The organism is Blastococcus sp. SYSU DS0753, assembly GCF_054051175.1.
The window spans coordinates 56,341-171,683 of record NZ_JBJHAT010000005.1 but is presented as its reverse complement, the minus strand read 5'-3'; the positions used below and the strand labels follow the sequence as shown (position 1 = coordinate 171,683).

General features: G+C 74.5%; 105 protein-coding genes, 2 tRNA genes and 3 pseudogenes (1 of these 110 running past the window's edge). 38 read left to right on the top strand and 72 right to left on the bottom strand.

The window, feature by feature from the left end; all coding sequences use genetic code 11:
- Together ACI799_RS06875 and lepA are read right to left on the bottom strand one after the other, a co-directional pair.
- Positions 1–351, bottom strand: partial view of an MOSC domain-containing protein gene (locus ACI799_RS06875; protein WP_456612706.1) — the 5' portion only. Its footprint begins 279 nt before the window's first position; only the first 351 of its 630 coding nucleotides appear in the window; it begins with the start codon at positions 349–351; its stop codon lies beyond the left edge, outside the window.
- A 23-nt stretch (positions 352–374) separates the two neighbouring features.
- Positions 375–2,225 carry a translation elongation factor 4 gene (lepA, locus tag ACI799_RS06870; protein ID WP_456587579.1) on the bottom strand — a complete coding sequence of 617 codons (1,851 nt, stop codon included), beginning with the start codon at positions 2,223–2,225 and terminating at the stop codon, positions 375–377.
- A gap of 214 nt (positions 2,226–2,439) precedes the next feature.
- Here lepA and rpsT point away from each other — a divergent pair, with 214 nt between their 5' ends.
- Together rpsT and ACI799_RS06860 are read left to right on the top strand one after the other, a co-directional pair.
- Entirely contained in the window at positions 2,440–2,700 is a 261-nt protein-coding gene (gene rpsT / locus ACI799_RS06865) for a 30S ribosomal protein S20 (RefSeq protein ID WP_236826314.1), read from the top strand.
- Positions 2,701–2,819: 119 nt separating this feature from the next.
- Positions 2,820–3,584 carry an RBBP9/YdeN family alpha/beta hydrolase gene (locus tag ACI799_RS06860; RefSeq protein WP_456612705.1) on the top strand — a complete coding sequence of 255 codons (765 nt, stop codon included), beginning with the start codon at positions 2,820–2,822 and terminating at the stop codon, positions 3,582–3,584.
- On the opposite strand, the gene ACI799_RS06855 is transcribed toward ACI799_RS06860, so the two are convergent.
- From ACI799_RS06855 to ACI799_RS06840, 4 genes and pseudogenes are all read right to left on the bottom strand, one after another.
- Entirely contained in the window at positions 3,471–4,058 is a 588-nt protein-coding gene (locus ACI799_RS06855; protein WP_456612704.1) for an RDD family protein, read from the bottom strand. The genes ACI799_RS06860 and ACI799_RS06855 overlap by 114 nt on opposite strands.
- 62 nt (positions 4,059–4,120) lie before the next feature.
- Positions 4,121–5,038 carry a DNA polymerase III subunit delta gene (gene holA, locus ACI799_RS06850; protein ID WP_456612703.1) on the bottom strand — a complete coding sequence of 306 codons (918 nt, stop codon included), beginning with the start codon at positions 5,036–5,038 and terminating at the stop codon, positions 4,121–4,123.
- 463 nt (positions 5,039–5,501) lie between these two features.
- A pseudogene (locus ACI799_RS06845) lies at positions 5,502–6,860 on the bottom strand (ComEC/Rec2 family competence protein); the annotation flags it as partial.
- A gap of 689 nt (positions 6,861–7,549) precedes the next feature.
- Positions 7,550–8,383, bottom strand: a complete 834-nt coding sequence (locus tag ACI799_RS06840) for a helix-hairpin-helix domain-containing protein (RefSeq protein ID WP_456587582.1) — start codon at positions 8,381–8,383, stop codon at positions 7,550–7,552.
- A gap of 495 nt (positions 8,384–8,878) precedes the next feature.
- Here ACI799_RS06840 and ACI799_RS06835 point away from each other — a divergent pair, with 495 nt between their 5' ends.
- Positions 8,879–9,205, top strand: a complete 327-nt coding sequence (locus tag ACI799_RS06835; protein ID WP_456612702.1) for a GNAT family N-acetyltransferase — start codon at positions 8,879–8,881, stop codon at positions 9,203–9,205.
- A 145-nt stretch (positions 9,206–9,350) separates the two neighbouring features.
- Here ACI799_RS06835 and ACI799_RS06830 read toward each other — a convergent pair whose 3' ends face one another.
- From ACI799_RS06830 to ACI799_RS06800, 7 genes are all read right to left on the bottom strand, one after another.
- Positions 9,351–10,235 carry a DegV family protein gene (locus tag ACI799_RS06830; RefSeq protein ID WP_456587585.1) on the bottom strand — a complete coding sequence of 295 codons (885 nt, stop codon included), beginning with the start codon at positions 10,233–10,235 and terminating at the stop codon, positions 9,351–9,353.
- A gap of 54 nt (positions 10,236–10,289) precedes the next feature.
- Positions 10,290–11,051: a histidine phosphatase family protein gene (locus ACI799_RS06825; RefSeq protein WP_456612701.1), complete on the bottom strand. Its 762-nt coding sequence runs from the start codon at positions 11,049–11,051 to the stop codon at positions 10,290–10,292.
- Entirely contained in the window at positions 11,048–11,479 is a 432-nt protein-coding gene (gene rsfS, locus ACI799_RS06820) for a ribosome silencing factor (protein ID WP_456587587.1), read from the bottom strand. The genes ACI799_RS06825 and rsfS overlap by 4 nt, the downstream gene beginning before the upstream one ends.
- Positions 11,476–12,222: a nicotinate-nucleotide adenylyltransferase gene (nadD, locus tag ACI799_RS06815; protein ID WP_456587588.1), complete on the bottom strand. Its 747-nt coding sequence runs from the start codon at positions 12,220–12,222 to the stop codon at positions 11,476–11,478. The genes rsfS and nadD overlap by 4 nt, the downstream gene beginning before the upstream one ends.
- Positions 12,223–12,463: 241 nt before the next feature.
- Positions 12,464–13,888 (bottom strand): vWA domain-containing protein, encoded by a 1,425-nt coding sequence (locus tag ACI799_RS06810; protein ID WP_456612700.1) that lies wholly within the window; start codon positions 13,886–13,888, stop codon positions 12,464–12,466.
- A complete protein-coding gene (locus ACI799_RS06805; protein ID WP_456612699.1) occupies positions 13,888–14,775 on the bottom strand; it encodes an AAA family ATPase in 888 nt (295 codons plus the stop codon). Before ACI799_RS06805 ends, ACI799_RS06810 begins: the two co-directional genes overlap by 1 nt.
- Before the next feature lie 24 nt (positions 14,776–14,799).
- Positions 14,800–16,053: a glutamate-5-semialdehyde dehydrogenase gene (locus tag ACI799_RS06800; protein ID WP_456587591.1), complete on the bottom strand. Its 1,254-nt coding sequence runs from the start codon at positions 16,051–16,053 to the stop codon at positions 14,800–14,802.
- Positions 16,054–16,142: 89 nt separating this feature from the next.
- Here ACI799_RS06800 and ACI799_RS06795 point away from each other — a divergent pair, with 89 nt between their 5' ends.
- From ACI799_RS06795 to ACI799_RS06780, 4 genes are read left to right on the top strand one after another with little or no spacing between them, the layout of a single operon-like run.
- Complete coding sequence (locus ACI799_RS06795) at positions 16,143–17,108, top strand: metal ABC transporter substrate-binding protein (RefSeq protein ID WP_456612698.1); 966 nt, start codon at positions 16,143–16,145, stop codon at positions 17,106–17,108.
- The gene (locus ACI799_RS06790; RefSeq protein ID WP_456612697.1) at positions 17,105–17,908 is read left to right on the top strand and encodes a metal ABC transporter ATP-binding protein; all 804 of its coding nucleotides are present in this window, start codon (positions 17,105–17,107) and stop codon (positions 17,906–17,908) included. The genes ACI799_RS06795 and ACI799_RS06790 overlap by 4 nt, the downstream gene beginning before the upstream one ends.
- Position 17,909: 1 nt before the next feature.
- Positions 17,910–18,935: an iron chelate uptake ABC transporter family permease subunit gene (locus ACI799_RS06785; protein WP_456612696.1), complete on the top strand. Its 1,026-nt coding sequence runs from the start codon at positions 17,910–17,912 to the stop codon at positions 18,933–18,935.
- Positions 18,932–19,351, top strand: coding sequence for a Fur family transcriptional regulator (locus tag ACI799_RS06780; protein ID WP_456587595.1), 420 nt, complete (start codon positions 18,932–18,934; stop codon positions 19,349–19,351). The genes ACI799_RS06785 and ACI799_RS06780 overlap by 4 nt, the downstream gene beginning before the upstream one ends.
- A gap of 34 nt (positions 19,352–19,385) precedes the next feature.
- Here ACI799_RS06780 and ACI799_RS06775 read toward each other — a convergent pair whose 3' ends face one another.
- The 8 genes from ACI799_RS06775 to ACI799_RS06740 all read right to left on the bottom strand — a co-directional run bounded on the left by ACI799_RS06775 (position 19,386) and on the right by ACI799_RS06740 (position 29,720).
- The gene (locus tag ACI799_RS06775; RefSeq protein WP_456587596.1) at positions 19,386–19,868 is read right to left on the bottom strand and encodes a peptide deformylase; all 483 of its coding nucleotides are present in this window, start codon (positions 19,866–19,868) and stop codon (positions 19,386–19,388) included.
- Between the two features lie 30 nt (positions 19,869–19,898).
- Positions 19,899–21,035, bottom strand: a complete 1,137-nt coding sequence (proB, locus tag ACI799_RS06770; RefSeq protein WP_456587597.1) for a glutamate 5-kinase — start codon at positions 21,033–21,035, stop codon at positions 19,899–19,901.
- The gene (obgE, locus tag ACI799_RS06765) at positions 21,032–22,543 is read right to left on the bottom strand and encodes a GTPase ObgE (RefSeq protein ID WP_456587598.1); all 1,512 of its coding nucleotides are present in this window, start codon (positions 22,541–22,543) and stop codon (positions 21,032–21,034) included. The genes proB and obgE overlap by 4 nt, the downstream gene beginning before the upstream one ends.
- A 136-nt stretch (positions 22,544–22,679) precedes the next feature.
- A complete protein-coding gene (gene rpmA / locus ACI799_RS06760) occupies positions 22,680–22,937 on the bottom strand; it encodes a 50S ribosomal protein L27 (RefSeq protein WP_014375373.1) in 258 nt (85 codons plus the stop codon).
- Between the two features lie 7 nt (positions 22,938–22,944).
- Entirely contained in the window at positions 22,945–23,256 is a 312-nt protein-coding gene (gene rplU / locus ACI799_RS06755) for a 50S ribosomal protein L21 (RefSeq protein WP_092195728.1), read from the bottom strand.
- Positions 23,257–23,518: 262 nt separating this feature from the next.
- Positions 23,519–26,692, bottom strand: coding sequence for an Rne/Rng family ribonuclease (locus ACI799_RS06750; protein ID WP_456612695.1), 3,174 nt, complete (start codon positions 26,690–26,692; stop codon positions 23,519–23,521).
- A 317-nt stretch (positions 26,693–27,009) separates the two neighbouring features.
- Positions 27,010–27,777 carry a TIGR03936 family radical SAM-associated protein gene (locus ACI799_RS06745; protein ID WP_456612694.1) on the bottom strand — a complete coding sequence of 256 codons (768 nt, stop codon included), beginning with the start codon at positions 27,775–27,777 and terminating at the stop codon, positions 27,010–27,012.
- Positions 27,777–29,720, bottom strand: a complete 1,944-nt coding sequence (locus tag ACI799_RS06740) for a TIGR03960 family B12-binding radical SAM protein (protein ID WP_456587601.1) — start codon at positions 29,718–29,720, stop codon at positions 27,777–27,779. Before ACI799_RS06740 ends, ACI799_RS06745 begins: the two co-directional genes overlap by 1 nt.
- Before the next feature lie 162 nt (positions 29,721–29,882).
- Between ACI799_RS06740 and ACI799_RS06735 the strand changes: the two genes are divergently transcribed.
- Positions 29,883–30,149 carry a helix-turn-helix transcriptional regulator gene (locus tag ACI799_RS06735; RefSeq protein WP_456587602.1) on the top strand — a complete coding sequence of 89 codons (267 nt, stop codon included), beginning with the start codon at positions 29,883–29,885 and terminating at the stop codon, positions 30,147–30,149.
- Complete coding sequence (locus ACI799_RS06730) at positions 30,146–30,652, top strand: hypothetical protein (protein ID WP_456612693.1); 507 nt, start codon at positions 30,146–30,148, stop codon at positions 30,650–30,652. The genes ACI799_RS06735 and ACI799_RS06730 overlap by 4 nt, the downstream gene beginning before the upstream one ends.
- 92 nt (positions 30,653–30,744) lie before the next feature.
- On the opposite strand, the gene ndk is transcribed toward ACI799_RS06730, so the two are convergent.
- From ndk to folC, 3 genes are read right to left on the bottom strand one after another with little or no spacing between them, the layout of a single operon-like run.
- Positions 30,745–31,155 (bottom strand): nucleoside-diphosphate kinase, encoded by a 411-nt coding sequence (gene ndk / locus ACI799_RS06725; RefSeq protein ID WP_456587604.1) that lies wholly within the window; start codon positions 31,153–31,155, stop codon positions 30,745–30,747.
- An 11-nt stretch (positions 31,156–31,166) separates the two neighbouring features.
- The gene (locus ACI799_RS06720; RefSeq protein WP_456587605.1) at positions 31,167–31,574 is read right to left on the bottom strand and encodes a DUF4233 domain-containing protein; all 408 of its coding nucleotides are present in this window, start codon (positions 31,572–31,574) and stop codon (positions 31,167–31,169) included.
- On the bottom strand, positions 31,571–32,926 hold the full coding sequence (folC, locus tag ACI799_RS06715) for a bifunctional tetrahydrofolate synthase/dihydrofolate synthase (protein WP_456612692.1): 1,356 nt from the start codon (positions 32,924–32,926) through the stop codon (positions 31,571–31,573). Before folC ends, ACI799_RS06720 begins: the two co-directional genes overlap by 4 nt.
- Positions 32,927–32,968: 42 nt before the next feature.
- Here folC and valS point away from each other — a divergent pair, with 42 nt between their 5' ends.
- Positions 32,969–35,554, top strand: coding sequence for a valine--tRNA ligase (gene valS / locus ACI799_RS06710; RefSeq protein ID WP_456612691.1), 2,586 nt, complete (start codon positions 32,969–32,971; stop codon positions 35,552–35,554).
- A gap of 82 nt (positions 35,555–35,636) precedes the next feature.
- Here valS and ACI799_RS06705 read toward each other — a convergent pair whose 3' ends face one another.
- Entirely contained in the window at positions 35,637–36,167 is a 531-nt protein-coding gene (locus ACI799_RS06705) for a DUF1697 domain-containing protein (protein ID WP_456612690.1), read from the bottom strand.
- A 199-nt stretch (positions 36,168–36,366) separates the two neighbouring features.
- Between ACI799_RS06705 and ACI799_RS06700 the strand changes: the two genes are divergently transcribed.
- Complete coding sequence (locus tag ACI799_RS06700) at positions 36,367–37,278, top strand: DUF559 domain-containing protein (RefSeq protein ID WP_456612689.1); 912 nt, start codon at positions 36,367–36,369, stop codon at positions 37,276–37,278.
- A 176-nt stretch (positions 37,279–37,454) separates the two neighbouring features.
- Here ACI799_RS06700 and clpX read toward each other — a convergent pair whose 3' ends face one another.
- From clpX to ACI799_RS06670, 6 genes are all read right to left on the bottom strand, one after another.
- Complete coding sequence (clpX, locus tag ACI799_RS06695) at positions 37,455–38,729, bottom strand: ATP-dependent Clp protease ATP-binding subunit ClpX (protein ID WP_456587610.1); 1,275 nt, start codon at positions 38,727–38,729, stop codon at positions 37,455–37,457.
- A 295-nt stretch (positions 38,730–39,024) separates the two neighbouring features.
- Complete coding sequence (locus tag ACI799_RS06690) at positions 39,025–39,654, bottom strand: ATP-dependent Clp protease proteolytic subunit (RefSeq protein ID WP_456587611.1); 630 nt, start codon at positions 39,652–39,654, stop codon at positions 39,025–39,027.
- 19 nt (positions 39,655–39,673) lie between these two features.
- Complete coding sequence (locus tag ACI799_RS06685) at positions 39,674–40,312, bottom strand: ATP-dependent Clp protease proteolytic subunit (RefSeq protein WP_456587612.1); 639 nt, start codon at positions 40,310–40,312, stop codon at positions 39,674–39,676.
- A gap of 299 nt (positions 40,313–40,611) precedes the next feature.
- Positions 40,612–42,066 (bottom strand): trigger factor, encoded by a 1,455-nt coding sequence (tig, locus tag ACI799_RS06680; protein WP_456587613.1) that lies wholly within the window; start codon positions 42,064–42,066, stop codon positions 40,612–40,614.
- Positions 42,067–42,198: 132 nt separating this feature from the next.
- A tRNA-Pro gene (locus ACI799_RS06675) sits at positions 42,199–42,272 on the bottom strand.
- 49 nt (positions 42,273–42,321) lie between these two features.
- Entirely contained in the window at positions 42,322–43,776 is a 1,455-nt protein-coding gene (locus ACI799_RS06670; protein ID WP_456612688.1) for an amidase, read from the bottom strand.
- 147 nt (positions 43,777–43,923) lie between these two features.
- Here ACI799_RS06670 and ACI799_RS06665 point away from each other — a divergent pair, with 147 nt between their 5' ends.
- The 3 genes from ACI799_RS06665 (at position 43,924) to ACI799_RS06655 (ending at position 47,024) form a co-directional block, all read left to right on the top strand.
- Complete coding sequence (locus tag ACI799_RS06665; RefSeq protein ID WP_456612687.1) at positions 43,924–45,858, top strand: alpha/beta hydrolase; 1,935 nt, start codon at positions 43,924–43,926, stop codon at positions 45,856–45,858.
- A 336-nt stretch (positions 45,859–46,194) separates the two neighbouring features.
- On the top strand, positions 46,195–46,482 hold the full coding sequence (locus ACI799_RS06660) for a helix-turn-helix transcriptional regulator (protein ID WP_456587616.1): 288 nt from the start codon (positions 46,195–46,197) through the stop codon (positions 46,480–46,482).
- Complete coding sequence (locus ACI799_RS06655; protein WP_456612686.1) at positions 46,479–47,024, top strand: hypothetical protein; 546 nt, start codon at positions 46,479–46,481, stop codon at positions 47,022–47,024. Before ACI799_RS06660 ends, ACI799_RS06655 begins: the two co-directional genes overlap by 4 nt.
- Before the next feature lie 110 nt (positions 47,025–47,134).
- Here ACI799_RS06655 and ACI799_RS06650 read toward each other — a convergent pair whose 3' ends face one another.
- On the bottom strand, positions 47,135–47,284 hold the full coding sequence (locus tag ACI799_RS06650; RefSeq protein ID WP_456587813.1) for a hypothetical protein: 150 nt from the start codon (positions 47,282–47,284) through the stop codon (positions 47,135–47,137).
- 106 nt (positions 47,285–47,390) lie between these two features.
- Between ACI799_RS06650 and ACI799_RS06645 the strand changes: the two genes are divergently transcribed.
- The gene (locus ACI799_RS06645) at positions 47,391–47,777 is read left to right on the top strand and encodes a hypothetical protein (RefSeq protein ID WP_456596085.1); all 387 of its coding nucleotides are present in this window, start codon (positions 47,391–47,393) and stop codon (positions 47,775–47,777) included.
- Positions 47,778–47,786: 9 nt separating this feature from the next.
- Here ACI799_RS06645 and ACI799_RS06640 read toward each other — a convergent pair whose 3' ends face one another.
- On the bottom strand, positions 47,787–48,482 hold the full coding sequence (locus ACI799_RS06640) for a DUF2306 domain-containing protein (RefSeq protein ID WP_456612685.1): 696 nt from the start codon (positions 48,480–48,482) through the stop codon (positions 47,787–47,789).
- 329 nt (positions 48,483–48,811) lie between these two features.
- Between ACI799_RS06640 and ACI799_RS06635 the strand changes: the two genes are divergently transcribed.
- Positions 48,812–49,681 carry an alpha/beta fold hydrolase gene (locus ACI799_RS06635; RefSeq protein ID WP_456612684.1) on the top strand — a complete coding sequence of 290 codons (870 nt, stop codon included), beginning with the start codon at positions 48,812–48,814 and terminating at the stop codon, positions 49,679–49,681.
- 236 nt (positions 49,682–49,917) lie between these two features.
- On the opposite strand, the gene ACI799_RS06630 is transcribed toward ACI799_RS06635, so the two are convergent.
- Both ACI799_RS06630 and ACI799_RS06625 read right to left on the bottom strand, forming a co-directional pair.
- Positions 49,918–50,577: a response regulator gene (locus ACI799_RS06630; RefSeq protein WP_456612683.1), complete on the bottom strand. Its 660-nt coding sequence runs from the start codon at positions 50,575–50,577 to the stop codon at positions 49,918–49,920.
- A complete protein-coding gene (locus tag ACI799_RS06625) occupies positions 50,574–51,695 on the bottom strand; it encodes a sensor histidine kinase (RefSeq protein WP_456612682.1) in 1,122 nt (373 codons plus the stop codon). The genes ACI799_RS06630 and ACI799_RS06625 overlap by 4 nt, the downstream gene beginning before the upstream one ends.
- Before the next feature lie 82 nt (positions 51,696–51,777).
- Between ACI799_RS06625 and ACI799_RS06620 the strand changes: the two genes are divergently transcribed.
- A complete protein-coding gene (locus tag ACI799_RS06620; protein ID WP_456612681.1) occupies positions 51,778–52,758 on the top strand; it encodes a patatin-like phospholipase family protein in 981 nt (326 codons plus the stop codon).
- Here ACI799_RS06620 and ACI799_RS06615 read toward each other — a convergent pair.
- From ACI799_RS06615 to ACI799_RS06605, 3 genes are read right to left on the bottom strand one after another with little or no spacing between them, the layout of a single operon-like run.
- Complete coding sequence (locus ACI799_RS06615) at positions 52,735–53,463, bottom strand: GDSL-type esterase/lipase family protein (protein WP_456612680.1); 729 nt, start codon at positions 53,461–53,463, stop codon at positions 52,735–52,737. The genes ACI799_RS06620 and ACI799_RS06615 overlap by 24 nt on opposite strands.
- On the bottom strand, positions 53,460–54,566 hold the full coding sequence (locus tag ACI799_RS06610; RefSeq protein WP_456612679.1) for a glycosyltransferase: 1,107 nt from the start codon (positions 54,564–54,566) through the stop codon (positions 53,460–53,462). The genes ACI799_RS06615 and ACI799_RS06610 overlap by 4 nt, the downstream gene beginning before the upstream one ends.
- Complete coding sequence (locus ACI799_RS06605) at positions 54,563–55,690, bottom strand: glycosyltransferase family 4 protein (RefSeq protein WP_456612678.1); 1,128 nt, start codon at positions 55,688–55,690, stop codon at positions 54,563–54,565. Before ACI799_RS06605 ends, ACI799_RS06610 begins: the two co-directional genes overlap by 4 nt.
- Before the next feature lie 166 nt (positions 55,691–55,856).
- On the opposite strand from ACI799_RS06605, the gene ACI799_RS06600 reads away from it, so the two are divergent.
- Positions 55,857–55,930 (top strand) — tRNA-Gly (locus ACI799_RS06600).
- A 292-nt stretch (positions 55,931–56,222) separates the two neighbouring features.
- Positions 56,223–56,555: pseudogene (locus tag ACI799_RS06595) on the top strand (transposase); the annotation flags it as partial.
- 275 nt (positions 56,556–56,830) lie between these two features.
- Here the strand turns inward: ACI799_RS06595 and ACI799_RS06590 are convergent.
- The 13 genes from ACI799_RS06590 to ACI799_RS06530 form a co-directional block, all read right to left on the bottom strand.
- Positions 56,831–57,136 carry a UBP-type zinc finger domain-containing protein gene (locus ACI799_RS06590; protein WP_456599491.1) on the bottom strand — a complete coding sequence of 102 codons (306 nt, stop codon included), beginning with the start codon at positions 57,134–57,136 and terminating at the stop codon, positions 56,831–56,833.
- 31 nt (positions 57,137–57,167) lie between these two features.
- On the bottom strand, positions 57,168–58,586 hold the full coding sequence (locus ACI799_RS06585; RefSeq protein ID WP_456612677.1) for an ATP-binding protein: 1,419 nt from the start codon (positions 58,584–58,586) through the stop codon (positions 57,168–57,170).
- The gene (locus ACI799_RS06580) at positions 58,583–60,295 is read right to left on the bottom strand and encodes an FAD-dependent oxidoreductase (protein ID WP_456612676.1); all 1,713 of its coding nucleotides are present in this window, start codon (positions 60,293–60,295) and stop codon (positions 58,583–58,585) included. Before ACI799_RS06580 ends, ACI799_RS06585 begins: the two co-directional genes overlap by 4 nt.
- Positions 60,292–60,621, bottom strand: coding sequence for a hypothetical protein (locus ACI799_RS06575; protein WP_456587643.1), 330 nt, complete (start codon positions 60,619–60,621; stop codon positions 60,292–60,294). The genes ACI799_RS06580 and ACI799_RS06575 overlap by 4 nt, the downstream gene beginning before the upstream one ends.
- A gap of 367 nt (positions 60,622–60,988) precedes the next feature.
- Positions 60,989–61,780, bottom strand: a complete 792-nt coding sequence (locus ACI799_RS06570; RefSeq protein ID WP_456587644.1) for an SDR family oxidoreductase — start codon at positions 61,778–61,780, stop codon at positions 60,989–60,991.
- 567 nt (positions 61,781–62,347) lie between these two features.
- A complete protein-coding gene (locus tag ACI799_RS06565; protein WP_456612675.1) occupies positions 62,348–63,031 on the bottom strand; it encodes an amidohydrolase family protein in 684 nt (227 codons plus the stop codon).
- 166 nt (positions 63,032–63,197) lie between these two features.
- Positions 63,198–64,106 (bottom strand): helix-turn-helix domain-containing protein, encoded by a 909-nt coding sequence (locus tag ACI799_RS06560; RefSeq protein ID WP_456612674.1) that lies wholly within the window; start codon positions 64,104–64,106, stop codon positions 63,198–63,200.
- 79 nt (positions 64,107–64,185) lie between these two features.
- Complete coding sequence (locus ACI799_RS06555; RefSeq protein WP_456587647.1) at positions 64,186–64,389, bottom strand: hypothetical protein; 204 nt, start codon at positions 64,387–64,389, stop codon at positions 64,186–64,188.
- Positions 64,386–64,580, bottom strand: a complete 195-nt coding sequence (locus tag ACI799_RS06550; RefSeq protein WP_456612673.1) for a hypothetical protein — start codon at positions 64,578–64,580, stop codon at positions 64,386–64,388. Before ACI799_RS06550 ends, ACI799_RS06555 begins: the two co-directional genes overlap by 4 nt.
- Positions 64,577–64,714 carry a hypothetical protein gene (locus ACI799_RS06545; RefSeq protein WP_456612672.1) on the bottom strand — a complete coding sequence of 46 codons (138 nt, stop codon included), beginning with the start codon at positions 64,712–64,714 and terminating at the stop codon, positions 64,577–64,579. Before ACI799_RS06545 ends, ACI799_RS06550 begins: the two co-directional genes overlap by 4 nt.
- A gap of 1,090 nt (positions 64,715–65,804) precedes the next feature.
- Entirely contained in the window at positions 65,805–68,579 is a 2,775-nt protein-coding gene (locus ACI799_RS06540; protein WP_456612671.1) for an ATP-binding protein, read from the bottom strand.
- A gap of 103 nt (positions 68,580–68,682) precedes the next feature.
- The gene (locus ACI799_RS06535) at positions 68,683–68,820 is read right to left on the bottom strand and encodes a hypothetical protein (RefSeq protein WP_456612670.1); all 138 of its coding nucleotides are present in this window, start codon (positions 68,818–68,820) and stop codon (positions 68,683–68,685) included.
- Between the two features lie 170 nt (positions 68,821–68,990).
- The gene (locus tag ACI799_RS06530) at positions 68,991–69,281 is read right to left on the bottom strand and encodes a hypothetical protein (protein ID WP_456587650.1); all 291 of its coding nucleotides are present in this window, start codon (positions 69,279–69,281) and stop codon (positions 68,991–68,993) included.
- Between the two features lie 432 nt (positions 69,282–69,713).
- Here ACI799_RS06530 and ACI799_RS06525 point away from each other — a divergent pair, with 432 nt between their 5' ends.
- Positions 69,714–70,493, top strand: a complete 780-nt coding sequence (locus ACI799_RS06525; RefSeq protein WP_456612669.1) for an ABC transporter ATP-binding protein — start codon at positions 69,714–69,716, stop codon at positions 70,491–70,493.
- 1 nt (position 70,494) lies between these two features.
- Positions 70,495–72,402, top strand: coding sequence for an ABC transporter permease (locus tag ACI799_RS06520; protein ID WP_456612668.1), 1,908 nt, complete (start codon positions 70,495–70,497; stop codon positions 72,400–72,402).
- Between the two features lie 161 nt (positions 72,403–72,563).
- Here ACI799_RS06520 and ACI799_RS06515 read toward each other — a convergent pair.
- Positions 72,564–72,731: pseudogene (locus ACI799_RS06515) on the bottom strand (GNAT family N-acetyltransferase); the annotation flags it as partial.
- Between the two features lie 160 nt (positions 72,732–72,891).
- Here ACI799_RS06515 and ACI799_RS06510 point away from each other — a divergent pair.
- Positions 72,892–73,755 carry a helix-turn-helix transcriptional regulator gene (locus ACI799_RS06510; protein ID WP_456612667.1) on the top strand — a complete coding sequence of 288 codons (864 nt, stop codon included), beginning with the start codon at positions 72,892–72,894 and terminating at the stop codon, positions 73,753–73,755.
- A gap of 51 nt (positions 73,756–73,806) precedes the next feature.
- Here the strand turns inward: ACI799_RS06510 and ACI799_RS06505 are convergent, their stop codons facing one another.
- The 5 genes from ACI799_RS06505 to ACI799_RS06485 form a co-directional block, all read right to left on the bottom strand.
- Positions 73,807–74,577: an SDR family oxidoreductase gene (locus ACI799_RS06505; RefSeq protein WP_456587655.1), complete on the bottom strand. Its 771-nt coding sequence runs from the start codon at positions 74,575–74,577 to the stop codon at positions 73,807–73,809.
- Positions 74,574–76,577, bottom strand: coding sequence for a Na+/H+ antiporter NhaA (gene nhaA / locus ACI799_RS06500; protein WP_456612666.1), 2,004 nt, complete (start codon positions 76,575–76,577; stop codon positions 74,574–74,576). Before nhaA ends, ACI799_RS06505 begins: the two co-directional genes overlap by 4 nt.
- Complete coding sequence (locus ACI799_RS06495) at positions 76,574–77,380, bottom strand: SDR family oxidoreductase (protein ID WP_456587657.1); 807 nt, start codon at positions 77,378–77,380, stop codon at positions 76,574–76,576. The genes nhaA and ACI799_RS06495 overlap by 4 nt, the downstream gene beginning before the upstream one ends.
- Before the next feature lie 65 nt (positions 77,381–77,445).
- Positions 77,446–77,721 carry a sigma factor gene (locus ACI799_RS06490; RefSeq protein ID WP_456587658.1) on the bottom strand — a complete coding sequence of 92 codons (276 nt, stop codon included), beginning with the start codon at positions 77,719–77,721 and terminating at the stop codon, positions 77,446–77,448.
- Between the two features lie 127 nt (positions 77,722–77,848).
- Complete coding sequence (locus tag ACI799_RS06485; RefSeq protein ID WP_456612665.1) at positions 77,849–78,169, bottom strand: hypothetical protein; 321 nt, start codon at positions 78,167–78,169, stop codon at positions 77,849–77,851.
- Positions 78,170–78,576: 407 nt separating this feature from the next.
- Here ACI799_RS06485 and ACI799_RS06480 point away from each other — a divergent pair, with 407 nt between their 5' ends.
- Positions 78,577–79,542 carry an NADP-dependent oxidoreductase gene (locus tag ACI799_RS06480; RefSeq protein WP_456612664.1) on the top strand — a complete coding sequence of 322 codons (966 nt, stop codon included), beginning with the start codon at positions 78,577–78,579 and terminating at the stop codon, positions 79,540–79,542.
- Between the two features lie 653 nt (positions 79,543–80,195).
- Here ACI799_RS06480 and helR read toward each other — a convergent pair.
- Positions 80,196–82,334, bottom strand: a complete 2,139-nt coding sequence (gene helR / locus ACI799_RS06475; RefSeq protein ID WP_456612663.1) for an RNA polymerase recycling motor ATPase HelR — start codon at positions 82,332–82,334, stop codon at positions 80,196–80,198.
- Positions 82,335–82,450: 116 nt separating this feature from the next.
- On the bottom strand, positions 82,451–84,499 hold the full coding sequence (locus ACI799_RS06470; RefSeq protein WP_456612662.1) for a cation:proton antiporter domain-containing protein: 2,049 nt from the start codon (positions 84,497–84,499) through the stop codon (positions 82,451–82,453).
- Positions 84,500–84,618: 119 nt separating this feature from the next.
- On the opposite strand from ACI799_RS06470, the gene ACI799_RS06465 reads away from it, so the two are divergent.
- Positions 84,619–86,052: an MFS transporter gene (locus ACI799_RS06465; protein WP_456612661.1), complete on the top strand. Its 1,434-nt coding sequence runs from the start codon at positions 84,619–84,621 to the stop codon at positions 86,050–86,052.
- A 201-nt stretch (positions 86,053–86,253) separates the two neighbouring features.
- On the opposite strand, the gene ACI799_RS06460 is transcribed toward ACI799_RS06465, so the two are convergent.
- Positions 86,254–86,598, bottom strand: coding sequence for a hypothetical protein (locus tag ACI799_RS06460; protein ID WP_456587663.1), 345 nt, complete (start codon positions 86,596–86,598; stop codon positions 86,254–86,256).
- A gap of 113 nt (positions 86,599–86,711) precedes the next feature.
- Here ACI799_RS06460 and ACI799_RS06455 point away from each other — a divergent pair, with 113 nt between their 5' ends.
- Positions 86,712–87,368, top strand: coding sequence for a LysE family translocator (locus ACI799_RS06455; protein ID WP_456599460.1), 657 nt, complete (start codon positions 86,712–86,714; stop codon positions 87,366–87,368).
- Positions 87,369–87,420: 52 nt separating this feature from the next.
- Here the strand turns inward: ACI799_RS06455 and ACI799_RS06450 are convergent, their stop codons facing one another.
- The 3 genes from ACI799_RS06450 to ACI799_RS06440 form a co-directional block, all read right to left on the bottom strand.
- A complete protein-coding gene (locus tag ACI799_RS06450; protein ID WP_456587665.1) occupies positions 87,421–88,401 on the bottom strand; it encodes a sigma-70 family RNA polymerase sigma factor in 981 nt (326 codons plus the stop codon).
- A gap of 136 nt (positions 88,402–88,537) precedes the next feature.
- Entirely contained in the window at positions 88,538–90,322 is a 1,785-nt protein-coding gene (locus ACI799_RS06445; protein ID WP_456612660.1) for a bifunctional metallophosphatase/5'-nucleotidase, read from the bottom strand.
- 101 nt (positions 90,323–90,423) lie between these two features.
- A complete protein-coding gene (locus ACI799_RS06440; protein WP_456612659.1) occupies positions 90,424–92,091 on the bottom strand; it encodes a hypothetical protein in 1,668 nt (555 codons plus the stop codon).
- A 231-nt stretch (positions 92,092–92,322) separates the two neighbouring features.
- On the opposite strand from ACI799_RS06440, the gene ACI799_RS06435 reads away from it, so the two are divergent.
- From ACI799_RS06435 to ACI799_RS06425, 3 genes are read left to right on the top strand one after another with little or no spacing between them, the layout of a single operon-like run.
- The gene (locus tag ACI799_RS06435; protein WP_456587668.1) at positions 92,323–93,633 is read left to right on the top strand and encodes a sensor histidine kinase; all 1,311 of its coding nucleotides are present in this window, start codon (positions 92,323–92,325) and stop codon (positions 93,631–93,633) included.
- A complete protein-coding gene (locus ACI799_RS06430; RefSeq protein WP_456587669.1) occupies positions 93,624–94,268 on the top strand; it encodes a response regulator in 645 nt (214 codons plus the stop codon). Before ACI799_RS06435 ends, ACI799_RS06430 begins: the two co-directional genes overlap by 10 nt.
- Before the next feature lie 48 nt (positions 94,269–94,316).
- A complete protein-coding gene (locus ACI799_RS06425; RefSeq protein WP_456612658.1) occupies positions 94,317–95,558 on the top strand; it encodes a GNAT family N-acetyltransferase in 1,242 nt (413 codons plus the stop codon).
- A 252-nt stretch (positions 95,559–95,810) separates the two neighbouring features.
- Here ACI799_RS06425 and argG read toward each other — a convergent pair whose 3' ends face one another.
- Both argG and ACI799_RS06415 read right to left on the bottom strand, forming a co-directional pair.
- Positions 95,811–97,262 carry an argininosuccinate synthase gene (gene argG / locus ACI799_RS06420; protein ID WP_456587671.1) on the bottom strand — a complete coding sequence of 484 codons (1,452 nt, stop codon included), beginning with the start codon at positions 97,260–97,262 and terminating at the stop codon, positions 95,811–95,813.
- 92 nt (positions 97,263–97,354) lie between these two features.
- Positions 97,355–97,846 carry a ribose-5-phosphate isomerase gene (locus ACI799_RS06415; RefSeq protein WP_456587672.1) on the bottom strand — a complete coding sequence of 164 codons (492 nt, stop codon included), beginning with the start codon at positions 97,844–97,846 and terminating at the stop codon, positions 97,355–97,357.
- A 27-nt stretch (positions 97,847–97,873) separates the two neighbouring features.
- Between ACI799_RS06415 and ACI799_RS06410 the strand changes: the two genes are divergently transcribed.
- On the top strand, positions 97,874–98,539 hold the full coding sequence (locus ACI799_RS06410) for a DUF429 domain-containing protein (protein ID WP_456612657.1): 666 nt from the start codon (positions 97,874–97,876) through the stop codon (positions 98,537–98,539).
- A 3-nt stretch (positions 98,540–98,542) separates the two neighbouring features.
- Here the strand turns inward: ACI799_RS06410 and ACI799_RS06405 are convergent, their stop codons facing one another.
- Both ACI799_RS06405 and ACI799_RS06400 read right to left on the bottom strand, forming a co-directional pair.
- Positions 98,543–99,304, bottom strand: a complete 762-nt coding sequence (locus ACI799_RS06405; protein ID WP_456612656.1) for an SDR family oxidoreductase — start codon at positions 99,302–99,304, stop codon at positions 98,543–98,545.
- A 96-nt stretch (positions 99,305–99,400) separates the two neighbouring features.
- Positions 99,401–100,060 carry a mycothiol-dependent nitroreductase Rv2466c family protein gene (locus tag ACI799_RS06400; protein ID WP_456587675.1) on the bottom strand — a complete coding sequence of 220 codons (660 nt, stop codon included), beginning with the start codon at positions 100,058–100,060 and terminating at the stop codon, positions 99,401–99,403.
- 157 nt (positions 100,061–100,217) lie between these two features.
- On the opposite strand from ACI799_RS06400, the gene pepN reads away from it, so the two are divergent.
- Positions 100,218–102,770 (top strand): aminopeptidase N, encoded by a 2,553-nt coding sequence (pepN, locus tag ACI799_RS06395; protein WP_456612655.1) that lies wholly within the window; start codon positions 100,218–100,220, stop codon positions 102,768–102,770.
- Between the two features lie 220 nt (positions 102,771–102,990).
- Here the strand turns inward: pepN and ACI799_RS06390 are convergent, their stop codons facing one another.
- From ACI799_RS06390 to ACI799_RS06370, 5 genes are read right to left on the bottom strand one after another with little or no spacing between them, the layout of a single operon-like run.
- On the bottom strand, positions 102,991–103,449 hold the full coding sequence (locus ACI799_RS06390; RefSeq protein ID WP_456587677.1) for a DUF5130 family protein: 459 nt from the start codon (positions 103,447–103,449) through the stop codon (positions 102,991–102,993).
- A gap of 54 nt (positions 103,450–103,503) precedes the next feature.
- Positions 103,504–103,905, bottom strand: coding sequence for an aa3-type cytochrome oxidase subunit CtaJ (gene ctaJ, locus ACI799_RS06385; RefSeq protein WP_456587678.1), 402 nt, complete (start codon positions 103,903–103,905; stop codon positions 103,504–103,506).
- A gap of 30 nt (positions 103,906–103,935) precedes the next feature.
- Positions 103,936–105,369 (bottom strand): amidase, encoded by a 1,434-nt coding sequence (locus tag ACI799_RS06380; protein WP_456612654.1) that lies wholly within the window; start codon positions 105,367–105,369, stop codon positions 103,936–103,938.
- 11 nt (positions 105,370–105,380) lie between these two features.
- Complete coding sequence (locus ACI799_RS06375) at positions 105,381–106,238, bottom strand: SCO6745 family protein (RefSeq protein WP_456587680.1); 858 nt, start codon at positions 106,236–106,238, stop codon at positions 105,381–105,383.
- Positions 106,235–106,840: an HNH endonuclease gene (locus ACI799_RS06370; RefSeq protein ID WP_456612653.1), complete on the bottom strand. Its 606-nt coding sequence runs from the start codon at positions 106,838–106,840 to the stop codon at positions 106,235–106,237. Before ACI799_RS06370 ends, ACI799_RS06375 begins: the two co-directional genes overlap by 4 nt.
- A gap of 141 nt (positions 106,841–106,981) precedes the next feature.
- Between ACI799_RS06370 and ACI799_RS06365 the strand changes: the two genes are divergently transcribed.
- The 8 genes from ACI799_RS06365 (at position 106,982) to ACI799_RS06330 (ending at position 115,280) form a co-directional block, all read left to right on the top strand.
- Positions 106,982–109,081, top strand: coding sequence for a prolyl oligopeptidase family serine peptidase (locus tag ACI799_RS06365; protein ID WP_456612652.1), 2,100 nt, complete (start codon positions 106,982–106,984; stop codon positions 109,079–109,081).
- Positions 109,082–109,209: 128 nt separating this feature from the next.
- A complete protein-coding gene (locus ACI799_RS06360; protein WP_456612651.1) occupies positions 109,210–110,544 on the top strand; it encodes an MFS transporter in 1,335 nt (444 codons plus the stop codon).
- Entirely contained in the window at positions 110,541–110,960 is a 420-nt protein-coding gene (locus ACI799_RS06355) for a globin (RefSeq protein ID WP_456587684.1), read from the top strand. The genes ACI799_RS06360 and ACI799_RS06355 overlap by 4 nt, the downstream gene beginning before the upstream one ends.
- Before the next feature lie 76 nt (positions 110,961–111,036).
- Positions 111,037–112,677, top strand: coding sequence for a glycoside hydrolase family 13 protein (locus tag ACI799_RS06350; protein ID WP_456612650.1), 1,641 nt, complete (start codon positions 111,037–111,039; stop codon positions 112,675–112,677).
- Positions 112,678–112,779: 102 nt separating this feature from the next.
- Positions 112,780–113,343: a biotin transporter BioY gene (locus ACI799_RS06345; protein ID WP_456587686.1), complete on the top strand. Its 564-nt coding sequence runs from the start codon at positions 112,780–112,782 to the stop codon at positions 113,341–113,343.
- On the top strand, positions 113,340–114,074 hold the full coding sequence (locus ACI799_RS06340; protein WP_456587687.1) for an energy-coupling factor ABC transporter ATP-binding protein: 735 nt from the start codon (positions 113,340–113,342) through the stop codon (positions 114,072–114,074). The genes ACI799_RS06345 and ACI799_RS06340 overlap by 4 nt, the downstream gene beginning before the upstream one ends.
- Positions 114,071–114,727: an energy-coupling factor transporter transmembrane component T family protein gene (locus ACI799_RS06335; protein WP_456612649.1), complete on the top strand. Its 657-nt coding sequence runs from the start codon at positions 114,071–114,073 to the stop codon at positions 114,725–114,727. The genes ACI799_RS06340 and ACI799_RS06335 overlap by 4 nt, the downstream gene beginning before the upstream one ends.
- 16 nt (positions 114,728–114,743) lie before the next feature.
- Entirely contained in the window at positions 114,744–115,280 is a 537-nt protein-coding gene (locus ACI799_RS06330; RefSeq protein WP_456587689.1) for an MOSC domain-containing protein, read from the top strand.
- Positions 115,281–115,343 lie beyond the last annotated feature (63 nt).

Below are 115,343 nucleotides of genomic sequence, written 5' to 3'. Positions count from 1 at the left end.
GGCGAAGTTGGCGCACGGGATCCGGGGCGCGGTCACCTCGAGCAGCGTCGTCCCGACCCGCCAGCGCTCGCCGAGGACGGCGTCGGTGAGGGCGAGCCCCGTCGTCCGCAGGTTCTCGCCGAACATGCCCGGCGGCAGCTCGCGGGCGAGTTCCGCGGTCCAGAAGTCGGCGTCCTCCTGGGCGTAGGCGTAGAGCTGCTGGCCGTCCCCACCGTGGTACTTCCGGTTGACCTGGACGTCGCCGTCCAGCCCCCGCTCCCCGACGGCCACCCGACCGAGCACCGGCCGCTTGGCGATCCCGCTGCGGTCGGGCCGACGACCGGGCAGCGGGAGGAGGTCGGTCCCGGACACGCAGACGGCGTCGACCCGCCCGGTCACTTGGGCTTGGCGGAGGCGGTCGACTCGTTGGTGGAGAGCGCGGCGACGAACGCCTCCTGGGGGACCTCGACGCGGCCGACCATCTTCATCCGCTTCTTGCCCTCCTTCTGCTTCTCCAGCAGCTTCCGCTTGCGGGTGATGTCACCGCCGTAGCACTTGGCGAGGACGTCCTTGCGGATGGCGCGGACCGTCTCGCGGGCGATCACCCGGGAGCCGACCGCGGCCTGGATCGGCACCTCGAACTGCTGCCGCGGGATGAGCTCGCGCAGCTTGCCGGCCATCATCACGCCGTAGCTGTAGGCCTTGTCCTTGTGCACGATCGCGCTGAACGCGTCGACCGCCTCGCCCTGCAGCAGGATGTCCACCTTCACCAGCGCGGACTCCTGCTCGCCGGCCTCCTGGTAGTCGAGCGAGGCGTAGCCGCGGGTGCGGGACTTCAGCGCGTCGAAGAAGTCGAAGATGATCTCCCCCAGCGGCAGGGTGTACCGCAGCTCGACGCGGGACTCGCTGAGGTAGTCCATGCCGCCGAGCTGGCCGCGCCGACCCTGGCAGAGCTCCATGATCGCGCCGGTGTAGTCGCTGGGCGCGATGACCGTGGCGTTGACGATCGGCTCGTAGACGCGGTCGATCTTGCCCTCGGGCCAGTCGCTGGGGTTGGTCACCGTGTGCTCGGTGCCGTCCTCCATGATCACCCGGTAGACGACGTTCGGGGCGGTGGAGATCAGGCTGATGCCGGCCTCGCGCTCCAGCCGCTCGCGGACGATCTCCAGGTGCAGCAGCCCCAGGAAACCGACGCGGAAGCCGAACCCGAGCGCCGCCGACGTCTCCGGCTCGTAGACCAGCGCCGCGTCGTTGAGCAGCAGCTTGTCCAGCGCCTCGCGCAGCAGCGGGTACTCGCTGCCGTCGATCGGGTAGAGGCCGGAGTAGACCATCGGGCGCGGGTCGCGGTACCCGCCGATGGACTCCGCCGCCGGCTTGTTCGCCAGCGTCACGGTGTCGCCGACGCGGGACTGGCGGACGTCCTTCACGCCGGTGATGAAGTAGCCGACCTCGCCGACGCCGAGGGAGTCCACGGGCTTGGGCTCGGGCGAGATGACGCCGATCTCGAGCAGCTCGTGGGTCGCGCCGGTCGACATCATCTTGATCTTCTCGCGGGCGGAGATGCGCCCGTCGACCACGCGCACGTAGGTGATGACGCCGCGGTAGATGTCGTAGACCGAGTCGAAGATCATCGCCCGCGCCGGCCCCTCGGCGACGCCGGTGGGCGCGGGGATCTCCTCGACGATGCGGTCGAGCAGCTCGGGCACGCCCTCGCCGGTCTTGCCGCTGACGCGGAGGACGTCGTCGGGGTCGCAGCCGATGATGTGCGCGATCTCCGCGGCGTACTTCTCCGGCTGGGCGGCCGGCAGGTCGATCTTGTTGAGCACCGGGATGATCGTGAGGTCGTTCTCCAGCGCCAGGTAGAGGTTCGCCAGCGTCTGCGCCTCGATCCCCTGCGCCGCGTCCACCAGCAGCACCGCGCCTTCGCAGGCGGCCAGCGACCGGGACACCTCGTAGGTGAAGTCGACGTGCCCGGGGGTGTCGATCATGTCGAGGACGAACTCACCGCCGGCGTGCTCACCGGAGCGCTGGGTCCATGGCAGGCGGACGTTCTGCGCCTTGATGGTGATGCCGCGCTCGCGCTCGATGTCCATGCGGTCGAGGTACTGGGCGCGCATCTGCCGGGCCTCGATGATCCCGGTGACCTCGAGCATCCGGTCGGCCAGCGTCGACTTGCCGTGGTCGATGTGGGCGATGATGCAGAAGTTCCGGATGCGGGCCGGATCGGTGGCAGCAGGAGTCGTCACAGTGCCGCCATCGTCCCACGTCCCGGCCCGAGGCCCTAGCCCGGCGCGGCGAGGGGCTCGCGCGGGGTGTGCGGGAGGTCGCCGGACGGCGGGTTGGGGTGGCCGGCCGGACGCTGGTATCTTTGCAGGCCGGTCCTGTGGCGCATGCCCGGACGCAGATCTTCAGCACCATTGTCAGAAGTACTCCCTCCTGTCGAGACACCGAGGCTCACGCGTGGCGAACATCAAGTCCCAGATGAAGCGGATCAAGACCAACGAGAAGGCGCGTCAGCGCAACGTTGCCGTCAAGTCCGCCCTGAAGACGGCCGTCCGGCGGGTGCGCACCGCCGCCGAGTCCGGGGACGCCGCGGCGGCGACCGCCGCCTACCAGGCCGCTGCCAAGCAGCTGGACAAGGCCGCCAGCAAGGGCGTCATCCACAAGAACCAGGCCGCCAACCGCAAGTCGGGTCTGGCGAAGCTCACCGCCGGTCTCTGATCGGCCCGCGTCCACCCGGACGCGCACGCTCGACGACGAGCCCCCTCCCCTCGCGGGGACGGGGGCTCGTCGCGTTCCCTGCTGCCGCAGCACCCTCCTACCGCCCTCAAGGACTGCCCGTGACCTCCCCCGGACGCCGCTTCCTCGTCCTGCACGGGTGGCAGAACCGCCGGCCCGCGCACCACTGGCAGTGGCAGCTCGTGGAGTCGCTGCGCGCCGCCGGCGAGCAGGTCCTCTATCCCCAGTTCCCGGACCCGGACCGGCCGGTGGTCGGCACCTGGACCGAGCTGCTGCGCGCCGAGCTGGCCCAGCTGGGCGCCGGCGAACGCGTCGTCGTGGCGCACTCCCTCGCCGTGCCGCTGTGGCAGCACGCGGCGTCCCTGCTGACGCCGGCGGAGCGCGTGGACCGGGTGCTGCTGGTCGCCCCGCCGGCGCCCGAGGTGCTGGCCGGGTACCCGGAGGTGGCCGCCTTCGCCGCCTTCGGCCCTGATGCGCACCAGCTGAGCCGTGGGGCCGGCTCGGTGCGCCTGGTGGCGAGCGACGACGACCCGTACTGGCCCGGCGGCGGTGCGGTGCCCGTGTACCGAGCGCTCGGTGTCGACGTCGACCTGCTGCCGGGTCAGGGGCACCTCGACCCGGAGGCCGGGTACGGCCGCTGGCCCGCCGTCGAGGCGTGGTGCCGCGACCCGTCGACCCGCCTGGCCCGCGCTGATCCGCCGCGTCGGGCCGGTCACGGCCCGCCCCGGCCGGGAGGTGGAGGTCGCGCGGCCTCAGATGCGCGGCACGAGAGCTGCCGGGACGACGACCGTGCGGGCGAGGCGGTCGTGCAGCGCCCGCCTCCGCGGATCGCGCCAGGCCATGCCGAGGCTGAGCAGCGGCAATAGCAGCGACAAGGCGTAGCTGACGCCCATGACCACCCACTCGTCGCTGCCGAGGATGGCTCGTGCGACGGCGAGGTGCGCCAGCTGCCAGGGCAGCCACTTCACCGCATTCCGCCAGGCCGCTCGCCCGATGCCGGGGCCGACCGGTTCCGCGGGCAGGTCGGCCTGCGGCGTCGTGTCGTCGACCGCCACCCGCAGGCCGGCGCGCTCCTTGCCCGGACCGGCATGCCGGGCACCGGCTTCGCGGAGCGTGAAGTACAGCCACACGGGCAGCACGGTGGCCGCGAAGACGCCCAGGTCGGCGATCACCAGGTCGACCGGGTCGCGCTGACCTCCCTCCGGGACGAGACCCGACAGTCGCGCCCCCGCCGCCACCGCCGCGAGCACGGCGAGCCACCCGAGGATGACGACGTAGTCCCAGCCGGCCGCCCTCCAGCGCGCGACAGCCGACCACGTTCCGGGACCGTCGGGTTCCATGGGCGACAAGCTAGCGGTTCGTCCTCCGGAGCGGTCTCGACGCGCCCGCCTCGGCGCTGGGCTCAGCGGCCGGTGCGGGCCGGTCGGCCCCGACCCGTCTCCGCCCGGATGGTGACGATGCGGCGGATGGCCCGCTCGAGGGCGTAGTCCGCGCTGGCCGCGACACCCTTGACGTCGGCGTTGAGGTCGGCGGCCACGCCGAGGGCCAGCTGGAGGCCCTCGATGCTCCAGCCGCGCGCCTGCGCCTGCGCCTTCTTGACCTTCCAGGGCGGCATCTTCAGCGTGCGGGCGAGGTCGCCGGGGTTGCTGGAGCTCAGCGAGGCCACCCGGGCCGCGGTGCGCACGCCGTCGGCGATGGCGTCGGCGATCAGCACGTGGGCGACCCCGCGCTCGAGCGCCCAGCGCAGCATCTCGATCGAGCCCGCCCGGTCACCGGTCAGCACGCGCTCGGCCACGGTGAACCCGGTGACCTCGGCCTGCCCGCGGTGGAACCGGGCGACGTCGTCGGCATCGATGCTGCCGCCGAAGTCGGAGACCAGCTGACCGGCGGCCGCCGAGAGCGCGCGCAGGTCGGCGCCCACGGCGTCGACCAGTGCGGTGACCGCATCGGGGGTGATCCGGCCGCCGAGCCGGCGCACCTCGTTGCGCGCGAACGCGATGCGGTCGCCGACGGAGGAGACCTTGGGGCACTCGTCGACCGCCGCACCGGCGGCCTTGAACGCCTTGACCAGGGCCTCGTTCCGCTTGCCACCGGAGTGCACGATCACCAGCGTCAGGTCCGGGTCCGGTTCCTTCGCGTAGCCGGCCAGGGCATCGGCCAGCGCGCCGGCCGACTCCTGCACCCCGGTGACGACGACGAGCCGGTGCCCGCCGAACAGCGACGGCGCCAGCACGTCGGCCAGCTCCCCCACCGGCAGCCCCATGGCCGCCAGTTCGTGCACCTCGGCGTCGGGGTGGCGGGCGAGGATCGCCCGGCGCACGGCCCCGACGGCGCGGGAGCGCAGCAGCTCCTCCTCGCCGATCACCACGCGCAGGTGCGACGTGGGCTCGACGGGGGCGGCAGGCACCTCCGCATGGTGCCACGCGGGACCGACGCTCCGCGGTGGCCGCCCGGGAGCCCGGGACCGGGGCGTCGATGGCTCCGGGTCCGCCTGCCGCCGCCTGGCCGCCGGGGTCCGCGCCCCGGGCGGCGATCCCCCAGTTCCCGGCCCGGCCGACCACCGCGAGGTCGCCGTCCCGGTCGGTGCGGTGCACCCGCGTGCCGGCGTCGGCCAGCCACCCCAGCAGCCGCGGAGCGGGGTGCCCGTAGGTGTTGTCCGCCGCCACCGAGATGAGCGCGGCTCGCGCCCCGGTGGCGGCGAGGAACGCCGGGTCGGCGTCGCCGCTGCCGTGGTGGGGCACCTTGAGCACGTCGGCGCGGAGATCCGTGCCGTCGCGCAGCAGCGCGGCCTCCTCGTCGGCACCGATGTCGCCGGTGAGGAGCAGGCGCACCCCCGCGGCGGTGACCCGGACGACGAGCGACAGCCCGTTGGGATCGGCCGCCGCGGTGGCCCGGCGCGGATCGGGCGCGAGCACCTCGATCTCGACCCCGGCAACGCTGCGGCGGTCGCCCGGCACGAGGAGCTCGCGGGTGCCGCCGGCGCGCCGCACCAGGGCGTCGATGCCCGAGGCCCGGTCGTCGGCCGGCGAGAGGGTGCCGCTCGCGACGACGCCCACCGTGCGATCGCCCAGGGCGCCGGCGAGGCCGCCCACGTGGTCGGCGTCCAGGTGAGAGAGCAGCACGAGGGGCAGGTGGTCGATCCCGAGGCGGTCGAGGCAGCGGTCGATCGGGGCGACGTCCGGGCCGGCATCGACCAGGATCCCCCGGCCGTCGCCCACGGGGAGCACCAGGCCGTCGCCCTGCCCCACGTCGCAGGCCACCAGCAGCGCTCCGGCCGGCGGCCAGCCGTCCAGCTGCTGGCGCAGCGGCCAGCCCACCGCGACCACCCCGACGAGAGCCGCGAGCGCGAGCAGCCGCGCCCGGGGGAACCGCCACAGCAGGTACCCCAGGGTCAGCAGGAGGCCGGTGAGCAGCAGCGCCCCCACCGTCCCGGCCGGCCAGCCGGCGACGGCGTCCGGCGCGGCCGCCGCCCGCTCCGCCACGAGCACGATCCAGCGCACCGGCCACCCGGCGAGCCAGACCAGAGCGTCGCCGGCCCAGGGCCAGGGCACCCCGAGGGGCGCGGCCAGCAACCCGAGGACGGTCGCCGGCGGCACGGCCGGGGCCGCCAGGAGGTTGGCCGGCACCGAGACCAGGCTGACCGTGCCGGTGAGCCCGGCGATCACCGGAGCGGTCGCCAGCCCGGCGGCGACGCTCACCGCCACGGCGTCGGCCGGCCACCCGGGCCAGCCGTGCCCGCGCAGCCGGCGCGCCCACGGCGGGGCCAGGAGCACGATGGCCGCGGTGGCCGCGACGGACAGCGTGAAACCGGCGTCCCGCGCCAGCCCCGGCTGGACCAGGAGCAGCACGGTCACCGCGGCACCGAGCGCCGGCAGCGCGGCCCGCGACCGCCCGGAGGCGAGTGCGAGCAGGGTGACCGCGCCCATGGCGGCGGCCCGGAGCACGCTGGCGCTCGGCCGGGCCAGCACGACGAAACCGACGAGCGCCAGCCCGCCCACCAGCGCCTGGATCCGGCGGTCGACGGCCCGGCGCCGCAGCGGCCGGAGGATGCCGGCGATCACGATCGCCACGTTGGCCCCGGAGACGGCGGTCAGGTGCGCCAGCCCGGCCTGCTGGAACTCCTCGTCCAGCACCGGGTCCATCCGGCTGGTGTCACCCACCACCAGCCCCGGCAGCAACCCGCCGGCCCGGTCGTCCAGCACGCGGTCCGCGGCGGCGGCCAGGGCGTGCCGCAGCTCGCCCGCCACGCGCTGGACGGCCCCGGGGCCGCCGACCGGCTCCGGCGGACCGCGGGCCGACAGCACCGCCACCACGTCGTCGCCCCCTCCGGGGAGTGCCAGCCCGGCGCGCACCCGGAGCTGCTGCCCGGGCAGGAGCCCGGACCAGCCGTCGGCGGGTGCGAAGACGAGGACGGCCTCCTCCAGCCGGTGAACCGCGCCGCCGTCGGCGAGCACCGTGACGTCCGCCTCGAGGAGGACGCGCGACGCACCGCCGCCGCCCGCCAGCGCCCGGGGATCGGTCCGCACGGTCACGGTCACCTGCGCGGTCCCGCCCTCCGCGGCGGCTGCGCGCAGCGGGGACGCCTCGCGCGCCGCGCCGCGCACCGCGCCGGCGCCGGAGGCCACCGCGAGGCCGGCCAGGACGACGAGGGCGACGCTCGCCGCGGGACCGCGGGCACGCGCGAGGAGGACCGCCGCACCGAGCGCGGCCCCACCCAGGGCGGCCAGCACCGGCCACCGCACCAGCGGCGCCCCCAGCGTCACCATCCAGACCGCGCCGGCGAGCGGCCAGAGCCGCAGGTCGAGGAAGCGCCAGCGGTCGAGCGCCGCGCTCACACCGACACCAGCTCGGCGAGCTCGGCCGCCTTCGCCGGGCCGATGCCCGGCACGTCGTCGAGCTCCTCGACGCTGCGGAAACCGCCGCTGCGGGTGCGGTGCTCGACGATGCGCTGGGCGAGGACCGGGCCGATGCCCGGCAGCGCGTCCAGCTCCGCCACCCCGGCGGTGTTCAGGTCGACGCGGCCCCCGCCGCCCGGGGGGCCGCCCGCGGGCGGCCCCTCCGCGCCCGCACCGGGCACACCCACGGCGACCTGCTGCCCGTCGGAGAGGAGCGCGGCCAGGTTCACCGAGGCCGGGTCGGCCTCGGGCAGGAGCCCGCCGGCCGCCTCGACCGCGTCGGCGACCCGGGCGCCCGCGGTGAGCGTGACCAGACCCGGCCGCGCCACCTGCCCCACCACGGAGACGACCACGGTGCCGGCGGTCTCGGCCACCTCCCCCACCGGGGGCTCGCCGGCTGCGGGGGTGGCCGGCGCGGTGGGCGAGGGCAGCGGCGCCGCCGCCGGCTCCACCCGGGGCCGCTGGGACCACGTCCAGACCAGCAGGAGCAGGACCGCCACCACCGCGGCGGCCCACACGGCGCGCCCACCGGCGCGGCCGGCGTCCCAGCGGGGCGTCGTGCCGGGTGCCCGGTGCCGCCCCACACCGGCGGGTGGGTCCGGGCGCCCCGCGACGTCGACCGGCACGGTGATCCGGTCGTCCGCCGGCCAGGGCGGGTCGTCGTCCTCGGGGACCCAGCCGTCGGCGGCGGGGCGCGGCTCGGCCAGGACGGCGCGCAGCCGGGCACGGATGACGTCGGCGTCGTCGTCACGGCGGGCAAGCAGGCGCACCCCGGCGACGCTAGGGAGCGCGGCCGCCCTCTCCCGCGGTCACGACGCCGGCTGTGGACGGCTGCCCGGGGTGTGGACGGCGCGCGGGCCCGCGCGGACGCCGGCTCGGGGGGGCTCGGGGGAGGTTCGGGGGGGGGGGGCGTGGCCTGCAGCTCCTGACGGCGACTGGGCCGCCGTCAGGAGCAGTTCCTCACGCTGGCGGCGTCCAGGCAGACCCGAGAGGGAATGGGCGTGCGGGCCGGCTGCGGCGAAGGTGGCGGCGGTGACGACCAGCGGCAGGGTGCTCATCGGCAGCGTCCGCTGGTTGCCCCCGTGCCCGCAGGAACTTGCCCTGGGGCCGCTGCTCACGCGGTCAGAAGGTAGGGCCCGCCTCCGGTGTGCGCCAGTGGCTGCGCCGCGGCAGCGGAAAGGGGGAGCACCAGGGCCACCCAGGGGCCTTGGCGGAGGCCTCCGCACGCCGGAGACTGCGCTGGGACATCCAGGAGCGGAGGACAGATGCGGGTCGAGGTGACCGACGACACCGGGCAGCACCGGTACGAGGGGCGGATCAACGGGGAGCTGGCCGCGATCGCGGAGTACATCCGGACGGCACAGCTCGTGGTGTTCACGCACACGGAGGTGCTGCCCGGTCACGAGGGTCAGGGCGTCGCCTCGGACCTGGTGCGCCAGGCGCTGGACGACGTGCGCAGCCAGGGCCTTGCGGTGCTGCCGTTGTGCCCGTTCGTGGGCGCCTGGATCGGGCGCCACCGGGCGGAGTACGGCGACCTAGTCTACCGTTCGCGCACCACGGTCACCCCGGAGGCCGACGCCGCAGCACGGTGACCGCGGAGCCCTCGCCGGCCGGGAGCCGGTGCCGAGGGCGTCGACGGCCGGGCGGTCATGGGCCGTATGGACAGCGACCGCTCTGCGGAGCGGCGGACGGGCCGTGGGACTGCCGCCCGGCACGCCGTCCGGTGAGCCCTGCCGCTCACCGCGGGTGCTGGTCCCCCACGTCCAGAGGCTCCCCGGCATGCCGGGACACGACCACGCCGACGGCTCCCGGGCCGACGTGCGCGCCGATGGCGGCACCGAGCTCGCTCACGTGCAGCTCCTGCACCCGGGGGACGCGGGCCCGCAGCTCGGTGACCAGCCGGTCGGCCCGCTCGGCGGCGGCGAGGTGGTGCACGGCGAGGGAGACCTCCCGGTCGCCGGCGTGCTCGACGACGTGCTGGACCAGGCGGGCGAGCGCGCGCGCCGAGGTCCGTACCTTCTCCAGCGGCACGACCCGGCCGTCGACCACGTGCAGCACCGGCTTGACGGCCAGCGCCGAGCCCAGGACCGCGGCCGCGGAGCCGATCCGGCCGCCCCGGCGCAGGTGCTCCAGCGTGTCGACGACGAACAGCGTGCGGGTGCGGGCGGCGGCGTCCCGGGCGACCTGCGCCACCGTGGCGCCGTCGGCCCCGCAGGCCGCTGCGCGGGCGGCCGCCAGGACGGCGAACCCGGTGCCCATCGCCGCCGAGCGGGAGTCGACGACGGAGACGATGTGCTCCCCCACCTGCGACGCGGCAACGCGGGCGGCGTCCCAGGTGCCGGAGAGCTCCGCGGACAGGTGGACCGAGACCAGCCGGTCGGCCCCCGCGTCCAGCGCGGCGCGGTAGGCGGCGACGAAGTCCCCGGGCGTGGGCCGCGACGTGGACACCCGCTGGCCGCGGGTGGAGAGCGCCTTCGCCACGTCCTCGGCGCTGATGTCCTCGCCCTCTCGCCCCGAGCGGCCGGCGAGGACGACGTAGAGCGGGACGACCCGGACGCCGTACTCGTCGGCGAGCGGGCGGGGCAGGTAGGCCGTCGAATCGGTGAGGACGGCGACGGGCACCCGGCGAGGCTAGCTGCCGACCGCGCGCCGTACGGAGCGTGGTGCTCGGGCCGGTCAGCCGACGGCGTCGGCGTCCTGGGCCGGGCCCGGGTCCGGACGGTCACCGGCCGCTCCGGGAGCCCCCTGTTCGGGATCCGCGCGGGGCCGGTCCGCCGCGGGCGCGGCGAGCCCCTCCAGCAGCGGACCGGCCGACGCGTTGTGCCGGAGCAGCCGCCACCGGCCGCTCTGCCGGGCCAGCTCGCTCCACCCGCAGTTGTCCAGCGGCCCGAACACGCGCCGGTGGTCCGGCCCGAGCTCCAGCAGCGCCTCGATCAGCCGGCCGCTCGTGCCCCCGTGGGTCACGACCACGGCCACGTCCGCCGGTGGCAGGTCGGCGAGCCCTGCGACCACCCGCGAGACGACCGCCGGGGCCTCCTCCCCACCGCGGCCCCGCACCGGCCGCCCGGCCAGCCAGTCCGCGTACTGCTCGGGGTACCGGTCGGCCACCTCCTCGCGGGTGAGGCCTTCCCACGCGCCCATCCCGTGCTCGCGGAACCTCGGGTCCAGCCGCAGCGGCACGTCCAGCAGCGAGGTGAGTGCCCGCGCGGTGTCCGCGGCGCGGCCGAGGTCGCTGGCGACCACCGCCGTCGACCGGGGCGTCAGCCCGGCCGAGGCCACGAGGTGCGGTGCGGCGTGGACCGCCTGCGCCCGCCCGACCTCGTCGAGCGGTGGGTCGAGCTGCCCCTGGAACCGTCCGGCCGCGTTCCACCCGGTGCGCCCGTGCCGCCAGACCACCAGCCGGGTCACCGGCAGCTCGGGCACGGCCGGGGAGGTCACTGGCCGGCCGTCTCCGCGACCGACGGGGAGCCGGCGTCCGCCGGGGCGCCCGGGGCGGACCCGGGGTCGGCCGCGTCGGTGAAGGGGATGGACGGGCAGTCCTTCCAGAGGCGCTCGAGGGCGTAGTAGGCCCGCTCCTCGGCGTGCTGGACGTGCACCACGACGTCGATGAAGTCCAGCAGCACCCAGCGCGCCTCGGCCACGCCCTCGCGGCGCACCGGCTTCACGCCGTGCTCCCGCAGCCGCTCCTCGACCTCGTCGACGATGGCCTGGACCTGCCGCTCGTTGGGTGCGGACGCGAGGACGAAGGCGTCGGTGATGGCGAGCCGCTCGCTGACGTCGACGATGGTGACGTCGGTGGCCAGCTTGTCCGCGGCGGCCTGGGCGGCGAGCAGCGCGGTCTCCCGGGCCTCGGGCGAGGCGGTCATTCGGGCACCTCCTGGAGGTGGGACGTCGTGGGTGGGGTGCGAGCACCGTCGGGGCCGGTGGTGTTCCCGGGCCCGGTCGGGGGTGGGCGGTCGTAGGTGGGGCGGTCACCCGCCGGGCGCCCGTCGCGGGCCTGCCCGGGGGCAGGGCGCCGCGCGGGCTCGCGGTAGAGGCCGCGCTTCTCGATGTACTGGACCACGCCGTCGGGCACGAGGTACCAGACGGGCATGCCGCGGCCCACCCGGTCGCGGCAGTCGCTCGAGCTGATGGCAAGCGCGGGGATCTCCACCAGGCTGACCCCGCCCTCGGGCAGGTGGCTGTCGGCCAGCGTGTACCCGGGGCGCGTGACCCCGATGAAGTGCGCCAGCTCGAAGCACCGGGCACCGTCGCGCCAGGTCATGATCTGGGCCAGGGCGTCGGCGCCGGTGATGAAGAACAACTCGGCCCCCGGACGCTGGGCCTGCAGGTCGGTGAGCGTGTCGAAGGTGTAGGTGGGCCCGCCCCGGTCGATGTCGACCCGGCTCACGGAGAACCGCGGGTTCGACGCCGTCGCGATCACGGTCATGAGGTACCGGTCCTCGGCCGGGCTCACCACCTGGTCGCTCTTCTGCCACGGCTCACCGGTGGGCACGAACACCACCTCGTCGAGCCCGAACAGCCCGGCGACCTCGCTGGCGGCGACCAGGTGCCCGTGGTGGATGGGATCGAAGGTCCCACCCATCACACCAACTCGTCGTCCCGCCACCGGCCGAGCGTATCCGGGGGTGCCGACCCCGCGCCGCGAGGACCGGCCCGCGCACCCCACCGGGCCGACGGCGACGGCGACCGGCTCCCCCGTGCAGCCGGTCGCCGTCCGGCCGCACCGGTGCGGCCGGCGGGTGACGACACGTCGGCACCGCGTTGTCCAACGGAGCCGGCAGCGTGCGGTTGCGCACCGACCCGGAAGCACCTCGGGGCCGCCGGCGCACCGGCACGTCGGTCCCTTCTCACAGGGTGGTGACGAAGTCGGCGAGCTGAGCGGCGTTGCGGCACTCGACCATGTCGATGACCTCGCCGTACCGGTCGGCGGCGGAGTCACCGCTCCCCCAGAGCCGGCGCGGCTCGGGGTTCAGCCAGTGCGCCGAGCGGGCCTTCGACACCAGGCCTGCCAGCACCGGGACACCCGGCTGCCGGTAGTTGGTCCGCCCGTCGCCGAGCACGAGCAGCGACGTCTTGGGACCGATGGCCGAGGCCCAGCGGTCGGCGAACACGTCGAACGCGGTGCCGTAGTCGCTGTGCCCGTCGAAGCCCACGACCTGGGCCTCGCGGCCGATCCGGGCGATGGCGTCGGCGACGTCCACACCCGGCCGGAAGAACCGGGTGACCTCGTCGGTGGAGTCGACGAACGCGAACGCCCGCACACCGGTGAAGTGCTCCCGCAGCGCCTGGGTGAGCATCAGCGTGAAGTGGCTGAACCCGGCCACCGAGCCGCTGACGTCGCAGAGCACCACGAGCTCGGGCTTGTGCACCTTGCGCGGCCGGTGGTGGGTGACCACCGGGACCCCGCCGGTGCCGAGCGAGGCCCGCACGGTCTTGCGGAAGTCCAGCCGGCCCTGACGCCCGAGGCGCCGGCGGGCGGAGAGCCGGACGGCGAGCCGGCGGGCCAGCGGGGCCACCGCCCGGCGCAGCTCGGCGAGGTCGGCCGACTGGGCGCGGAGGAAGTCGACCTGGTCGGCGAGCGGCCGCACGGCGTTCTTCGCGACCCGGTCGCGGCCCTTCTCCGCCGCCGTCCGCCGGCGGACCTCTGCCTCGACCGCGGTCCGGAAGGCCGCCAGCCGGTCGCGCACCGTCTGCCGCGCCACCTGCTCGGCCAGGCCGCCACGGCCGGACTCCCCGAGCAGCCCGGCGAGCAGCTGGGCCACGAGCGTGTCCGGCGAGAGCGCCCGCATCACCCGGTAGCTGAAGTACGACTGCCCCGACGGGGTGGGCTGCCCCTGCCCCAGGAGGTCGACTGCTTCGCGGGCGAACCGGCGCAGGGCCTCGGGGTCGCCGTCCTGCAGCAGCTGGAGCAGCTCGTCCCGCATCTGCGCGGCGAGCGCGGCGTCGTCGGGGACGTCGAGGGTGGACTCCCCCGCCTCCCCCGGGCCGTCACCGTCCTCCGGCTCGGCGGCCGGGCGGTCGCCGAGCGGCCACCACAGGTCGAACAGGACGTCGTAGGCATCGCGTTGCGCGGCCCGCTGGAGCAGCACGGCCGCGAGCCCGTGGCGCAGCTGCTCGCGGTCGAGCAGGTCGATGACGGTCAGGATCTCCGCGGCGTCGACCGCCTGGCTGATGCCCACCGGGATGCCGGCCTCGCGGACCGCCCGCACGAACCCGTCCAGGTGCCCGGCCAGCCCGCCGGGCTCCCGGACCGGCGCGACCGGCTGCCCCATCAGTTCAGCCGCAGCTCGGCCGCGGCCCGCGTCTGGTCGCTGGCGTGCTTGAGCACGACGCCGAGGGTCGCGGCCATCGCCGGCTCGTCGAGGGTGTCCAGCCCGAGCTCCAGCAGGGTCTGGGCCCAGTCGAGGGTCTCCGAGATCGACGGCGACTTCTTCAGCTCCAGCCCGCGCAGCGCCCGCACCGTGGCCACCAGCTGGTCGGCCAGCCCCGCGGCGAGGTCGGGCACCCGGGAGAGCACGATCTCCCGTTCCCGCTCGGCCGACGGGTAGTCCAGCGCCAGGTACAGGCAGCGCCGCTTGAGGGCCTCGGAGAGCTCGCGGGTGGCGTTGGAGGTGAGGACGACGGTCGGCCGGCGGGTGGCGGTGATCGTGCCGAGCTCGGGGATGGTGACCTGGAAGTCGCTGAGCACCTCGAGCAGCAGCCCCTCGACCTCGACGTCGGCCTTGTCGGTCTCGTCGACGAGCAGCACGGTCGGCTCGGTGCGGCGGATCGCGGTCAGCAGCGGCCGGGAGAGCAGGAACTCCTCGCCGAAGATGTCGTCGTGCACGGTGTCCCAGTCGGCGCCGCCCTCGGCCTGGGACGCCTGGATGCGCAGCAGCTGCTTCTTGTAGTTCCACTCGTACAGCGCGCGTGCCTCGTCCAGGCCCTCGTAGCACTGCAGGCGGATCAGCTCCGACCCGGTGGCCGCGGCGAGCGCCTTGGCCAGCTCCGTCTTGCCGGTGCCCGCCGGTCCCTCGACCAGCAGCGGCTTGCCGAGGCGGTCAGCGAGGAAGACCGTCGTCGCGATCTGCGCGTCGGGCAGGTAGCCGGCGGTGGACAGCCGCTTGCTGACGTCCGCGACCGACGAGAAGTGGGGGGACTGCGACGGCGGGCGGGGCATGCGACTCCTCGAGAGGCGGCAGGGTCAGCGCGTGTGGCCGGACCCCGTGACGACGTACGTGGTGGAGGTCAGCTCGGGCAGGCCGAGCGGGCCCCGGGCGTGCAGCTTCTGGGTGGAGATGCCGATCTCGGCGCCGAAGCCGAACTCGCCGCCGTCGGTGAACCGGGTGGAGGCGTTGACCAGCACGGCGGCGGCGTCGACCCCGGCGGTGAAGTCGGCGATGGCGCGGGCCGAGTCGGCCACGATGGCCTCGGTGTGGCCGGTGCTCCACCGCGCGATGTGCTCCAGGGCCTGCGGCAGGTCGTCGACGATCCGCACCGCCATGTCCATCGAGAGGTACTCGGTGCCCCAGTCCTCGTCGGTGGCTGGGACGACGCCGTCATGCGCGGACCGGGCGGCGTCGTCACCGTGCAGCGTGACGCCGGCGCCGGCGAGCGCGGCGAGCAACCGGGGCAGGAACGGGACGTCGCGGTGCACCAGCAGCGTCTCCGCGGAGTTGCAGACGCTCACCCGGTGGGTCTTGGAGTTGAGCACCACCGCCTCGGCGATCTCCGGGTCGGCGGAGGCGTCGACGTACACGTGGCAGTTGCCCTCCCCGGTCTCGATGACCGGCACCCGCGACTCGCGCACCACCCGCTGGATCAGCGAGGCGCCGCCGCGCGGGATCACCACGTCGACCAGACCGCGGGCGTTCAGCAGCTCCCCCACCGACGCGCGGTCGGCCGGGAGCAGCTCGACGAACCCGGCGGGCAGCCCGGCCTTCTCCCCGGCCTCGGTGAGGACGGCGAGCAGCGCGGCGTTGGTGCCGAACGCCGACGCCGACCCGCGCAGCAGCGCCGCGTTGCCGCTCTTGAGGCACAGGCCCGCGGCATCGACGGTGACGTTCGGGCGCGCCTCGTAGACGATCCCGACCACGCCGAGCGGGACGCGGACCTGCTTCAGCTCCAGCCCGTTGGGCAGCCGGGAGCCGCGCACCACGTCGCCCACCGGGTCGGGCAGCGCGACCAGCTGGCGCAGCGCGTCGGCGACGCCGGCGACGCGGCCGGCGTCCAGGCGCAGCCGGTCGACGATCGCCTCCGGCGTGCCGTCGGCCCGCGCGGCGGCGACATCGGCCGCGTTGGCGGTCAGGATCTCGTCGGTGCGCTCGACCAGCGCGTCGGCCATCGCCGTCAGCGCGGCGTCCTTGGTGTCGGTCGGCAGGGTGCGCAGCACGCGGGAGGCGGCCTTCGCGCGCAGCGCGGCGGCGCCGATCAAGGGCAGGCCGGAGACGTCGGACACGCCCGTGAGGGTACGCGGCGGGCGGCCGGCTCCTCGCCCCGTCGGGCCGGGCGGCCGCCTCGTCCGGACACCGTGCGAGAATGATTCTCATGAGCATGCCCGCCCCCCGCTGGATCGCCCTCACCGCTCTCGCCACCGGCGTGCTCCTCACCGCCGGGTGCGCCTCCGACGGCGGGGGCGGTGCGAGCGACGACGAGCTCTCCGTGGTCGCGGGCTTCTACCCGCTGGAGTGGGCCGCCGCCCGCGTCGGCGGGGAGCGCGTCTCCGTCTCGTCGCTGACGCCATCGGGAGCCGAGGCGCACGACCTCGAGCTGACCCCGCGCGACGTCGCCGCCGTCGGGGAGGCGGACCTGCTCGTGTACCTGGAGGGCTTCCAGCCGGCGCTGGACGAGGCTGCCGCCTCCGAGGCCGGCGACGCCGCCTGGGACGCCGGCCAGGCCGCGGACCTCGTCGAGGGCGAGCACGCGGAGCACGCCGACGAGGAGCACGCGGACGAAGCGCACGCCGAGGAGGAGCACGTCCACGGTGACGAGTCGACCGACCCGCACTTCTGGCTGGACCCGACCCGGCTGGCCGCCGTGGGCGACGCCCTGGCCGAGCGCCTGACCGAGCTGGACCCCGACGGCGCCCCGACGTACGAGGAGAACGCCGCCGCCCTACGGGCGGACCTGGAGTCCCTCGACGAGGAGATGCAGGCCGGGCTCGCCGACTGCGCCGTCGACACCCTGGTCACCAGCCACGACGCCTTCGGCTACCTCGGCGAGCGCTACGGTCTGGAGGTGGTCGGCATCAGCGGGCTGAGCCCGTCCCAGGAGCCCAGCCCTGCGCAGCAGGCCGAGATCGCGGACCTGGTCCGGGAGCACGGGATCACGACCGTCTACACCGAGACCCTGGTCGACCCCGCGGTCGCCGAGACGGTCGCGGAGGAGGCGGGTGCGCAGGTCGCCGTGCTCGACCCGATCGAGGGGCTCACCGACGAGTCCGCGGGCGAGGACTACCTGCAGGTGATGCGCGCCAACCTCGCCACGCTGCAGGAAGGCCAGTCCTGTTCATGACCGCACGCTCCGGCGCCGCCGTCCGGCTGCGCGACGCCAGCATCGGCTACGACGACGTGCCGATCGTGGCCGGCGTCGGGCTGACGGTGCGGCACGGCGAGGCGGTGGCGATCCTCGGGTCGAACGGTTCGGGGAAGACGACCCTCGCCCGAGGGCTGCTGGGCCTGGCCACCGTGCTGGACGGAGAGGTCGAGGTCCTCGGCGCGCCGGTGGGCCGGCTGCGCGAACGCGGGCGGATCGGCTACGTGCCGCAGCGGCACACGGTCAGCGGAGCGGTACCCGCCACCGTCCGCGAGGTCGTGTCGGTCGGCCGGCTGGCCAGGCTGGGCCTGTTCCGGCGGCTCGGAGCGGCCGACCGCGTGGCGGTCGGCGAGGCCGTCGCCGCCGTCGGGCTCGCGGACCGCATGGAGGAGCCGGTCGCCTCCCTCTCCGGCGGCCAGCAGCGCCGCGTCCTGGTGGCCCGGGCGCTGGCCGCCCAGCCCGAGCTGCTGATCATGGACGAACCGACCGCCGGGGTGGATGCCGCCAGCCAGCACGCGCTGGCCGAGGTGCTCGGCCGCGTGTCGGCGACCGGCACCACCCTGCTCGTGGTCACCCACGAGACCGCGCCGCTGGCCGGCGTGCTCACCCGCGCGGTCGTGGTCGACCACGGGCGGATCGCCTACGACGGGCCGCTGACCGGCGCGGAGCCGGCCACGGGCCACGATCACCACTGCGGGGAAGCGGCGGAGCCGGAACGGCCGGGGTACCGGCTCGACCAGCCGACCGTGACGGCGCGGACGGCGAAGGGGAGCCGCTGACGTGGAGATCCTCGAGTACGGGTTCATGCAGCGCGCCCTGCTCGCCTCGCTGATGGTGGGGCTGGTCGCGCCGGCGGTGGGGGTCTTCCTCGTCCAGCGCCGGCTCTCGCTGCTCGGCGACGGTCTCGGGCACGTCGCCCTGACCGGGGTGGCGATCGGGGTGCTCACCTCCACCGCCCCGGTGGGCGCGGCCCTGGTCGCGGCCGTCCTGGGCGCGGTGCTCATCGAACTGGTCCGCGCCCGCGGCCGCACCAGCGGCGACGTCGCGCTCGCCGTCCTCTTCTACGGCGGCATCGCCGGTGGCGTGGTGCTGCTCAGCCTCGCGCCGAGGGGCCAGGCCACGAACCTCGACGCCTACCTCTTCGGCGCCATCACCACCACCGGCGCCGGCGACCTGGTCGTCTTCGCGGTCATCGCGCTCACCGTGCTCGCCGCCGTCGCCCTGCTGGGCCAGCGGCTCTACGCGGTGAGCGACGACGAGGAGTACGCCCGGGCCGTCGGCCTCCCGGTCCTCGCCCTGAACGTCGTCCTCGCCGCCCTGGTCGCCGCCACCGTGGTGCTCTCCATGCGCATCGTCGGCCTGCTCCTGATCAGCGCGCTGATGATCGTGCCCAGCGCGGTGGCGCAGCTGCTGGCGCGCAGCTTCCGGCAGGCGCTCTACCTGGCGTGCGGCATCGGCCTGGTGGTCAGCGTCTCCGGGACGACGGCGTCGTACTACACCGGCACCCCCTCGGGCGGGACGATCGTGCTGCTGGCGATCGCGGTCTTCCTCGTCGTGTCCAGCGCGGTGGCGCTGCGGGAGGCCACCGCGCGCCGTCGGCACCGGCGGCGCGGCCCGGTCCACGGCGCCCATCCGCACGAGCACGGCGAGGGGTGCGGCCACCGGCCGGTACCGCACGGCGACCACGTCGACTACGACCACGACGGCCACCTGCACGCCCCCCACCTGACCGGCGCGGGAGTCCACTACGACGAGCACGGCACGGCGACGGTCCCCGGCGGGCCCGGGACGGGAGGTGCACGGTGAGCACAGCCGACCAGACCGACGGCAGCGCCCGGCGGCCGAGCCGCCAGCGCAGCGCGGTCCTCGCGCTGCTGGAGGAGCTCGACGGCTTCCGCAGCGCCCAGGACCTGCACGCACTGCTGCGCGAGCGCGGTGACTCGGTCGGGCTGGCGACGGTCTACCGGGCACTGCAGGCCCTCGTGGACGACGGCCAGCTCGACGTGCTGCGCAGCCCCGACGGTGAGGCGGCCTACCGCCGCTGCTCCCCCAGCCACCACCACCACCTCGTGTGCCGCTCGTGCGGCATGACGGTGGAGGTCGCCGACCCCCCGGTCGAGCGCTGGGCCGCCCGCATCGCCGCGGAGCACGGCTTCGCCGACGTGCAGCACGATCTCGAGGTGTTCGGAACCTGCGCCGACTGCGCGTCGTCCCGCGGCTGAGCCCCCTGCGCTCGACCCGTCGGACCGCGCCGGATCAGCGGTCGCGCAGGGCCCGCAGCGCGGCCTTCCGGGCGTCGCCGGTGAGCCGGTCGAGGAACACCTTGCCGTCGAGGTGGTCCACCTCGTGCTGGAGGCAGCGGGCCATCAGCCCTTCGCCCTCCAGCCGCAGCGGCTTGCCGTCGACGTCGAACCCCTCGGCGACGCAGCGCATCGCGCGCACGGTCGGCGCCCAGATCCCCGGCACCGACAGGCAGCCCTCGTCGCCGTCCTGGATCTCCTCGGACCGCTCGACGATGACCGGGTTCACCATGTGCCCGATGACCCCGTCGATGTTGTAGGAGAACGCGCGGACGCCTACGCCGATCTGGGGAGCCGCCACCCCGGCCCGGCCGGGGTGGTCGACGGTGTCCTCGAGGTCGCGGATCAACGCGGCCAGCCAGCCGTCGAAGGCCCGGACCGGGTCGGAGGGGGTGCGCAGCACCGGGTCACCGAGTTCGCGGATGGGGCGGATGGTCACCCGGGCAGTCTCTCAGCCGGGCTGCAGCCCTCAGCGCAGGCGTCCGACCAGGACCATCTCGTCGCGGTGCACGACCTCCCGGCGGTGCTCGGGCGGCAGGTCGCCGGTCTTGCGCCCGAGGAGCGACGGCAGCTCGCGGGCGTCGTAGGCGACCAGCCCGCGGGCGACGACCACGCCGTCCGGCCCGACCAGCTCCACCGGGTCGTCGGCGAGGAACTCCCCCACGACGCCGGTGATTCCCGCGGCCAGCAGCGAGGCGTGCCGCTCCCGGAGAGCGGCCACCGCGCCGTCGTCGAGGACCAGGCGGCCGCGGGGGCGGCTGGCGTAGCGCAGCCAGAACTGGCGGGCGCTGGGCCGCTTGCCCATGGGGGCGAACAGCGTGCCCACCCGGTTCCCACCGAGCGCGGGGGCGGCCTGGGGCGTGGAGGTCACGACGACCGGGACGCCGGCGTGCGCGGCGATGAAGGCCGCCTCCACCTTGGTCGCCATGCCGCCGGTGCCCACGCCGTTGCGGCTGGCCGAGCCGAGGGCGACGGCGGCGAGGTCCGCCGGGTGGCGCACGGTGTCGACCAGCTGCGCCGGGCCGATGCGCGGGTCGCCGTCGTAGACGCCGTCGACGTCGGAGAGCAGGACCAGCGCGTCGGCCCGCGCGACGTGGGCGACGAGCGCGGCCAGCCGGTCGTTGTCCCCGAAGCGGATCTCCTCGGTGGCCACGGTGTCGTTCTCGTTGACCACCGGGAGGACGCCGAGGCTGAGCAGCTTGTCGACCGTCTGCTGCGCGTTGCGGTAGTGGCTGCGCCGGGTCAGGTCGTCGGAGGTGAGCAGCACCTGGCCGACGGTGATCCCGTGCCGGGCGAACGCGTCGGCGTAGGTCTGCACCAGGCGCAGCTGCCCGACGCTCGCCGCCGCCTGCGCGGTGGCGAGGTCACGAGGGCGCCCGTCGAGGCCGAGCGGCGCCAGCCCCGCGGCGATCGCGCCCGAGGAGACCAGGACCACCTCCCGGCCCGACGCCCGGACGGCGGCGAGGGCGTCGACCAGCGCGGTGAGGCGTGCGACGTCCAGGCCCCCGGGCAGCGTGGTCAGCGAAGAGGAGCCGACCTTGACCACGACCCGGCCCGCGCCGGCGATCGAGGGCCGGGCCGCGGTCTCGGCGGCCGCGCGGGTCACCGGGGGTCCTTCCCGGGCAGGTCGTCGTCCATCCCCTCGAGGTCCTCGTCGGTCCAGCCGTCCTCGGTGACCTCGAAGGGCACCCGGCGGGCGCGCTTGGCCGCCAGTCGCTCGGCCGCCCCGATGCGCTCGGTGACCTCGAGCCGGTTGTCGGTCCCGCGGCCACCCAGGCCCGCGGACTCCTCGGCGGTGAGCGTGCCCGCCGGAAGCGTCGGCGCCCAGTCGAAGGTGACGTCGCCGATGGTCACGGCGTCGCCCTCGCGGGCGCCGGCACGGGCCAGCTGCTCCTCCACCCCGAGGCGGTTGAGCCGGTCGGCGAGGTAGCCGACGGCCTCGTCGTTGGTGAAGTCGGTCTGCCGGACCCACCGCTCGGGCTTGACGCCGCGGACGACGAACGCCTCCGGGTCGGCAGGGTCGCGCTCCACGGTGAAGCCGGAGTCGTCGACCGCGCGCGGGGTCAGCGTCACCCGCACCGGCTCGGGCGCCGGGAGCGAGGCACGGTGCTCCTCGACGGCCGCGGCCAGCGCGTACCCGAAGGCCGCCAGCCCCTCGCCGGTGACGGCGCTGATCGGGAACACCTGCAGGCCGCGCTCCTCGAGGGCGGGGCGGACCAGGTCGACCAGCTCGCGGCCGTCGGGGACGTCGATCTTGTTGAGCACGGCGATCCGGAGCCGGCCGACGAGGTCGAGCTCCTCCCCGCCGTACTCCGCGAGCTCGTGCTCCAGCGCGTCGATGTCGGTCTCGGGGTCGCGGCCGGACTCCATGGTCGCCATGTCGATGACGTGCACCAGGACGGCGCAGCGCTCGACGTGCCGGAGGAACTGCAGGCCCAGCCCCTTGCCGGCCGAGGCGCCCGGGATCAGGCCGGGCACGTCGGCCATCGTGTAGACGGTGTCGCCGGAGCGGACCACGCCGAGGTTGGGCACCAGCGTGGTGAACGGGTAGTCGGCGATCTTCGGCCGGGCCGCGGACATGGCGGCGACCAGCGAGGACTTGCCGGCCGACGGGTACCCGACGAGGCCGACGTCGGCGATGCTCTTGAGCTCCAGCACCGCGTCGAACGCCTCGCCCGGCTCACCGAGCAGCGCGAACCCCGGCGCCTTGCGGCGGGGGTTGGCCAGCGCGGCGTTGCCCAGCCCGCCCTTGCCGCCGTGGGCGAGCACCACGCGGGTGCCGGCGCCCACCAGGTCGGCGAGCACGCGGCCGTCGGGGGTGCTGACCACGGTGCCCTCGGGCACCCGCAGCACGCGGTCCTCGCCCCGGGCGCCGTGCCGGTTGCTGCCCGCACCGGGGCGGCCGTTGGCCGCCTTCTGGTGGGGTCGGTGGTGGAAGTCCAGCAGGGTGTGCACGTTCGGGTCGACCTCGAGGACGACGTCGCCGCCGTCCCCGCCGTTGCCCCCGTCGGGCCCACCGAGCGGCTTGAACTTCTCGCGGTGCACCGAGGAGACGCCGTGCCCGCCGTTGCCGGCAGCGACGTGGATGGTGACCCGATCGACGAAAGCGGCCATGGGTGTCGAGCGGACGAGTCCGCGCCGCCTCCTACCTACCTGTCAAGCGCGACGAGCGCACGGGCCGGTCGGCCCGTGCGCTCGTCGCGAAGCGAACTGCTTGTCGGCCCCGTCCAGAGGAGGACGGGGTCCTCTTTCAGGCCTCGACCGCAGTGATGGAGACGGTCTTGCGTCCCCGTCGCGTGCCGAAGGTGACCGAACCCGGCGCGAGCGCGAACAGCGTGTCGTCGCCGCCGCGGCCGACGCCGAGGCCCGGGTGGAAGTGGGTTCCGCGCTGGCGGACGATGATCTCGCCGGCCTTCACGACCTGGCCACCGAAACGCTTGACGCCGAGGCGCTGCGCGTTCGAGTCGCGGCCGTTGCGGGAGGACGAGGCGCCCTTCTTGTGTGCCATGTCGGCGTCAGCCCTTCGAGATGTCGCGGACCACGACGCTGGTCAGGGGCTGACGGTGCCCCTGCCGCTTGTGGTAGCCGGTCTTGTTCTTGAACTTGTGGATGTGGATCTTCGGGCCCTTGCCGTGCTCGAGGATCTCACCGGTCACGGTCACCTTCGCCAGGGCCGCCGCGTCGCTGGTGACGGTGTCGCCGTCGACCAGCAGGATGGCCGGGAGGGCGACGGTGTCGCCCGCCGCGCCCTGCAGGCGGTTGATCGTGAACGTGTCGCCCACGGCCACCTTGTGCTGGCTCCCGCCGGCCTTCACCACTGCGTACACCACTGACTCCTCGTTAGCTTCTTCACGTCGAGCTCTGTGTCCGGCGCGCACGACCGGGGGGCGCCGGGTGCTTGGACGGGCTGCGCACGCCGTCCCGGCGGCACCCGGAGGCGCCTGCGCGGTGGCGCAGCAACCCGACCAGCGTACCCGAGGCTGCCCGCACCGGTCGACACGCCCCGGCTGTGGCCCTGGCGACCCCGCTCCCACGGGCCCGCGCCCCCGTCCGGGGCCGCCGGACGGGGCCGCGGGGCACTGCCAGGGACTAGGACACCGGCGGACCGGCCGGCCGGCTGGCCGCCCGGCGGCGGCGCGGCCGGGCAGCCGCGGCCGGCGCCTCGCCGTCGCCGGCGGCCGGCTCGGCCGGTGCTGCCGGGGTCTCGGCCCCGGCGTCGGCGGCGTGCGCCACCCCGCCGGGGACGACGTCGGCCGTCGTCGTCGCCGGGGTGATCGGCTGCGCGGACTCGGCCGGCGCCTCGACGGCGCCGACCTCACCGGCCGGGAGCACGTCCTCGGCCTCGGTCTCCGCGACCGGCACCGGGACGGGCGCGGTCTCGGGCAGCGGCTGGACCGTCGTCACCCGCGCGTCGACCCGCTGTGCGGGCGGCACGACCACCGGCGCCTCCGGACCTGCCGGCGCGTCGTCCGGGCCGGTCCGCCCGGGCTCCGGCGAACCGGCGACCGGGGCCGGGACGACCGGATCGACGTCCTCGACCGTCTCGGCCGAGCCGTCGGCCACGGGCTCACCGGCGGGGGTCCCGTCGTCGGCGCGGGTGCCGGCGAGCACGGCGGCGTCCTCGGCCGCGCGCTCCTCCCCCGACTGCCCGCGGTTGCGCCGGCCACGGCTGCGACGTCCTCCGCCGCGGCCGCCCTCGACGGCCTCGCCGTCACCGGCGGGCGCCTCGGCCGCGCCCGCGCCGGTCGCCTCGACCTCCTCGGCCTCCTTCGCGACGGCGTCCTTGCCGCCGCGGCTGCGCCCGGACTCCTTGCCACCGGCGTCCTTGCCACCGGAGTCCTTGCCGCCGGAGTCCTTGCCGCCTCCGGAGTTGCTCCCGCCGCCGTTGCCACCGCCCCGGCGCTTCTCGTCCACCGGGTCGAGGTGCACGACGATGCCGCGCCCGCGGCAGTGCTCGCAGGACTCGGAGAAGACCTCCAGCAGGCCCTGGCCCACGCGCTTGCGGGTCATCTGCACCAGGCCCAGCGAGGTCACCTCGGCGACCTGGTGCTTGGTGCGGTCGCGGCCCAGGCACTCGGTGAGCCGGCGCAGCACGAGATCACGGTTGCTCTCGAGCACCATGTCGATGAAGTCGATGACGATGATGCCGCCGATGTCGCGCAGCCGGAGCTGGCGGACGATCTCCTCGGCCGCCTCCATGTTGTTGCGCGTCACGGTCTGCTCGAGGTTGCCGCCCGAGCCGGTGAACTTCCCGGTGTTGACGTCGACGACCGTCATCGCCTCGGTGCGGTCGATCACCAGCGAGCCGCCCGACGGCAGCCAGACCTTGCGGTCCAGCGCCTTCGTCAGCTGCTCGTCGATCCGCAGGTCGTGGAAGACGTCGCCCTGGCCGGTGTAGCGGGTCAGCCGCGCGGTGAGCTCGGGGCTCACGTGCGCGACGTAGGCCTCGACGGTGTCCCAGGCGTCGTCGCCCTGGACCACGAGCTCCTTGAAGTCCTCGTTGAAGACGTCGCGGATCACCCGGATCGCCAGGTCGGGCTCGCCGTAGAGCAGGGTCGGCGCGTTCGACGTCGACTCGGACTTCTGCTTGATGACGTCCCACTGCGCCTTCAGCCGGTTGACGTCGCGGGTGAGCTCCTCCTCCGAGGCGCCCTCCGCGGCGGTCCGGATGATCACGCCGGCGTCCTCGGGGACGATCCGCTTGAGAATGTCTTTGAGCCGCTGGCGCTCGGTGTCGGGCAGCTTGCGGCTGATCCCGGTCATCGAGCCGCCGGGCACGTAGACGAGGAAGCGACCGGGCAGGTTGATCTGCTGGGTCAGCCGGGCGCCCTTGTGGCCGATCGGGTCCTTGGTGACCTGTACCAGGATCTTGTCGCCGGACTTGAACGCCTGCTCGATCGAGCGCTGCTTGCCCGAGAGCCCGACGGCGTCCCAGTTCACCTCACCGGCGTAGACGACGGCATTGCGACCCTTGCCGATGTCGACGAACGCCGCCTCCATGCTGGGCAGCACGTTCTGCACCCGGCCCAGGTAGACGTTGCCCGCGAAGGACGTCGCGGAGGCCTGGGTGACGTAGTGCTCGACGAGGACGTCGTCCTCGAGCACGGCGATCTGCGTCCGCTCGCCGCGCTGGCGGATCACCATCTTCCGGTCGACGGCCTCGCGGCGGGCGAGGAACTCCGACTCGGTCAGGATCGGCTGGCGACGGCGCCCGGTGTCCCGGCCGTCCCGGCGGCGCTGGCGCTTGGCCTCGAGCCGGGTGGAGCCGGCGATGCCGCGGACGTCGTCGTCGCTGGTGCTGCGGCCGTTGCGCCCGGCCCGCTCGGGACGGTCGTCGTCGTCGGTGTCGTCGGAGGACTCGTCCGCGCCGGAGCTGCCGCCACGGCGACGGCGGCGCCGCCGGCGGCGGGTGCCCGACCCGGTCGACCCCTCGTCCTCGCCCTCGTCCTCGTCGGTGTCGGTCGCGGCGCCGGAGGTCTCGTCGTCCTCGGTGTCGTCGGCCTGCGGTCGCTCGTCGCCGCCGTCCTCGTCGGAGTCGGCGTCCGAGGAGTCCTCGCCGCTGCGGCCCCGCCCGCGGCCGCGCCGGCCCCGGCGGCGACGCCGGCTCGCCGACGAACCACCCTCGTCGCGGTCCTCGCCGGACTCGTCGCGGTCGTCGGTGTCCTCGGCCTGCTCGTCCTCGGTGTCGGCCTCCGCCCGCTCCGGCTGCTCCTCCGCGGAGCGGCGGCGGGACCGGCTGCGGCGGGAGCGGGGCGCCTCGTCGGCGGTCGCGTCCTCGCCGTCCTGGTCGCCCGCGGCGTCGTCGACGTCGGGTTCGGGGGACTCCGCCGGACGGCGGCTGCGCCGGCGGGGCGCGGGCGGTGCGTCGTCGGGCGGCGCCACGAAGCTCACGAACGCGGGGATGGGCGCAGCCGCGACGGGTCGGACGGCCTCGACCTGGTCGGGGTCGGCCGCGGCGGCCGGCCGGGTGGCCCGGCGGCGGGGGCGGGCCACGACGGCCGTGGGCTCCGGTGAGCTGAACTGGGCGCCGAACCGCGGTCCGGCCGGTTCGGGCTCGGGCGTCTCGGCCGCGGCGCCGTCCGGGGCATCCGCGGTGTCGTCGGCGGCCGCCGTCTCGTCGGCGTCCTCGGCGTCCGGCGCCCCTTCGTCGGGGGTGGCCGGCGTGCCGGTGACCTCCGCCTCGGCGGGCTGCGGTGTGCCCGGCGGGACCGCGGTCTCCTGGGTGTCGTCGTTCTCGGTGGTCGGGTGGTCGGTGTCAGCCACGAGGGCTCTCGCCTCCTGTGCTGCTCCCGGGCGCCGATCGAGAGGACTGGCGGCCGCGCAGGAGCACGGGTTGGGCGGGGCGGGCCGCCGCGCGGGGTACGGCGGACTGGCTCGCCCTGCGAAGTCTGTGGGCGGCTCCCGCGCGACGGTTGCCGCGGCGGGGAGCCGGATGTGGTGGTGCGCACCTCCGGTGACGCCGGGGGTGGTGGTGCGGGTCCTGCGGTGGTCTGGGCATCCGGGCCGGGTGGCCTGGAACGGGCGCGTCACGTCTGGCAGCCGTGGCGCTCGACAGCGCGCGGTCTCCGGGCGTCCGCCGGTCAGACCGTCGCGTGCTCCCCCTGGCAGCGGGTGCGCGCCGCACGGTCAGGACCGAGCGGATCGGCCACGGTCCCGGTGTCGTCGAGCCGGCCCTGCGCCTCACGCACGGCCCGGGGGGGCAACGGCGGGCGCAGGTCGGCGACGGCAGCCAGGGCGGCCAACACGTCGTCGGGTCGTACAGCGGGCGTCACCTGCCGGACGACCATGTGCAGTATGGCACAACCTGCCTCCTCCGCCGCTGACGCGCTGGCCACGGCGGGGCGCGCGTCCACGTCCTTGAGGCCGTTCTTGGTCCGCTTGGCGACGGTGACGACGTCGGCCGCCAGGAACTTCTCGACCGCCGGGGCGAGCTCCTCCAGGCGCACGCCGGGCAGTTCCACGCGCCAGACGGAGGTGTCGATGCGGTCGGCCAGCGACCCGGTCCCCTCCTGCGCCTCGACGACCTCCAGGACGGCGATGTCCGGCGGCAGCGCGGTGTCGAGCGCGACCCGCACCGCCTCGGGGTCGCAGCGGATCGCCACCCCGATCTCCAGGTACTCCGCCTCGCTGGCCGACCCGGTCGGCGCGGCCCCGATGTAGGAGATCTTCGGGTGCGGGCTGAACCCGGCGGAGAACGCCATCGGCACCTGCGCCCGGCGCAGCGCCCGCTCCAGGGCCCGGGCGAGGTCGCGGTGGGAGGCGAACCGCAGCCGGCCCCGCTTGGCGTAGCGGATCCGGAGCTTCTGGACGGTCGGCGGCGGCGGTGGGCCGTCGGGCTGGCGCGCCATCAGACGACGGTGAGCGGCAGCAGGCTGCGCCCCGTCGGCCCGATCTGGATCTCGGTGCCCATGGTGGGACAGACCCCGCAGTCGTAGCAGGGGGTCCACCGGCAGTCGGCGACCTCCTCCTCCGACAGGGCCTCCTGCCAGTCCTCCCAGAGCCACTCCTTGTCCAGGCCGGAGTCCAGGTGGTCCCAGGGCAGGATTTCGTGCTCGGTGCGCTCGCGGGTGGTGAACCAGTCGAGGTCGACCCCGAAGGCGGCCAGCTCCTCGGCGGCGGCCTGGGTCCAGCGCTCGTAGGAGAAGTGCTCGCTCCAGCCGTCGAACTTGCCGCCCTCGCGCCACACCCGCTCGATGACCCGGCCCACCCGGCGGTCGCCCCGGGAGAGCAGGCCTTCGATCACGCCGGGCTTGCCGTCGTGGTAGCGCAGGCCGATGGAGCGGCCGATGCGGCGGTCGGCGTTGATGGCCTGGCGCAGCACCCGCAGCCGGTGGTCGATGGTCTCGGCGCTCGCCTGGGCCGCCCACTGGAACGGCGTGTGCGGCTTGGGCACGAAGCCACCGATGGAGACGGTGCAGCGGATGTCCTTGCGGCCGCTCGCCTCGCGGCCGGCGCGAATCACCTCGACCGCGAGCTCGGCGATCTCCAGCACGTCCTCGTCGGTCTCGGTCGGCAGCCCGCACATGAAGTAGAGCTTCACCTGCGTCCAGCCGTTGGCGTACGCCGTCGTCACCGTGCGGACGAGGTCCTCCTTGGACACCGTCTTGTTGATGACCCGGCGGATGCGCTCGCTGCCGCCCTCAGGGGCGAAGGTCAGCCCGCTCCGCCGGCCGTTGCGGGAGAGCTCGTTGGCCAGCGTGACGTTGAAGGCGTCCACGCGGGTGCTGGGCAGGCTGAGGCTGGTGTTGGTGCCCTCGTAGCGGTCGGCGAGCTGCTTGGCCACCTGGCCGATCTCGGAGTGGTCGGCGCTGGAGAGGCTGAGCAGGCCGACCTCCTCGTAGCCGGTGGCCTTCAGCCCCTGCTCGACCATGGAGCCGATGCCGGTGATCGTCCGCTCGCGCACCGGGCGGGTGATCATCCCGGCCTGGCAGAACCGGCAACCGCGGGTGCAGCCGCGGAAGATCTCCACGCTCATCCGCTCGTGCACGCTCTCGGCGAGCGGCACCAGCGGCTGCTTCGGGTAGGGCCACTCGTCGAGGTCCATGACGGTGCGCTTGCCGACCTTCGCCGGGACGTCGTCGCGCGTCGGGGTCACCGCGGCGATCGTGCCGTCGGGGCCGTAGGAGAACGCGTAGAAGCGCGGCACGTAGACGCCGTCGACGCGGGCCAGGCGGGCCAGCAGCTCCTCGCGGCCGCCCGGGCGCCCCTGCGCCTTCCACGCCTTGACGACGTCGGTGATGTCGCCGACGGCCTGCTCGCCGTCGCCCAGGACCGCGCAGTCGACGAAGTCGGCGACCGGCTCGGGGTTGAAGGCGGCGTGCCCGCCGGCGACGACGACCGGGTGGGTCTCGTCGCGGTCGACGGCGTGGAGCGGGACCCCGGCGAGGTCGAGGGCCTCGAGCAGGTTGGTGTAGCCCAGCTCGGTGGCGAAGCTGACGCCCAGGAGGTCGAAGTCGCGCACGGAGCGGTGGCCGTCGACGGTGAACTGCGGGACCCCGTGCTCGCGCATCAGCGCGGCGAGGTCGGGCCAGACGGCGTAGGTGCGCTCGGCCAGGGCGTCGGGGCGCTCGTTGAGCACCTCGTACAGGATCATCAGCCCCTGGTTGGGCAGCCCCACCTCGTAGGCGTCGGGGTACATGAGCGCCCAGTGCACGTCCGCGGACTCCCACGGCTTGGTCTGGGCGTTGAGCTCACCACCCACGTACTGGATGGGCTTCTGGATCTGGGCCAGCAGCGGCTCGAGTCGCGGGTACAGCGACTCGCCGGCGGTGGTGCGGAGCTCTGCAGTCATGACCGGTCCAGGGTAGCCGCCGCCCCGCCGGGCCCGTGTTGATCAGGTGACCTGATCGTTAGGGGTCCTGGCTCAGCGTCGACCGTGAGCCAGGACCCCACACGGTGAGCCAGGGCAACGACCCTTGCGCCATCCCGTTGTATTTATGCTACGGTTTGTCGCATGGGAAGACAGCCAAAGGGTGAGGCGGACAAGGTCCACGACCGCATCGCCGTGCTCAGGGCCGACCGTGGCGTGAGCCGGAAGGAACTCGCGGACGCCGTCGGCGTCCATCCGCAGACGATCGGCTACGTGGAGCGCGGCGAGTACAGCCCGTCGCTGGCCCTGGCCCTGCGCATCGCCCGCTACTTCGACCTGCCGGTAGAGGCGATCTTCTCCCTCGACCCGCTGCCCTCGCTCAGCCAGGAACTCCTCAGGAGGACGTCGTGACCATCTCCCCCGAGCAGACCTACCTCGCCCGCACGTTCGAGGACGGGCGATACGCCTGGGCCCGTTCGCTGACGAACCGCCGCCGCGCCGTCGTCGCCGAGGCCGTCCTCCTGGTGGCGCTGATCGCGGCCACCCTCACCGCCGCGATCACCGGCACCGGGTGGTCGACGTGGTTCTTCGCCGCGTGGACGGCCGGGATGCTGGCGTTCATCCCGCTGCACTCACTGCTCAACCTGGGCATCCGCGGCGTCTTCGACCGCAGCACCCGGTCGCTCGACGAGCACCAGCAGCGGGTGCGCGAGCGGTCGTACAGCGCGGTGGGCTGGCCGAGCACCGCCCTGCACTTCGCCGCCTGGTTCGGTGCCGTCACGCTCGTCGCGCTCACCGACCACGTGGACCTCGCGCTGTGCCTGGGCTTCCTGCTCTGGTTCTCCGCCGGGTTGCTGTCCTACTGGCACCTGGCCTGGACCGCCCCCGAGGAGCCGGCCGACGCCGACTCCTGACCCGCCCCCCGATGTGCCGAGATCACGCGATCTCGGCACATCAGGCGCATCCGAGCGCCGAGATCACGGGATCTCGGCGACGAGGAGAGATCTCAGCTCAGGTTCGGGAAGAAGAGCTTCACCTCGCGCTCGGCGGACTCGGGCGAGTCGGAGCCGTGCACGATGTTGTTCTGCACCTCGAGGGCGAAGTCGCCGCGGATGGTGCCGGGGCCTGCCTTCACCGGGTCGGTGGCACCGGCCAGGGCGCGGAACGCCTCGATGGCCCGCGGCCCCTCGACGACCAGCGCCATGAGCGGGCCGCTGGTGATGAACTGCACCAGGTCGGCGAAGAACGGCCGCTCGCGGTGCTCGGCGTAGTGGGTCTCCGCGGTCTCCCGGTCCAGGGTGCGCAGCTCGGCGGCGACCAGGCGCAGCCCCTTGCGCTCGAGCCGCGTGATCACCTCACCGACCAGGCCACGGGAGACGCCGTCGGGCTTGACGAGGACGAGAGTGCGTTCGGTCACGGGGCGGCAGCCTACGGGGTGGCCGCTCCACCGCCGTCGGCGTCGGTGCCCCGAGGCTCCTCGACCGGCCCGAACGGGGTGCCCACCAGCTCCTTGCGCACCTGCAGCAGGTAGGCCCAGATGAGCAGAAAGGCGCCCGCCACGAACCACATGACGCCGTTGAGCAGGCCGGTGAGCAGCAGCGGCACCTGCAGGACGGTGCCGATCAGCAGACCTCGCTCCCGGCGCTGCAGGCCGGACGCGAGGATCAGCACCACCGCCAGGACCAGCAGGACGGTCAACCGGACGGCGCCGAGCCCCTCCTCGGTCTGCGCGATGCCGCGGGGCACGAAGAGGACGGCGATGCCTTCCAGCACCAGGATCGCGGCCGCGGCCCCGCGCAGCGCCTTCGCCGCGCGCAGCGGGTCGGCCGCGGTCACCGCGAGCCCCGGGCCATCAGCGTGCGGGCCTCGCCGGCGGTGATCACGCTGCCGGTGACCAGCACGCCGGAGCCGCCCAAGGCGTCGTCCGGGCCGGCCTCGGCGAGCTCGATCGCCTCGGTGATCGCCTCACCCAGCTCTGGCTGGACGCTCACCCGGTCGGCGCCGAAGACGTCGACGGCCAGCGCGCCGAGCTCGTCGGCGGGCATGGCGCGCGGCGAGCTGTTCTGGGTGACGACCAGTTCGGCGCAGACCTCCTCCAGGGCGGCCAGCATCCCGGCGACGTCCTTGCCGTGCACGCACCCGACCACGCCGACGAGCCGGGTGAAGTCGAAGGACTCCCGGAGCGCCTCGACGGTCGCGCGCATGCCGGCCGGGTTGTGCGCCGCGTCGACCAGCACCGTCGGGCTGGTGCGCACCCGCTCCAGCCGGCCGGGTGACCGGACGGCGGCGAAGGCGGCGCGCACCGTCTCCTGCTCGATCGGGCCGGTCGCCGCGCCCGCGCCGAGGAACGCCTCGACCGCGGCGAGCGCCGTCACCGCGTTCTGCGCCTGGTGCGCCCCGAAGAGCGGGAGGAAGACCTCCTCGTACTCCCCACCGAGCCCCTGCAGGCGCACCTGCTGCCCGCCGACGGCGACCGTGCGCTCCAGCACGCCGAACTCGGTGCCCTCACGGGCGACCACCGCCTCGACCTCCACGGCGCGACGGACCAGGGTGTCGAGCGCCCCGGGCTGCTGGTGGGCCAGCACCGCGATGGCGTCGGGCTTGATGATCCCCGCCTTCTCCCCCGCGATCGTGGCGACGTCCGGGCCGAGGTACTCGGCGTGGTCGAGGTCGACCGGGGTGACGACGGCGACGCGGGCATCGGCGACGTTCGTCGCGTCCCAGGTCCCGCCCATGCCGACCTCGATGACGGCGACGTCGACCGGGGCGTCGGCGAACAGCGCGTAGGCCATGCCGACCATGACCTCGAAGAAGCTCAGCGGGACCTCGCCCGCGGCGTCGACCATCTGCACGTAGGGCGCGATGTCCTCGTAGGTCTCGACGAACCGCTCGGCGCTGACCGGCTCGCCGTCGACGACGATCCGCTCGCGGATCGACTCCAGGTGGGGGCTGGTGAAGCGGCCCACGCGGAGGCCGAAGCCGCGCAGCAGCTCGTCGATCATCCGGGCCGTCGTCGTCTTGCCGTTGGTGCCCGCCACGTGGATGACCGGCATCGCCCGGTGCGGCGATCCCAGCAGGTCGACCAGGGCGTTGATGCGGGTGAGCGAGGGCTCCAGGCGGCTCTCCGGCCAGCGGGCCAGCAGCTCCTTCTCCACCCGGGCCATGTCACCGGTGCTGCTGTTGCTCATCCTGCTCAGGATGCCAGTCGTGCAGTTCCTAGGATGAGTGACATGGTTCCCGACATCGCGCCCCCGGACACGACTGCCCCGGCTGCGACCGTCGGCGTACCCGACCGGCCGACCGTCGACGGGCTCGAGGACAAGTGGATCGCCCGCTGGACGGAGCAGGACACCTACGGCTTCGACCGCGCCGCCGCGCTGGCCGCGCCGCGCGAGCAGATCTGGTCGATCGACACCCCGCCGCCAACCGCCAGCGGCTCGCTGCACGTGGGCCACGTCTTCAGCTACACCCACACCGACATCGTCGCCCGCTACCAGCGGATGCGCGGCAAGCACGTCTACTACCCGATGGGCTGGGACGACAACGGCCTGCCCACCGAGCGGCGGGTGCAGAACTACTACGGCGTCCGGTGCGACCCGGCGCTGCCCTACGACCCGTCCTTCGAGCCGCCCGCGAAGCCCGGCAAGGACCAGGTGCCGATCTCGCGGCGCAACTTCGTCGAGCTGTGCATGCAGCTCACGAAGGAGGACGAGGCCGAGTTCGAGAAGCTGTGGCGCCGCGTGGGTCTGTCGGTGGACTGGACGAACGTCTACCGGACGATCTCGGAGTCCTCCCGGGCCACCGCCCAGCGGATGTTCCTGCGCAACCTCGCCCGCGGCGAGGCCTACGCCCAGGAGGCGCCGACCCTCTGGGACGTCACCTTCCGCACCGCCGTCGCCCAGGCCGAGCTCGAGGACCGGGAGCGCCCCGGCGCCTACCACCGGATCGCCTTCTCCGGCCCCGAGGGCCCGGTGTTCATCGAGACCACCCGCCCGGAGCTGCTGCCGGCCTGCGTCGCGCTGGTCGCCCACCCCGACGACGAGCGCTACCAGCCGCTGTTCGGCAAGACGGTCCGGACGCCGGTCTTCGGCGTCGAGGTGCCGGTCGTCGCCCACCGCCTCGCCGAGCCGGACAAGGGTTCGGGCATCGCGATGATCTGCACCTTCGGCGACCTCAACGACGTCACCTGGTGGCGCGAGCTGCAGCTGCCGACCCGCGCGATCGTCGGCTGGGACGGCCGGATCCTGGCCGAGCCGCCGGCCGACGTCCCCGCGGAGCCGTACGCGGAGCTCGCCGGGAAGACCGTCTTCAGCGCGCAGCAGCGCATCGTGGAGATGCTCCGGGAGTCCGGCGACCTGGAGGGCGACCCGAAGCCGATCACCCACCCGGTGAAGTTCTTCGAGAAGGGCGAGCGCCCGCTGGAGATCGTCACCACCCGCCAGTGGTACATCCGCAACGGCGGCCGCGACGGCGACCTGCGCGACGCCCTCGTCGCCCGCGGCCGGGAGATCCAGTGGGTGCCCGAGCACATGCGGCACCGCTACGACAACTGGGTCGAGGGCCTCAACGGCGACTGGCTGATCAGCCGCCAGCGCTTCTTCGGGGTGCCCTTCCCGGTCTGGTACCGGCTCGACGAGGCGGGTGAGCCCGACTTCGAGAACCCGATCCTCGCGGCCGAGGAGTCGCTGCCGGTCGACCCGTCCTCCGACGTGCCGCCCGGCTTCGACGAGGCGCAGCGCGGGCAGCCCGGCGGCTTCATGGCCGACCCCGACGTCATGGACACCTGGGCGACCTCCTCGCTGTCGCCGCAGGTGGCGTCGGGCTGGGACACCGACCCGGAGCTGTTCGCCAAGGTCTTCCCGATGGACCAGCGGCCGCAGGCGCACGACATCATCCGCACCTGGCTGTTCTCCACCGTCGTCCGCGCGCACTTCGAGCACGGCACGGTGCCGTGGACGCACGCCACCATCTCCGGCTTCGTGGTCGACCCCGACCGCAAGAAGATGTCGAAGTCCAAGGGCAACGCGACGACGCCGATCGACGTGCTGGAGCGGTACGGCACCGACGCGGTGCGCTGGCGCGCGGCCGGGGCGCGCCCGGGTGCGGACTCGCCGTTCGACGAGGCGCAGATGAAGGTCGGCCGCCGGCTGGCCATGAAGATCCTCAACGTCGGCAAGTTCGTCCTGGGCCTGGGCGCCTCGGCGGCGCTGACTGCCGACGACGTCACCGAGCCGATCGACCGGGCGCTGCTCGCCGGGCTGGCCGGCGTCGTCGACGAGGCGACCGCGGCGATGGAGGCGTTCAACTACACCCGCGCCCTCGAGGTCGCAGAGGCGTTCTTCTGGTCGTTCTGCGACGACTACGTGGAGCTGGTGAAGTCCCGCGCCTACCGGTCGGATGCGGCCGCGACCTCCGCGCAGGCGGCGCTGGCGATCGCCCTGGACGTCCAGCTGCGGCTGTTCGCCCCGGTGCTGCCGTTCGTCACCGAGGAGGTCTGGTCGTGGTGGCAGACCGGTTCAGTGCACCGGGCGCTGTGGCCGACCGCGACCGAGCTGCCGACCGGGGGCGACCCCGCGGTGGTCTCGGTGGCCGCGGCTGCGCTGGCCGGGGTGCGCAAGGCGAAGTCCGACGCCAAGCAGTCGATGCGCGCCGAGGTGGAGACGGCGACCGTCACCGCCCCGGCCGCGCAGGTGCCCGCGCTCGAGGCGGCGCGCTCGGACCTCGTCGACGCCGGCCGGATCCAGACGCTGACCGTGCGCCCGGGCGAGGGTGAGCTCACCGTGGACGTCGTCCTCGCGCCGGCCCCGGAGGCCTGACCCCGCCGGCCGTCGTAGCGATGTGCGGCGGGGGCGCGTTCCGTCGGCTGGAACGCGCCCCCGGCGCACATCGGTAACCGCGTCAGCGGGTCAGCTCGACCAGCTTCGTGACCGTGTTCCAGTTCCGGTTGGTGCCGACCTGGCCGAGGATGCGGTCCCACTTCCACCCGCCCATGGCGCTGCCCTGCATGCCTTCCGGCAGCCAGAGGTAGACCTCCCGGCCGCGGACCACGTACTCGCCGCCCTCGGCCGTCGGCGCCGCCGCCACGCGCTCGGGGTCCAGCGGCTCGGGGAAGAACGTGACCGAGTAGCGGGCGTGGTCGTCGGCGAGGTGGCCCAGCGGATCGACGGCCAGGACCTCGGCGAGCTCGTCCGCCGTCCGCACCACCACGGGGACGTCGAGGGCGAAGTGCTGGGCGATGGCCGCGGTCAGGTCGGCGGCGAGCTCGGCCTCGGGCAGCGCGCTGTCGAGGATGACGTTCCCACTGGCCAGGTGCGTGCAGACGGCGCCGTACCCGCGTTCGGTGAGGACCTCGCGCAACCGCGGCATCGAGACCCGGCGCGTGGCGCCCAGGTTGATCGCCCGCAGCAGCGCCCCGTAGCGGGTGGTCACACCGAGACGCTACCGCTACCGCCGCCGCGGTCCGGCAGGCAGCGGGGGCCGCGTCCGCGGCGGCTGACTCCGCGGGCGTTGTCCCTCCGGCGGACATCAGGGCGGCCGCGATGCCCATCACGGGGCCAACGCTTCCGACGTCGTCCACAGGTTCGCCGGAGCTGCCCCGCGCCAGGACCACGGCCAGCAGGCTGGGCCGGTGCACGACATCCTCCGGCTGCTCGACCCGATGCGGGTGGCCTCGACCGCGGCGCTCGCGCAGCACGTCGACCCGCGCACGATCAGCCGGTGGCTGGCCTCCGGCCGGCTCGTGCGGCTGCACCCCGGCTGGGTCACCGTCCCGCAGCTCGCCGATGACTGGGCGGTGCGCGCCCATGCCGCCACGTCCTACTGCGGCGGGCCGCTCAGCCACTGGAGCGCGCTCGCGGTCCACGGCCTCGGGGAGGAGTACACGCAGCTGGACGTCACGGTGCCGGCGGGATCGAGGGTCCGGACCACCCGGTGGGTGCGCGTCCACCGGAGCCGGACACCGCTCGGCCTGACCGCTGCGCGCGGCTTGGTGACGACCCCGGTCCCCCGGGCTCTGGTCGACACCTGGGGCGATGCCCATCGCGCGACGGCGATGCGGGCCTCCCCCCGACTCGCCAGAGCCGCGGTGCTCCGTGCGGTGCAGCGCCGGAGCGTGGATGCGGCCGAGGTGACGGGCGAGCTGGCCCGTCACCCGAACCTGCCCGGGCGGTCCGCACTGCACGAGCTGCTGGCGCTCGTCGCGGGCGGTAGCCACAGCGAGCTGGAGATCTTCGGCCTCCAGCACATCCTCACCGTTCCCGGTCTCCCGGAGTGCCGGCGCCAGCACCGGGTCCTCCTGCCGGAAGGGCCGGTTCTCCTGGACGCGGCCTGGCCCGAGGTCCGGCTGGCGGTCGAGCTGGACGGGGCGGCGTTCCACGGGTCGGAGGACGCGCGCGAACGGGACCTCCGCCGGGACGCTTCCCTCGCCGCGCTCGGGTGGCAGACGCTGCGGTTCAGCTACCGGCGGGCCACCTCGGAGCCGGCCAGCTGCCGCGCGCAGATCGCTCAGATCTACCGGCAGCGACTCGGCGTCGTCCCGTGACCGGACATCTGGTCGTCCGGAATGCCGCGTACCGGGACAACGCCCCTGCGCCGAGCGGGAGGGCGGCGGGGCGGCGGGGCGGCGCGAGCAGACACCCGCGGCGAGGGCTGAACGGGGCGAGAACACCGCGAGCCCGCCCCCGATGTCGGGGACGGGCTCGCGGCGTCAGCTGCGGATCAGGCCGACTTCTCGCGGGGGGCGCGGGAGGGCTTGCGCGGGACGATCGTCGGGTTGACGTGCTCCAGCACGACCTCCTTGGTGATCACCACGGAGGCGACGTCCTCACGGCTGGGGATGTCGTACATCACCGACTGGAGCACCTCCTCCATGATCGCGCGGAGTCCACGGGCGCCGGTGCCGCGGAGGATCGCCTGGTCGGCGACGGCCTCGAGCGCGTCGTCGGTGAACTCCAGCTCCACGCCGTCGAGCTCGAACAGCTTCCGGTACTGGCGCACCAGGGCGTTCTTCGGCTGGGTCAGGATGTTGATCAGCGCCTGACGGTCCAGCTTCCGCACGCTGGTGATGACCGGCAGCCGGCCGATGAACTCCGGGATCATGCCGAACTTCAGCAGGTCCTCGGGCATGACCTCGGCGAAGGCGTTGGCGTCCTCGATCTCCTGCTTGCCGCGGATCTCCCCGGCGAAGCCGATGCCCTGCTTGCCGGCGCGGGCCTCGATGACCTGCTCCAGGCCGGCGAAGGCACCGCCCACGATGAACAGCACGTTCGTCGTGTCGATCTGGATGAACTCCTGGTGCGGGTGCTTGCGGCCACCCTGCGGCGGCACCGACGCCGTCGTCCCCTCGAGGATCTTCAGCAGCGCCTGCTGCACGCCCTCGCCGGAGACGTCGCGGGTGATCGACGGGTTCTCGCTCTTGCGGGCGATCTTGTCGACCTCGTCGATGTAGATGATGCCGGTCTCGGCCCGCTTGACGTCGTAGTCGGCGGCCTGGATCAGCTTCAGCAGGATGTTCTCGACGTCCTCGCCGACGTAGCCGGCCTCGGTGAGGGCGGTGGCATCCGCGATGGCGAACGGCACGTTGAGCATCCGCGCCAGCGTCTGGGCGAGGTGCGTCTTGCCGCAGCCGGTGGGGCCGATCAGCAGGATGTTGGACTTGGCCAGCTCGACGGCGTCCTCGCGGGAGGCGCGGTCACCGCCGGCCTGGATCCGCTTGTAGTGGTTGTAGACCGCGACCGAGAGCGTCTTCTTGGCCTTGTCCTGGCCGATGACGTACTGGTCGAGGAAGTCGTGGATCTCCTTGGGCTTCGGCAGCTCGTCGAACTTCAGGTCCGACGACTCCGAGAGCTCTTCCTCGATGATCTCGTTGCAGAGATCGATGCACTCGTCGCAGATGTAGACCCCGGGGCCAGCGATGAGCTTCTTGACCTGCTTCTGGCTCTTCCCGCAGAACGAGCACTTGAGCAGGTCACCGCTCTCACCGATTCGTGCCACCTGCTGACCTCCACCTCGACAGTCGCCGGTCCTGGTGCCAGGTACCCGCGGGTTGGACCCTGCTGAAGATTTCTGCCCCGTTCGACCTCGCTGACAGGCTGCCCCGCGAGGCTCTCCTCCCAGCGCTTCCGGCCGGGGATCGGGCGTTCGCCGAACGTACCTGCCGCCGCGGACGAGGTGAGGCAATGACTCACCCGGTTCGTCCGTGGCCGTCCCTCATCTGTCCCGTCGTGCCCTTCGACCTCCGACGGTACGGGCCGAACACGCGCCTCGCGCGTCCCCGGCCCGTACCGGATCAGGCGGTGGGGAGGGCGTTGAGCTTGCGGCTCTGGATCACCTGGTCGACGATCCCGTACTCCTTGGCCTCCTCGGCCGTGAGGATCTTGTCCCGGTCGATGTCCTTGCGGACCTGCTCCTGGCTGCGGCCGGTGTGCCGGGCGAGGATCTGCTCCATCTGGGTGCGCACCCGCTCGATCTCGGCGGCGTGGATCTCCAGGTCGGAGACCTGGCCGCCGGCCTCGCCGGAGGGCTGGTGGATCAGCACGCGGGAGTACGGCAGCGCCAGCCGCTTGCCCGGCGTCCCGGCCGCGAGCAGCACCGCGGCGGCCGAGGCGGCCTGGCCCATGCAGACGGTCTGGATGTCGGGCCGGACGAACATCATCGTGTCGTAGATGGCCATCAGCGAGGTGAAGGAGCCACCGGGCGAGTTGATGTAGATGGTGATGTCGCGGTCCGGGTCGGCCGACTCGAGCGTGATCAGCTGCGCCATCACGTCGTTGGCCGACGCGTCGTCGACCTGCACCCCGAGGAAGATGATGCGCTCCTCGAAGAGCTTGTTGTAGGGGTTGGACTCCTTCATGCCGTAGCTCGTGCGCTCCACGAAGGAGGGCAGGATGTAACGGCTGGAGGGCATCTGGAAGCTCATGGGGTTCTCCTCCGAACCGTCAGTTGTCCGAGACCGGGTTGGCCGAGTCGGTCATCGTCGCGCGGCTGACCACGTGGTCGACGAAGCCGTACTCGAGGGCCTCCTGCGCGGTGAACCAGCGGTCGCGGTCGGAGTCCTCGATGATCCGCTCGACGGTCTGCCCGGTGAGCTGCGCCTGCAGCTCCGACAGCTCCTGCTTGGTCCGCCGGAACAGGTCGGCCTGGATGGCGATGTCCGAGGCCGTGCCCCCGACGCCGGCCGAGGGCTGGTGCATCAGGATCCGCGCGTGCGGCAGGGCGTAGCGCTTGCCCTTGGTGCCGGCGGTCAGGAGGAACTGGCCCATCGAGGCGGCCAGGCCCATCCCGTAGGTGGCGACGTCGCAGTCGATGAACTGCATCGTGTCGTAGATGGCCATACCGGCGGTCACCGAGCCACCGGGCGAGTTGATGTAGAGGTGGATGTCGCTCTTGGGGTCCTCGGCGGAGAGCAGCAGCATCTGGGCGACGAGCTGGTTGGCGATGACGTCGTCGACCTGGGTGCCCAGGAAGATGATGCGCTCGCGGAGCAGGCGCTCGTAGACCGAGTCGTTGAGGTTCATCCCCCCGGCCGCGGCGCGCAGCATCGGCGCGCCGGCCAGGTTCGGGTCGGTGGTGCTCACGGGTGCGGTGACCTCCGTAGGACGCGTGTCGTGGCAAGTCGGTCTCGGTGCGGTGCGGGCCCGGTTCGGCCCTCCGGGGGGCGGTACCCCTCGGCGATCGCCTGAGTCCTCTCGACCCTAACGCGGACCTGCGACGGGACAGTCCCCGTGGCGGCGGTGTTCGCCGTCGGCGCAGCGACCGGCCCCGGAACGCCGCGACGCCGCCCCGCCCAGGTGGGCGGAACGGCGTCGTCGGTGCACCGGCCCCCTCCCGAGGCTCACCGCGAGCGTGCTCGTGGTGAGGAGGAGGGGGTCCTCTTTCAGGCCTTGGTGACGTCCTCGGTGTCCTCGGTCGCCCCTTCGGCGGCCTCGGTGGCGACGGCCTGGACGGCGATGTCGTCGTCCTCGGCCGGCTCCTCCTCGGCGGGGGTCTCCTCGGCGGGCGCCTGGACCGTCTTCGGCCGCAGGGCCTCCAGGTCGACGTTCCGGCCGGACTCGTCGGTGATCGTCGTCTGCTCGAGCAGCTGGGCCAGGGTCTTGGTGCGGCGGACGTCGGCGACGAACTCGGCGATGTTGCCGCTCTGCTGCAGCTGCTGCGCGAACTGCTCCGGGCTCATCCGGTTGCGCTGCGCCTGCGCCATGATCTGCGCCGAGAGGTCGTCGTTGTCGACGGTGACCTCACGGGCGTCGGCGATGGCGTCGAGGATGAACTGCGTCTTGACCGCCTGCTCGACGTTCTTCCGCTGGTCGGCCTCGTAGTCCTCGCGGCTCTCCACGCCCGACATCTGCAGGAAGGCGTCCCAGTCCATGCCGGCCTGCTGGAGCTCCCGCTCGAAGGCCTGGTTGCGCCACTGCACCTCGCGCTCGACCAGGTTCTCGGGGATGGGCACCTCGATGGTCTCGACCAGGTGCTCGACGAGCTTGTCGCGCGCCTGGGCGCCCTGCTGGATCACCTTGGAGCGAGCCAGCCGGGTGCGGACGTCCTCGCGCAGCTCCTCGAGGGTGTCGAACTCGCTGGCGGTCTGGGCGAACTCGTCGTCCAGCTCCGGGAGCTCCTTCTCCTTCACCGAGCGGACGGTGACGGTGACGTCGGCCTGCCGGCCGGCGTCGGGGCCCGACAGCAGGGCGGTCTGGAAGGTCGCCGACTCGTCGGCGGACAGCCCGCGGACGGCGTCGTCGAGGCCCTCCATGAGGTTGCCGGAGCCGACCTCGTAGGACATGCCGGTGGTGGAGCCGTCCTCCAGCACCTCGCCGTCGAGCTTGGCTTCCAGGTCGATGGAGACGAAGTCGCCGTCCTGCGCGGGGCGCTCGACGCCGGTGAGCATCGAGAAGCGCTCGCGCATGACGTCGACCTGCTGGTCGATCTCCTCGTCGGTGACCTCGACGTCGTCGACGGTCACGGCCAGGGAGTCGAGCTCCGGCAGTTCGAGCTGCGGGGCGACGTCGACCTCGGCGGTGAAGGCGAGGGTGTCGTTGTCGTCGAGGCGGGTGACCTCGATGTCGGGCTGGCCCAGAACGCGGACCTGGTTCTCGCGGATGACCTCGGAGTAGATCTCCGGAACGGCGTGCTGGACGACCTGCTCCAGGACCACGGGCCGGCCGAGCCGCTGGTCGAGCACGCGGTTGGGGACCTTGCCGGGGCGGAACCCGGGAACGCGGACCTGCTTGCCCAGCTCCTTGTAGACCTCACCGAAGGCGTGGTCCAGGTCCCCCCACGGCACCTCGATCGCCATCCGGACCCGCGTGGGGCCCAGTTCCTCGATGGTGCTCTTCACAGCGGCAGTGCTCCTCGGTGAGACAGTGGTGTGCAGGCGGCCACGACGACGGTGGCGCCGGGTCGACCCCCGAGTCTAGAGACGTCCGGGGCACGCGCGCGGTGGCGGGATGCGGGCATCGCGCTCGTCCGGTCGGGGTGACAGGATTTGAACCTGCGGCCCCCTGCTCCCAAAGCAGGTGCGCTACCAAGCTGCGCCACACCCCGTGGCCGCCCGAGTCTAGGCGTCGCCCGGCCGCCGGCCAGGGCTGGTCGGTCAGGCGGAGACCCGAGGACGGCGGTCGGCCCACGGCGCGGCCTGCTCGAGCGCGGCGGCCACCCGCACCAGCACGTCCTCCCGGCCGACGGCGGCGACCAGCTGGACGCCGACCGGCAGGCCCTCGTCGGTGCGGTGCAGGGGCAGGCTGATCGCCGGCTGACCGGTCACGTTGAACTGCGCGGTGCACGGCATGAGGCTGTTGATCCGCCGGCCCTCCTGCTTCGGCCCGGCCGCGGTGAACCAGCCGAGCTCCGGCGGCGGGGCGGCGATGGTCGGCGTCACCAGGAGGTCGAAGCCCTCCCCGCCCAGCTCCTGCGGCGCCCACCACCGGGCCATGCGGCGGGTCCAGGCGCCGAGCCAGGTGCGGGCGCCGAGGTAGTCCTCGGCGGAGAGCTTCCGGGCCACGGCGCGGTACATGACGTTGCGCGGCTCGAGCTCGTCGTCCTGGATCGGCCGGCGCAGCGCCGAGCGCTCGAGCGCGGAGAGGGTGAGCGCGACGTCGGCGGCGATGGTGGTGGTGAAGAAGCGCGGGAACTGCGAGTCGAACATCGCCCCCGGCGTGCCGGGCCCGACGTCGCAGCCGAGGTCCGCGAGCAGCCGGCCGGCGTGCTCCACCGCGGCCCGGCACGCGGGGTCGTCGAGGTACTGCTCCCCCGGGTCGGCGTCGAGCAGCCCCACCCGCAGCCGGCCCACCGGCGCACCCACCTCGTCGGCCAGCGGCCGGGGCAGCGGCGGGGCGGCGTACGGATCGCCGGGCATGGGCCCGGCGATCGTGTCGAGGACGGCGGCGGTGTCCCGCACCGTGCGGGTGACGACGCCGTCGATGGTGGCGCCGGCCCAGCTCTCCCCCACCTCCGGCCCCTGGCTGACCCGGGCCCGCGTGGGCTTGAGCCCGACCAGCCCGCACTCCGATGCCGGGATGCGGATCGAGCCGCCGCCGTCGTTGGCGTGGGCGACCGGCACCAGTCCGGCGGCGACCGCCGCGGCCGACCCGCCGCTGGAGCCGCCGGTCGACCGGCTGGGGTCCCACGGGTTGCGGGCCGGTGGGTTGGCGGCCGGCTCGGTGGTGATCGTCGTCCCGAACTCGGGCACGTTGGTGCGGCCGAGGACGACGAAGCCCGCCGCGCGGAAGCGCTGCGCCAGGTGGCTGTCCACGCGCCAGCGCACGTCGGCGTCCCGCAGGAACGACGTCCCGTAGTGCGTGGCCTCGCCGGCGACGTGGCAGCCGAGGTCCTTGAGCAGCAGCGGCACACCGCGGAACGGGCCGTCCGGGAGCCCGCCGCGCGCCTCGGCGCGGGCGGCGTCGAACCGGTCGCGGATCACGGCGTCCAGCTGCGGGTTCACCCGCTCGATCCGCTCGATCGCGGCGTCGACGAGCTCGGCGGGGGTGGCCTGTCCGGTGCGGACCAGCTCCGCCTGCGCGGTGGCGTCCAGCCACGTGGTGTCGGTCACCCGGCGCACGCTAGCCGGACTGACCACGGACGTTGTAGCGACGGTCGAGCAGGAGTCATGGAACCGGCCTGTGCTGCACCGCCTCGCGCAGTCGATGATGAGGTGCGCGTCCGGCACACGACCACCCCGGTGCACACGGAGAGGGCCATGACGAGTCGTCGAGCAGCACTGCTGTTGGTTCCACTGCTGGCCGTCGGTGCCTGCACGAGCAGCGGCGACGACGACGCCGCGGGAGGTGACACGAGCCCCACCACGGCCGCCGAGGTCGAGATGGGCGCCTGCGAGTTCGACGTGCCTGCGGGGGTGGAGATCGACTGCGGCACGCTGCCCGTCCCGGCCGACCGCGACGACCCCGGCTCCGGGGAGATCCAGCTCGCCTTCGGCATCGTCCGCAGCGACTCCGCCAGCCCGGCGGACGACCCCGTCGTCTACCTGTCGGGCGGGCCTGGCCAGAGCACGCTGGAGCTCGTGCCGCAGGGGTTCGGCCAGCTCTACGAGCCGCTCATCGCGAACCGGGACCTCGTGCTCGTCGACCAGCGCGGCACCGGGCTGACCGAACCGTCGCTGGCCTGCGACGAGTACAGCTCGTGGGTCCAGGAGTCACTCGGCTCCGACCTGCCCCCGGAGGAGCTGGAGGCCCAGGCCGTCGAGTCCCTGGAGGAGTGCCGCCAGCGCCTGGTCGACGAGGGCATCGACTTCGCCGACTACAACAGCGCCGCCTCGGCCGCCGACCTCGAGGACCTGCGCCTCGCTCTCGGCTACGACGAGTGGAACCTCTACGGGATCTCCTACGGCACGCGGCTGGCCCAGACCGTGATGCGCGACCACCCCGACGGCATCCGGTCGGTGGTGCTGGACGCCGCCTACCCGATCGACGCCGACCTCTACGAGGAGACGCCCGGCAACGCCGTCCGGGCGATGGAGGCCCTGTTCGCCACGTGCGCCGACGACGCCGGGTGCGCCGCGCAGTACCCCGAGCTCGAGCAGACCTTCCAGGGCCTGGTCGACGAGCTGAACGCCGCGCCGGCCCCGATCACCGTGGTCGACCCGACGAACGGGCAGCGCATCGAGGACGAGCTCGACGGGGACTCGCTGGTCGGCTTCCTCTTCCAGACCCTCTACTCCACGGAGCTGGTGCCGCACCTGCCGGAGATCATCGCCGCGGCGGACGACGGCGAGTTCGGGACGATCGGCCTGCTGCTCGGCGCGCTCTCACAGCAGCTGGAGCTGGTCAGCATCGGGCAGCAGCTGGCCGTCCAGTGCCAGGAGGAGGTCGCCTTCGCCGCTGAGGAGGAGGTCGCCGCGGCTGCCGCCGAGCACCCGCTGGTGGAGGGCTTCTTCGAGGGCGCGCCGACGCTGGGCCCCGGCGTCTTCGACGTCTGCGCCTCGTGGGACGCCGGTGAGCCGGGCGCCGGCGCGAACGAGTCCGTGGCCAGCGACATCCCGGCGCTGGTGCTCGCCGGCGACCTGGACCCGATCACGCCGCCGCGGTGGGGCGAGGAGATCGCCGCGGAGCTGTCGAACGGCGTCTTCGTCCGGTTCCCCTTCACCGGGCACGGCGCGTTGCCCAGCCACGACTGCGCGGTGCAGATCGCCGAGGAGTTCCTGGACGATCCCCGGAGCGAGCCGGCGACCGACTGCGTCGACGACATCGAGCCACCGGCCTTCACCGCGGATGACGTCCAGATCGAGATGACGCCGTTCGAGAGCGAGGAGCTGCGCCTCACCGGACAGCGGCCGAGCGGCTGGACCGAGGTGATCCCCGGTGTGTGGCAGGACTCGGTGCTGGTCTCCCTGACCCAGCAGGTCGTCCCCGGGGCGACCGCCGACCAGCTTCTCCAGCAGTTGGCGGCTCAGCTCGGCACCGACCAGCCACCCCAGCCGGTCGAGCAGCTGTCGACGGAGGCCGCCACCTGGGACCTCTACCAGCTGGAGGACCTCGGGCAGCGCGTCGAACTGGCGCTCGCCGACACCTCGGACGGCCTGCTGGTGGTCCAGCTGACGACCAGTCCGGCTCGGGCTGACGTCCATCGCGAGCAGGTCTTCCTGCCGGCCGTCGAAGCGCTGGCCCCGCAGTCCTGAGCCGGGCGCCCGGTCCACCACCTGTCGGTCGGTGACGCCCGCGCTCCGCTCGTCGCGGACCTGAGGCAGGTCTCGCACGGCGGGCGGAGATACGGCCAGGCAGAGAGCCCGTTCGCCCCTCCGGCTGGATCCCGGTGACCACGACTGATCACGCGGAGGGCCCGAGATCGTGCCGGCGGCGATCCGCCGGCGCCTCCGCGACCGTCGACGACGTCGGCCAGGCGAGCGTCTACTGGGGCGCGCACCGGCCGCCAGCGGCGGTAGTTGGCGCGTCACAGCCCGAGACCCCACGTTGGCACACTTGTCGATTCGTTGCGTATCCGCAACACTTCGTGCATGCCAAGCAAGAACGCGGTCGGTGAGGGTGGCAAGGGGCTGCACAACCGCCTCGCGGTGCTCCGCGCCGAGCGAGGCCTCAGCCGTCGGGAGCTCGCTGAGGCCGTGGGCATCAACTCTCAGACAGTCGGCTTCCTCGAGCGCGGCGACTACGGACCCTCGGTGGAGCTCGCCCTGCGCTTGGCCGGCTACTTCGACCTGCCGGTCGAGGCGATCTTCTCCCTCACCCCGTTCCCCGCCATGTCCGCGCAGCTCTACTCACCTCGCACGACAGGAGCGAACCCATGAACACCTCCCGCCCCACCACGGCCCAGCGCAGCGCCGAGCTGCGCGCCGCGGCTCAGGCCCGCATGCAGCAGAAGCGCCAGCGCCCTCTACCCGGCTGGCTGGCCGCCCCCGGCCGGCGCCGCGCTCTGGCCCTGGTGCCTGCGATCATCTTCACCGTCGGGGTGGTCGCCGCCGTCCTCGCCGACACCCTCGGCCTCCTGCTCATGATGCTCGTAGCCGTCCTCGGCATGGCCGGCGTCCTCGTGCTGCGCCGGGCGACGCAGATGCTCGATGCCGCGCCCGAGGTCCTGCTCGACGAGCGTGAGATCAGCCAGCGCGACCGCGGGTACCGAGACGCCTTCCATCTGACGCTGGCCTTCTTGTTCGTGCTGTGGGTGCTGGCCATCGCGGACGGGGTCGCCACCAAGACCGGGACCACCGGCCTGTTCGACGGGGACGGTTGGATCTACCTCACCCTCGCGTCCTTCTTCACGATCTCCACGCTCCCCGCCGCGGCCCTGACCTGGCGCTGGCAGGCACCCCTGGACGACCAGGACGACTGACCGACACCGCACCCCGACCACAACCCATGGCCCGCTCCGCACGCGGGTTCTGGCCGAAGACCACGGCCGCCGACTGCTTCCCGCGTCTCCGCGCGATCGAAGGCGCACCGCTATCCGAAGGCAGGGTCGTCGGCGTGGATGTCGACCGCGGCGTTGATCAGGTGCGCGTCGTCCCAGTCGAGCTCGCCCTGCGCTTGGCCTGCCACCAGCTCTGCCTGCGCGGTGGCGCCCATCCAGGTGCCCGCGGTCGCACCGGGCACCGTAGCGGCGGCCTCCGGATCCGATCCGCGGGAGGCGTCGCCGGCCGTTAGCCTGCCGGGGAGCGCACGGGCGGTCGGAGCGCGCCCCAGGGACGGAGGCCTCGCGGTGGAGATCGACGACGACGGCCTCGGCCCGGCCACTCCCCCGCCGCCGCCGGAGTTCGGCGTGCTGCCCGCGGCCGCGGCGCTGGTGCGTCTCCCGTTCGACCTGGTGGTGCTGGTCGGCTACGCCGTGCGCGAGCTCCCGCTGCTGGTGCAGGACGTGCGCAGCACGGTCAACGACGTCGCCCGGCTGGTGCACCACGGCGAGCGGGGCGGCGCGCTGCAGGAGCTGCTCGACAGCCTCGCGCGCGCGGCCCGGGCGGACAGCGCGGGAGCGCTCACGCACCTGCTGCGGTCGGCCGGCGACCTGGCCGCGGTGCGGGCCGAGGTCGAGCGGCAGCGTCTCCTGCTCGGGGACGTCGATCCCGCCCAGGACCGCGGAGACGGCTGACGCCACCGGTCACCCGAACTGCTCGACCGGCGCCGTCCGCAGGCCGGTCGCGGTGGGCAGCCGCCGGCCGGCCGGGCGACGGCGGATCAGCCACTCGGCGACCGCCAGGTTGATCAGCCAGCCGGCGCCCATGGTGAGGGCCTCGGCCGTCGGGCCCGGTGCGCCGGCCACGACCAGCCAGAAGCCGGCGGTGAACACCTGCGTGCCGGCGCCGAGCCCGAGGGCGTAGCCGCGCAGCATCCAGGCCCGGTGCCGACGGATGTCGCGGCGCAGGACGGCGGTGACACCGAGAACGATGGCCACGGCCATCCCGGCCCCGGCGGCCGCACGGAAGACCGTGAGCAGCCCGCTGTCGGCGCCGGTGATCACGGCGGTGAGCCAGAGCCCGCTGAGTGCGGCGACGAGGCCGACCGGGGCGACGATCCGCCCGGTGACCCGGTGCCAGCGGGGTCGGCGTCCCCGCGTGCCCGGCACGAACTGGAAGGCGCCGACCACGGTGAACACCAGCGCGCTCACGATGTGCACCACGAGCGGCACCGGCGCGGCCGCCGAGCGCGGCGGTTCGGGGAGCGCTGCCGCACCTCCGGAGAGCTCGATGAGCCGGGCGGCACCGGCGAGGAGTGGCACGAGGGCCAGGGCGATCAGGGCGGCGGGCACCAGCCACCGCCGCCGGGGGCGGGGCGTTGTCCGGAGTGCTGCGGTCATGCACCCGATCCTCGGGACGGCGCCGCCGCAGGTCATCGCCGGAAAGACCGGTTCCCGGGTCCTCCTTTGGTCGGAGCCTGTCGGCGAGCGTCAGGTTTGCGGCGTGCGAGCAACCAACTTGCGGCGGCGTCCGTGCGTGAGAACGCGGTGGCTAGCGTCCTCGATGGGCTTCGCGCCGTCCGGGTTCCCACCGGGGTGGCGCTGGTTTCATCCGAGGACCGCCAGAAGCGCACCCCGGGGCATCGACTGAACGTGCCGGTGTAGCTGGCATCCTGACTGGGCTCGTGGCGGTCGCCCCGAGCCACCGCCGTCGAAGGAACGCCACATCCGTGCCCCGCCCCCTGTACCGCAGCGACACCGCCCACCAGGAGATCCGGGCGTGGTGCATCCGGCGCCTGACCGACTGGGACACCGCACACCAGCGGACCGTCGTGGACACCACACTGGGCCAGACCCATCTGCTCAGCGCCGGGAGCGGCGACACCACGGTGCTGTACCTGCCCGGAACCAACTTCAACGCAGCGACCAGCCTGCCGCTGCTGGCCGCGCTCGCCTCCGAGCACCGGGTCGTCGCCGCCGATGTGCCCGGGCAGCCCGGGCTCTCCGCCGGCGCCCGGCCCGGGGGTGACCGGATGGCCGCCTACGGCGCCTGGGTCGGCGAACTGGTCGAGCACCTGCGCACCGATCGCGCGGTGCTGATGGGCCACTCGCTGGGCGCTGCGATCGCCCTGGCTGCCCAGCCGGCCGGCGTCGCCGGACTGGTGCTGGTGGACCCTGCGGGGCTGGTCCGGCTGCGGGTGGGATCGGCGGTCCTCGCGGCTACGGTACCCTGGCTGCTGCGGCCGACCCCGGCGCGCAGCGCCCGTCTGCTGCAGCACCTGCACGCTCCCAACCGGCGTCCTGCGGATGACGCCGTGGAGTGGATGACCCTGGTCGCCCGGGGCACTCGCACGGCCGGTGCACCAGGGCCCCTGCCGGCGGCGACGGTGCGGCGCTGGCGAGCAGTCCCCCGTCGGGTGCTCTCCGGAGAGAAGGACTGCTTCCTGCCGGTGCCGCGCCTGCGGGCCTCCGTACGCACCCAGCTCGACACCGAGGTCCAGCTGCTGCCCGACGCCGGGCACCTCGCCCCTGATGAGCAGCCGGAGCAGATCGTCGCAGCAGTGACGAGCCTCGTTCGGCGGGACGCCGGAGGCTGCTGACCGACCCACAGGGCGCAGGAAGCCGTTCTCCCGCACCGGCTCGCAGACCGGCCCGGGTCACCGAGGTGGCGCCATGCGGCGGGCTCCTGCCGGGGCGGAGACGGCGGCCGAAGCCAGCTGGCGCCGCCCCGAGGCAGCGTTCTCACGCACGCGGTCACAGCTCGATGCACGCGGAGATTGCGGTCGCGCTTGCGCAAATGCGCAACTGACGCTCGCCGACAGAGCCGCCGGCCGGTCTACCGGCGCGGCACGCGCCGCGTCTCGTACGCCCAGATCGCGATCTCCACCCGGTTCCGCACGCCGAGCTTCGCCATGAGGCTGCCGACGTGCGTCTTCACCGTGCTCAGCGTGATGTGCAGCTCGCGGGCGATCTCGTCGTTCGACCGGCCGCGCGCGACGGCGGAGAGGACCTCCTCCTCCCGGTCGGTGAGCGGGTCGATCGGCTGGGCGGGCGAGGCTGCGGGGCCGGCGCCGGCGAAGGCGTCGAGCAGCCGGGCGGTGACGCTCGGGGCGATCAGCGCGTCCCCGCGGGCGGCGGCGTGCACGGCCTGGGACAGCAGGTCGGGCCCGGCGTCCTTGAGCAGGAAGCCCCGGGCGCCGGCGCGCAGCGCGGCGTAGACGTAGTCGTCGAGGTCGAAGGTCGTGATGACGACGACGGGGATCGGATCGGGAACGTCCGGGCCGGCGAGCCGGCGGGTGGCCTCGAGGCCGTCGGTGCCGGGCATGCGGATGTCGAGCAGGCAGACGTCGGGGCGCAGCCGGCGGGCCAGGTCGACGGCCGCCGCGCCGTCCGCGGCCTCGCCGACGACCTCGATGCCGGGCTGGGCGTCGAGGATCATCCGCAGGCCGGTGCGCACGATCTCCTGGTCGTCGGCGACGAGCACCCGCACGGTCACGCGGGCCCCCGCCGGGGCAGCTCGGCGCGGACGGTCCAGCCGCCGTCGGGCCTTGGGCCGGCGTCGAAGGTGCCGCCGAGCAGGGAGACGCGCTCGGCCATGCCGCGCAGCCCGAACCCGGGGGCGCCCGGCGCGGGAGCGCCGTCGCCGTCGTCGCTGACCAGCAGGTTCACTCGGGCATCGTCGACGATCACCCGGACGTCGACGCGGGTGGCGCGCCGGGCGTGCCGGCGCGCGTTGGTGACCGACTCCTGGGTCAGGCGGTAGACGGCGGCCGCCACGGACGGGGCGACGGCGTCCGCGTAGCCGGTCACCTGGACGTCGACGGGCAGGCCGTTCCCGTCGGCAAGGGCGGCCAGGTCGGCGAGCCCCGGGGTGGGCGCGAGCTCGGCGGGCCCGTCGCGGCGGAGCGCGCGGACCATGCCGCGCATCTCGGCGAGGGTGGTGGCCGCCTCCTTCTCGATGAGCTCGAGCGCGTCGACCGCGGCCTCCGGGCGCGTGGCCGCGGTGGCCAGCCCGGCCTGCGCGCGGACGGCGATCGCCGAGACGTGGTGGGCGACGGTGTCGTGCAGGTCGCGGGCGAGGTGCTCCCGCTCGCGCGAGGCGACCTGGTCGAGCTCGCGGGCCCGGGCACGCGCCCGGAAGCGGGCGGCCGCGCCGAGAGCCAACGAGGAGAGCAGGACGGCGGCGCCGCCGATGGCGTCGCCAGGTGTGGCCGAGCCGAGGATCAGCGAGACGACGGCGCCGGCCAGCAGGACGGCGAGCCCGGCCAGCGCCTGGGCGCCCGAGCCCCAGCGCACGACCGCGTACGGCAGCAGCAGCCCGAACGCGGCGGTGTACATGCCGTCGGGGTCGCCGGTGCCGGCGGCGAGCACGGCCAGCACGCCGAACCAGGCGATGAGCACGGGCACCGGCTGCGTGCGGCGCCACAGCAGGAGCGGGGCGAGCACGCAGACCACGGCGACCTGCAGCCAGCGGGAGGGCAGGTCGGGCCGGAGCAGCCCCTCGAGCACGGCGGCGACCGGGACGAGGGCGGCCAGCAGCCAGTCCCGCCAGCTCCGGGCGGGGGCGTCCGGCGGCCTCGGCTCGCGCCAGACCGAGCGCAGCAGGGCGTTCACGCCGGTCACCGTACGAGCCCGGACGCCCCCCGTGATCACCCGGAAGTACGAGAGGACGGCGCCGATGGGGCACCATGGTCCGATGCTTCCCCGCACCCACGTCGTCCTCGGTGGCGGCGCCGCGATGGGAGCCTTCCAGGCCGGCAGCCTCCTGGCCCTGTTCGACGCCGGCATCCGGCCGGACGAGTTCCACGGCAGCTCCGTCGGCGCGCTCAACGCCGTCTTCCTCGCCGCCCGACCGGACGCCCCCCGGGCGCGCGAGCTGGCCGAGTGGTGGACCGGGCCTGTGGCCGCGCAGCTGCTCCGGCCCACCTGGCCGGCACGGGTCCGCGGCGTCGCCCGGTCGGTCCGCCGCGAGGGCGCGCTGCTGGACGCCCGCCCGCTGCGCCGGCTCCTCGCCGGAGCGGTGCCCGTTCGCGACGTCGCCGATCTGGCCGTCCCGGTCACCGTGACCACGACGTGCCTGGACTGCGCGGCCGCCCGCCGGCACGACGCGGGGGCCGTCGAGGACGTGGTGGTCGCGAGCTGCGCGCTCCCCGGGTTGTTCCGCCCGGTCCGGCTGGGCGACGGCCACCGGCACGTCGACGCCGGCATCCTCGACGGGGTTCCCGTGGGGGCGGCGCTGGAGCGGGCTCGCCCCGGCGACCGGGTGCTCGTCCTCGACTGCGGGCTGTCCCCGGTGACCGGCCGCACGGACGTGTGCGCCGCCACCTCGGAGGTGCTCGCCGGGCAGGCGTGCGGCGTTCCCGTGGACCCGGACCTGGCCCCGTACGTCCCGCCGGTCGAGGGGGCCATCGGCGCCCTGGGCACCGTCCTGGAGGCGTTCACCGTGGCGCGGACCGTGGCCAACCGGGCCGCGGTCCGCGAGGCGCTGGACGACCCACGCGTGCACGTGGTCCCGCACATCGCCGACGCGTGGGCGGCCGGGCTGCTCCCGGTGCTGCCGGAGGGCCCGCGCGACGCCACCCGGTCCGCCGAGCTGCTCGAGGCCGGCCGCGCTGTCACGCACCGGTGGCTGGCCGCGCAGACCTGGGCCGGGTCAGCCGCGGCGGAGCATCGCTGAGGCCAGCGGCCTGCCGATGTCGCCCAGGTGCGTGGCGGCGTAGGGCACCCCGTGCCGGGCCGCCCACCAGGCCCGGGCACGACGCGAGGCCCCGCGGGGCGTCTCCCCCTCGCCGATCGGGCCCACGGGGAGCCCGGCGCCCCGGAGGGCCTCCGCGGCGGCCATCGCCATGCCGCGGTGCCCGGCGGGGCTCGGGTGGATGCGGTCGACCGACCAGCCGCCGGGGTCGGCCAGCACCGGCACCGCACCGAGGTCCACCACGTGCACCCCGTCCAGCGCGGCCGCCCGGTCGACGGCACCGTTCACGGCCGCGAGCCGCAGCCGGCACGCGGCCGCGATCCGCGCCGGGAGCGGCAGCAGCGAGACGGCGTCGTGCAGCCGGCCGACGACGACGGTGCCCGCCCGCTCCCGCAGCGCGGCGACCAGGGTGAGCAGGTCGGCCGCTGCGCGTCCGGCGTCGAAGCCGGACCGGCCGACGTCGTTGAGGCCGACCAGGACGGTGGCGACGTCGACCCGACCCGGGACCAGCGGCAGCTGGCGGTCGCGGACGTCGGCGACCCGCGCTCCCGGCTCGGCCAGCCGGACCAGCCGGCCGTCGGGGAACGCCCCGGCCAGCAGCGCCACCCACGTGGCGTCGGGGTCCACCCGGACGCCGACGCCCTCGCCGCAGGTGAAGCTGTCGCCCAGCGCGGTCACCACGGTCACGGCACACCGACCCGCGTGCCGTCGTGGACGGCGAGGAAGCCGCGCACCGTCCGCTCCCAGGAGAACTCCTCCGCCCGGGCACGGGCCGCCGTCCGCCGGACGTCCTCGGGAACGGCGAGCAACTCCTGGACGGCGCCGGCGAGGGCCGCGGGACCCACCCCGGCGCGTCCCGCCCCGCCCACCACGCCGGGCAGCGCGGAGCGACCGTCCGCCACGACCGGTGTGCCGCAGGCGAGCGCCTCGAGGGCCGCCAGTCCGAAGGTCTCGATCGGCCCGGGGGCGAGCGCGACATCGGCGTCCGCCAGCAGACCGGCGAGACGGGCCCGGTCGGGCACGAAGCCGAGCCACTCGACCGGCAGGTCCCGCGTCGCCGCCTCGAGGTCGCGCCGCATCGGCCCGTCCCCCGCGACGGTGAGCCGCGCCGGGACTCCCCGCGCGAGCAGCTCGCGCAGGGTCGCGACCGCCACCTCGGGGTGCTTCTCACGCGAGAGCCGGCTGGCAAGGACGAGCGCGACCGGGTCGTGCGGCCGGCGACCGGGTCGCGGTGACGTGCGGGCGGGGAAGGTCGCGTGGTCGACGGCGAGCGGGATGACCTCCAGCCGCGGGGCGCGGAGGCGGACGAACTCCTCGGCCGCCCACTCCGTCGTGCAGACGACCGTGTCGAAGGTCCGCACCAGCCGGGCGTTGGAGCGATCGGCCAGGGCGTCCAGCCGCAGCGGGGCGGGCAGCCACTGGCCGAGCCAGCGGTCCAGCCGCTCGTGGCTGACGACGAGCGAGGGCACGCCCCGGGCGCGGGCCCAGCGGCCGAGGCCGCGCAGCGTCGTCCGGTCGTGCACCTCCACTGCGTCGGGCGCCACCCGCTCGAGCACCCGGCGGACGGCGGCCAGGTCGACCAGCAGTCGGTAGCCCGTGCCCCCGACCAACGGCGCCCGCAACGTCAGCCGGCGGCCCCACGGGGTGGCCGTCTCGGCGGCGGCGTCGCCGGGCACGACCTGCACCACCTCGTGCCCGTGGTCCGCGTAGCCCTCGGCCAGGTGGCGCAGGGTGGTGCGGAGCCCGCCGGAGGTGGGGGTGACGAAGTTGGCGACCTGGACGATCCTCACGCGGCGTCCCGCTGCTCGGTGCCGCGGACTTCGTCGATCACGTCGCGGTAGTGCCGGAGGAGCTCTCCGGTCACCGCCTCCCAGGTGCGCCCCTGCACCGACCGCCGGGCCTGACGGCCCATCCGGTCGCGGAGGTCCGGGTCGTCCCGCAGGGCCAGGACGCGGTCGGCCAGGCCGGCCGCGTCCCCGGGGTCGAAGAGCAGACCGTTCTCACCCGGCTGCACGAGGTCGAGCAGCCCGCCGGCGGCCGGGGCCACGACCGGCAGCCCGCTGGCCAGGGCCTCCTGAGCGGCCTGGCAGAAGGTCTCGTGGGAGCCGGTGTGGACGAAGACGTCGAGGGAGGCGAAGGCGGCCGCCAGGTCGCTGCCCGACAGCAGGCCGGTGAAGACAGCGCTGCCGAGCCGGCGCTCCAGCTGCCGCCGTTGCGGCCCGTCGCCGACCACGACCAGGCGGATGCCGGGAACGTCCTGGAGCGCGTCCAGCAGGCCGACCTCCTTCTCGTGTGCCAGCCGGCCGACGTAGCCGACGACGAGCTCGCCCTCCGGCGCCCAGGCGCGGTGCAGCTCCGGGTCGCGACGGGACGGTGCGAAGCGCTCCAGGTCGATACCGCGCGCCCACCGCGCGACCCGGGGAACACCGTGCTCCTCGAGCTGGCGCACCGCGGCCCGGCTCGGCGCCAGGGTCCGGGAGGCGGACGCGTGCACCCTGGCGAGCCGCCGCCAGACAGCCGGCTCGGCGACCCCGAGCCGGTAACGGCCGGCGTACGCGGCCAGGTCGGTCTGGTAGACGGCGATGGAGGGGATGCCGAGCTGCACAGCCGCGCTCGCCCCCTGCGCCCCCAGCACCGCCGGGGAGGCGAGATGGACGACGTCCGGCCGGAAGGCCCGGAAGGTGGCGGCCATCGCGGGGAAGGGCAGTGCGACCCGGAAGCCGCGATAGCCGGGAACGGAGCAGGACGGCGTCCTGACGACCGGGAACCCGGCCCACTCCGTCGGGCCGGGGCCCGGCGCGACGACCAGCGCCTGCTGTCCACCCCGGCGGAGCTGCTCGCACACCCGCACGACCGAGTTCGTGACGCCGTTGACCTGCGGGAGGAAGGACTCCGTCACGATCGCTATGCGCATACCCGGCAGCGTGCTGGAAGCCGAGCACCTATTCGGCGGCCTGCGGGGAGAGGTCTGCTGAACCCATCGGGAAGTCTCAGCAACAGGGCGGTGCCGGACGCCGCGGTGGCGGCGGGTGCGGTCACCAGGCGGGTCTCCGGGGGAGCTACGCTGTCCTGGCACCTCCGCGGGTGTAGCTCAATGGTAGAGCCCCAGCCTTCCAAGCTGGCCATGCCGGTTCGATCCCGGTCACCCGCTCCACGTACTGACCAGCTCGTATACCCGTCTGTCCAGCTCAACTCGGCATCGGCGCCACTTTTGCGGCTCAGTGATCCGACCCTTGTCGACCGCTGCCGTCCGCTCTTGGCCGCTGCCTGAGGCACGCCTTAGGCGCCGAGGCATAGCGCCAGTAGCGAGGACGACGACTAGGACGCACCTGCCGCGGCTGAACCATCAGCCGGTCGGACCGATGCGAGCATCTCAACGATGTGGGCGACGGCAGCGTCTCCGGCAGCGGCGACGGAGACCTCGGCGATCTTTGACGGCGCATACGCTGCCCAAGGTCGCCGAGCACCTCGAGGCCGCCCGAGCCGACGTGCTCGCCTTCACCGCCTTCCCCATGGAGGTCTGGCGGCAGATCTGGAGCAACAACCTCTCCGAGCGGCTCAACCGGGAGATCCGCCGGCGCACCGACGTGGTCGGCATCTTCCCCGACCGCGACTCGGTGATCCGCCTGGCCGGCGCCGTCCTCGCCGAGCAGCACGACGAATGGGCCGAAGGCCGCCGCTACCTCGGCCTCGACGTCCTCGCCCGATGCCGAGTGCGCCCCGTCCCTGACAGAGACGACAGCACCGAGGAGATGACCATGCCGGCGCTCAGCGCCTGACCAACATGAAGATGACGCGGTCGCCGTCACACACCACGCCACCGGGCTTGACCGCCTGGGCTTTCCCGGGGCTTGCCGCAGGACGCCGACCCCGCTAGGCGTTGAAGTGGATCGAACGATCGGTTCGCCCATTCGCGTGCGATCAGCGTCGGCGGAAAGCGGAGTTCGGTCGTCGCGCCGGTCACAGCCCTCGTACGGTGCATCTCGGCGTTGTCGGTCACGGTAATGCCCGGTCGGCTCCGTCCTGTGCGGGTTGCCTTCCGGGTGTGCGGTCCCTACGGGTGTGAGGGCGCCGGGGGTGCCCCGCGCAGCTCGAAGGCGATCCGGTCCGGATAGCACCAGAACCACTCCTCGCCCGGTTCGAACGACCGCACGAGGGGGTGGCCGGTACCGTCGGCGTGCGCGGTCGCGTGCCGGTTCGGGGAGGAATCGCAGCATCCGATGTGCCCACAACTGGCGCACATCCGCAGGTGCACCCACCGCCCACCGGAGCGCAGGCAGTCCTCGCAGCCCGGCGCGCTGGGGGTCACCCCCAGGTCGATGTCGTCCAGGTGAGGGCACCCACCGCCGGTCCCGCTCATCCGTCCTCCCCGCTCTCGTCGGTCCTGCGCGTCATGGCAGCCGCCGGTCGACCGGCAGGGTGACGGTGAACGTCGTGCCCTGTGGTCCGCTGCTGACGAGCAGCGTTCCGTCATGGTGGTCCTCGACGATCCGCCGTGCGCTGTCGAGCCCGAGCCCGCTGCCGGCCCCGGGCGGCTTGGTGGTGTAGAAGGCGTCGAACAGCCGAGGGACGACGTCCTCCGGGATCCCCGGTCCGTCGTCGGTCACCTGCACCTGCACCTCGCCATCCGCAGCGCGGGTGCGCAGCAGCACGGAGCCGCTGCCAGCGAGGGCGTCGGCGGCGTTGTCGAGGAGGTTCGTCCACACCTGGTTCAGCTCGGCCCCGTACGCGGTCACCCTCGGCAGCTCGGCGTCGTAGTCGCGCCGCACGGAGATGCCGGCGAGCTTGTGACCCAGCATCGTGACGGTGTTCTCCAGACCCTCGTGCACGTCGACCTCGTGGGCCGTCGGACCGCCGGGGTGGGCGTACCGCTTCACCGACGCGACGAGCGCCGAGATCGCCCCCGTGGACGAGGCGATGTCGTCCAGCAGCGACTCCGCCGCCAGCGCGTCCACCAGCCAGTCCAGTGCGCGCGCGCCGGGACCGCCATCGAGCTCCTCGACGATGCCGTGGACGCGCCGAGCGTCCAGCCCGGCCGCGACGAGTACGCCGGCGGCCTCGTCGGGCTCCGTGGCCCCGGCGGCAGCGAGGAGATCGCGCGCCGCGTCCTCCTCGTCGGCCCGCCCGAGGGCGCCCGTGCTGGCCCTCCCCCCGGTGGCCCGGACCGCCTCGTGCAGCTCGTGCAGCCGCTGGAGGCTCGTAGTGTCGGCTCCGGCCCTAACCAGCAGGAGGGGGTGGCGGCGCAGCGCGTCGACGTGCCGACGCAACTGGTCCGCGGCGCGCACGGCGGCGGTGGCGGGGTTGTTCAACTCGTGTGCTAGTCCCGCGGACAGGGCGCCGAGGCTCGCCAGGTGCTCGCGGCGCCGTACGGTCGCCTCGCTGGCGCGCACACCGGCGAACAGGCCGTCCAGCAGGTGCACCGCCATGGGCATGTGCGCGCGCACGAACGCGGCGAAGTCCGCTGCGGGCAACCGGAAGAAGCTGCTCGCCACCGTGGTGCGCATGGTCTGCACGTACGTCCGCTCGGCCCCGGGGACGAACGCGCGCATGGCCCCGCCGTAGGCGCCGCGCTGGGTGGTCGCGCTGATCGTCACCTCCTGGCCCGCGGCTCGCTGCGACAGGCGCACCCCGCCGTCGAGGAGCACGTGCAGGTGGTCGGCGGGGTCGCCCTCGCAGAAGACCAGCGCGCCGGTCGGGTACGTCCGGCGGTCACCGCGCCGGGCCAGCCAGCGCAGCTGGTCCTCGGCGAGTTCCTCGAACAGGAACAGCGTCCGCAGCTCCTCCACCGCGACGGTGGAGTGGCCGCTCACAGGTCCCCCAGGTACCGGTGGACGAGGTTCACGGCGAGGGCGCCCTCGCCGACGGCGGAGGCCACCCGTTTCACGGACGCCGCCCGTGCGTCGCCGGCGACGAAAACCCCCGGCACGCTCGACTCCAGCAGGTACGGCTGCCGGTCCGGCGTCCAGCCCGCCGGCGGACGTCCCTGTGCGCCCAGCAGCTCCGGACCCGTCAGGAGGAACCCCTTCGGGTCGCGCGCGAAGGCCTCCCCCAGCCACTCCGTGCGGGGAGCGGCGCCGATGTACACGAACAGCCACGAGGCGGGGACGGCCTCCACCACACCGGTCGCGTTGCAGCGCAGGTGCAGCCGCTCCAGGTGCTCGCCGCCCTCGGCTCGGGTGATCTCCGTACCGGTGCGCACCTCGATGCGCTCCGACACCTCGATCCGCTGCACGAGGTACTCGCTCATGCTCCTGCGCAGTGAGCTGCCACGGACGAGGAGCACCACGCGCCCGGCGTGCCGGGCGAAGTGCAGCGCCGCCTGCCCGGCGGAGTTCGCCCCGCCCACCACGTACACCGTCTCCCCGGCACAGTCCGCCGCCTGGTGTGCGGCGGCGCCCTGGTGGACGCCCCTGCCGAGGAACGTCTCCATCCCGGGCGCCGGCAACGACGTGTAGGACACCCCGGTGGCCAGCACCACGGCGTGGCAGGCAACGGTGGAACCGTCGGCGAACTGCACGGTACGGCCCTCGCCGTGGGCCTCGACACCGGTGCACTCCACCGTCGTCAGGATCTCCACCCCGAACCTCAGCGCCTGGTGACGGGCACGTTCGGCGAGGTCCGCACCGGAGACGCCTTGCGGGAACCCGAGGTAGTTCTCGATCCGGCTGCTCTGCCCCGCCTGCCCGCCAGTGGCGGACCGCTCCACCAGGAGGGTCCGCAGTCCCTCGCTGGCCGCGTACACCGCTGCGCCGAGCCCGGCGGGGCCACCACCGACGACGACGACGTCGTAGAAGGGCAGGCCCGCCGTCGTCGAGAGCCCGACCCGGCGCGCCAGGTCGGCGGGCCGGCACGCCGGGACCACCTCGCCGTCCGGCAGTAACGCCACCGGGAGCTGCTCTGCACGTGGGTCGATGCAGGCGATGCGCAGGAGCCTCCCGGCCTCCGCGCCGTGCACGTCGTGGTACCGGTACGGGACTCCATTGCGCGTCAGGAACTCGCGGAGCTGCTGCGTCGGGGCCGACCACCGGTGGCCCACCACGGTGACCGCGACGGGGACACCCGGACGGACCTCGGCGGTCCACTGCGCGAGCAATTCGTCCAGCGGCGGGTACAGCCGTTCCTCCGGGGGGTCCCAGGGCTTGAGGAGGTAGCGGTCGAGGTCCACGTCGTTGATCGCCCGGATCGCGGCGTCGGTCTCCGCGTATGCCGTCAGCAGGACCCGCTTGGCGTCGGGGGCCAGGTCGAGGGATCTCTCCAGGAAGTCCACCCCCGTCATGCCCGGCATGCGGTGGTCGGCGAGCAGGAGCGCAACCCGGTCCCCGCGCAGCGTGAGCTTCTCGAGCACATCGAGGGCCTCCGCGCCCGAGCCGGTGCGCAGGACGCGGTAGGTCCCGGAGTAGCGCCGACGCAGGTCCCGGGTGATGGCGCGGCCCACCGCCGGGTCGTCGTCCACGCTGACGAGCACCGGGCGCGCGTCCGGTGCCGCACCGGTGGGCGGGGGCACGGGCAGGGCGGTCATCCGCCCACCTGCGGGCGCAGGGTGAGGACCTGGATCTCCCCGCCCTGCAGTTGCGCCGTCAGGCGGCCGCGGCCGTTGCGGCCTCCACCACCGATCTCCACGTCGGCTGCCGCGCCACCGGGCACCTCGGTGATCCCCAGCACGTGGAAGCGGGCGCGCACACCGATGACGGTGCGCAGGTTCCACTCCGCGATCTGCAGCAGCCCCTGGAAGAGGCGGCCGTCGTCGTCCACGACGGCGTCGGCGGCGAAGGAACCCAGGAACCCCTCGGTGTCCTCGGCGTTCGCTGCGTCGAGCAGGAGCCGGAGGCTGTCGAGGGCGGTCATGCGGCGAGCTTGCCCGGACCGGTGTGCGGGAGGGAGGCCCCCACAATCCCACCCTAGGCGTACCGGCGTTGCTCGAAGTTGAGGTCCAGGCGCGTGCGAACGCATCGAGGAGCTGCGGCGAAGGGGGCCGCTCGCGGCCCTGTTCCAGCCGTGTGCAGTAGTCGGTGCTGACCCCGGTGAGGCCGGCGACCTCGTCACGGCACAGCCCGGGAACCCGGCGCGTCCCCTAGGAAGAGATGCCCCGGGCCGCTGCCGAGGCAGCGGCCCGCCTGGCCCGCAGGAGGTTCGCCAGTTCGTCGTCCCTGGCCATCGGCGGAGGTCAGGCAGCGGCGCAGGTGTCGGCAACGGTGGGCATCCCGTGTCATCCTCAGATGACCTGCTCGGTGGGCAGGATGGTGATCTCGGTGAGGTTGACGTGCCGGGGTGCGGCGGCGATGAACGCCACGGTCTCGGCCACGTCCTGCGCGGAGAGCACGTCGATGTTCTTCAGGAGGCCGGCCATGAGGTCGCTGGCCTCGGGGTCGGTGACGTGGTCGGGCAGTTCTGTGTCGACCATGCCGGGCTCGACGGTGGAGACGCGCACCTTCTTGCGGCCCAGCTCGGTGCGCAGCAGGCGGCTGAGCTGGGTCACGTAGGCCTTGGTGCCGGAGTACACCTGGAACCGCTCCAGGACGCGGACGGCTGCGATGGAGGACGTCGTGATGAGGTCGGCGGGACGGCCGTCCACGGCGGCCTGCTCCAGGTCGCGCACGAATGCGGCGATGGTGTTCATCAGGCCCTTGACGTTCAGGTCGATCTGGTCGTCCCAGTCCTCCACGCGCAGGTCCGTGATGGAGGAGATGCGCTGTCGCCCGGCGTTGGCGAACACCAGGTCCACCCGGCCGAACTCGTCGTGGATGCGTTGGGTCGTAGCGAGGAGGGCTTCCCGGTCGGTGACGTCCACGGGCAGCGGCAGGGCGGTCCCGCCGCCCGCGCGGATGCTGCCGGCCAGGTCCTCGAGGCGCTCGGCGCGGCGGGCGAGGAGCGCGACCCGCGCACCGAGGGCCGCCAGGCGCGCCGCGGTGGCGGCACCGATTCCGCTGGAGGCGCCGGTCACGACGGCGACACGGCCCGCGAGCGGGCTACCGGAGATCAGCGTGGTCTGCGTCAGCTCGGTCATGGTCCCACGGTGCCTCGCAGACGCGGGAAGAACATGGCCCTCTCGCACCCACCCACCACGGTGGCGACCGTGGTGGGGTCCTGGCGCACCCGCGCAGCGTCCCGCTCGCGCACGGCGGCCCGCGCACCGCCCTCGGCGGCGCGAGTCGGAGTTCCGCAGCACCGCGACGACACCGACCACAGCCCGGGTTGCGGTTCCCCGGGTACCCCGCCTCCCGGCCGGGGTGCGCGCTCGCCGCGGCGGCCGCGCTGGGGGTGACCGGCCTCGCCCCCGGACCGGCCGCGGCGGCACGGCCGACTAGAGCCGCGACACCGCTGCGGGCGGTGCAGGAGGGCCTGGAGGGCCTGGTCCGCGAGGAGGTTTCCCCGCCCTGGACGTGACGGGCGCCGCTGACTGGACGCTTCGGTCGCGCTCGCCACCGATCAACCCGAGGACGTGGAGATCGGTGACCTGGCCATCCGGCCAGCGCGTCGGGGTTGACCCACTGCAGGTTCAGCTACGACCGCGGAGAGCCACTACCGTCGACACGTCGTCCCACGCCGTCCGTGGACGTCGTGGGACGAGTCGTCAGACCGCGACGCCCGACCGGCGTGCCCGGTGCAGCACCGCATCCCGCGAGGCCCGCACTTCCTCCCTCAGCGCGTCGAGGTCGACGTCCAGGACCCGGCCACCCCACTTGCGCACCTGCCCGGCGACGAACACCGGCGTGATGTTCCGGGCGTCCGCACCGAGCACCAGGGTCCCGACGCGGTCGTTGAGGGGCATGGTGTTGAGGTCCTCGGCGTCGACGACGAGCAGGTCCGCCTGCTTGCCGGGCGTCAGCGACCCCGTGACGTCCCCCAGGCCATTGGTCCGCGCACCCTGCAGGGGTCGCCATGTCCAGCACGTCGTGCACGCCGATGCGCCGGGGGCCCGGTCCGTGCCGTAGGCGGAACTCACCGCACGCATCCGCTGGATCGCGAGCAACGCGCGCATCTGCGTGAACATGTCGCTGGACAGCGGCACCTCCACGTCGATGCTCAGCCCGGGGCGGACACCCGCTTCGAGGGCCTCGTCGACGGCCGGGACCGCCGTCTCCAGGCCGATCTGCGCATCCGACGTGGGGGCCAGCGCAACCGTGGTCCCCGTGCGTCCGATCGCCTCCCACGCCGCGCCGGTCAGTCCGGTGCAGTGGATGAGCGTGACGTCAGGGGACAGCAGACCGGCGCGCTCCCACCCCAGGACCGCCTCGGAGCCGGATGCGCCGAACACCGCGGGCGACGACGACGAATGCCCCGCCGCCACGTCGAGGCGAGCGGGGCCGACCGGCCGGGCCGTGGCGCCGGTACACCACCACGCCCAGGCCCACGGCGACCGGCGCGTGCTCGCCCGTGCCGCAGGAGGACCCGGCACGTCCCGCCCGGCCTCCACCCGCACCTCACCTCCCGCAGCCGGCACACGGGAGCCCCGGACGTCCCCGTCCCCGTTCCCGGGACAAGCCCGCCGGCGGCCCGTTCCAGGCGCGCAGCAGCCGGTCCAGCACGGCCTCCGAGCCTGTTCCAGGCACGGGGGTGTGCAGGGCCAGGAACACACCCTCACCGGGGAGCGGCAGCGCCTGGTAGTCCAGCAGGCAGGTCCCGGCCCACGGGTGCTCGACGGTCCACCGCCCGTGGAAGGTGCCGGTCACCTCCGGTACCGCCCACATCCGCGAGAACTCGGCGCTGCGGCCCGACAGCTCGGTGATCAGCGCGTCGAGCAGCGGGTCGTCCGGGTTTCGGGCCCGGTTCAGCCGCAGGCCCGCGACCGCCGCGGCGGCGCTGTCCCGCCACCCCGGCAGCAGGTCGCGTGCCCAGGGGTCCAAGAAGTGCCACCGCACGAGGTTCCCCACCGCCTCCGGGCGCCCACCCGGCCGCGCCAGGAGGAGCCGGAACGGCAGGTTGTCCGCCAGGACGTCCATCCGGTGGTTCACCACGGCCGCCGGGACGGTAAGCCACGCCAGCATCCCCGTGGTCCCGGGCCGCAGCCGTCCCTCCGAACGCGGCCTCGGCACCGAACGGGACGGGGCCCCCAGGCGGTGCAGCAACGCGGTTTCGTCCGCGCTTAGCCGCAACGCCTTCGCCAGGGCGTTGAGGACGGCCCCGGAGACCTCCCCGACCCGCCCCTGCTCGATGCGGGTGTAGTAGTCCAGGCTCACACCGGCAAGCTCCGCCACCTCCTGCCGGCGCAACCCCGGGACCCGGCGGTGGCCCAGCGAGGCCGGCAGGCCCACTTCCTGCGGGCGCAGCCGGCTGCGCATCGCCCGCAGGAAGTCGCCCAGCGGTGGCGGTGTGACCGCACCCGGCAGCACGTCGGTGGCGGTGCCTGCACGGGACCGCGACGGCGGCCCTGTCCGCAGCCCTCCTGCTCCACCTCTCAGCACGGGGACCTCACCGGAGCCGTTCGCCGGCCCCGCCGGGGCCGCTGCCACCCGGCGCGGGGTCGCCGTGCTCGGTGGCACGGGCCATCTCCGTCGCGATCTGCTCCGGCCCACGGTCCGCCAGGAGCGTGAACTCCGCCCAGCAGGCGCTCTCCCGGGCCCGCGCGGTGACGTGGTCGGTGGGGCGTCGGCCCGGCAGGTGCGGGCGATTCACGGGTCGATCCGCTCGCCGCTGCCGACCGAGAACAGGCACTGCTCACCGTCGCGGATGCACAGGACGATGCGCTCGCTCTTCTCTGGGGCCCGGGCCGGTGCGCCCCGGGCCACCACGTCACCGGACGCCACCAAGCTGTCCGCTGCGGCGGAACCGGCGTAGACGACTGCCTCGGCACCCAGTTCTCTCACGACCTGCACCACAACGGGAACGGCCCAGGGGCCTCCGCACCGGCCTTCTCGCCCGCCTCAGCGACCCGCCGGGCCATCGCGTGGATGGTTCCCGTCGCCGAGTAGTAGATGGCTGCGAGTTTCACGTCGGTCACTGGTCTCCTCGGGGCTTTCGGGCCTGTCGGCGGGGGCCACCGGAGCGCCGCCCCCTGCTGTGAGAACGCTCCCAAGCAGGGCGGCCGCTTCGCCTCGGTGGTCATCACCTACATGTGCCGCCCACGGTGCTCAGGGACCGTCGCGGTCGACGTACATGTCGATCCCCCTGGCCCAGGAGGTCGGCGGACTCCGCGCGCCTGCGGGTGGCCAGGACGAAAAGCCCGTCGAGCAGGAGGTCCGCGGCCAGGCGCAGTCTCTCCGCGACGGGAGGGACCGAGCGCGGCCGCGATCCCGGCGACGACGTCCGGACCGGCGAAGCACCCGGCGTACGTGGCCACGCCGAACGCCTCAAGCAGGGCCTCGCGGGCGGCCTTCGGGTCCGTCCCGGCGACGACGTGCGCGGCGTCCCGCGGGAGGCCGACTGCTCCGGCGTCCCGGCGCTGGTCCAGGGCCCCCGTGCGGGCGTGCAACGCCACCGCCAACGCGCCCTGCTCAGGGTCCAGGACGGCGTCCTCCGTCGGTGACAGCAACTGCAGCGCCGTCGCCGGTGCTCCCGCGGCGCGCTCGGCGGCCGTCGCCTCCAGCAGGCACCGGGTGCGGCTGACCGGGTGGGCCCGGCCCCGCCGACCGCTCGAGCTCGTCGGCTACCACCTCGTCGGGGCCCGCGCCCGCGCGCAGACCCGTACCGGGTGCGGCCGGCCCCGCGTCGAGCCCCAGGGCGCACCTGGGGGCGGCGGCCTGGGGCGCCGGCAGATGCTCAAGGTGCTGCAGCAGCGGTCGGCAGAGCTGGTGCAGCCCGGCGGACAGCAGCTCCAACTCGAACTCCATGCCGTTGGCCTCGAGGACCCTCAGCCCGGGCTCCGCGGCCGTGGTGGCCTCGGCGACGAGCACCGCCTTGCCGATCCCGGCAGGCCCCGCACGACGAGGACGCCACCGCGACCAGTCCCCGCCGCCTGCAGCAGGTCCCCGACCACCCTCAGCTCCGCCGCCCGTCCGCGCAGCGTCATCGGGTAGCCCTGCCTCCCCTCCACACGGGACGTGCGCCGTCGGGGACCGAACAGGGTGACCGGCGCCGACAGCTGGGCGGGGTCAGACGAGCTCCTCCACGCTGCCGTGCGCGTCCAGCAGCCCGGGCAGACCACGCAGCTGCCGGCGGGAGACGATCCCGAGCTTGGCGAAGATGCCGCGCAGGTGGGCGTCGACCGTGCGTGGGCTGAGGAACAACTCCGCGGCGACCTCCTTGCTGGTCGCGCCGCCCGCCACGAGCCGCGCCACGTGCAGCTCCTGCGGTGTCAGGCCCGCCGGTCCCGCAGCGGCGCGGACCCGGGCCCGCCCTCCCGCCGCGGCCAGCTCCCGTGTCGCGCGCGCGGCGAAGGCGGTGGCGCCCATGAACGAGAACCCGTCCAGGGCCACCTGCAGCTGCCCGCGCGCCTCGCGCGCGCGGCCCTCGCGGCGTAGCCACTCCCCGTACAGCAGGTGCGTCCGCGCCCGTTGCGACGCGGTCCCCGTACGCCGGAGGCGCTCCAGCGCCTCGAGGTAGTGCTCCTCGGCCGGTGGGCCGCCGCTGAGCAGGGCCGCGTTGCGGGCGGCCATCCCCAGACCCCAGTCGCTCCCGGCGGCGTCCGCGGCAGCGCGCAGCCGTTCATGCACGGGTACGGCCTCCTCGGGCCGGCCCGAGCGGACCGCCGCCTCGATGAACTCGGGTCCGATCCAGACCCCGAAGCTCTGCTCATCGAGCTCGACGGCCCGCCGACAGGCCTCGCGGGCCTCGGCGTAGCGCCCCTGCGCGTTGAGCAGCACCGCGGGGGCGTACTCCATCGCGGTCAGCATGCGGCCCTCCTGCCGCGCGAGGGCGTCGGCGGTGCCGGTGCGCACGAGCTCGGCCGTGCGGAGTTCGTCGCCCCGCCATGCGGCGATCGTGACGGCCACGGACTGCAGCGGCGGCGCCTCCAGCTCCGCGGCGACTCGCATCGCCTCGTCGACGAGGACCTGCGCCCCGCGGAGATCCCCCTCGTGGACGTGGACGAGCGCGCGGTAGTTCAGCGCCACCGGCAGGGACGCCACCGCCCCCGAGCGCCGGACCCGTTGCAGTTGCTGCTCGGCGATGGCCCGGAAGGACTCCTCGTCCCACAGCTCCTGTGCCGCGCTGCACGCCATCCACAGGCACCCCGAGTGGAAGAGCTCGTCCGCGGCCGTGCGACAGGCGTCGACCCCGCTGCGCAACAGCGGCGCAGCGGCGGCGCGGCCCCGGGTGACCTGCGTGAGCAGACCCGCGAACAAGTCCTCTCCGGGACGCCGTGGGCCCGGGGAGGCAGGCAGCGCCCGCTCCGCCGCCGCGAGCCCCCGCATCAGGTCCGGGTCGGCGAACCGGCCGGCGAAGACGGCGGCGGCAAACGCCTCGAAGAGCACCTCCTTCGCTGCGACGGGTCCCACCGCGGTTGCCGAACGTCCCGCCTCGAGCAACATCCGCACCGCGCCGGAATCGCGGCGCTGGTCGAAGGCGGCGCGGGCCCGGAGCACCTCCACGAGCGCCCGCTGCCGCCCGTCCAGCGCCCCGCCCTCCGCGACCGCGAGCAGCCCCAGCGCGGCCTCCGGCGCCCCGGCCGCTCTCTTGGCGTCGGCGGCTGCCAGGAGCCGGTCGGACCGGCGGGCCGGATCGGGTGTCAGGACGGCGGCGCGTTCGAGGAAGGCACCCGTTGCGGCCAGACCGCCCCGGGCCTGGGCACGGTCCGCGGAGCGCTCCAGCTCCGCGGCGACGGCCTCGTCCGGTCCGTCGGCGGCCAGCGCCAGGTGCCAAGCCCGCCGGTCGGGGTCGGTGACCGCGTCGGTGGCCTGCGCCAGCGCCCGGTGGGCCGCACGCCGCTGACCCAGGCCGGCGGCGTGGTACACCGCCGAGCGGACCAGCGGGTGGCGGAAGCGCACGCGCGTCCCCAGGGACAGCAGCCCGGTGGCCTCCACCGGCAGGCCGGCCTCTGGCCCCAACCCGCAAATCTCCGCAGCCCGCCACAGCAACGCCGGGTCCCCGGTCGGCTCGGCGGCGGCCAGGGTGGTGAACGTTCGTGACGGCGCGGGCAGCAGGGCCAAGCGGTGCTGGAAGCTGTCCTCCAGCACGCTGGACACCGACTCGTCGCCCGGCAGCGCGTAGCCACCGGCCAGTTCGGCCGGGCCGAAGGTCCGGGGCAGCTCCACCAGGGCCAGCGGGTTGCCGCGCGCCTCGGCGATCACCCGGTCGCGCACCCGCGGGTCGAGCGGGGCTCGCATCTCCGCGGCCAGCAGCGCACGAGCCTCCCGCTCGGGTAGGCCAGCCAGGTCCAGCGACGGAAGACGGTCGAGGGCGCTCGGGGTCCCGGGGCCGCCGGCGCCGTCGCGCACCACCAGCAGCAGCGCCACGGCCAATCCGTCGAGGCGCCGCGCGGTGAAGGCCAGGGCCTTGGTGCTGGCCGGGTCCAGCCACTGCAGGTCGTCGACCACGCACACCACCGGCTGCCGCCGTGCTGCCGCACCCAGCAGCGCCAGCAGACCGGCGCCGATCAGCAGCGCGGCCTCCGGCGCGGTCGGCTGCCCGGCCAGCCCGAGGGCGCTGCGCAGCGCGTCGGCCTGCAGGGTGGGCAGCTCACCGAGGTGCTCCAGCAGCGGCGAGCACAGCTCGTGGAGGCCGGCGAAGGGCAGGTCGGCCTCGAACTGGGTGCCGGTGGCGCGAAGTACCCGCACCCCGCCGGCTGCCCCGACGGCCTCTGCGACGAGCGCCGACTTGCCGATCCCGGCTGCCCCGCTCACGACGAGCGCGCCGCCGCGGCCCTCACCGGCCGAACGCAGCAGGTGATGCACGACTGCCAGTTCCTGCTCCCGCCCGTACAGCGCCACGCTCCCGCCTCCGATCAGCCGGTCCGCGCCCCCTCCGGCTCGGCCCGCCGGGCACCGGACATGACGCTGAGCACACGTTCTCCGCACGTGTCGCGTCGCGAGGTCACGGTACGCGGCCCGTACTTGCTCCAGGGGAGTAGATCTGCGAGGACGAGGACGGCGACGTCCCCGCGACGACCAGCCGCGCGAGCGCCTCCCACGCCTCCGGGGTGTCGGCCTGCTCCGGCCCGTCGGAGTACACGCGTGCCCCGCAGCCTCCGGGGTCTCACGCCGGCGTGGGGGGCCCTACCGCTCCTACCGTCCGGCCGACTGCATACGGGCTCACCCTCGCCACCCCGGCACGGGGACCGGCACCGCCGCCGACACGAGGTCAACGGTGCTCGTCAGCGCGTGCCGGTGCCGGACGTCCGCTCAGGGGCAGGTGAGGACCCGGCGACCGCCGGCGTCGGTCTCCTCCTGCACCCCGAACCGCCTGAGGTCGCGCACGAACCGCGCACGATCGACCGCTTCGCCGGCGTACTCGACCAGGTATTGGGCGTAGACGTCGCGCGTCAAGCGTGGTTCGTCCCAGCTCTGCTCGGTCATCCAGACCCGCACGGACGGCGCGACCGGGGAAGTGTCCTGATCCGTGTGGGTTCTCGGCAGCTGAGTGCCGCAGGAAGGGCACACGAGAGGACCATCGATGTTCTCGATATCACGCATGCCTGCACGCTAGCCATGCGAGCACGGTCTCTCGTCCCCTGACGGGAGGATCCGTGGCTGGTACCACGGGTGGACTCGTGCACACGGGCTCCGACGGCCCCCACGGCGGTCAGCACGCCCGGCACCGCTGGCAGCGCCCGGCGGATGCGCGCCTCCGGGGGCCGCCGGGTGGGTGCGGTGGCTGGAGTGCCTGCTGGGGCGTCATGGCGGCGCCTTCCTCGACGGAGGTCATGAGGGACGACCGCCCCCTCCCGGCTGCCCTTCCGGCGGGAGGCCCTGCCATTCCACCCGGCGGCCGCTCGGGAGCGCCCAGGGTGGGAGTCCCGGGACCTGGCTCGGCCGCGGCACCCACGCGACGCTGCCGGTCGATGGCAGTACTGCGCCGGCCTCGGTACCCACCCCGGCCGGCAGCTGCCCGCGACAGGAGGCCCTATGAGTACCGGCACGACCGGTCGGCCCGGAGCGGCCCAACTGCTGGAGCCGCGCCCGGGCACTTCCGCCGTGGAGTTGCGCGGCGTCAGCCGGACCTACGGCAGCGGAGCCGCCGCGGTGCGCGCCGTCTACGACGTCAGCGTCGCGTTCCCCCGCGGCAGCTGGACGGCGGTCATGGGCCCCTCGGGTTCGGGCAAGTCGACCCTGCTGCATTGCGCGGCGGGCCTGGAGCGGGTGGATTCCGGCCAGGTGCTCCTGGGCGACACCGACATCACCACCGCGGACGACGACGCGCTCACCGACCTGCGCCGCGACCGCATCGGGTTCGTCTTCCAGAGCTTCAACCTTGTCGCCTCCCTCACCGCCGAGCAGAACGTGGCGCTGCCGCTGCAGCTGGCCGGACGCCGCCCCGCGGCCTCGCAGGTCCGCGACGTCCTGGCCGCCGTCGGGCTGGGTGATCGCGCCGGGCACCGCCCCCGCGAGCTGTCCGGCGGCCAGCAGCAGCGGGTTGCGATCGCGCGGGCGATGGTCACCCGGCCCGAAGTGCTCTTCGCCGACGAGCCGACCGGCGCGCTGGACTCCCGGGCTGCGCGCACGGTGCTCGAGCTGCTGCGGGAGGTGGTGGACCGCGGCCAGAGCATCGTCATGGTCACCCACGACCCGGCCGCGGCCGCCCGCGCCGACGCCACGGTGTTCCTGCGCGACGGCCGCATCGCCGACCGGCTCGTCGGCGCCAGCGCCGCTGCCGTGGCCGACCGCCTCGTCTCCCTGGAGGGCTGACGTGCTGCGGTTGAGCTGGGCGGGACTGGCCGAGCGCTGGACGCTCTTCGTGGGAGCGGCCCTGACGGTGTGCCTGGGCGTGGGTCTCGTGCAGTCGTCCCTGCTGCTGCTGATATCCGCCGCCACCCTCGACGCCCCGGCTGGGCTGTCGCCGGTGGAGCAGATGCGGTTCGACGCGGCGAACGTGGTGGCGGTGACGGTGATCGCCGTGACGCTGGCGCTGTCGGCGTTCCTGGCCGTCTTCATCATCAGCACGACGTTCGCCTTCGCCGTCGCCCAGCGCCGCCGCGATCTCGCGCTGCTGCGCCTGGTCGGCGGCGGCCGCCACCAGGTCCGGCGACTGCTGCTCGGCGAGGCCGTCCTCCTCGGCGGCGTCGGCGCCGTCACCGGGGTACCGGTGGGCCTGGCGGTGATGGCCTTCCAGTCCTGGTCGCTGGCGGCGCTGGACTTCGTGCCCGACGGCTTCACCGGCGAGTGGCGCACCTGGGCCCTGGGTGTCTCGGCCGCGGTAGGGGTCGGCCTCGCCGTCGCGGGAGTGCTCGTGGCCGCGCGCCGCGCCGCACGGGTGCAGCCCTTGGAGGCTCTGCGCGACACCGGTGAGGCAGCGGAAGTGATGACACGCGGGCGCTGGGTGAGCGGCCTGCTCCTGACCGCCGGGGCCACGGCCCTGGTCGTCCTGGCCCCGCTCGGCGGTCCCGCCGGGGGCCAGGCGATGGCGATGTGCGTGTCGGTCCTGGCCGCCCTCGCCCTGACCGCGCTCGCGCCGCTCGTGGTTCCCGCCGCGGCGAAGCTGCTGCCGGTGCGCTCGTCCGGCGTGCTCGCTCGGCTGGTCCGGGCGAACCTCCGCGACGACGTGCGCCGCAGCGCCTCCACCGCGGCGCCGCTGGTCGTGCTGGTCGGCCTCGTCCTGGGCCAGTCCGGCGCGCTCACCTCCTTCGCCGTCGCCGGCCAGGCCGAGCAGCGCAGGACCACCGCAGCCGACCTGGTGCTGGAGACGACCGGGGCAGAAGGCTCTCGGGCGGTAGCCCTCGACGGGGTGGCGACCGCCTCCACCGAGGTCGACGTCCCCGTGGCCCTGACCACGGGCACCGGCGAGACGGCCTTCACCGAGATCACTCGCGGCCTGGTCGTCGACCCGGCCGGCTACGAGGCCGTGCATCGCGGCAGCGGCTCGCTGGCCGCGCTGGAGGGTCGCGCCGTGGCCGCGGGCCCCGGAGCGCTCGGCGTCTCGCCCGGGGACACCGTCGGGGTGCGGGTCGGGGACGTGGACCTGGGGCGGCTGCCCGTCGTCGCCGCGGTGCCCGCAGCGATGGGCGGCGGCGCGAGCCTGCTGCTGCCTGCCGGCCTGGTGCCCGAGCAGGTGCTGGACAGCGCACCCTCGCGCATCCTCATCGCCCTCGAGGACGGCGCCGATGCGCAGCGCGTGAGCGCGTCCCTGGCCGCCCTCGGCACGGTCAGCGCTCTGGAGGCCTGGCTGGAGCGCAGCGCCGAGCGCGGCAGCGAGACGAACACCGCCATCCTGCTCGTGGTCACGGGACTCGGCGGGCTCTACGCCGTGATCGGCGTCGTCAACGCCGTGGTCATCGCCGGGAGCGCGCGCCGTCGGGAGTTCGCCGTCGCGCGGGCCACCGGGATGCGGCGGGCACAGGTGCTGCGGATGGCCCTCGCCGAGTCCTGGGTGGTCACCGCGATCGGTCTCCTGCTCGGCGTCCTGGCCGCCGCCGGGACCCTGGCCGCGGTGGCCGCCACCACCGCCACGGTCACCGGGACGGTGACCGTGGCCCTGCCGTGGGCACTGGTGGCCGCCGTCGGCGTCGGTGCGTTCGTCGTCACCGGCATCACGAGCGCGCTCACCGCCTGGTCGGCCACGCGTCCCGCGCCGGTCTCCCTCCTGGCCGCCCGCGAGTAGCCACGCGGCGCCGCGGTCACCGCCCCGCGGCGTCGACCTCGACGGTGAGCGTGGTGCGCGAACGGTAGACCAGGTCGCCGTACTCCTCCCGGTGGCGCCCGATCCATGCGGCCACGAAGGGGCACAGCGGCAGCACTTCCAGGCCCTGGCTGCGCGTCGTCCAGGGCCTGGCGCACCAGGTCCGAGGCGGCGCCCTGGCCCTCGTAACCGGGCAGCACCTCCGTGTGCCTGAACACCTCGAGCTGCGCCGTCCGGATGTACTCCGCGATCACGGCCAGCCCCCCGTCGGCCCGGCCCTCGTACCGGTGCTGCCTGCTGTCGTCGGTCATCTCGACCTGCCTGTGCCCTCCGCTCCTCGACGATCCCGCGAGGTCTCGAGCGTGCAGGGCGGTCTGCCAAGGCCCCGGGGTGGCCCTGGCGTTCCTCCCCTTCACCGTCGGGGGTGCAGCCCTGGCGCTCGCCGGAGGTCTAGCTCTACCTTCTCAGGCTGTGAGCAGCAGCCTCCTGGGAGAGTTCCTGAGGGCGCGACGCGCCGCCGTGCGCCCCGACGACATCGGGGTGTTCTCCTACGGGCGGCGCCGGGTCCCGGGCCTACGGCGCGAGGAGGTCGCCACCGCCGCGGGCGTCAGCGTGGACTACTACGTCCGGCTCGAGCAGGGCCGTGAGGGCCGACCGTCGGACCAGGTGCTCGACGCGGTCGCCACCGCGCTCCAGCTGGACCACGAGGCCCGCGCGCACCTGTACCGCCTGGCGCGCCCGGTGTCCCGGCAACGCCCCTCCGGCAGCGCCGCCGCCGAGCCGGTGGCCGCCGAGCTGGTGGCCCCCGAGCTGGTGCAGCTGCTGGAGCGCTGGAGCGAGACCCCCGCGTTCGTGCTCGGCCGTGCCCTGGACCTCTTGGCCCGCAACGCTCTGGCGGACGCGCTGTTCAGCTCCTTCACCCGCAGCGACAACCTGCTGGAGATGGTCTTCCTCGACCCGGCGGCCACGGAGTTCTACCGCGACCCGCGCAGGGAGGAGGTGGCCGTGGCCCACCTGCGCCAGGCCGCCGGGACATGGCCGGGCGATCCCCGGATCGCCGCGCTGGTGGAGGACCTGAGCGCCCGCAGCCCCGGCTTCCGCGAGCTGTGGGCGCGTCACGACGTGCGCGGCAAGACCAGCACGGTCAAGCTCCTGCACCACGACCAGGTCGGCGATCTGGACCTGCACTACTCCTCGTTCACGGTCAACGGGGCGCCCGGCCAGCAGCTGGTGGTCTACCAGGCCGCTCCCGGCAGCCCCTCGGCTTCCGCGCTGGCGCTGCTGGGCTCCCTGCACGCCGAGCGCGCCGGCGCCACCGGCGACCGTCCCGGCTGAGCCCACCACCGAGACGGCCGGTCAGACCCGGCCCGTGGCGGACGGGCCGGCTCAGGCGTGCAGGGTGGGCACCACCACCACCTCGGCGAGGTTCGTGCCCGGCGGGAGGGTCGTGCTGTAGACCACCGCCCGCGCCACGTCCTCGGCCGTCAGGGGCTGGGCCGCGGCGCGCAGGGAGGCGAGCCGCTGGCGGGCCACCGGGTCCGTGATGCCCGCACCCAGGTCGGTGAGGGTCACCCCTGGCTCCACGTGCCGCACTCGGACCCCGCGCTCGCCGAGCTCGGCGCGCAGGGTACGGGAGAGCTGCGCGGTCGCCGCCGCGGCGGCCGAGTACACGCTGAACGCGGGGAACAGCCCGCGGGCGGCGACCGACCCCATCAGGACCAAGTCGGTGGCGCGCCCCCGCGCGGCGGCGGCCAGCAGGTCCTCGACGAAGACCCGCGCGGTGCCGAGTGCGCCGCCGACGTTCACGTCCACCACGGCCGCCCACTCCTGCGCACTCGATCGCTCGAAGGGGCCACCGAGCAGGACGCCGGCGTTGGCCACCACCAGGTCCACCGGGCCGCTACGAGTGTGGACCTCCTCCCTGGCGCGCTCGAGTTGGGCCTGGTCGGTCACGTCGGCGACCAGGCCGAGCGTGAGGGCTCCGGGGGCGACCGGGTGGTCGGCCGCAGCGTGCACCTCCTCGCGGCGGTCCAGGAAGGCCACCGAGGCGCCGGCGTCCAACAGGCCGCGGCCGATTGCCCGTCCGATGCCCGCGGCCGCGCCGGTGACGACGGCGCGGCGGCCGAGCAGCGGCCACGTCGAGGGCTGCGCGGTCACGGCGCCGCCGCCCTCAGGTCATCCAGCGGCTCCACCAGCTCCGGCTCACCGCGCCGACCCTGCTGCCCGTCCTGCCCGCTGTTCGGCCGGATGCCCTCGCGGTCCCGCTCGCCCGGGACGCGCGGCTCCTCGTCCGGCGGCTCCTCGTCCCGAGGATCCCGTCCCGGCGTCCCGGTCCGGTGAGCCGACTGCAGCAGCGCCGCTCGCAGCGGCTCGGTCTCGAGCGGCCCGCCGTAGAGCTGCCCGTTGACGAAGAAGACCGGCGGGCCCTCCAGGCCCATCGCCTCCGCGTCGCGCTCGTCTTCCCGCACCCGGTCCTCGTAACGACCGCGGCGCAGGTCGTCGTCGAGACGAGCCAGGTTGAGCCCGGCCTGCACCGCGCACTCGCGCACCGTGCGGACGTCCACGCGGCCCCGCCGAGCCGCCATCGCGTCGTGCATCGGCCAGAACCGGCGCTGGGCCGCAGCGGCCTCACTGGCCTGGGCCGCCTCGTGGGCTCCGGGCTGCGCCGTCGGCAGGTGGCGGAAGGCGAAGACGAGGTCCTCGCCCAGCTGCTCGTGCAGCTCGTCGACGACCTCCACCGCACGCCCCGCCGTGGTGAAGGTGAAGGAGGCGTACACCACCAGCTCCAGCGGTGCACCCACTGACCCGCGCACGTGGTCCCGCCCGGGCGTGACGGCCCGCACGAGCCGCTGACCGTCCCTCCCGCGCGTCCGGTCGACGACCCTGACGACGGCGAAGGCCACCAGGGCCAGCACCGCCGCGAGCATCGAGGCGGTCAGCACGCCAATACGGGCACGGGACTGCTGCGTGGGGTCGGCCAAGGCCAGGTCGACGATGAACAGGGAGATCGTGAAGCCGACGCCGGAGAGCAGGCCGGCGGTGACCAGGTGCCGCCCGAACAGGCCCGGCGGCAGGTGGCCCAGGCCGGTCCGCACCGCCACGGCGGCGGACCCGGCGATGCCCACCGTCTTGCCCAGCACGAGCCCAGCGACGACCGCCCACGTCAAGGCGGAACTGAACGCGTCGGTCAGCGCGGGCACGTCGACCCGCACCCCCGCATTGGCCAGGGCGAAGACCGGGACGACGAGGAAGGAGACCCAGGGCCGCATGAGCCGCTGGAGCCGCTCGTTCACCGACACGGCGCGGGTCAGGCTCAGCACCGCGGTGCGGGCGCGCTCCGGCGTGGGCGACTGGCCGTAGGCGCGGGCCCGGCGCTCTGCTTCCTCCACCTCCGCCACGCTCGGCGGGTGGACCGGCATGAGGAGGCCGATGAGGACACCGGCCACGGTGGCGTGCACCCCCGAGGCCAGCACGCCGCCCCAGACGAGCACGGCCGCGAGCAGGTAGACCGGGCCCCTCCACACGCGCAGCCGCCGGAGCGCGGCGATGGCGACGAGGCCCGCGGTGGCCGTGAGCGCAGGCGCGAGGCGGATCTGGTCGGTGTAGACGACCGCGATGACCCCCAGCGCCCCGACGTCGTCGATGATCGCGAGCGTCAGGACGAAGACCCTCAGGTTGACCGGCGCGGCCCGTCCCGCCAGGGCGATCAGGCCGAGCACGAAGGCGGTGTCGGTGGAGATGACCACGCCCCACGCCCCGGTGACTGCGGAGGACTCGGAGGCGGCCGTGGTGATCGCCCAGAAGACGACGGCGGGCACCAGCAGGCCCAGCACCGCGGCGACGGCCGGCACGCGCACCCGCTGGTGGTCGCGCAGCTCGCCCAGGACGAGTTCCCGCTTGACCTCCAGGCTCACCAGGAAGAAGAACAGGGCCATCAGCGCGTCGTTGACCCAGTGCCTCAGGTCGAGCTCCAGGGCGTCCCCCCCGACTGCGAGGCTCACCGGGGTGTGCCAGAACGACTCGTAGCCGTCTCCGGGCAGGTTCGCCCACACCAGCGCCACCACCGTCGCGGCGAGCAGCATCGCCGCGGCGCCGGTGTCCGAGCCGCTGAGCCGCCGGACTCCGGCCGCCAGCGCCGTCTGCGTCGCGGCCGTCACGCCAGCGCCCCGTCCTTGCGGGTGGGCAGGTACCGGTCCTGCAGCGTGGGCAGCACGACCACGTCGGCGACGTTGACGTGGGCCGGCATCGCGGCGCCGAAGACGACCGCGCTGGCGACGTCGGCGGCGTCGATCGGCGGCACCCGTGTCTTGAGCTCCTCCCAGGCGCGCGCGGTCACCTCGTCGCTGATGTCGCTGCCGAGCTCGCTGTCGGTCAGGCCCGGCTGGACGGTGCGCACCCGCACCCCCCGCGGGGCGTACTCCGCGCGCAGCGTCCTGGCGAGCTGCGCCACGGCCGCCTCCACCGCCGAGAACACCGCGTAGCCGGGGAAGGTGATGTCGCCGGCGATGGCGCCGACGAGGACGAGATCGGCGCTGCCCCCGGCCGCGGCAGCGGCGAACAGGTCACGGCTGAAGGTCTGGGCGGTGTGCAGCAGCCCGCGCAGGTTGACGTCGATCATCGCGCCCCACTCGGCCGGGACGCCGTCCTCGAACGGCGAGCCGGTCATGACGCCGGCGCCCACCACCACCAGATCCACGCCGCCGAAGCAGCCGTGGACGACGTCGAGGGCGTCGGCCAGCTGGAGCGGGTCGGCGACGTCGGTGGGCACGGCCACGACGCGCTGTGGTGCACCGACCTGCTGGGCGGTCGCGGCCAGCCGGGCGGCGCGCCGGCCGAGCAGGGCGACGTGCGCTCCGGCGTCCAGGAGCGCTCGCGCCGTGGCCGCGCCGATGCCACTGCTGGCACCGGTCACCACGGCAACGCGCCCGGAGAGGGCGGGGGTCTGGTCGATCGTGGCCACGTCCAGGACGCTAGGGGTGGTGCCGCAGGCCGTGCCTGGGTGTGCTGCACCCAGGAACGGGGCGGTCACCGTCCCAGCCGGCGACGGCGCGCGCTCCGGTGGTGGTCCGCGCTCACGCCGCGGGCCATCGCCAGGAGCCACGGCAGCGGGAAGGCCGGGACTTCCACGATCCGCCGCCGGGCGCGGGCGAACGTCTCGACCACCACCGCCTCGACCTCCACCGGCGGCACGCGGCGTTGGGCGTAGCGGGTCACGGCCGGCCCGTGCTGGGCGCGCAGCGCGTCCAGGCTCCAGGGCGCGCGCTCGTGGGGTGGTGAGGTGGAGGCGCAGGTGGCTGACACGGTGGTGCTCCTCGGGGCGCGGACGGTCGCGAGATCGGGGGGGCTGGACGCCGGTGCGGCGGGGCGCTGGTCGCACCCATGCTGGCGCGCTTTCCCCTCGCGAGGCAGGCACTCTGGGTCCTAGGTGTCATGCCCAGGCAGGTTGTTCACGCGGCGAGTCGGCTGACCGGCGGGTGGCCTCCGAGGGGCGGAGCGCGCTCCGCGCACGTCCGTGGCTGCGGGCAGCGTTGTAGTGCTCCAGCCAGCTGTCCAGGGTGACGGTGCGCTGGTCGTTGCTGGTCCAGCCGGTGGCGTCTGCCCATTCGGTCGGCAGGGTGCGGTCACCACTCGGCCTTGCCGTTGCTCCACGGCCGTCCGGGTTGGATGAACCCGCGGCCGATGCCGAGATCCGTGCAGACGGCGATCCGAGCGCGCCGTGGCGGTAGCTCATCGCGTTGTCAATCAGCACCGGACGACGGTGACGCAACGGCGGCGAACCAGGTCACCGCGCGATTCGGGAAGCCGTCGCAGGCGTGCACCCGCTCGTCGGGCGGGACCTCGACATGTGGGCACCGCCCTGTGCCGGGTGGTCGACGGTGGCCGCTCGGTCGTGCACCCGCCAACCCCCGCCGTCAGCTTGCGGGCAGACAGGGTCGTGTCGGCATCAGCGTGGGCCGCAGAGACCTCCGGTTGGGACGGCGACGTCCTGCACCGCCACTCCTCCCGGAGGCCTCCCTCGTGCCCAAGCCGCCGCGCCGCCTGTCGACAACGTCTCTGGTCGTGACACCTAGGACCGTCAGGGCCTGGCTCGCCAGCGCAGGCGGCGCCAGGCTGGGCGCCGGCGCGCGACCCCCGCTCGCCGGGACGGAGTCACCAGTGGCAGGGCACGAACAGGTTGAGACCGGCGCGGCGACACCGGCGCGGGCGGTGAGGTTCCGCCAGTACGGCGGACCCGAGGTTCTCGAGGTCGTGGAGATCGAGCGCCCCCGGCCGGGTGCCGGGCAGGTCCTGGTGCAGGTGGTGGCCGCCGCGCTCAACCCCGGGGAGATCGGCATCCGCGAGGGCGTTTTCGCGCAGGTCTGGCCGGCGACCTTCCCCGAGGGGCAGGGCAACGACTTCGCTGGCCACGTAGCCGAGCTCGGCCCGGGGGTGAGGGGCTTCACCGTGGGGCAGGAGGTACTCGGGTTCGCCCCACGGGCCGCGCAGGCGACGTTCGTGGTGGTCGGCACGGGTGCCCTGGCGCCCAAGCCGCCCGAGCTGGACTGGGAGGCGGCCGCCTCCATCGCCGGCGCCGGAGCGACGGCGTGGGCGGCGGTGGAGGCGGTCTCGCCCCGGGCCGGCGAGACGGTCGTGGTCTCCGGGGCGGCCGGAGGCGTCGGGGTATTCGCCATCCAGCTGGCCCTACTCCGGGGGGCGCGCGTCCTTGGCACCGCGAGCGACGCCAACGCCGACTTCCTGCGCTCCCTGAGCGTGGTCCCGGTCCGATACGGAGCGGGGCTGGCCGAACGGCTGCGGGACCTGGCCCCCTCGGGCGTGGACGCGTGGGTGGACACCTTCGGCGCGGGGAACGTCGATGTCGCGATCGGCCTGGGAGTCAGCCCGGCGCGGATCAACACGACCGCGGACGGGGCGGCGGTGCGCCGGTACGGCGTGCGCTCGGACGCGCAGGAGGAGGCGGACGACCCCGCGGTGTGGGCAGAGCTGGCGCAGATGGTCGCCGACGGCCGCATCAGCGTCCCCATCGCAGGCGTCTACCCGCTGGAGCGCGTGCAGGAGGCCTACCGCGACGTCGCCGCGCGCCACACCCGCGGCAAGCGGGTGCTCCGCCTCACCGGCACCTAGGCGCCTACAGAACTGATGACGTGATCAGTGCATCGGGCGCTGACGCGACCAGATGTGCTTGAGCAGCATTTTGACCACCGTTGGCCCCGATTTGCTGGAGTCCGCACTGGTTGCTCATGCCGCCTGGGCTGCGGAAACGGACGTCGTGGGACGCAGATGGACACGCTGCCGACGGCTGGGGGTCAAGGGCCGCAGGCTTCGGATCATGTCAGGCCGACAATGTGCAAGGTGCAGCCCAGGAACCGTTACCGAGATGCCCGAGAGGGCCTCCGAGCGAGGAACTCCGGACGGGCGGGCAGCGCCTGGTCGAGGCGCTGCGGGCCAGGGCGGATGCACGGTCGGTCGTGGAGGGCCCCAGCCCCGCGTACGCGCCCGGGCCGTCGACCTCGTCTGCTGCCGGAGTGGCCGGGGGACGACGTAGAACTCGTGCGATCCGGCCGTGATCCGCTCCTGGACGGCCCGGCTCAGCGTGCCGCCACGCTGAGCCGGGCCACCTCGTCGAAAGCGAGCCCAGTGATAAGGCAACCGGAAGGCACGAACACTGCCCGACAGGCTTCTGACCAGGAAAGACATCACTCAGAGGACCAAGCCTTCCAAGCTGGCCATGCCGGTTCGATCCCGGTCACCCGCTCCACGCTGGCTGATTGCAAGTCTCAGGCGCTCGTGAGGACGACGAGCTGCTGGATCGCCCGCGTCATGGCGACGTAGCGGTCGACCGCTCCCCCGACGCCGGTGCCGAACCGCTCCGGGTCGACGAGCACCACGAGGTCGAACTCCAGCCCCTTCGCCAGCGACGGGTTCAGCGAGCGCACCCGCGGCGTCTCCGGGAACGCCGGGTCGCCGATCACGCAGGCGATCCCCTCCGCGTGCGCGCCCAGCCACTCGTCGACGACCCGGGGCAGCGACGACAAGGACCCGTGCACGACCGGGACCCCGGTGCTGCGCACCGACGTCGGCACGTTGGCGTCCGGCAGCACCGCCCGGATCACCGGCTCGGCCTCCGCCATGACCTCCGCCGGCGTCCGGTAGTTCACGGTCAGCGACATCCGGCGCACCTCCGCCAGCCCGACCCGCCGCAGCCGCTCCTCCCACGACTCGGGGAACCCGCGCCGCGCCTGCGCCCGGTCCCCCACGACCGTGAAGCTCCGGGACGGGCAGCGGCGCAGCAGCATCGACCACTCCGCGTCGGTCAGCTCCTGGGCCTCGTCGACGACGACGTGCGCGAACGTGCCGGCCAGCGGGTCGGTGGCCGCCGCGGGCAGCGCGGCCTGGTCGACCAGCGCGTCGCGCAGGTCACCGTGCCGCAGGCTCGTCATCAGCAGCAGCTCCGAGTCGTCGGCCGCGATCAGCTCGTCGATCACCGCCGACATGCGCTCCCGCTCCGACGCCACGACGGCGGCCTCCCGCCGCGCCCGCCGGGCCGCCCCCGGGTCGCCCAGCCGGAGCCGCGCCGCGTCGAGCAGCGGCAGGTCGGCTCCCGTCCACGCGCGCGGGTCCGGGCGCTGCAGCCGGCGCACCTCCTCGGCGCTCAACCACGGGGCGCACCGCCGCAGGTAGGCCGGCACCGACCACAGGTCACCGACGAGGTCGGCCGGGTCGAGCATCGGCCAGGCCCGGGCGAACACCGCCCGCAGCTCCCGGTCCTCCGCCAGCGCGGCCCGGACCAGCGAGGGGTCGACGTCGGCGTCGTGGGCGTCCACCACGATCTCGAGCAGTGCCGCCCACACCTGCTCGCGCGCCTCGTTGTGCGGGGTGCCGGGCTCGGGCGCCTCGAACGCCTCGGCCCAGTCCTCCGCGGTCAGCCGGACGTCGTCCCACGGCGTCGTCACCGTCGTCCCCCGGGCCGGCGGCTCCTCGTAGAACCGGACGGCCGCCTCGATCGCCGCGACCATCTCCACGGACGACTTCAGCCGGGCCACCTCCGGATCGTCCTCGGCCACCGCGGCCGCCCCCTCGGGCACCAGGTCGCGCAGGGTGCAGGTGCGCACGCCCTCCTCCCCCAGGCCGGGCAGGACGTCGGCGACGTAGGCGAGGTACGGCTCGTGCGGGCCCACGAACAGCACGCTGCCGCCGTGGTGCCCGACGCGCGGGTCGGCGTAGAGCAGGTAGGCGGCGCGGTGCAGGGCGACGACGGTCTTGCCGGTGCCCGGCCCGCCGTCGACGACGAGGCCGCCGCGGGAGCCGGCGCGGATGATCGCGTCCTGGTCGGCCTGGATGGTGGCGAGCACGTCGCGCATGCGGTCCGACCGGGTGGCACCGAGGCTGGCGAGGAAGGCGGACTGGTCGTCGAGCGCGGCGTGCCCCTCGAGCCCCTCGGGGGTGAACACCTCGTCCCAGTAGTCGGTGATCCGGCCGCGGGTCCAGCGGTAGCGGCGGCGGCTGGCCAGGCCCATCGGGTCGGCGTGGGTGGCGGAGAAGAACGGCTCCGCCGCCGGCGACCGCCAGTCGACGAGCAGCCGGCGGCCGGCGCCGTCGGTGAGCCCGAGGCGCCCGACGTACACCGGCTCGCCGCCGTCGGCGGGCACCACGCGCCCCAGGCAGAGGTCCAGCCCGAACCGGCGCAGGGTGCGCAGGCGGGCGGCGAGCCGGTGCACCTCCAGGTCGCGTTCCAGCGCCGCCTGGCCGGCGCCGCCGGGGGCCGCGCGCTCGGCGGCCAGCCGCTGGGAGAGCTCGGCGATCGATCGTTCGAGGCTCTCGGCGACGGCCGCGAAGTGCCGCTCGTCGGCGGCGATCAGCGCCGGATCGGCCTTGGCGGCCAGGCGCTCGGGGAGGTCGAAGGGACGGGTGGTCACGGGCACAGCAGCAGCTCCGATCCGGGGCCGCCGCCGGGTGCGATCGCACCCGGTCAGCGGCCTCGGCGGGCGAGTGTGCGGCCCTCCCGGGGTCTTGCCGCAAGCCCCGGGGTGCGCTATACGTTCGAGTGGGACGAGGGCTCGACCTCCGGGGCCGCCCCGGACGGCGCCGGCACCGTCACGTCGTCGACGAAGCAGTACGCCCAGCTCTCCCCCGGCTCGGCCGAGGCGGCCAGCGGGTGCTCCTCCCTCGTCGCATGCGCCCGCGCGTGCCGGCCCGGCGAGGAGTCGCAGCACCCGACGTACCCGCAGCTCAGGCAGGTGCGCAGGTGCACCCACTCGGTGCCCTCCCGCAGGCACCCCACGCAGCCGGAGGCCTGCGGCAGCACCGGCCGGGACGCCGCGCCGTGGTCGCAGCCGCTGCCCTCCGGCCACGCGTAGCGGACCACCCGGGCCGTGTCGACGACGGTCCGGCCCCGCCCCGGGTGCCCGTCGGGGTGACCCAGCTCGGCCAGCACCGAGCGCAGCAGCGCCTGGGCGGAGAGCCGGTCCCGGTCGAGGATGTGGTCGGCGCCGGCGTCGGCCAGCTCGGCGACGTCGACCGCACCCAGCGGGCGCGTCATGATCGGCGCGGTGGTGGCCGCGCGGGCCGCAGCGACCACCCGCACCGCCTGCTCGGGGTCGTCCTCGGCGACGACGGCGAGGCGCGCCGCGGGGACCCCGGCCACCCGCAGCACCTCCCCCTTCGTCGGGTCGCCGCGCACCACGGTGTGCCCGGCGGCCTCCGCCTCGGCCGCCCCGTCGGGGTTGAGCGTCGTCATCACCACGCCCACCTCCCGGTCGCGCAGCGTGGCCGCGAGCTCCAGCGCCGTGGGGCCCCACCCGATGATCGCCACGTGGTCTCGCGGGCCGTCGCCGTCGGGCGCCGCCTCCTCCGCTGAGGCGGGCGCGGCGCCGCGCGAGCGGTCCAGCCGCGCCGCCGCCGCGGCCAGCTGCGGGGTGACCAGCATGAGCAGCACCGTCGCGGCGACGGCGACCTGCGCGCCGTCGTCGGCCAGCCCGAGCGGCGCCAGCCCTGCAGCCGTGCCCACGGTGAGCAGCACGAAGGAGAACTCCCCGACCTGCGCCAGCAGCAGCCCGGTCGCGCCCGCGGTGCGCAGCCGGATGCCGACGGCGGTGGCGGCGACGGTGGTGGTCAGCGTCTTCAGCACCAGCGCCCCCGCGGCCACCCCCAGCACGAGGGACAGGTTGGCGAGCATGAAGCGCAGGTCGAGCAGCATGCCCACCGAGACGAAGAAGACCGCGCTGAACACGATCTGCAGCGGCAGCACCTCGGCGAGGGCCTGCGTGCTGGCCCGGCTCTCGCTGACCACCAGACCGGCGAGGAACGCCCCGAGCGACACGCTCACCCCGGCCAGCGCGGTCAGGTAGGCGGTGCCGAAGCAGATGGCGACGATCGCGAGCAGGAACACCTCCGGCGAGCAGGTGCGGGCCACCACGTCCAGCAGCGCGGGCATCACCCGGCGGGCCAGCACCAGTACCGCGACGATGACCCCGACCGCGGTGAGCACCGCCCACACCAGCGAGCCGCCCGCGGAGCCGCCGCCGTCCGCGGTCGGGCCGAGCAGCGGCACGACCAGCACCATGGCCACGACCGCGAGGTCCTGGGCGATGAGCACCGCCAGCGCCAGGCGGCCGCGGACGGCGGAGCTCTCCCGCCGCTCCCCCAGCAGCTTGAGCACGATGGCCGTGGACGACAGTGCCAGCAGGAACCCGGTGAACAGTCCGTCGCGCCATCCGCCGCCCAGCGCCAGGGTCAAGCCCAAGCCGGCTCCGGTGGCGAGCACCAGCTGCAGCCCGCCGGCGACGGCGATCCACGTCCAGACCCGGGCCAGGCGCTCCAGCGAGAACTCGATCCCGATGGTGAACAGCAGCAGGATGACGCCGATGTCCGCGGCGGCCTCCACGGCCTCGCTGCTGTCCACCACGCCCAGCTGGGCCGGGCCGATCAGCACGCCCGCCACCAGGAACCCGACGATCGGGACGACGCGGGCCCGGGCCGACAGGTACCCGATCACCGCGGCGGCGACCACCAGCGCCGCGGTCGGACCCAGGTAGCCCGGCACCTCGCCGGCCGCGATGACGAGGTCTGTCTCGGGCGCCATGCCCGACATCATGCGCGCCGCCGCGGCATCTTCCCAGGCCGGCCGGTCGGCGGGAATCCGTGGTCGGCGGCGGCGTTGCACAGCGGCGGACAGCACGCAGCCGGCGGAGGGAGTCGCCCGTGACGTCACCTGCCGCGGCGGCGACCGGCCTGCGCATGGGCACGGCCCAGGGGCGCTGGGTCCTGCTCGCGACCGTCCTCGGCTCGGGCGTGGCGATGCTGGACGCCACGGTCGTCAACGTGGCCCTCGAGCGGATCGGCGCCGACCTGGGCGCGGACTTCGCCGGGCTGCAGTGGACGGTCAACGCCTACACGCTCACCCTCGCCGCGCTGATCCTGCTGGGCGGATCGCTCAGCGACCGGTACGGGCGGCGCCGGATCTTCGTCGTCGGCGTCTGCTGGTTCGCCCTCGCCTCGCTGCTGTGCGGCCTGGCCCCGGACGTCGGCACGCTCGTCGCCGCCCGCGCCCTGCAAGGAGTCGGCGGGGCTTTGCTGACGCCGGGCAGCCTGGCGATCATCTCGGCGTCGTTCTCGGGGCCCGACCGCGCCGCCGCCGTCGGCGCCTGGTCGGGGTTCTCCGGGATCGCCGCGGCGGTCGGGCCGTTCGTCGGCGGCTGGCTGGTCGAGTGGAGCTGGCGGGCCGTCTTCCTCGTCAACCTGCCGGTGGCGGTCGTGGTCATCGCCGTCGTCGTGCGGCACGTCCCCGAGTCCCGCGACCCGGCAGCCGCCCCGCGGCTGGACTGGGGCGGGACGGCGCTGGTCGTCACGGGGCTCGGCGCCCTGACCTACGCCCTCACCGCCGCCGGGGACGCGGGGGCGAGCGCGGGCACCTGGCTGTGGGCCGCGGTCGGGGCCCTCGCCCTGGCGGCGTTCGTCGGGGTCGAGCGCCGGTCACGGCACCCGCTGGTCCCCCCGGCGCTCTTCGCCGACCGGCAGTTCACGGCCGCCAACGCCGTGACCTTCTTCGTCTACGCCGCGCTCGGTGCGCTCTTCGTGCTGCTCGTCCTGCAGCTGCAGGTGGTCTCCGGTTTCAGCCCGCTGCTGGCCGGCACCGCGCTGCTGCCCGTCACCGTCCTCATGCTGCTGTTCTCCGCCCGCGTCGGGGCGCTGGCCCAGCGGATCGGGCCGCGCGCCCTGCTCACCGGCGGACCGGCCGTGGCGGCGGTCGGAGTCCTGCTGATGCTCCGGATCGGTGAGGACGCCTCCTACCTGCGCGACGTGCTCCCGGCCGTGGCGCTCTTCGGCGCGGGCCTCACGCTGCTGGTGGCCCCGCTGACCGCCACCGTGCTCGCCTCCGCCGCCGACCGCCACGCCGGCGTGGCGTCGGGGGTCAACAACGCGGTGGCCCGCGCCGCCGGCCTGCTCGCCGTCGCGGTCGTCCCCGTCGCCGCCGGGCTCGGCGGCGCCGACTACGCCGATCCGCTCGTGTTCGCCGACGGCTTCCGCACCGCGATGCTCATCCTGGCCGGGCTGCTGGCCGCCGGCGCCCTGCTGGCCGCCGCGTACGTCCGCCGTCCGCTCGGCGACTCCCGGTCCCCGGCGTCGTCAGGCTGAGGGCCGACGTGGGCGATGAGTCCGGACGTCGGCGTCGGCGACCGTGACCGGCTGTGCGGTGGAGAGGAGAGCGATGACCGACGGCGCTCTGCTCAACGGGCGCGGGTTGGTCGGGCCCTGCCCCGCCGCTGACGGGAGTCGGCACCTCGACGACTCCGCCCCGTGAGCCGTACGGGACGGAGTCGTCGGATCCGCGCCGGATCAGCGCGGCCGGCGCGCGGCCTGCCGCACCGCCCAGCCGCCGGCCGCATCGGCGGCCCGGCGCCACAACGGCGCCCGCTGCTGCTCCAGGCGGGCCAGCCGGATCTCCAGCTCGACGACCCGGGTCGCGTCCGGACCGACGACCCGGGGGCGCGCGGCCAGCGTGGTCAGCCCCTCGACGAGCCCGGTGACCAGCTGGTTGACGTCCTCCGGCCCCAGCCGGGCCGTCCCGACGCAGGTCTCCCCGCGCCAGAGGCTCAGTTTGACCAGGCCGTTCTCGGTGTGCGTCGAGACCCGGACCGCCCGGCCCTCACCGCGCGCATCCCACGCCCATCGCCCGTTCACGGGTGGCACCGCCGTCATCGCCCCAGGGTGGGCACCGGGCAGGACCGGGTCAATCGGACGCTGAACGTGTCGGACTCGTCGGTCGCCCGCTCTCTCGCCGCGACCGTCAACGCGTGGCCCTCGCGGCGAGCTCGTGCGACGGTCGGCACGTGGACCTCGACTGGTGGGCGTTCGTGGGCGTGGCCCTGCTGGCCTACGTCATTCCCGGCCCGGACATGGCCGTCGTGCTGCGAGCGGCCACCCGAGGCTTCCGGCCCGGCGCGGCCGCCGCCCTGGGGGCGCAACTCGGCCTGTGCGTGCACCTGATCCTGGCCGTGGCCGGGCTGTCGGTCGTCCTGGCTCGGCATCCGGACCTGCTGACCACGCTGCGCATCGCCGGCGGGATCTACCTGCTCTACCTGGGCGGCCGGCTGATACTGCCGACTCTTCGCCGAACGCCCGCGGCTGACCACCCGCGCCCGGTCGACGTCTCCGCGCGGTCGGCGTTCGGGCAGGCCCTGTTCACCAATCTGCTCAACCCCAAGGCGGTGCTCTTCTTCGCCGCCGTCCTCCCGCAGTTCCTGGTGCCCGCCGCGGCCCCCGTGTGGCTGCAGGTGGTGGCCCTCGGCGCCCTGGACGTCGCGCTCGGCTTCCTCGCGTGGGCGGGGGTGATCGCGCTGGGCGTCCGGCTGTCGTCGTTGCTGCGTCGCGACCGGGTACGGCGGTGGTGGGACCGCACGACCGGCGCGCTTCTCGGGAGTGTGGGCGCAGGCCTGGTGGCCACCCGCTGACCCCGACCTCCCCGACCGGCGATGGCCAGTGCGGTTCACACGCTCCCGGCGGCTACAGCTTCGTCGGCAGCCCGAGCGCGGCGAACAGCTCGCAGTCGAGGTTCAGGAAGCTGGAGATGTGGGCGATCCGGCCGTCCTCGATCTCCAGCACGTGCAGGCCCCACGGCACGTGCCCACCGCCCTCGGCCGGGCGGTACTGGGCGAAGGCCGGCGTGGCGTTCGCCGAGGTCTCGATCAGCCGGGAGCCCTTGCACCCCGCCCCGGGCCCCAGCATCCAGGTGCCGATGTCGTCGCGCCCGCGCAGCCACATCTCGAACGGCGGCATGTGCTGGGTGGCGTCCTCGTGCAGCAGCTGCACGAACGCGTCGATGTCGTAGCGCTCGAAGGCGTCGAGGTAGCGGGCCAGCAGCGCGCGGTCCTCGTCGTCGAGGGTGCGCGGCGCGGGGCGCCCACCCACGTCGGCGAGCGTCGCCCGGGCGCGCTGCAGCGCGCTGTTCACCGAGGCCACGGTGGTGTCGAGCAGCTCGGCCACCTCGTCGGCCTTCCAGCGCAGCACCTCGCGCAGGATCAGCACCGCCCGCTGCCTGGGCGGCAGGTGCTGCAGGGCGGCGACGAAGGCCAGCCGCACCGACTCGCGGGCCACGGCCTGCTCGGCCGGGTCGCCGTCCTCGGGGAGCACCTGGCGGTCGAGCACCGGCTCGATCCACGCCGACGCCGGCTTGCGGCCGGCCAGCGACGCCGGGACCGGCGGATAGGGCGACCCCGCGAGGTCCATCGGCAGGGCACGGCGCGACCGGCCGTTGAGCGCGTCGAGGCAGACGTTCGTCGCGATCCGGTACAGCCACGAGCGGACCGCCGAGCGGCCCTCGAAGTCCCCGAGCCCGCGCCAGGCGCGGACCATCGTCTCCTGCACCGCGTCCTCGGCGTCGAACACCGAGCCGAGCATCCGGTAGCAGTAACCGGTGAGCTCACGGCGGTGCTCGAGCAGCCTCGGGTCGAGCTGGTCGGCGGGGCCGATGACGGCACTGGTCACAGGAGGTCACTCCTCGCGGGGTCGATGTGTACGTCAGCACACCACAGGCCCCCGACAGAACGGGAGCCCCGGCGCGACGAGCGCTCCGGGGCTCCCGACCGCTCCCACCCGGGTCGGGCGGGTCGGTGTCAGGGCGTCACGGGATCAGCGGCTCACCGTCGCGGACGAGCTGCCAGTTCTCGACGAAGAACTCCGCCGGGTCGATCACGCCCTCCTGCTGGGCGCGCTCGATGAGCAGCTGCCGGATTTCCAGCTGCTCGTTGTAGACCACCGGCGCGGTGCTGATCGCGGGGAAGTTGCCGCCCCCGCTGCGGCGGTAGTTGTTGACCGCCACGACGAACCGGTCGTCGTCGCCCACCGGCGCCCCTTCGTAGGAGAGCCCGACGATGCGGGAGCCGGCCGGCTGGGACACGTCGATGTCGTAGTCGACGCCGGAGAGGACGTCGTAGTTGTAGTCGGGGATCCCGTTCGGGAAGCCGTCCACGACCGCGTTGGTGATCGTCTCCGGGTCGACGTCCCCGGTGGCCGGCACCTGCTGGAAGTACCGGGCGGAGAACTCCAGGTACTCCTTCAGCTGGGCCCCGGTGAGCTCCACGGCCTCGAGCGTGTTGTCGTAGATGTAGAGCCCGGCGATGTCGCGGACGGTGACGTCACCGGCCGGGAACACGGCCTCCCGGCTGAACGGCGCCGCGATCGACAGCACCGGCAGGTCGGCCCGGTCGGTGCCCTCCAGGGCGGCGGCCACGGTGTCGGTCTGCACGTCCTGGATGAAGTCCAGGATCGCGGTGTCCTCGTACCGGCTGGTCGCCGCGGAGAGCTCTTCCGCCGAGGTGGCCACCACCTGGTTGACGTACTCCACCGTCTTCTGGTGCGCCTCCGCCGTGGCGGCCAGCACCTCGGGCGACTCCTCGACCCCCGCGGTGCTCAGCGCCTGTGCGGACGTGCCGACGACGTCCCACTTCCCGCGGACCTGCTGCAGCTCGATGTCGACCTGCGAGACGGTGGCGCCCCAGCGGTAGGGCTGGGTGAGCAGCACGTCCTCGCCGGTGACCTCGTTCGTCACGACCTGGGAGGGGGCGTTCTGGTGCGTGTGGCCGACCACCATGGCGTCGATGCCCGGCACGGTCCTGGCGATGACGTCCGAGGGGTTCTCGGTCGGCACCTCGGGGCCGTAGGACGACGTCCCACCGACCCCGGCGTGCGACAGGACGACGACGACGTCGGCCTTCCGGTCGACGACCGGGACCCAGCGCTGCGCCGCCTCCACCATGTCCTGGAACGCCACGCGGCCCTCGACGTTGTTCTTGTCCCAGATCGCCGAGCCGGGGGTGGTCAGGCCGATGATGCCGACCTTGACCGGCTTGTGGCCGGGCACGCGCATCTGCTTGATCGTGTACGGCGGCAGGTAGGGCTGGCGCGACGGCTCGTGCAGCACGTTGGCCCCGAGCACCGGGTGGTCGACGTCGCGGGCGTAGCGCCGCAGCAGGTCCAGGCCGTAGTTGAACTCGTGGTTGCCGACGACCTGCGCGTCGTAGCCGATCACGTCGAAGGCGGCCGCCATCGGGTGCTCGACGCGGGTCCGGGTGACCGGCTCCTGCTTGGCGTAGTAGTAGGTCAGCGGCGTGCCCTGCAGGAAGTCGCCGTTGTCGACCACGAAGACGCTGTCCTCGCCGCGCTCGGCGCGCACCGAGTCGACGACCGTGGCCACCTTCGCCAGCCCGGTCTCGAAGCCGGCCCGCTCCGAGTAGGGCCGGTCGGCGAAGTAGTCCCAGTTCTGCACGCGCCCGTGCAGGTCGGTGGTGGCCAGCATGGTCAGCGTCAGGTCGTCCGCCGTGCCGGGCGCCGCCGCGGCGGGGCTCATGGTCGCCATGGTCAGCGCCGCCGCGGCAGCCGCCACGGACAGCGTGGTCCGCCGTCTCATCCGGTCGTTCCTCTCCATCGGTGGTCCCCGTGACCGTGCGCAGGGGATCCGGGAGGGGACGCTAAGGACCGGTGCTGACAGCCGAGCGAACGGTCTGCGGCCTACTGGTAACTGATCAGCTGCGGATCGGGCTCCACCTGCTCGATCGTCTGCTCCGGCGTGAGCATCGGGATGTCCTCGTCGTAGAAGTTCTTCCAGCCCCACCACAGGCCCTCGGGGGCGTCCCGCCGCAGCGTCGCCCACGTGCTCTGCTTGGCGCCCTGCCCGCCCTGGCCGTCGGCGTGGACCATCACGGCCAGCTCGTCGCGGCTGAGGTCCACCCGCTCACGGCCCGGGATCATGTCGAGCCGGAACTGGTGCAGCACCAGCAGCTTCTGCGGCAGCTGGTTGTCGCGGGTGAGGTCGGCCAGCCAGTGCACCACCCGGTTGACCTCCTCGACGTCCACCGACCCGATCTGCCGCAGGTGCACCTCGTTCGGGCCCAGCCGCCACTCCGGGTCCAGGGCCAGGCCGACGTGCGGCTCCTCCAGCAGCGACCGGTAGAGCTCGGCCTGGGTCACGAAGTCGGTACGCCCCGGCTGCAGGTCGAGGACGACGTACAGCCCGGCCTCACCGGCCGCGTCCACCCACGGCCGCAGGAACTCCGGATCGGCCTCCGCGGAGTAGTCGCCGTCGGGCCCGGCCGAGGCCGAGGCGATGGTCGCGATGATCTCGAAGGCCGGCACCACCGTCTCCTCGACCAGCGGCTCGTAGGGCGCCGCGTGCGCCCGCGCCCGCTCGACGGCGGCGTCGACCGGCTGCTCGCCCATGAGACCGAGCGCCGCGGTGCCGGGGTGCCCGTAGAGGGCCACGAGGAGCTTGCCGGGGAAGAGCGTCTGGCCGCCGCCGGGGAGCTCCACCCCGGTGGCGGCGGTCTCCACCTTCCAGTCCAGGCCGTCCTCGGCGGCGAACCCCGCGCCGAGGGCGACGACCGCCTCGGGCTGCGCCTCGCCGAGGGCGCCTACGACGTCGGCCGAGGCCCGGGGGTCGGTCCTGCCCCCGGTCAGCAGCACCTGGGCACCGGCCGCGCGGGCCGTCGCGATGCCGGCCACCGAACCGGGCTCGCCCGAGGCGAGCACGACCGTGTCCTCGAGCGGTTCGGGGCGGGCCGTCTCGGGGAGCTCCGCGTCGGAGCCCTCCTCACCGGTCTCCTCCGCGGTCTGCCCCGCCGACCCGCCGCTGCCGCCCTCCGGCTGCAGCGCGGCGGGCTGCTCGGGGTCCAGCCCCGCCACGGCCGCGGCCTCGCCGTCGGCCGGGACGGGATCGCCCTCGGCGAGGTCGACGCCGGTCGCGGCGGCGACCGCCTCGGCGTCCGCCTGGACCGTCACCACCTCCGGCCCCGCACCCTCCGGCAGGGCGACGTCCCCGACGGCCAGCACGGTGCCCGTGCCCAGCCGCTCCAGCTCGCCGGTCACCGGCTCCGGCGCCTCGGCGCCGCCGGTGACCAGCAGCGGGACACCCAGCGCTACCGCGGCCGACGCGCCCAGCAGCAGGCCCGCCGAGTCGTCCTCGTCCGCGAGCACCGCGACGTCGGAGGAGTCGAACAGCGCGCGGCTCGCGCTCACCGCCGTCCCCACCGGATCGGCGTCCGCGACGACCGTCAGCCGTTCGTCGGGTGCCGAGGTGACGGCCTCGGCCACCTGGGCCTCCTCGGCCTCCTCGTCGCCGGACGAGGTGCAGCCGGCCAGCAGGACCGCGCTGAGTGCGAGCGGAACGGCGCGAGAGCGCACGAGGAGCCTCCGTCGGTCGGGGCGCCGGCGACCGGGGCGCACGTCGACGCCGGCGTGACGCCCCGACCCTAGCGGGGGACCCACCTCGGCCGCGGCGCTGGACACCGCGGCGGCGGGCGGAGGAGCATCTCGCGCCGAGATGACCGCAGCACCGCAGTCGGGACGGCCCGACCACGAACCGGCCAGCCAGCGGGATGGGGCCGGGCACCTCGTCGCAGCAGGCTCGACGGCATGACCGCAGACACCCTCGTGCTCCCGCCCGCGAGCGACCGGCTCCCGGTGACGCGCCGCCCCGGCCGTGTGCGGCAGCTGGGCATCGACACCGGGTACTCGCTGGCCGGTTTCCCGGTCGGCGTGGCTGCGTTCGTCGTCGTGATCACCGGCCTGGCACTCGGCGCCGGACTGCTCGTCGTCTGGGTCGGGGTGGCGGTGCTGGCTGGCACGCTGCTGGCCGCCCGCGGTTTCGCCACCGTCGAGCGGGCGTGGCTGCCCGCGGTGCTCGGCCGGCCGGTGCAGCGGCCCGCCTACCGCCGCGCCGAGGGTCGCCCGGTCCGGCGGATGATCACGCCGCTGCGCGATCCGCAGACCTGGCTGGACGCGCTGCACGCGCTGGTCCGTCTGCCCGTCGCGACCCTGTCGTTCGTCATCACGGTGACGTTCTGGGCGATCACCCTCGGCGGCCTGACCTACGCGGCCTGGGACTGGGCCCTGCCGGACGCCACCCTCGACCCCGACAACCACGACCTGCTCGAGACCCTCGGCTTCGAGACCAGCCCGCTGCGCCGGATCGCCCTCTACACCGCGATCGGGCTGGTCTTCGGCCTCCTGCTCCCGTTCGCCGTGCGCGGCAGCGCGCTGCTGCAGGCTCTCCTCGGAAAGGCGATGCTGACCTCCCGCGCGGCGGCACAGGCCGAGATCGACCGGCTCGCCGGCGGCCGGGACGCGGCTGTCGCCGCCGAGGCGGTGGCGCTGCGCCGACTGGAGCGCGACATCCACGACGGCCCGCAGCAGCGACTGGTGCGGCTGGGCATGGACCTCGCCCGCGCCCAGCGGCAGCTCGACCGGGACCCGGGCGCCGCCCGCGAGACGCTCGGCGAAGCCGCCGGGCTGGCGCGGGAGACGCTGGAGGAGCTGCGCGCACTCTCCCGCGGGATCGCCCCGCCGGTGCTCGCCGACCGAGGGTTGGCCGCTGCGCTGACCGCCCTCGCCGCCCGCTCCCCCGTGCCCGTCGACCTCGCCGTCGACCTGCCGAGCGAGCGGCTGGCCCCGGTCACCGAGAACACCGCCTACTTCGTCGTCAGCGAGGCGCTGGCCAACGTGGCCAAGCACAGCAGCGCGACCACCTGCCGGGTCGAGGTGAGCTGCACCGGCGACCGGCTGCGCGTGGTGGTCGAGGACGACGGCACCGGCGGCGCGGTGGCGGCACCGGGGCACGGTCTGGCCGGGCTGGCCGACCGGCTGCAGGCCGTCGACGGCGTGCTCGTCGTCGACAGCCCCCGGGGTGGGCCGACCCGGCTGACCGGGGACCTGCCGTGCGGGTAGTGCTCGCCGAGGACTCGGTGCTGCTGCGCGAGGGCCTGGTCCGGCTGCTGGAGGAGGCGGACGCCGAGGTGGTGGCCGCGGTCGCCGACGGGCCGTCCCTGGTCCGCGCGGTCGGCGAGCACCGGCCCGACGTCGCCGTCGTCGACGTACGGATGCCGCCGACGCACACCGACGAGGGCCTCCGCGCCGCCGTCGAGGCCAGGTCCGCGGTGCCGGGCACCGCCGTCCTGGTGCTGTCCCAGTACGTGGAGGTGGCCTACGCCGACGAGCTGCTGGCCGACGGCGCCGGCGGCGTGGGCTACCTGCTCAAGGACCGGGTGGCCGACGTCGACACGTTCCTGACCGCGCTCGAGGACGTGCGGGGCGGGGGCACGGTGCTCGACCCGCAGGTGGTCGCCCAGCTGTTCGCCCGCCGCCGGGCCGACGACCCGGTCCGCCGGCTCACCCCGCGGGAGCGCGAGGTGCTCGGGCTGATCGCCGAGGGGCACTCGAACACCGCGATCGCCCGGGCGCTCGTGGTCACCCCGGGGGCGGTGGAGAAGCACACCCAGCACATCTTCGCCAAGCTCGGGCTCACCCAGGACGAGGACCAGCACCGACGTGTGCTCGCCACCCTGGCCTACCTGCGCGCCTGAGCCGAACTCGCTGGCGGCCTGTCGGAGCCGCCCGGTAGACACAGCGCTGTGAGCGACCTCGACGCCCGGTTCCGTCCGGTGACCCCCGACGAGTGGCCGGTCTTCAGCCGGGCCATGCACGACGTCTTCGCCGACGAGGCGCCGGCCGACTTCGCCGAGCGGCCGTCGTCGGTGGCGGAGCTGGACCGGTCGCTGGCCCTGTGGGAGGGCGGCCGCGTCGTCGCCACCGCCGGCATCTACAGCCGGACCCTCGCCGTCCCCGGCGCGCTGGTGCCCTGCGCCGGCGTCACCTGGGTGACCGTCGCCCCGACCCACCGCCGGCGCGGCCTGCTCACCGCGATCATGCGCCGCCAGCTCACCGAGCTGCACGAGCAGCAGCGCGAGCCGGTGGCCGCGCTGTGGGCGGCCGAGTACCCGATCTACGGCCGGTTCGGCTACGCGCCCGCGACGTTGGAGGCGCGGTTCTCCGGTCGCACCGAGCGCCTGCGGCTGCGCCCGGACGTCGACCTCGGCACCGGTCGGGTGGAGCAGGTGCCGGTCGAGCAGTACCGCCCCGCCGCCGTGGACGTGCACCGGGCGGTGCACCGCTGGGTGCCCGGGAACATGGTGCGCGACGACCGCTGGTGGGACCGGCAGCTGCGCGACGACCCGTCCCGGCGGCACGGGGCCACCGAGCGCCGCTACCTGCTGCACCGCGAGGCCGACGGCACGGTCACCGGGTACGCCGCCTACCGGGTGAAGGGCGCCTGGAGCGACACCGGCGAGCCCGACGGCACCCTGACCGTCGAGGAGGTGCGGGCGACCGGCACCCCGGCCTACGCCGCGCTGTGGCAGGTGCTGTTGTCGGTCGACCTGGTCCGCACGGTGAAGTACCCGGCGGCCTCGCCCGACGACCCACTGCGCTGGCTGGTCACCGATGCCCGGGCGCTGCACAGCACGCCGGTCGACGGCCTGTGGGTGCGGCTGGTCGACGTCGACCGGGCGCTGGCGGCCCGCCGCTACCCCGCCCCCATCGACCTCGTGCTGGAGGTGCGGGACGCGTTCTGCCCGTGGAACGAGGGGCGCTGGCGGCTCTCCGGGCACCCGGCCGGTGGCTACTGCGGCCGTACCGATCGCGACCCCGACATCGTGCTCGGCATCGAGGAGCTCTCGGCCGCCTACCTGGGCGGCGTCTCGCTCGCGTCCCTGCAGGGCGCCGGCCGGGTGACCGAGATCAGCCCGGGCGCGGTCACGCTCGCGTCCACGGCGTTCGGCTGGCCGGTCACGCCGTGGTGCCCCGACGGCTTCTGAGCTGACCGCCCTCCCCGCGCGGGCGGGGAGGACGGTCGGGCCTCGTCCCGGGATCCGCCGCGAGCGTGCGAGCGGTGGGGAGGACGGTCAGGCCTCGTCCCGGGACCCGCCGCGAGCGTGCGAGCGGTGGGGAGGACGGTCAGGCCTCGTCCCGGGACCCGCCGCGAGCGTGCGAGCGGTGGGGAGGACGGTCAGGCCTCGTCCCGGGACCCGCCGCGAGCGTGCGAGCGGTGGGGAGGACGAGGTCCTTCTTCAGTCGGTGCCGGACTCCATCGCGGCCCGGTCCAGCAGCTCGTCGTGCGCCGACACCTTGCCGCGGGAGGCGATCGCCTCGGCGCCGCCCTCCTGGGAGGCGTCGATCAGCCCGGTCGCCGCGGCCTGCGCCGCACCGACGGCCACCGGGGTCGGCCCGCCCCCGACCATGCCGATCCGCGCGTACTGCTCCAGCCGGGCGCGCGAGTCGGCGATGTCCAGGTTCCGCATGGTGAGCTGGCCGATCCGGTCCACCGGGCCGAACGCGGAGTCCGACGTGCGCTCCATCGACAGCTTGTCCGGGTGGTAGCTGAAGGACGGGCCGGCGGTGTCGAGGATCGAGTAGTCCTCCCCGCGCCGCAGCCGCAGCCGGACCTCGCCGGTGACCGCCATGCCGACCCACCGCTGCAGCGACTCCCGGAGCATGAGCGCCTGGGGGTCCAGCCAGCGGCCCTCGTACATCAGCCGGCCCAGGCGGCGGCCCTCGGAGTGGTAGGTGGCGAGGGTGTCCTCGTTGTGGATGGCGTTGACCAGCCGCTCGTAGGCGATGTGCAGCAGCGCCATGCCCGGCGCCTCGTAGATGCCGCGGCTCTTCGCCTCGATGATCCGGTTCTCGATCTGGTCGGACATGCCGAGGCCGTGCCGGCCGCCGATCGCGTTGGCCTCGTTCACCAGGTCGACGGCGGAGTCGAACTCCCGCCCGTTGATCGTGACCGGCCGGCCCTGCTCGAAGCCGACCGTGACCGTCTCCGGCGCGATCTCGACGGCCGGGTCCCAGAACCGCACGCCCATGATCGGCTCGACGGTCTCGATGCCGGTGTCCAGGTGCTCCAGCGTCTTGGCCTCGTGGGTGGCGCCCCAGATGTTGGCGTCGGTGGAGTAGGCCTTCTCTGCGCTGTCGCGGTAGGGCAGGCCGTGGGCGACCAGCCACTCCGACATCTCCTTGCGGCCACCGAGCTCGGCGACGAAGTCGGCGTCCAGCCACGGCTTGTAGATCCGCAGCCCTGGATTGGCCAGCAGGCCGTAGCGGTAGAACCGCTCGATGTCGTTGCCCTTGTAGGTCGAGCCGTCGCCCCAGATCTGGACGTCGTCCTCGAGCATCGCCCGCACGAGCAGGGTGCCGGTGACCGCGCGGCCCAGCGGGGTGGTGTTGAAGTAGCTGCGCCCACCGGAGCGGATGTGGAAGGCACCGCAGGTGAGCGCGGCCAGGCCCTCCTCGACCAGCGCGGCGCGGCAGTCGACCAGCCGGGCGAGCTCGGCGCCGTAGGCCGTCGCGCGGCCCGGGACCGAGGCGATGTCCGGCTCGTCGTACTGCCCGATGTCGGCGGTGTAGGTGCAGGGGACGGCGCCCTTGTCGCGCATCCACGCGACCGCTACGGAGGTGTCGAGACCACCGGAGAAGGCGATGCCGACGCGTTCGCCGACGGGCAGGGAGGTGAGCACCTTGGACACGAGGGCAAGTATGCACGACGCTGCATAGTCATGCAGAGCCGCCCTCGCGAGACGGGATCAGCCGGGCGGCGTCGCCGTTCCGGCCGGCCGCGTCACGGGTGCTGGGTGCGCGTGGGCAGCCCGCCCGCGGGACGGTGCCGGTCTCGCTCGTAGTCGCTGATCAGCCCGATCCGGCGCACGTGCCGCTCGTCGCCGCTGAACTCCGTCCCGAGGAACTCCAGCACCAGCGCCGTGGCCTCGTCGTCGCTGTGCTGGCGGGCGCCGATGGAGACGACGTTGGCGTTGTTGTGCTGGCGGGCCAGCTGGGCGGTCGCGGTGTTCCACACCAGAGCGGCCCGGACGCCGGGAACCTTGTTCGCCGCGATCTGCTCGCCGTTGCCGGAGCCGCCGATGACCACGCCGAGCGACCCCGGCTCGGCCACCGTCCGCTCCCCCACCTCGAAGCAGAACGGTGGGTAGTCGTCCTGCGCGTCGTACTCGAACGCGCCGCAGTCGACCGGCTCGTGGCCGGCCTCCGCCAGCGCCCGCTTGAGGTGCTCCTTGAACTCCAGGCCCGCGTGGTCGGTGCCGATGAAGACGCGCATGCCGGGGAGTCTGACAGGCTCGCCGGCGTGGCTGTGCTCGGGCTGGACGGCTGGCGCGGCGCCTGGGCCGGGGCGCTGCTGGACGACGGCGCGGTGACACTGCTGGCCCTCCCCGACGCCCCGGCCGCCCTCGCCCTGCCCGGGGTGGACGTCGTCGCGGTCGACATGCCGATCGGGCTGGCGGAGAACCGGCCACGCGTGTGCGACGTCGCCGCCCGGCGGCTGCTCGGCCGGGCCGGCAGCTCCGTCTTCCCCGCACCGCTGCGGCCGGTGCTGGGCGCCGCCGACTACGCCGACGCCTGCCGGATCTCGGTGGCGGTGTCCGGGAAGGCGCTGTCGAAGCAGGCCTGGTTCCTCGTGCCGTCGATCCGCTCGCTGGACGAGGCCCTCGGCGACCCGCCCGACCCGCGGGTGCACGAGGTCCACCCCGAGCTGGCGTTCCGGGCGCTCGACGACCGGGTGCGCGACCCGAAGGCCACCGCCCGGGGGCTGGCGCAGCGGCTGGCCGCCCTGCGCCCGGTGATGGACGTCGACCGCGCGCTGGCCGAGGCACCGCCGCGGCTGCCCGCCGTCGACGCCCTGGACCCCTGCGCCGCGGCCTGGTCGGCCCGGCGGATCGCGGCGGGGAGTGCGGAAACCGTCGGCGGTGACGAGCCCGACGCCCGGGGCCGGCCGATGGAGATCAGCTGGTGAGGCTCACGAGCCGGTGACGCGGCGGACCACCGACAGCGGCAGCACCCGCAGCAGCCGTGCGACCGCCGTCCAGGGCCAGCCCGGCACGTAGGCCGTGACCGGCTCCCGTTCCACCGCTGCGGTCAGCACGTCGACGCCCTTGTCCAGGCCAACGGTGAGCGGGCCGCGGCGGCCGACGTTGATGTCGGTGGCGATGTAGCCGGGCAGGATCATGGAGACGACGATCCGCGAGCCGTACACGTCGGAGCGGATGCCCTCGGCGAGCGAGTTGAGCGCCGCCTTGCTGGCCCCGTAGGCGGTGCGGCTGCCCGGCATGCCGCGCACGGAGGCGACCGAGGAGATGAGCACCAGGTGGCCCATGCCCTGGCGGCGGAACAGCTCCATCGCCGCCTCGCACTGCGCATGCGAGCCGAGCACGTTGGTGTGCAGGACGGCGCGGTTCTGCGCCGCCCCGCCGGTGCCCACGGACACGCCCTTGCCGATGCCGGCGTTGACGATCACGCGGTCGAAGCCGCCCAGCCGCTCGGCCAGCTCCGCGAAGACGGTCGGCACCGAGGCGGCGTCGTCGACGTCCATCGCGGCGACCTCGACCCGGATGCCCGGGTGCGCCGCCCGCAGCTCGGCCTGCAGCGCCTCCAGCCGCTCGACGCGGCGGGCGCACAGGGCGAGGTCGCGCCCCATGGCGGCGAACCGGCGGGCCATGCCCTCGCCGAGGCCGGAGCTGGCGCCGGAGATGAAGATGCGCTGGCGGGTGGGGTGCGGCATCCCGACAGCATGCCGCACCCCCACCCGGAACTCATCGGAACGGCCCCCGTCCAGAGGCTCGTCCCGAGCGTGCAAGGACGAGGGGGACGGGGGTCCTTACCGGGTGAGCTTCAGGGCGTCGGCCGGCACGGAGTCCATGTCCGGGCCCGAGGTGCGGGTGCGCTTGAGCTCCCAGAAGTCGGGCAGGTTCGCCAGCAGGACGGCCCCGTCGAAGGCCTTGCCGGCGTCCTCACCGGTCGGCACCTTGCTGATCACCGGCCCGAAGAACGCCACGCCGTCGATGTGCATGACCGGCGTGCCGACGTCGTCGCCGACCGGGTCCATGCCCGCGTGGTGGCTCTTCTCCAGGGCCTCGTCGTACTCGGTGGAGCCGGCGGCTTCGGCCAGCGACGCCGGCAGCCCGACCCGCTCCAGGGCCGGCGCGATGAGCTCGTCGAGCTCGAGCTCCTCGTGGTGCCGCAGGGTCCCCATCGCGGTGTAGAGGTCGCCGAGCACCTCGTCACCGTGCTGCTGCGCCGCGGCCATCGCCACCCGCACCGGACCCCAGGCCTTGGCCATCATCTCCTGGTACTCCTCCGGCAGGTCGCGCCCGCGGTTGAGCACCGCCAGCGACATGACGTGCCAGTGCAGGTCGATGTCGCGCACCTTGGCCGCCTCCAGCACCCAGCGGCTGGTCAGCCAGGCCCACGGGCACAGCGGGTCGAACCAGAAGTCGACGCGGGCCTTCGTGGGGGCGCTCTGCACTGCCTCGGTCATCCTTGCTCCTTGCTCCTCGCTCCGGTGCCCGGGTCGCCGAGCGCCCGGGCCGTCTCCCGGCAGGCAAGCCCCGCCGAGGGGTGGTTGTTCCCTGCCGCGGGCCGCCGACCGGCAGACGGCGGGCGCACCGTCGTCCCCGCATGACAAGCTCTCCGGCGTGGCCGTACCCAACCTGACCCGCACTGATGCCGCCGCCCGCGCGGAGCTCCTCGCCGTCCAGAGCTACGACATCGCCCTCGACGTCACCGACGGCGCCGGGCACCCCGGCGAGCGCACGTTCCGCTCGACGACGACCGTCGAGTTCGCCTGCCGCCGGCCGGGCGCGGACACCTTCATCGACCTGGTCGCGGAGACGGTGCACTCCGCGACGCTGAACGGCACCGAGCTCGACGTGAGCTCCTACACCGAGGAGGGCGGGCTGCCGCTGCCCGGCCTCGCCGAGTCGAACACGCTGGTGGTGACAGCGGACTGCCGGTACTCCAACACCGGCGAGGGCCTGCACCGCTTCCTCGACCCCGAGGACGGGCAGGTCTACCTCTACACCCAGTTCGAGCCGGCCGACGCGAAGCGGATGTTCACCTGCTTCGACCAGCCCGACCTCAAGGCCACGTTCACGATGCACGTGACCGCGCCCTTCGACTGGCAGGTCGTCTCCAACACCGGCGACCGCACGATCGAGGCGGGCGAGGGCGGCTCGCAGCTGGCCCACTTCGCGCCCACCAAGCGCATCTCCACCTACCTGGTGGCGCTCATCGCCGGCCCCTACGCCAAGGTCACCGACCTGCACGAGGGCATCCCGCTGGGGCTGTACTGCCGGGCGTCGCTGGCCCAGTACCTCGACCCGGAGGAGATCTTCCGGGTGACCAAGCAGGGCTTCGACTTCTACCACCGGGTGTTCGACTACCCGTACCCGTTCGACAAGTACGACCAGCTGTTCGTGCCGGAGTTCAACGCCGGCGCGATGGAGAACGCCGGGGCGGTCACGTTCCTGGAGGACTACGTCTTCCGGTCGAAGGTCAGCCGGGCCCGCTACGAGCGGCGCGCGGAGACGATCCTGCACGAGCTCGGGCACATGTGGTTCGGCGACCTCGTGACCATGCGCTGGTGGGACGACCTGTGGCTCAACGAGTCCTTCGCCACCTACATCAGCACCCTGTGCCAGGCCGAGGCCACCGAGTACCGGACGGCGTGGACGACGTTCGCCAACACTGAGAAGGCGTGGGCCTACGCGCAGGACCAGCTGCCCTCGACCCACCCGATCGCCGCCGACATCCCCGACGTCGCAGCGGTCGAGGTCAACTTCGACGGCATCACCTACGCCAAGGGCGCCTCGGTGCTCAAGCAGCTGGTCGCCTACGTGGGCCGCGACGAGTTCCTCGCCGGCGTGCAGCGCTACTTCCGCCGGCACGAGTACGGCAACACCACGCTCGCCGACCTGCTGGGGCCGCTGTCGGAGAGCTCCGGCCGCGACCTGTCGGAGTGGGCCGACCAGTGGCTGCGCACCAGCCAGGTCAACACGCTGCGGCCGGTGCTCGAGCTCAGCGACGACGGCCGGTACACCAGCTTCGCCATCGAGCAGACGGCGGTGACCGAGCACCCGGTGCTGCGCAACCACCGGCTGGCCGTGGGCCTCTACAGCGAGGGCCCCGAGGGGCTCACCCGCACCCACCGGGTGGAGCTGGACGTCGCCGGCGCCCGCACCGAGGTGCCCGAGCTCGTCGGCCACCCGGCCGCGGACCTGGTGCTGGTCAACGACGACGACCTCACCTACGCCAAGCTGCGGCTCGACGAGCGCTCGCTGGCCACCCTGCGCACGCGGATCGGCGCGATCCCCGACCCGCTGCCGCGCGCGCTGTGCTGGTCGGCGGCCTGGGACATGACCCGCGACGCCGAGCTGCCGGCCCGCGAGTGGGTGCAGCTGGTGCTGGCCGGCATCGGCGCCGAGACCGAGAGCAGCGTCATCCAGTCGCTGCTGGCCCGGGTGCAGAGCGCTCTGTCCTCCTACGCCGACCCGGCGTGGGCGCCGACCGGCTGGGCCCAGCTGGCCGACCACGCGATCGCCGCGCTGGAAGCCGCGCCGGCCGGGAGCGACCAGCAGCTGCTGTGGTCGCGCACGCTGGCCAGCGCCGCGCGCACCGAGGAGCACGCGGCGGCGCTGCGCGGCCTGCTCGACGGCTCGCGCAGCTACGAGGGGCTGGTCGTCGACGCCGACGCGCGCTGGGCGTTCCTGCACGGGCTGGTCGCCATCGGCGCGGCCGGCGACGCGGAGATCGACGCCGAGGCCGAGCGGGACGCCACCGCGACCGGCATCCGGCGCACGGCGACGGCGCGGGCGCTGCGCCCGACGGCGGTGTCGAAGGAGCAGACCTGGCAGCAGGCGTTCACCGACGAGTCGGTGCCCAACGCCGTCCACGAGGCGATGCTGCAGGGCTTCTGGCACCCGGCCCAGCGGGAGCTGACCGCCGGCTACGTCGACCGCTACTTCGCCGACATCCGGCCGCTGTGGGACCGCCGCCCGGGTGAGATCGCCAAGAACGCCGTGCAGTACCTGTTCCCGCCGGTGGTGGAGCCGCGCACCATCGCGGCCGCCGACGCCTGGCTGTCCGACGCCGAGCAGCCGCCGGCGCTGCGCCGGCTGGTGTTCGAGGGCCGCGACGGCATCGCCCGGGCACTGCGTGCGCGCGAGCGGGACGCCGACGCCGGGCACTGACCCGCGGACGACGAGGCCGGCGGTCACCAGTGGTGGCCGCCGGCCTCGTCGTTGCTGCCCCGCCGCCGCTTGATGATCAGGTCACCTGATCGTTAGGGGTCCTGGCTCAGCATCGGCCGTGAGCCAGGACCCCTAGTGATCAGGTCACCTGATCAACAGGGAGCCGTGGACATGACGAAGGCGCCGCACTCCCGAGGGGGTGCGGCGCCTTCGTCGTCGTTCAGCGGGGGCGGAGCCCCGAGGGGTGCCCGGCCTGGTCGGAGAGCTGGCGCAGCCCGTTGACGATGCCGCCGACCAGGTCGCCGTTGGCGAAGGCGCTGGTCATGGAGAGCACCGCCAGGGCACAGGCGCGGTCGGGCAGCCGGCGCGCGGCCCCGGCACCGGTGACCACCTCCACCACGCGCTGCCCCGGCGAGACGGCGATCAGCACCGCGTCGGAGGGGTTCTCGCCCGAGCGGGCGTGCAGCTCCTCGGCGTGCGCGCGGGTCGGCGTGCGCAGCTCACCCACGTAGAGGGTGAAGCGCAGCCCGGTCTCGCGGGAGGACATGGTGAGCGCCTCGTCGAGGCGGGCCAGCTCCCGGAAGCTGAACACCTCGTCGAGCCGGCCTTCGTCGGTGCGCGCCGGGAGGGTCGCCTCGGTGGCGGTGTCGTGGGAATCGACTTCGAACACGCTGGTCATGGCCGGCCTCCGGGGCAGGTCGTCGGAACGTCGGGAACAGTCACCGGGGGTCCGTCACCAGGTCCCGCGGGCGCCGCCCAGCGGGCCGGCCGGCTTCGGGCTGTGGGCGGGGTTCGTGCCGGCGGCGTGCGCGCCACCGGTGCCGACGCCCACCTCGGGGCCCGCGCCGGCCTTCGCGTCGAGGGCGCGCTCGCCCGGCTGCTCCGGGTACATCGACGAGCCCAGGGCGGCGGTGCCGCCGCCCGGGACGGCGGCCGGGCCGTGCGCCGGCGCGGGGCCGTGGCCACCGACGTGCGCGGGGTGCGGCTCGTACCAGACGGGCGCGTGGTTCCAGGGCTGGCCCGGCTTGTACCGGGTACGCCGGCCGCTGCCGGGCTTCAGGGTCAGCAACGCCAGCACCAGCACGACGGCGAGCGGGATGGCGGCGTAGACGAGGAGGGTCTCGGCGACGGTCACACCCGACAACTTACCGGGAGGGGGTCGTCCTCATCGGCTGTCGGCCCAGACGGCGGGGCGCCGGTGGTGCCACGGGCGGGCTGCCTCCAGCTGGGCGGAGAGCGCGACGAGGGTGGCCTCGTCAGCGGGGCGGCCGACGAGCATGGTGCCGATCGGCAGGTCGTCGGCCGTCCAGTGCAGCGGGACACTGACCGCGGGCTGCCCGGTGACGTTGAACAGCGCGGTGAACGCGGCGTAGCGCTTCTGCCGCTCGAAGTCCGGCCCGCCCTCGCCGTCCTCCCCGAACCAGCCGATGGGTCGGGGGGTCATCGTGAGCACCGGGGCGAGCAGCACGTCGTAGCCGGCGGTCGCGCGCAGGAACTGCCGGGAGAAGGCGCGGAGGGCGAACATCGCCTCCATCGCGTCCCGGGCCGACAGCGCGAGGCCCCGGTCCTGCATCCAGCGGGTCAGCGGCTTCAGCAGCTCCTCGCGCCCGGGTGGGACCGGCAGGGTGGTCGCGCTCAGCGCCCAGACCCGCTCGAAGGACGGCAGCACCGCGGCGTCGAGCAGGCCGGTGGGCACGTCCTCGACGTCGTGGCCCAGGTCCGCCAGCAGCCGCGCGGCGTCGTCGAAGGCCCCGGCCACCTCCGGTTCCAGCTCTGCCCCGGGCATGGCCGACTCGGTGTATCGCCCGATGCGCAGCCGGCCCGGCTCCCGGTCGGCCCAGCCGAGGAAGGTCTCACCGGCCGGCAGCGGCGGGGCCCAGAACGGATCACCGATCTCGGGCCCGGCCATCGCGTCGAGCATCGCGGCCGCGTCGCGCACGGTGCGGGCCAGCGGACCGCTGGTGCCCAGCCCGGTCACCTCGCTGCCGTAGGGGGCGTTGCTGATCCGGCCGCGGGTCGGCTTGATGCCGACCAGGCCGTTGATGCTGGCGGGGATGCGGATGGAACCACCGCCGTCGCTGCCCTGCGCGAAGGGCAGGAAGCCGGCGGCGACGGCGACCGCCGCTCCCCCGCTGGAGCCGCCGGCGAGCCGGGAGGTGTCCCAGGGGCACCGGGCCGGCCCGACCAGGTCGTTGTCGGTGTAGCAGGGGAAGCCGAACTCGGGCGTGTTCGTCTTGCCCACGCTGATGGTGCCCGCGGCGGCCAGCCGGGTGACCACCGCGTCGTCGACGGCGGGCACGAAGTCGGCGAGCGCCGCGGAGCCGAACGTCGTCCGGACACCCGCGGTGTTGTTCAGGTCCTTGATCGCGGTGGGCACGCCGAGCAGGGGCGGCAGCTCCCCACCCTCGCGCAGCCGGGCCTCGGCGGCCGCCGCACCGGCCAGCGCCCGCTCGGGGGTCACGGTGATGAACGCGCCGAGCCCGCTGTCGTGCGCGTCGATGCGGGCGAGCGCGTGCTGCACGAGCTCGGTCGGGCTGACCTCCTTCGCGCGGACGGCGGCGGCCTGCTCCAGTGCGGTGAGGTCGTGCAGCTGGGTCACGCTCCCGGACGCTAGTCCCCCGGTTCGGGGACGCCGATCGGGTTGCCCGCCGGCCAGTCCCCGGCGTCCACGACGGCACGGCGCAGCGGGTCGAGCAGCTCGGCCAGTCGCCGGCACCCGGACTCCCCGAGCGCCCGCCAGGGACCGGCGGCCAGGCGGTCGGTGTCGGCCTCGATCCCGGCGACCGCGTCCTGCCCGGCAGCGGTGAGCCGGTCGCCGGCCAGCCACCCGCGGTCGGCCAGCGCTGCCGCCGCTCCCTCCCACGCCGGGTCGTCCCAGCCGCGCGCCTTCTGCAGCCACGCCCGGTCGGCGCGACCGGCCGCGGCGGCCAGCACGTGGCTGCCCAGGCCGTCGACCTCGTGGGCCAGCAGGACGGCGGTGTGGCCGTCCCCGCGGTGCTCCCGCAGCGTGGTGAGCGCCTGCCAGAGCACCAGATGCGGCTCCGGGGGCACGGTCAGCCCGGCGTTCGCCGCGGCGAGCGGACGCCCGGGCGGGTCGACGGCGGCGGCCGCGGTGGCGGCCAGCTCCATCGCCTCGATCGCCGCGGACGAACCGACCCACTCCTGCCCCAGCACGCGGCGGACGGCGGCGTCGACCCCGCTCAGCCGCGCCGCCAGCGCGGCGGCCGGGGTGACCGTCGTCCACACGCCGGGGACCCGGCGGGCGACGAAGGACGGCTCGAAGTTGACGAACGTCGCCGTCACCACCTCGGCGCCGACCGGGCCCAGGGGCGCCGCGCGGAAGGCGAAGTAGCCGTTCCAGAACCCGCGCAGGCCGACCTCGGCCGCCGCGGCCTGCGACTCCGGGGCGAAGTACGTGAGCGCGTGCAGCGGCTCGGCGAGCGCCCACAGCCGGCGAGCGTCGTTCACGCGCTGACGCTCTCCGGGACGCCGAGCCACTCCCGCCACCGGGGGTCGACGGTGCGGTGCCCGAGCAGCCGCCAGGCCGCGCCGCTCGGCGTGCTGGGCGGGCGCGGCAGCTTCCAGCCGAGCTCGGCCAGCGAGCGATCGGCCTTGGTGTGGTTGCACCGGCGGCAGGCGGCCACCACGTTGTCCCACGTGTGAGTGCCGCCGCGGCTGCGCGGCACCACGTGGTCGATGCTGGTGGCCGAGCCGCCGCAGTACACGCAGGTCTGCCCGTCGCGGGTGAACACGGCCCGGCGCGACAGCGGGACCGACGCGGGATAGGGCACCCGGACGTAGCGGGTGAGCCGCACGACCACGGGCACGGGCAGGCTCAGGCGCTCGGCGTGGACGACGTCGGCGGTGACGTCGACCGACTCGGCCTTCCCGGTGAGCACCAGCACGATCGCCCGCCGGCTGGAGACGACGCACAACGGCTCGTAGGTCGCGTTCAGCAGCAGAGTGGCCCCCGTGGTGGCGGGCGCGGGCAGGGGGACGAGCGGCGGGACGGGGTCGCGACGCGGGCCTGGGTGACCCGCCGACGTCGACCCGGGCGCGGAACGCGGCACGGATCACCTCCGGACGCCCCGGACCGTCGGGTGCTGCGCGACCCGCGGGCAGCCCCATTCTGACCCGAGGACCGCCGCTCGGCGCACTGGAAATCCCCGCGGCCCCGGCGGATGTCGGCGCCCGCCACTAGCGTTCCGGCCATGCGTTACCCGGAGGCCCCGCGCCTGGACCTGGTCGAGGAGCTGCACGGCCACCGCATCGCCGACCCCTACCGCTGGCTCGAGGACCCCGCCGACCCGCGCACGCGGGAGTGGTCTGCGGCGCAGGACGGGCTGGCCGCCGAGGTGCTCGGTGCGCTCCCGGCCCGTGATCGGTTCGCCGCGCGGCTCGGGGAGCTGGTGCGGGCGGGCGCCGTCGGCGTGCCGGTGTGGCGCGGCGGGCGGGCCTTCTCGACCCGCCGCGACCCGGGCCAGGAGCACGCCGTGCTCCGGGTGCGGGAGGCCGACGGCACCGTGCGCGTGCTCGTCGACCCGATGGAGCTCGACCCGGAGGGGACGACGACGCTCGACGCGTGGTCGCCCTCCTGGGAGGGCGACCGGCTGGCCTACCAGCTCTCCACCGGTGGCGACGAGGAGTCGCGGCTGTACGTGCTCGACGTGAACACCGGTGAGCTGCTGGACGGCCCGATCGACCGGTGCCGCTACTCCCCCGTCGGCTGGCTGCCCGGTGGCGAGGAGCTGTTCTACGTCCGCCGGCTTCCGCCGGACCAGGTGCCGGCGGGCGAGGAGCAGTACCACCGCCGGGTGTGGCGCCACCGCGTCGGCGCCGACCCGTCCGGCGACCTGCTCGTGCACGGCGACACCTTCGACCCACCCACCCTGGACCCCACCAACTACTACGGGGTCCGCACCAGCGCGGACGGGCGCTGGCTGGTCGTCTCGGCGTCGGCGGGCACCGCCCCGCGCGACGACGTCTGGCTGGCCGACCTGGGCGGGTCCGGCGACCTGCGCGAGCTGCAGCGCGGCGTCGACGCCCAGACCGCCGCGTGGGTCGCGCGCGACGGCCGGCTGTACCTGCTCTCCGACCGCGACGCCCCGCGCTGGCGGCTCGCGGTCGCCGACCCCGAGGACCCGGCCACCTGGGCGCCGGCGGCGTGGACCGACGTCGTCCCGCAGCAGGAGGGCGCGGTGCTCTCCGACGTCGCGCTCGTCGATGCGCCCGACGGCGACCTGCAGGTGCTGGCGGTGCACGCCGTGGACGCCACCGACCGGCTCTCGCTCTGGGCGGGGGACGGCGGCGGCCGGATCACCGAGGTGGCGCCGCCGGGCCCCGGCAGCATCTCGGGGCTGAGTGCACCGCCCGAGGGCGGCACCACCGCGTGGGTCGGCTACACCGACTACGCGACGCCGCCGTCGGTGCTGCGCTGGGACGCCACCGCCCCCGGTGGGCTCGAGGCCTGGGAGCAGGCGGATGTCGCCGGCGACGTGCCACCGCTGACCGTCGTCGAGACGCACGCGCGGTCGAAGGACGGCACGCCCGTGCACCTGTTCGTGCTCTCGGGCACCGGTGCACCCGACCGCCCCCGCCCCACGGTCCTCTACGGCTACGGCGGGTTCAACGTCTCGCTCACCCCGGCCTACACGGCACAGGCCCTCGCCTGGGTCGCCGCGGGCGGCGTCTGGGTGGTGGCCAACCTGCGCGGCGGGTCGGAGCACGGCGAGGAGTGGCACCGCGCCGGGATGCGGGAGCGCAAGCAGAACGTGTTCGACGACTTCGCCGCCGCCGCGGAGCACCTGGTGGCCGAGGGGTGGACGACGCACCCGCAGCTGGCGGTCATGGGCGGGTCGAACGGCGGCCTGCTCGTGGGCGCCACGCTGACCCAGCGGCCCGAGCTCGCCGCCGCCGTCGTCTGCAGCGCCCCCCTGCTGGACATGGTGCGGTACGAGCGCTTCGGCCTCGGCCGCACCTGGAACGACGAGTACGGCACCGCCGACGACCCGGTGCAGCTGGGGTGGTTGCTGAGCTACTCCCCGTACCACGCGGTGCGCCCGGGCACGGCGTACCCGGCGGTGCTCGTGACGACGTTCGAGTCCGACACCCGCGTCGACCCGCTGCACGGCCGGAAGCTGGCCGCCGCGCTGCAGCACGCCACCTCGGCGGACGCCCCGATCGTGCTGCGGCGGGAGACCTCCGTCGGCCACGGCGCGCGTGCGGTCAGCCGGACCGTGGGGCTCGCGGCCGACCAGCTGGCGTTCCTGGCGGCGCACACGGGAATTCCCGGATCACCAGGCGATCGGTAACGGGATCGACACGCCCATTCGACGATGCTGACGGCACGCGTTGCGCCTGAAATGATTCCGGTAATGACCGGATCACCGACCGTGCTCGGCGCTGACGCCGGACCGGCCGCCGCCGACCGCGGCGGCTCGTGGGCTGCGGGAACGGGGCTCCGCTGAGCGCCGAGGCACCGGACGACCCCGGCGACGACGCCACCGTCCGGCAGGCCACGTTCCGCGAGGTCTTCGCCGTCCGCGAGTTCCGGCCGTTGTTCGGCACCTACCTGCTGTCCGCGGCCGGCGACGAGCTGGCCCGGGTGGCGCTGACCGTGCTGGTCTACGCGCGCACCGACTCCCCGCTGCTGGCCGCCCTCACCTTCGCCATCAGCCACCTGCCCTGGCTGCTCGGCGGGCCGCTGCTGTCGGCGTTCGCCGACCGGCTGCCCCGCCACCGGGTGCTCATCGCCACGGACCTCGCCCGAGCCGGGCTGGTGGCCCTGATGGCGATCCCGGGCATGCCGCTGCCGCTCCTGCTCGGCCTCCTGTTCGTGGTCGGCCTGTGCGCGCCCCCGTTCGAGTCGGCGCGGTCGGCGCTCATGGCCGACGTGCTCGACGGCGACCGGTACGCCGTCGCCACCTCGCTCACCGGGATCACGCTGCAGCTGGCTCAGGTGGCCGGCTTCCTCGCCGGCGGCGCGCTCGTGGCGGTGCTCAACCCCTCCGCCGCGCTGCTGATCGACGCGGCCACGTTCGTCGTCTCCGCCGTCTGGTTGTGGGCCCGGCTGAAGCCCCGGCCGGCGCCGGCGACCGACGGCGCCGGCGCGCCCGGATCGCTGTGGCGCGACGCCTCGGACGGCCTGCGGTTCATCCGGCGCAGCCCCCGCCTGCTGGCGATCGTCGCCGTCCTCTGGGTCACCACGGGCTTCGTCTACGCCTCCGAGGGGATTGCCGCGCCGCTGGTGGACTCGCTCGGCCAGGGCGCGACGGCGGTCGGCATCCTGCTCGCGGCCAACCCGCTGGGGGTCACCATCGGCGGGCTGGTCATCGCGCGCCTGGTCCCGCCGGCGCGACGGGAGCGGCTCGTCGCCCCGCTTGTACTGGTCTCCCTCGCCCCGGTGCTGGTCGGCGGCGTGGTCGCGGCGGTGGCCGGCCCGGGGGCGGTGCCGTTCTGGATCCTGGTCGGGATGCTCTTCCTCTCGGGGCTCGGCGCCGCCTGGTCCATCCCGCTCAACGTCGCCTTCGTGCAGGCGGTGCCCAGCGCCTACCGCGGGCGCGCGTTCGGGGTCGCGGCCAGCGGGCTGGCCGGGGTGCAGGGCATCGGCGCGCTCGCCGCCGGCCTGGCCGCCGAGGGGCTCAGCCCGGCTGTCGTCGTGGCCCTCTCGGGCGCCCTCGGAATGATCGCGGTCGCCCCGGCGCTGAGGGCCTATCGGCGGACGCGGAACCGGGCGGACGTCGTGGTCGAGGCCGAGGGGGCTACCGGAGCATGAGCGAGTCGAGGCGGTCCCTGCCGTCGGGGCGGACCTTCTACGACGAGGTCGGGGGCGAGGAGACCTTCCGCCGGCTGGTGCAGCGCTTCTACGCCGCCGTCCGCACCGACCCCGTGCTGCAGCCGCTGTACCCCCAGGACGACTGGGAGGGCGCCGAGACGCGGCTGCGTGGCTTCCTCGAGCAGTACTGGGGCGGGCCGACGACCTACTCTGAGCAGCGCGGGCACCCGCGGCTGCGGATGCGGCACGCGCCCTTCGCCATCGGCCCGGTGGAGCGGGACGCCTGGCTCACCCACATGCGCGACGCCGTCGACTCCCTCGGGCTCCCGCCCGAGCAGGACGCGACGCTGTGGGGTTACCTGGAGATGGCCGCCCGCAGCATGCAGAACCGCTTCCCCGCCGACGCCGAGGGCTGATCCCCGGCTCCCGCCGGTCCCCGTCCGGGGACGCGAGCGCGCACCGACACTGCACGTACCGACATCGAGGAGCCCGGTGAGCCCGGCTGAAGGACCCCCTGCCCCCCACCACTCGCCCGCTCGCGGCGGGCCCCTGCAGGAGGCCGCACGCACCCTGCGCCCCGGCGCCGACTGGTGGCGCGAAGCGGCCTTCTACCAGGTCTACATCCGCAGCTTCGCCGACGGGAACGGCGACGGCGTCGGCGACCTGGCCGGCCTGCGGTCGCGCCTGCCGTACCTGCGCGACCTGGGCGTCGACGCCCTGTGGATCACGCCCTTCTTCCCCTCGCCGATGGCCGACCACGGCTACGACGTCGCCCACCCCCGGGACGTCGAGCCCGTCTTCGGGGACCTGCCGGAGTTCGACGCGATGCTCGGCGAGGCCCACGCCCTCGGCCTGCGGGTCACCATCGACCTGGTGCCCAACCACAGCTCCCACGAGCGCGAGTGGTTCCAGGCGGCGCTGGCCGCCGGCCCCGGGTCCCCGGAGCGGGCGCGCTACCTGTTCCGCGACGGGCGCGGGCCCGACGGCAGCGAGCCGCCGAACAACTGGCCGTCGGTGTTCGGTGGCCCGGCGTGGACCCGGGTGCCCGACGGGCAGTGGTACCTGCACATCTTCGCCCCCGAGCAGCCGGACCTGAACTTCGCGAACCCCGAGGTCGTGGCCGACCTCGAGGAGACGATGCGCTTCTGGCTCGACCGCGGGGTCGACGGCTTCCGGATCGACGTCGCCCACGGCATGGCCAAGCCGGACGGGCTGCCCGACATGGTCCCCATGGACGACACCGGGCTGCTCGACGACCACGGCCCCGGCGACCACCGGTTCGACCAGGACGGCGTGCACGTGGTGCACCGCCGCATCCGGGCGGTGCTCGACCAGTACCCGGGCACCATGGCCGTCGGTGAGGTGTGGGTCTCCGACGACGACCGGCTGGCCCAGTACCTGCGCGAGGACGAGCTGCAGCTGGCGTTCAACTTCAAGCTGCTCACCGCCGAGTGGACGCCGGACGGGCTGCGCGACGCGATCACCCACTCCCTCGCCGCGGTCGAGGGCACACCGGCGCCCGCGTGCTGGGTGCTGTCCAACCACGACCGCCCGCGGCACGTGACCCGGTACGGCGGCGGGGAGGTCGGCACCCGGCGAGCCCGCGCGGCCGCGCTGCTGCAGCTGGCCCTGCCGGGAGCGGCCTACCTGTACAACGGCGACGAGCTCGGCATGCCCGACGTCGACCTGCCCGACGAGGTGCTGCAGGACCCCATGTGGTTCCGCTCGGGCGGCACCGAGCGCGGGCGCGACGCCTGCCGCATCCCGGTGCCGTGGTCGGGTACCGAGCCGCCCTACGGCTTCTCGTCCGCGGCCGACACCTGGCTGCCCATGCCCGACGGCTGGGCGTCCCTGACGGCCGAGGCCCAGCGCACGGACGACGGTTCGATGCTGTCGCTGTACCGAAGCGCGCTCGCCCTGCGCGCCTCGTCCCCGCTGTTCCACGGCGAGGATCTGCAGTGGTTGCAGTCACCCGACCGTTGCGTCGCCTTCCGGCGTCCCGGCGGGCTGGTCTGCCTGGTCAACCTGTCCGGCGCCCCCCTGCCGCTGCCCGAGGGCCGGGTGCTGCTGAGCAGCGCGCCGGTCGACGACGGCAAGCTGCCCGACGACGCCGCGGTGTGGCTGCAGGCCTGAGCCGACCGGCCGGTGCCCGGGCGCCCCGCGGCGCTCGGGTACCTTGCCGCAGGCGACGCCGGGCCGGCGGCGCCCACCTACCGGTCCGATGCAGGAGCTGACATGAAGACCCGGGACCTGGCCTACATCGCTCTCTTCGCGGCGATCATCGCCGTGCTGGGCACCCTGCCCGCCGTGAACATCGGCCCGGTCCCGATCACCGCGCAGACGCTCGGCGTGATGCTCGCCGGCAGCGTGCTGGGTGCCCGCCGCGGCTTCCTGGCCGTGCTGCTGTTCCTGGTGCTGGTCGCGATCGGCCTGCCGCTGCTGGCCAGTGGCAGCGGCGGCCTCGCCGTCTTCGCCGGCCCGACCGCCGGCTACCTGATCAGCTGGCCGTTCGCCGCGTTCGCCACCGGCTGGCTGACCGAGCGGTTCTGGGCCCGCTACAACGTCGCCTGGGGCGTGCTGTTCAACATCGTCGGCGGCATGGTCGTCATCTACCTGATCGGCGTGCCGGTGCTCGCCGCCGTCGGCAACCTGTCGCTGGGCGCGGCGATCGTCTCCGGCGCCCTGCCGTTCCTGCCCGGCGACGCGGCCAAGGCGTTCATCGCCGCGGCGATCGCCGTCCAGGTGCGCCGCAGCTACCCGGTGATCGACCGACCGCAGCGGGCGCTCGCCGGCCGGTGAGGTTCCGCAGGTCGGAGCCGCGGGCCGACGCCGTCGCCGACCCGGCCCGCGGGATCGAGCTGCGGGGCGTCTCGCACCGCTACGGCGACCGCGCCGTGCTGAGCGACGTCGACCTGCACCTGACCGAGGCGCGCATCGGCGTCGTCGGCGCCAACGGCTCGGGCAAGAGCACCTTCGCCCGGTTGCTCAACGGGCTGGTCGTGCCGACGTCCGGGCAGGTGCTGGTCGACGGCCTGGACACCCGCAGCTCCGTGCGCGAGGTCCGCCGCCGCGTGGGCTTCGTCTTCCAGGACCCCGACGCGCAGATCGTCCATCCCACCGTCGCCGAGGACGCCGCCTACGGGCTGGAGAACCAGGGCGTGCCGGCCGCCGAGCGGGCGGCGCGGGTCGCCGAGGTGCTGGCGCGGTACGGGCTGGCCGGGCACGCCGACCACCCCGCGCACCTGCTCTCCGGCGGGCAGAAGCAGCTGCTGGCGATCGCCGGAGTGCTGGTCATGCGGCCCGCCCGCGTGGTGTTCGACGAGCCGACGACGCTGCTGGACCTGGTCAACGCCCGGCGCGTCGCCCGCGTGATCGACGAGCTGGAGCAGCAGGTGGTCGTGGTCACCCACCAGCTGGACCTGCTCGACGGCTTCGACCGGGTGCTCGTCGTCGACGGCGGCCGGATCGTGGAGGACGCCGCCCCGCGGGTGGCGATCGCGGCCTACCGGGCGCTGATGGAGCACCGATGACCCTCGCCCTGTACGTGCCCCGCCGCAGCCCGGTGCACCGGCTGCCCGCGGGCGCGAAGCTGCTGACGCTGGCGGCCCTCGCGGTCGCCCTGTTCGTCGTGCCGACGGTGCCCGTGGTCGCCGGCGCTCTGCTGGGCGTGCTCGCCGTCGGCATCGGACTCGCGCGCGTGCCGGCGGCGGCGCTGGCCCGGCAGGCGCGCACGGTGCTGTGGTGGCTGGTCGGCCTGCTGGTCTTCCACACCGTGTTCAGCGACTCGACCACCGCCGCGGTCACCGTCCTGCGGTTGCTGACCCTGGTGCTGGCCGCCGGCGTGGTGACGGCGACGACGCGGGTGACCGAGATGGTGGCCGTGATCGAGCGGCTGTGCGCCCCGCTGCGGGTGGTCGGCGTGCGTCCCGCGCGGATCGGGCTGGTCGTGTCGATGGCGCTGCGGTTCATCCCGGTGCTGGCCGAGCGCGCCGCGCGCATCCGGGAGGCGCAAGCGGCACGCGGCGGGTCGGCGCGCGGGATCCGGGGCGTGCGGACGACGGTGGCCCCGCTGCTGGTGCAGCTGCTGCAGATGGCGCACACCGTCAGCGAGGCGCTGGACGCCCGCGGCGCCGACGACGTCCCCCCGGCCCGGGGACGCCGCTCCCCCGCTGCCGCCGCCTGACCCCGTGGAGGCCCCCGTGCACACCGGTTCGCTGCTGGAGATCTGGACGACGCCCGCGGCCGCGGGACCCATGAGCCGGAGGCCGTCGGCACGGCTGGTGCCGGGGATGGGGCTGGACGGCGACCGCTACGCCCTGGGCGGCGGCACGTGGGCGCAGTACCCCGACCTGGAGAAGCAGCTGACGCTGATCGACCGGGACGACGTCGCCGCCGTGGCCGCCGAGATGGGCGGCGCGTTCTCGACCGCGGACACCCGGCGGAACCTGGTGACCACCGGCGTGGACCTGTCCTCGCTGGTGGGCCGGTGGTTCGCGGTGGGCGACGCACTGCTGTTCGGGATGAAGCGCTGCCCGCCGTGCACGCACCTGGAGCGGCTGACCGGGCTCAAGCTGGTGAAGGCGATGGTGCACCGCGGCGGCATCAACGCGGCCGTGTTCGGGGGCGCGGTGATCGCCGAGGGCGCCGTCGTGCGGCCGGTCCCGGAGGAGGAGGCCGCCCGCCGCGGTGCGCCGACAGGTGCCGACCGCCCCGTGCCCCGGGTCGTCAACGGCTGACCCGCCGACCGCCACGGGTCTTCGCCTGCGCTCTGCCTCTGAGTGCCACGGGGAGCAGAGGCA

Bases quoted from the DNA above. Each gene is read 5' to 3' on its own strand.
- ACI799_RS06655 (WP_456612686.1), top strand. From the start codon at position 46,479: ATGAACACCTCCCGCCCCACCACGGCCCAGCGCAGCGCCGAGCTGCGC.
- ACI799_RS06580 (WP_456612676.1), bottom strand. From the start codon at position 60,295: ATGACCGCCCTGCCCGTGCCCCCGCCCACCGGTGCGGCACCGGACGCG.
- ACI799_RS06790 (WP_456612697.1), top strand. From the start codon at position 17,105: ATGACCGCACGCTCCGGCGCCGCCGTCCGGCTGCGCGACGCCAGCATC.
- ACI799_RS06805 (WP_456612699.1), bottom strand. From the start codon at position 14,775: ATGCCCCGCCCGCCGTCGCAGTCCCCCCACTTCTCGTCGGTCGCGGAC.
- ACI799_RS06605 (WP_456612678.1), bottom strand. From the start codon at position 55,690: ATGCGCATAGCGATCGTGACGGAGTCCTTCCTCCCGCAGGTCAACGGC.
- ACI799_RS06445 (WP_456612660.1), bottom strand. From the start codon at position 90,322: ATGAGACGGCGGACCACGCTGTCCGTGGCGGCTGCCGCGGCGGCGCTG.
- ACI799_RS06660 (WP_456587616.1), top strand. From the start codon at position 46,195: ATGCCAAGCAAGAACGCGGTCGGTGAGGGTGGCAAGGGGCTGCACAAC.
- ACI799_RS06735 (WP_456587602.1), top strand. From the start codon at position 29,883: ATGGGAAGACAGCCAAAGGGTGAGGCGGACAAGGTCCACGACCGCATC.
- ACI799_RS06570 (WP_456587644.1), bottom strand. From the start codon at position 61,780: ATGACCGAGCTGACGCAGACCACGCTGATCTCCGGTAGCCCGCTCGCG.
- folC (WP_456612692.1), bottom strand. From the start codon at position 32,926: ATGAGCAACAGCAGCACCGGTGACATGGCCCGGGTGGAGAAGGAGCTG.
- ACI799_RS06855 (WP_456612704.1), bottom strand. From the start codon at position 4,058: ATGGAACCCGACGGTCCCGGAACGTGGTCGGCTGTCGCGCGCTGGAGG.
- rsfS (WP_456587587.1), bottom strand. From the start codon at position 11,479: ATGACCGCCTCGCCCGAGGCCCGGGAGACCGCGCTGCTCGCCGCCCAG.
- ACI799_RS06530 (WP_456587650.1), bottom strand. From the start codon at position 69,281: ATGCGTGATATCGAGAACATCGATGGTCCTCTCGTGTGCCCTTCCTGC.
- ACI799_RS06345 (WP_456587686.1), top strand. From the start codon at position 112,780: ATGAAGACCCGGGACCTGGCCTACATCGCTCTCTTCGCGGCGATCATC.
- ACI799_RS06620 (WP_456612681.1), top strand. From the start codon at position 51,778: ATGCTTCCCCGCACCCACGTCGTCCTCGGTGGCGGCGCCGCGATGGGA.
- ACI799_RS06795 (WP_456612698.1), top strand. From the start codon at position 16,143: ATGAGCATGCCCGCCCCCCGCTGGATCGCCCTCACCGCTCTCGCCACC.
- ACI799_RS06665 (WP_456612687.1), top strand. From the start codon at position 43,924: ATGACGAGTCGTCGAGCAGCACTGCTGTTGGTTCCACTGCTGGCCGTC.
- ACI799_RS06415 (WP_456587672.1), bottom strand. From the start codon at position 97,846: ATGCGCGTCTTCATCGGCACCGACCACGCGGGCCTGGAGTTCAAGGAG.
- ACI799_RS06525 (WP_456612669.1), top strand. From the start codon at position 69,714: ATGAGTACCGGCACGACCGGTCGGCCCGGAGCGGCCCAACTGCTGGAG.
- ACI799_RS06740 (WP_456587601.1), bottom strand. From the start codon at position 29,720: ATGACTGCAGAGCTCCGCACCACCGCCGGCGAGTCGCTGTACCCGCGA.
- ACI799_RS06690 (WP_456587611.1), bottom strand. From the start codon at position 39,654: ATGAGCTTCCAGATGCCCTCCAGCCGTTACATCCTGCCCTCCTTCGTG.
- ACI799_RS06640 (WP_456612685.1), bottom strand. From the start codon at position 48,482: ATGACCGCAGCACTCCGGACAACGCCCCGCCCCCGGCGGCGGTGGCTG.
- ACI799_RS06435 (WP_456587668.1), top strand. From the start codon at position 92,323: ATGACCGCAGACACCCTCGTGCTCCCGCCCGCGAGCGACCGGCTCCCG.
- ACI799_RS06405 (WP_456612656.1), bottom strand. From the start codon at position 99,304: ATGCCGCACCCCACCCGCCAGCGCATCTTCATCTCCGGCGCCAGCTCC.
- ACI799_RS06575 (WP_456587643.1), bottom strand. From the start codon at position 60,621: ATGACCGCCCTCGACAGCCTCCGGCTCCTGCTCGACGCAGCGAACGCC.
- ACI799_RS06470 (WP_456612662.1), bottom strand. From the start codon at position 84,499: ATGGCGCCCGAGACAGACCTCGTCATCGCGGCCGGCGAGGTGCCGGGC.
- rpmA (WP_014375373.1), bottom strand. From the start codon at position 22,937: ATGGCACACAAGAAGGGCGCCTCGTCCTCCCGCAACGGCCGCGACTCG.
- ACI799_RS06400 (WP_456587675.1), bottom strand. From the start codon at position 100,060: ATGACCGAGGCAGTGCAGAGCGCCCCCACGAAGGCCCGCGTCGACTTC.
- ACI799_RS06590 (WP_456599491.1), bottom strand. From the start codon at position 57,136: ATGAGCGGGACCGGCGGTGGGTGCCCTCACCTGGACGACATCGACCTG.
- ACI799_RS06365 (WP_456612652.1), top strand. From the start codon at position 106,982: ATGCGTTACCCGGAGGCCCCGCGCCTGGACCTGGTCGAGGAGCTGCAC.
- ACI799_RS06745 (WP_456612694.1), bottom strand. From the start codon at position 27,777: ATGGCGCGCCAGCCCGACGGCCCACCGCCGCCGCCGACCGTCCAGAAG.
- ACI799_RS06335 (WP_456612649.1), top strand. From the start codon at position 114,071: ATGACCCTCGCCCTGTACGTGCCCCGCCGCAGCCCGGTGCACCGGCTG.
- ACI799_RS06390 (WP_456587677.1), bottom strand. From the start codon at position 103,449: ATGACCAGCGTGTTCGAAGTCGATTCCCACGACACCGCCACCGAGGCG.
- ACI799_RS06835 (WP_456612702.1), top strand. From the start codon at position 8,879: ATGCGGGTCGAGGTGACCGACGACACCGGGCAGCACCGGTACGAGGGG.
- valS (WP_456612691.1), top strand. From the start codon at position 32,969: ATGGTTCCCGACATCGCGCCCCCGGACACGACTGCCCCGGCTGCGACC.
- ACI799_RS06355 (WP_456587684.1), top strand. From the start codon at position 110,541: ATGAGCGAGTCGAGGCGGTCCCTGCCGTCGGGGCGGACCTTCTACGAC.
- ACI799_RS06810 (WP_456612700.1), bottom strand. From the start codon at position 13,888: ATGGGGCAGCCGGTCGCGCCGGTCCGGGAGCCCGGCGGGCTGGCCGGG.
- obgE (WP_456587598.1), bottom strand. From the start codon at position 22,543: ATGGCCGCTTTCGTCGATCGGGTCACCATCCACGTCGCTGCCGGCAAC.